Raw genomic sequence first — 115,343 nt, forward strand, 5'->3', positions numbered from 1 at the left:
CTTTGATAATTTTCTCACGCTTTTCATAAGAAGCTTCAGGATAATCGTAATTCATTCCTATCATATCTGTAGACATGGCTGAATGTCCGTTATTGATGTCGGTCTTTTGATTGGGTACCAACTCAAAACCTAATGCGGGCCATTGCGGTGTTTTTTTGTCCTCCATTTCTTTTGGAAATTTAGCCAGGTACCGCAAAAGAAGTTCGTAACGACTCGCGTCGTAGTTATCTGGTTTTGTAATGGCTATGCGGTTTTTTGGATCTCTTGTTAAACATACCCTGAAATTATAAGCCTGAACTCTATGGTCTCCTGTACCTCTTGGAGCCAAAGTATCAGGACTTACACCCCATACCAATCCGCTTTTTGGATCGCCAGTGATTTTATAAGGATCTATACCATCCATAAACTGATGAGTTTCCCCTAGCTGAACGCCATTGTGCGTTTCATGATAGGCGCTATTGGCTTCTCTGCCAACAGTATAAGAAACACCAGCTTTTGCCATTAAATCTCCTTCATAACTGCAGTCAATAAACATTTTCCCTTTTATAGAAGTCTTAGCTGATTCCCTTTTTGAGCTTGGTTTTTCTACGGTGATTTCAGTAATTGTTCCATTATCCTTACTAACAGCTATGATCCTGTTTTGATAGAGCACTTCAAATCCAGCTTTTTTAACGTACTCATTGAAAATATCTTCAGCTACATGAGGTTCAAAAATCCACTGCTCCAGTTTTCCATAGTATTTACCAATCTTGCGATAAAAATCTAAAGCCAAACCGGTAACAGCATATTTGTTCCCAATATCCGTACGTCCAAGTCCGCCAGAGGATAAACCGCCAAGATGCTTTCCAGGTTCAATGAGAATTACCGATTTACCCTGCATTTTAGCGGTATAAGCTGCCATTACTCCTGCAGAATTTCCGCCATACACAACAACATCATATTCTTTATTTTGAGAAGAATCTGATGTACAGGAATAAATGAACAACACACTGAGTATACCCATTAGCAAAGCTTTATGCGGTAACTCTTTTACTAATTCTAGGACTGCTACTATTAGGTGTTTAAAATGTTTGGCTTTTAGCGCGCATGTAGATATATGCTTCATAATTATATAAATTATTTGATTTCAACCAGATAACTGGAAACAGTAACTGGTCTGTCGTCTGATATACTGGCAAACCAAAAGGAACCTTTAGCAATTACTTGAGCTGGAATTTGTGCTTCGAAATTTAGATTGTTGGATGAAATGGCTTGCACTGCAATCCATTTACGTTTTGTCCATGTTGAATCGGTACTGTAATATACCGTTGCAGCCGTAATTTTAGTTTTGCCTTTTGCTGAGAATTTGACCTTATAATTGCCAGTAGAGCTGTCTATACTACCTGTTGGTTTCAAAATTTGAGGCAATGGCAGCCCGATGCTTTTTAGGAAATAGTTAAAATATGTTTCTTCCATTTGCATCGTACCTACCCTTTTCGTTGAACTGTTACCGCCGGGAATCGGGGCACCATGATTGGCGTTGGCTGCAAAAAAATGGTTTTGAGGCCCTTTTACAGCTTTTAAAGTGGCCATTACTGCAGGCGGATAAAACCAGTTGTCGTTGGTTGCGGCAGCTATAAAATATGGGGTGTTGATGTATTTTGCCCTTCTACCCGCATCCAGATATTTTAGCCAAAGCGCTTTGTCTGCTGTTGACATTTTATCAAGTTCTTTCAGGAAAACCGAAGCGGTATCATAGAACCCCGATCCATATGTAGAAAAGGATGCAGTGATATCTGCATTCGCCAATCCTGAAACAATGGTGGTCATATACCCGCCCCAGGAAACACCTGTAATGCCAATTTTATCTTTAAAGACATCGGGCTGCGAACGAAGCAGGTACAAACCCTGGACTGCAGCTACAACGCCTTCAAAAATAGTGCTGCGGGTAATGTCAGGCATAACCGTAAACCGGTTTTTTGCATAAGCATAGGTTTTCCAGAACCCTGTTGAGTTGGGTACTTTTTCAGGTGCGGTTACACCGGGGAGGTCAAGTGAAACGGCTATATAACCTTTAGCTGCCCAGTTCCTGATTTTATCTATTTCGGCAGCACCGCCACCTCCATGAAGCACCAGGATACCCGGGTAGTTGCCGGGTTTTAAGGGGCGGGCAATGGCCGCGTACACATTTGTGGAAATAACTTTACCATCAATGGTAACGTCCCTGGAATGAAAGATTACTTTTTTAAGCTTAATGCTGTCGGTTTCTTCACCCAATTCAGTAATTATTTTAGGCGTCGTATTGCGTAAATAAGGGGTAAAAGGATCTTGAGCATCAATGATTGCGTGGTTCTTTTTCTGCTGACTGTAGGCCAAATTAAAAGCAACAATAAAAATCAGGATCAATCTTAGTTTCATGGCAATGCTATCTAATCCGGGTTCTGAACTACATTATTGCTGCTCCTTATCTCTGCATTAGGAATTTTGAACAATAACTTGTTGCTATTCCAGGAAAGCACTTCAGCACCAGTTCGATCTCCATTAGGTATATTTGTAATAACACCCAATGCACCAAGACGTCGCAAATTATGAAAACGGTCCCCTTCAAAAGCAAGTTCCCTGATACGCTCTTTTCTAACTTCAGCCAGGATTTGCGTTGAATTGATCGTTGTTGCTGTAGGATAGGCAGCAGCAGCATTTACGATAACCCTGCTTCTAATCTGAACCAAATCTGCAAGTGCAGCAAGATGCTGCGCTGAGCCGTTAGGGAGCGTGCTTGCCTCCATAGCATTAATTTCTGCTCTATCTAATATCATCTCTACTGAACGTATTACAGGTACGTTCATCGCAGCCTGATCATATTTTCTGGTATAATATCTAGGACCGCCCGGAGAGGCCACTGTTGTAATTAACCTTGTTAATCTGGTATCGTTGGCATTGAAATTAGCATCGGCTATGAAAGTTGCGCTAACGGCCAATTGTGCTTCAGTTGTGCTGGCAACCTGAACGTACTTGGTTTTAAGCACCGTGTTAACAGGTACAACCGTACTGCCTACCAGATCATAAATTACTTCAGTTGGCCTGGCGGTAATAACTCCCGTTGAGGAAAATGGAGCAATAACATTCGCTTGGGCATTAGCAAGTGAAGGAGTTGCACCTGCAGCATTGGCCCTCACCAATGTATAGGCAGTTGTTATTGAACCTGGCACATCACCAATAACCTTTGCGATCTCAAGTTTTGCATTAACAAAATCATTTTGCTGAAAATAAACACGCGCAAGTATTGCCCTTGCCGCGTAATTGGTGGCCCTCCCCCTGCGGGCGGATAAACCTTGCAGTGATGACGCAGGTAACAAATCCTCAGCCTTTTTAAGATCACTGATAATTAATTGATAAGTTTCTTCAACGGTAGCCCTTCCTTGTCCAATAATATCGTCTGCCTTGGTAATATTAATTGAGGGCTTTGTTCTTAAAATCACGCCACTATTGGGCAGGCTATTGTTTGGAGAGGGTATACCTGTGCTGGTTGGAGTAGAAGGTGTACTAAACTGATACTGCTTACCATAAAATCTAACCAGTTCAAAGTGGCATAATCCCCTGATAAAATAAGCCTCCCCCAGCATTTTATCCCGGGTAACGTCGCTATATTCAGGATCAATTTCTTTAGTAATTAAATTGTTCTCAATGGCGTATATAACTGTATTTGCATTTTGAATAGCGGTATATCCAATACGCCAGTTATCAGCATATTCTGCTTGTTTAAGTGCTCTTTTATATACTTGATCGTAAGGATCCTCTGGCGTGCTGCCTGTAATTAAGGGGTTTACTATAACATGATCTGCCAATAACTCAGAAAACAATTTCCAGTTACCAGCAACAGTATGACCACTTGCAATTGCGCCATATGCACCGTATAAGATATTGTCCAGATCACGTGCCGATTCAAATATAGCACCTGTACTAAGTGTTGAATGATCCGGACCGTTTATTAATTTTTTGCACCCTGTACTTAGCACAGCTATAAAAAGGGTAAGTATTATATATTTTTTCATCTCCTTTATACTTTTTATATTAAAAACGCAAATTAAATCCTGCTGCAAATGTTCGTAGTTGTGGTACATCCATATAGGTAATCCCCTGATTTAGACTTCGCGCTACATTTGCAGTATAGTTACCTGATACTTCCGGATCCCAACCTGGAAAACTTGTTACAGTAAATAAATTTTGTGCTGAAATAAATAGTCTTGCCTCTTTTAAAAATTTTAATTTCTTGATTTGGTTTTTGAAAGAATAGCCAAGAGTGATGTTTTTCATCCTTAGATAAGATGCATCATGAAGGAAGCGGGTAGTATTGCTTCCAGCGATAGGATCGTTATACAGCAGACGAGGAAAGTCTGAACTGCCATTAGCTGGTGTCCAGCTATCTGCTGCAGTTTCCCTTAAGTTATTTGTACCTGTTAAATAACTCAGTACGCGTTCACCTTCATCAAGTACATAGTTGCCATACGAAAACGTAATAAATGCACTTAAATCAAAGTTTTTATAGCTGAACGTATTGTTTACCCCCCCAAAAAACTTTGGATCAGATGGTTTATCAAACTGGGGCCTGCGCAGGGCATCTATTTGTGCAGCACTCGTTGCCGGAACCTTAATATCATTCCCATTTGCATCAGTATCATAAATCAATTCCTGGCCTGTGGCAGGGTCAACGCCGGCATACTCAGCCAAATAAAAAACGCCTAACGGATGTCCTTCATAGGTTGTTATGTTTTTATGCGAACTAACTTGTTCGGGAGTTAATCCCCCCAGGTCCAACACCTCATTTTTATTTCGCGCAATAGTAAGCCTGGAATCCCAGGAAAACTTGCCGGTAATATTCTTTGAAACAAGAGATAGCTCTATGCCCCTGTTTCTTAATTTGCCTGCATTTAATAGTAATCCGCCATCGGCAACTCCAGCAGAAGGAGGTGCGTCGTAACTTAAAAGTAAATGATCTGTAATCCGGTTATAATAATCAAATGCACCAGAAATCCTACTTTTTACGATTTCGAAATCCAATCCCAGGTCAAGCTGTTTAGTCCGCTCCGGTTTCAAATTAAGGGTACCCATACCCACTATTTGAATTCCAGGCTGCTGAAGATATCTTGAATCTGCTGTTAAAAACCATCGCTCAAGTGATGAATAATTTCCAATACCAGAATTACCTGAAGCCCCATAGCTTGCTCTTACTTTGAGCAAATTGATCAATTTTGAGTTCTTAAGAAAATCTTCCCTGGAAAGCAGCCACCCAATTGAAGCAGCAGGAGTGTATATATATTTATTAGCTGCGCCATAACGTGATGACCCATCAAGTCTAACCGTTGCTCCCAAGAGGTATTTGTCTTTATAAGCGTAATTGGCGTTAGCGAAATATCCAACAAAAGTGTAAGTATTGGCTATTAAGTCCTCGGCAGTAAATGCATTTCTGAACGCTCCGGAAGTTGGCTCACGGCTACCTTCACTCGCAAAACCTTCCGCCTCCGCAAAGAAGTAAGGATTTTCATTGTAAATAAATTCAAATCCGCCTACAGCTGTGATCTTATGATCTTCAAAGTTCTTTTTATAATTTGCTACTGCCCTGATGTTATATAAGTCATTTGAATATTTCTCATACGCATTGTAAGCGGTAGGTAAACCAGATTGCGCCAAAGGCGCGGCTGCTGAGCCCAAGCGGACACGTCTGGAAAGATAATTAGCTGTTTTATGCTGATATTTTTCAAATGCACCATCAATGCGCAAATCAAGGCCATTAGCCAGCAGGTATGTTAAATTTGCTCCTGCTGTAACCCGTCTGGTCGTCTCTTTATTGTCGAAGTCACGTTTGCTTTGAAATGCAGCTACGTTGGTACCTGGCAAATTCAATACCGCAGGATTAATTGCATAAAAATAAGTGCCATTAGGGTTGTAGAATGGATATATTGGTAAATTAGCTTGCGCCGCATTGAATCCCCCTCCTGATCCATAACCAACGGGCATACTGTTATAGTCGATAAAACTTATAGCCGTACTTACCCCAATATTCAATCGCTTACTGATCTGATTTGAGATCCCAACTCTACCAGAATAACGCGAAAGGTCATTACCAGTTATAATGCCTTTTTCTTTATGATAATTACCCGATAAATAAAATGAAGATTTGCTACTCCCATAACTCGTAGAAAAATTCAATTGTTCCATTCGTCCATGATCCAATATCTGATCCAGGTTATTGGTATTCGTAGCTTCTGCCTCTGCTCTGCTGAAAGCAGGAACTGCGGGTAGGGCTGCCTGCCCGGCATTCCCGCTATTTACCCAGGCCCTGTCAAGTTGTTGCAAGTATTGCGAACCATTTAAGCTATTTATACGATTAGTTGCCTGCGTAATCCCCTGATAGTGATCAATATTAATAGCGGATTTATCTTTCTCACTTTTTTTTGTGGTAACTAAGATAACCCCGTTACCACCTCTTGTACCATAAATTGCAGTGCTGGCAGCATCTTTTAAAACCTCTACAGACTGAATGTTGTCCAGATCCAAATCCGAGAGTGGGTTAAATGTAGTACCCCAACCTGCCGCTATTCCTTTAGTTTCATGCTCTCTGGGTCCCGAATAAACAGGAACCCCATCGATCACAAATAAAGGCTGTGTCTCTGCATAAATTGACGACGTGCCCCGCAATCTCATAACCACATCAGTAGCGGGCTGTCCATTTGCCTGAATAACATGCAATCCGGCAACCTGACCCTGTAAAGCTGTTTGGAAATTTGGCACAAGCATATTTTGAAGTGCAGGAGCTTTTACACTGGCTACAGCCCCGGAAATACGATTTGGGGCGAGGAAATTATACCCCAGCGGTATCAATTGTTTCGGCAAAGTGTCGCTCCGTACAATCTTGTTATCTGGCACATTGGTTTTAATGGCTTTAACTTGAGCGGATACGGCAGCAACTTGCAAAGTCAAAAATGTATATAATAACGTTTTTATCATGACAATAGCTTAAATTCTTATTTCTTAATTTGTATTTCTAAAAATTCTTTTGAGAAATCCTGTGTTTTTTTGGGAACATTGTATCCGGAGGAAGGTATTGCTTTAACGTAAACACCTACATAGCTCGTTCCGCTACTGCGTACCACTTTTGCTATATAATAAGTATTAACCGCCAGCGCTGCAATTGAGGTGACAGTTGAGCCAAGTTCGGCTCCTGTCAATTCTGTACCCGTAGAATAAGTGCTCGCATAAGTGGAGGGATCTTTATCAAAATCGGCTTTTGTTTTTAACTTAAAACGGCTTGAGTTCCCTGCAGCCCAACCTCTCAACGAAAGGAATGTATCGCCGTTACCAGTAATAGTAGTACGCCAGATAGTTGGAATCATATCCTTAGTAGCTGGCAAGAAGTTAGCGGGAACCATTTTTGCCTCCAAAAGATCAATGGCCTGAGCTTTAAGATAACCGGAAATTTCTGGATTGTACAGCCTTATTGTCGATAAACCTGTACTCATCATACGTACAGTGTAGACTTTTTCATATGTCTTATTCGCCGTTTTAGCAATAAGTTTAAACAGCAGCAACTTATTGATTGAGGTGGATGATGGAGGTAAGGTATATTCAAAATCCTGAAAATATGTGTACGCAGAAGGATTTTGAACCGCTATTTCAGGGTATTCTGGCAGAACTTTAAAATCAGCATCGTCTGGAAATTTAAATTGTACCTGAAAACTTCTTATAAGTTCCGGTGAGTTGATTTTATATTGAAATGACACTATGGCACCAGGGTATAATTCTTTATACTCTGCTATTGGACTAATCTGAATGCCCTCAACCCGTGGAAACGCAGCCATATCATCATCCTTGCAACTGCTCATTAAAGCAATATTGCAGCATATTAATAGTAGAAAAAAATAATATTTCATCTTTATATTGCTAGTTGTTTACTAATAATGGATTCTTATTCATCTCTAAAAAAGAGTACTTTAAAACAAGTTCATTTCCATCCCATGGTAAAGGTGATGCCCCAACTCGTTCTCCCGGAGGGATTGCTTGTTTTATTCGCTTTAAGTTCCAAAGGCGGTCTCCTTCAAAAGCTAATTCTCTAATACGCTCCACCCGTATCGTATCCAATAGGGCAGACTGAGTTATAGTTAGAGGGATATTTTTACTACTCAGATTATAAGCATCTTTCTCTGGCTGGGTTTGCAGCTGATAATAGCCATATGCTCTTTTTCTTATGGCATTAATATCTGCGACCGCATCAGACAAGTTGTTCGCCAATACATTTACTTCTGCCCGGTCTAAGAGCATTTCCGCTGTTCTTATAAGCGGCAGGTTAAAACTAAAAATACCTGCTTTACTGTATTTATTTGGAATTAAACCTGTAGTGCCGGGACGCAATAGCAATGTGTATCTAACATCTGTAGAATAATGGTGGGTATCACTTATAAAGCTAGGCGTAACCCTCGCTTGAGAAACAGTAGTCGGCGCAACACCAAAGGCACCATTATTTGTATTCCAATACGTAGTAGTTGCATTTACATCTAAAGAGGAAGTAGTTTGGAAAATACTTTCCGGATTAATATTGTTAATTCCACGTCTGGAAAAGACATCTGTAATATCACCTGTTTCCAGCGGATGATTTGAAGGTTCTCCCGGTGTTGCACCTATCAATCTGTCAATTACTTCTTTTGCCTTTCCATAATTCTGCTGCTGAAAATACACCCTGGCTAACAAAGCCCGGGCAGCATCTTTATAGGTGCGTCCTTGATAAGCCGGAGGATGAATAGCAGGATTATATCCTGCTGGCAACAACTGCTCAGCTTTAATCAAATCATTGATCACACTTTCATAAACTTGTGCAACAGTGGCACGAGGTTTAATTTGACTCTCTCTGTCAACAACAGCATCATCGTTCAATACTATACCCGGATGAGAATTGTCGGCCGTTGCACCCCATGCCCTGGCATAAAAACGTACAATATCAAAGTAAGTTGCAGCTCTGATAAAATACGATTCACCCAAAATCCGATCTCTATTTACTGGAAAGGTAACATCTGCATCCGCATAGCCCCTTTCCACACCTCTAATCACCAAACCTACTGTAGTTACCGATCTGTATAAGTTACCCAAAGCTTTTGATGCCACAAAACTTTGTGATCCTGCTGCAGAAGATCCCTCATCATTGATTATGGCTTCCCTATCTCTGGCATAGTAATATCTTGAGGTCACCATCTCCACTACGGTGCCGGTGCTCGTATAATTTAAATGATCTGCCATTAATTCAGAATACATAATGGAACGGGTACTTAAATGCCCATGCAAACCGCTATATGCCCACGCCAGTGCCGCATCCATTCCGTCAACAGAAGACAGTGCCTCCTGTTCAGTAGCGGAGAGTGGGGGGGTAACTTCTAATCTTTTTTCACAGCCAGCAAGAAATATTCCGAGCACAAATATTAATATTATAGTATTTTTCATGATTCTAGTATTAAAAACCCACATTTAAACCGAACGTTAACATTTTAGGTAAGGGCACTACGTTTTGAATTATTCCGAAGGCAATATTACGCTCGCGGTAATTTGCCGTACCATTAGTAATGGTTATTGCTTCAGGGTCAGCTCCCGGAAACTTAGTAAACAATAAGAGATTTTGTCCTGTTACGTTAACTTTTGCTGATTTTAGCCCTAACCTGGCTACTGTTTTCTTAGGTAAAACATAGTTCAACTGAACATTTTTTAAACGGATATAAGATGCGTCATACAAAAACCTTGTTGTATTTATCCCCCTTAGTTTATCATTTGTTGGATCATTATAGAATAATTTAGGGATATCAGTCTCCTGTCCTGGAGTAGTCCACCTATTTAATATAATAACAGGTAAATTGCCTAGGTTTACGGTTGTAGCTCCCGCGGTCCCATTTGGCCCGTCAGAAGAGTTTGAATAATTCGATATCGAATAATTGCCCACATAACTCCGCTGACGTTCACCAGCATCCAGCAGGTAATTACCATACCGGTAAGAAAAGAATGCACTTAGCTCAAATGATTTATATTGAAAGGTATTGCCAAAACCACCAAAGAATTTTGGCATAGGTGATTTATCATATTGAGGTTTCCGCAAGTTTTGTAACTGATCTGTAGTTAGGGAATTGGCTAAAACAGCAATTCCAGCTTCATTCCTGACTAATTCCCCACCCGTTGCAGCATCAACGCCAGCCCATTCAATTAAAGAGTAAACCGGCCCGTTTCTGCCTTCATACAAACGTACCGCACCACCACCACCTGCAACAACCTCAGGAGTAAGACCGCCAAGGTCTAAGATTTTGGTTACATTGTGCGTTATATTAAAAGTTGTTCTCCACTTAAATGCTCCAGTCAGGTTATTTGAAGTAATTGAAAACTCAATACCTTTATTTTGCAACGCCCCCCTATTTTCAATAAATGAAGGTTCTGTGCTGGTATGACCGTAACCAAAAGTTAAAGGCACTGGAATAGACAAAAGCATTTTCGTGGTCGTGTAATGATAAAGATCAAGGGTGGTGCTTACACGACCTTTTAAAAATGTTGCATCTATACCGGCGTCATATTTAGTACCCTTCTCCCACTGCAGTTGTAGGTTTGCTGGTAAGCTAGGCTGAATCCATGGTAAACCAAGGTAGGAAGCTCCATTCGGAGGCAGACCCCAGGTATCGTTTGCTGCGGTATTTGCAATTCCGCTTGAGTTACCCGTTAAACCGGCACTGGCACGAATTTTAAGAAAACTGATGAAATTACTTTTCTTAAGAAAACCCTCATCAGAAACGATCCAACCCAGTGAAACGGCAGGAAAAGTACCGAAACGTTTATTTCCTCCAAATTTAGAACTACCTTCCCTATTTACCGTCAAACTAGTTATATATCGCTTTTTATACTGATAGTTACCACGTATAAAGTAAGACAAGTTTGCATTTCTATCATCTGCAGCAGCCGTTTGGAAGGTATTTTGAATATTGGCACCCTGAGATGGATATATAAAATTTGATCCCGCAAAGTTCTGCCCAACCATAGCCTCGTAAAACTGGTTTGCTTCTGAAAAATTCATTCCTGTAGTACCTTCTACATTATGATCTTTACCATAGCGTTTTTTAAATGTAAAGAAGGATTGTATCGCATTACTGTACCCGAATGAATTCTGAAGGATCTGCTGTGCCAGCTGATCATCTGGAAAAGGGCTGGTATCAGATGCATTAGTATCCCTTAGTCTCAAAACAGAGCTCAAGTAAGTAGGGGCTTTTTGGTCCCAATCAGATCTTTGAGCCATAGTCCTGAATGTTAGGCTAGGCAACAATCTGGCCTCAAAATAAGCAGAAAGCGGAAACTGAATACGTGTTTGCTTACTACTGTAAAGAGACCTGTCACGATAGGCAACAGGGTTTGTCCAGGGGTTAAAATAGGTACCATCGTCATTGTACACTTTATAAATAGGGAGATTAGACACTAAGGCTCCCCCATAGCCTCCAATAGCAGATGCAGTACCGGAACCAAGTCTGTTAGTCAAATTGTATGAGGGGGAAAGGCTCACACCTACCTTTATATATTTACTAAGATCATGGTCTATATTAGCACGCAAACTATATTGAAACATATCGGTTCCTCTGATCGTCGCAATTGTACCTCTATAATTACCATTGATATAATACTTTGTTTTATCGGTACCATTTGTAGCAGATAAATTTACGTCGGTAAATATCCCCATACGAAGTACGTCATGTAAATGATTAACATTAGTAGTATCAGCCATACCACGGTTTAAACCAGTTAATCCCGGAAGCACCGTCTCGGGTGTAGGTAAGCCCGCGTTCAGTGGATTACTATAAAATGTGTTCCGTTGAGATTCATCTAAAATGGACAATAATTGAGGCCCATTAAGCAATTCAACTTCTTTGGCTACCTGACTATAGCCGTTATTCACACTAAAGTTAAAACTGGTTTGCCCGGCCTTTCCTCGTTTTGTAGTGATTAAGATTACACCCGCGCCACCTCTGGCACCATAAATAGAGGTTGCCGCAGCATCTTTAAGAACCTCTATTGACTCAATATCATTTGGATTGATGTCTGCAAGCGGATTGGAATGAGTACCGGTATTGGGACCATTGGTTACCGGATCGTCCCCATCACCACCATTACCTGTAAGCACCGGGTTACCGTCAATGATGTACAATGGTGCAGAATTCCCGTTAATTGAACTTAATCCTCTAATTCTCACATTCACCGCAGCACCCGGAACCCCACTTGACTCGCTCATATCCAAACCAGCTATTTGTCCTTGCAGGGCAGTTTGGAAACTATTCACATTATATCTTTCAATCTCCGTACTTTTCATACTTCCGATAGAACCTGTTACATCACGCTGTTTTTGCGTTCCATATCCAACTACTACAACCTCATCAAGATCACCTTTTTTGGCTTTTAACTCTACATTGATAGTCACTTTGCCATTAATCGGAACTTCCAACCTCTGGTAAGATACATGCGAGAATACCAGTGTGCCTTTTCCATCTGGTACACTCATGCGGTAATTACCATCACCATCGGTTACAACAACTATTTTGGTTCCTTTTAGCGCAACACTTACCCCGGGTATAGGATCGCCGTCATCGCCTTTCACCGTACCTTTAATTGCAATAGGTGGCGATACAGCCAATGCAATTAAATCGGAGCTACATAGGAGAGCTGCTAAAAGAATAAATAAGTAAATTTTCGATTTCATATGCAATATGCTTTTCTATGTATTTTTAATGAATACTTTTTGAGATGAACACAGGGACACCATACTGTAGTCATAAATGCCTGCGGGCGATAAGCGGGTTTCAGGAAATAGAAATGAAAGAAAGCCCCTAATGTGTTTGTTGATTTTATTGGTCATAAGAGTTTATTATTTGGTAAGTGTAAATCTAGAGGCATTCCCTTTGCATACGATGTACCGTGGTTACATTTTTATGTACAATAATTACAATAACGTCAAAACCACAATTATGGCTGTTTTATTTAGCTTTTTCCAACTATCAGTAGCTACTAACCTGCAGTAAACCGGATGGTGGGACCTCAAATTTATGCAGTCCTTTTGCCAGATTTATCTTTTGAATCTTAACTTGCTTGCCCCTGCAGTCTCTTATCACCAGTTCCCTAATACCGGCATCTGCATTCAGATCCAGGATCAGCTCTTTACCGTAATTGGCATTTACGATGGATACTTGCTTTACCATCTTTCCGGTTATTTTTACAACAGTGCCGGGAGCATATACTGCAACTAGTTCCTGCTGCGCATTCATTGCAGTTACCAAAGGATAATTAAGATCAGGCTGAGAAGGACGAAAATCTCCATCTAAAATAACAGCACGGTTTGTTTTCCAAAAGGCCAGCCAAAATACAAGCATCTCCCGGTGTGCAAGCGGTATTTCATCAAGTTTCACAGAAATCTGTGGAACAGAGAAAAGTATGTTTAAAAACTGTAACGCCGCTACTTCCACTTTTTCATCCTTATGCCACATCAACATGTCAGAATGTACAGCTGTATTACCGCTTAGCAGCCGCAAATCAATTGTTCTTAAACGGTTTGACAAAGCATCGTTTGGAGAATCTCCAGCCCTGAACATATTTCCATATTTACGCATCATTGGGCCTATATAAGATTGCCTGAACTCAATTAAAATATCGGGTTTAATTGCGCGTAAGCTAACCATTACATCTGTCAGGAGTTTATCTACCGCATCATTTATAGAAGCAAAATCTCTTCCTTCCGAAGCCTGTTGTACAGTTCCTTCATCAGGCACGAAAGAATCTACAAAGTCCAGCTTAAAGCCGTCAATATCCCAGTCTTTTAAGGCTTTAATATACTTGTCAATCATATACTGTCGCACTTCCGGGAATCTGGGATCTAAAGCATAAGCAGCCCAACGCTTTTTATAATAGAGATATTTACCTTTAAATTGAGGATAGACCTTTGATTTTTCTCCAACAAATGGAACCGAATACCAGAGCATATATTTCATACCCAATTGATGTACCCTGGCTACATGAGCTTTCATGTCCGGGATACGGTCCGGATTCCAATCTCCAGTGTAAGCATATCCCAAACTGCTGTCTAAGGTCTGCCATCCATCATCTACAATAACTGTTTCGCAGCCCATTGCCTTGGATAACCTGCATTGCTCTTCTACATCTTTAGTTGTTAATTGTTGATGAAAACTATACCATGTAGAATACATGGGCAACCTGGCGGCCTCTGGTGATAGATTTGGCTTATAAGCAGGTATCTCTGCCCACCACTTTGAAACATCGGCCAATGAAACCCAATAGGGAACATCTCTTTTATCCAGGCGTATTACAAGTTCATAACTGCTGATGTCTGGCTGGGGCTCTGTAAAAAGCTTCAGCTCACAATCTATCATGGTAGTCACCTCATTTACTCCAGAGCCAATCCTTAAAAAATTAAGTGCATCTGAACAGGCAAATGTTAAACGGTTCTTGTTATTTAGGTTATAAAGCGTGGTTACAGGTGCATTTGTAGTGGCACCCGATAAAAAGAAATTATTGGGTGACCAAGTGGGATAAAGGTACTTATTGAAATTGCGGCCTGGAGTCCAAACACCTTGAATATCTACAATAGGTATACTCCACTTTAAAATTAAAGGTGCCGGTGTTATTTTACGATCTGACTTAAGCTTTAATATAAGATACTCAACTCCCGAAGCGTCAGATTTAGTAGAGAAACCCGCCCTAAATGCTTTTAAATCGCCATTTAAGTAGAAATTATAATCAGGAGTTTCAAATTCCTGCCCTGGAGATCGCACTTGTGCGCTTACGGTCTGCTTTGTGACTATTACCAATAGCACGAGAAGGAAAATCGACTTATAAGTTGTCATGTTAATTTTTATATTTGGTTTGGTTATTTATAAATGTAAATGTAAAGCCTAACTGTACTTAATATTGAATACTATAGTAACATTTAAGTATACAAATTTGAAACTATGGTACATTGATGCTGCACATAATCTATCTACATTTGAGGCACACCATTTATAAACAAGACCATGATCTTAAGAATGCTATTTCTTTTCCTAAGTACCTTACTTTATTCCTTCTCTTCCGCACATATCAATCGAAGTGGTCCAACCCCAGTTATTTACCAGGTAAGCGAATCGGCTGCACCTGGTGAGACCATTGCCCTGCAAGGATATGGCTTCGGCTCAGCATCCATTGTATGGTTAAGCCCTGTAAATGGAACTGAGAAAGTATTAAAACCTCAAATAAAACTAGCTGTACTTACTGGATCAGCGCAATATGCCGCCGCAAAAATTCCATCCGATATTTCAATCGGATTATATGCGGTTTGGATAGAAAGTGATCATAAATTAAGTAATCCGGTTTTTATTAACCGCGCCCGTGCAGTTACTTATGAATTTAATGAAATTATGCCAGGCACTATTCTTAGGCTATTTGGAAGAAACCTAAGCTTAGGCAGTAATTTAAGCACTGTTAAATTTATACTTGCCGACAATACTGGACAGGTACATACCGCAAAAGTTTTAAAAGCGAATGCTTTTGAAATTCAGCTTAAAGCTCCTGAAAATCTTATCCCCGGAAAATCCTACCAAATTTCCTTAAACAATGGATATGGAGATAAATATGGAGAGGCAATTTTTGATGAAAAAATAGCGGTACGAAAAACTGGTGACGACCCATTTAAACTTGAAGTGCCATGGGCTGCTGATTTTAACTTTAACCAGAATGTTTATAATGTTAAAACCGATCCGCGTTTAAAACAAAAGGCCACCGGCAATGGCGGCACCAATGACCGCAATGCCATTCAGGAAGCCATTGACAAAGCAAGTATAAATGGAGGCGTGGTTTATCTGCCATCTGGCACCTACAAATTGTTTTACAGTACAGGAAGTGGGATTACCATGCGTTCAAGGGTGGTGTTAAAGGGTGACGGACCAGATCAGACTAAAATAATTTACGGCTACGGCGCTGCATTTTCAACGGAACGGGTTAAAGCCCCCTATGGATGGACGTTGGGTTGGCCCGACAGCAGGGCTGAGGGCATGGCAATGGTTTGGCCCGGTGGAATTACTACTAGTGGACTGCTGGACCTGTCTATGCAAAATGTAAATGAGTATGGAGACTTTGTGCACAACATCAAAAACATGCCTGAAGGTGGTTCTAAACTGATGATGAAAAACTGCAGTTTTGATTTTAATACGGGTTGGGGTCTGGCAATGGTGAATGTAGATCAATTGTTAATTACTGGATGTACTTTTAAGAGCATCACCCAAAGTGTTAGAAACATCAACGCGCCTACACGCACCTGGCCCTGGGATCTTAAAAATTCTCACCACATCATTTTTAAAAATAACAAGCACTTTTACACGGCAGGCCGTTTTGGCGCCAATGGTTGCCATCATGCTATTTTTGAAAACAACTTTTTTCTCCGCGATGGAGACCATCAGGCAGAAGGTGAAACCGGCGGATTGAGCCTGGATTACACTGCTGACGTTGTGATACAAGCCAATACTTTTGATGTTTCTGGCGCCCCGATAAAAAGCAGAAATCAGGGTGAAACAATTTTAAGCCAGGGCGGGAATGCACACCAACAGAATGTCGGCACAATTACCAGTGCCACAAGCACATCGATTACAGACAAGAAAAAAGAATTTCAGGATTTAACAGACAGGGTAAGTACAGATTGGCAATATGCCGTGCATCCAACAAACTATGCCATTGTAATAGTTAGTGGAAAGGGTGCAGGGCAGTGGAGAACTGCGACAGGTAACAACGATACTACAATTACCATAGACAAAGCCTGGGATGTTATCCCAGAACCCGGCAGCAGGTATGTAGTTACGCAATGGTCTGCCTACCAAATGCTGATAAAAAACAATATTTTAAAAGGAAATAACCGTGGAATCTGGTTTTATAGCGGCCTCTGTGAAGTGGATATCATTGACAATAAACTGATAAATTCTGAAGGAATTTACATTCGTGCAGATCAGCGCTTGCTAACAAACAGATATAACTTAACCCGAAATGGATTGATAAAAGGTAACCAGATTATAGATACTGATGGTAGGAGGCCTGCATATATTAACATATGGCTTACACAAAGCAAAGCTGAAAATTTAATTGGTATAGGTGCCTCTGGCATGGAAGTTAGAAATAACTTCCTGCAGGCAAATCTACCTAATGTAACCTCTGGTTTTGTTAAAACCGAAGGCTATATCAATTACGCTTACGATTCCGGGACAAAAATTGCATCTTCAAATGGAGATATCCCTGGAATTCTGGGTAGCATATTTGAGAACAACACTGCAGTTAATACAGATAATGCGTATCAAATTGGGGCCGCGGCACATCATACTGTAATCGCAAACAGCATCAACAACAACGTCAATAACGCAGTAAGTGATGCTGTGAATTCACATAATAAAGGTTCATTTAAAACATATATAACTCCGGCTAAGAAATAGATCGTCCATTAATATTCTGCTTTACTGTCATTCCTTCATCAACTCCTGAATCCAGAATATGGCCATTTTCAGCCCGCTTTTCTGGCTGGTCATAAAATGGTTCAGTACCGAGGATTAATTTCAGTACTGCAAAAAGGTAGGTGTCTGATTGGCCATCGGCTTCAATTTTAATCTTGGTTTGTGCAATTGAATTGGAGGAAAAATTCCCCTGAGCGCAGTGATGAAGACAATTGTTCTTTTGAGTCTCAATATTTTATCCATATACCTATTTACTACTACAGGCCAGCATTGTGATCTATTTTTATACTTTCATAATCCTGCACTAAATCGTCAAATTGCTTTGCAAGCTTTGCATCGAATTTTGCAAGTTCTTTCCATGAAACATCTCCATAAACGCCAGCTTTGCTATAATCAAAAGGCTTGAAACTGATTTTTGAAAGGAGTGATCTGTTCTTTATGCTGAAATCAAGACGAGCAGGATCAGCAAATTTTGGATCCGAAATGACAGAATGCACATCCTTACCAGATTTTTGCCATTCTTTAAAAGTTTGTGTCCCAACTTTAATGTCCTTTGTACGGGTATCCCAATAGGCGTTGTAATCAGAGAGAAAATTACATTTATCCCAGCGGATACCAGCCAAATTTCCCTGGTTGTAATAAATAATGTTATTGGTAAAACGAAAGCCAATGTGTGGCTCCACCTTGCTTGCCTCGAGCTGCGATCGGATCTGGTTATAAAAAATGTTATTGCGTATCACATTATCCTTTCCATAGTGCTGATGAAAGGCAGAACTTTTGCAGGCATAGACCAGGTTATTTTCCATAACAATTCCCGTTGAACCTTCATCTGTGTACAAACCCCAGCCGCCATAGGTAGCAGAATATACATGGTGAATTACATTGTTACTAACCGTGGTACCCTCAGAGGGGGACAAAGTATACACTCCTCCCATATCGCTTAACACCCCCCAACCTAAATGATGAATATGGTTAAACTCAATTTTATTGCGCTTGGCTGGGCTCTCTTTGTATCCCCACACCCATCCGGCAGAAATTGCCGAATATTTTAAATCTGCAATTTCATTGTGTGTCAATTCACAATCACTTCCTGTAAAAATCATTAATCCCACAGCGCATGGAAACACATAACCACCATGGCGAACAATGTTATTGTGAACAATGATGTGATGTGTATTTTCTATTCCAGAAGCCCTTAACTCTCCAATTTTAACACCACCGGCCCCTAAATCATGTAAATAAGAATGTTCTACCTTGCCATAAGCGCAAGCTTTGCGGAACCAAACTGCATTAGATCCGGTATGTGCTATTTCACAATTTAAAAACTCAACTTTTGTGGCAAAATCTACCATTATTGTTGCTTCAATAAGCGCAGCACCCTGCATGGGCTCGTTTCCAAGTGCTGGCATTTTATAACCGGCAACCTGGAAAGAGAGATTTTCAAACCTCAGGTTTTCAACTTTTTGATTTTCGTTACCTTCGATAATCAGAAAATTATCCAGGATTGGTGCAAAACCACTGGTATTTGCGATGGATTCACCTGGTTTAGGCACGTAATATAAGTAGCCATTTGATTTTTCCAGATACCATTCTCCCGGTGTATCCAGGCCTGCCTTCACATTTTCTACAGTAAAAAGCGTTTTTGCATCCAATTTATTCCAGTGTTTCATTACACTGCCCATCACATAAAATGTAGAATCTTTTGAACTGTACCTTATCAGTTTTTTGCGGGTATTGTCCCATTTATGGTAAAATACAAGTACTGCATTTTCTAAATCAGAGGCCGGAAGTTGATCAAACAATGCTTTCTGTTCGGGATTTAAAGTTATTTTCTGAATAGCAAAACTTCCGTTTCGGTCTTCTCCTTTTTCCAACACACTTTCAGTAACAGACTTGGGGTGATAAAATCCGGTATTAGGATATTGCGCCCGCGTAGCCCTGCTATTATTAACGTAAAACTGTTCAAAATCAAACCCAAAGCGTTTCACTTCAGGGATATAAACCCGCCAAAGCTGATCGTTTACTTTTTCAAAACCATTGATTTTAACTCCACCATAAAAGACCGGTTTGGCACCAGTTTCTGCTTTATAAGTTACGGATGCCATGCTTGTACCCCCATCTTCAGGATATAACCTAAGCGGTTCATTCAAAAAATATTCCCCAGCAGCGATGATGATTTCAATGTGCTCCGTTTTGTTTTTGATTTGCATACGCAAAGTCCTGATCCGATCCCGGGCAGCCAATAACGAGGCCATGGGCTTTTCTTTTGTACCAGGATTGCTGTCATTTCCGAATGGAGATACATATATGCTAAGCGCAAAGGACGGGCTCACCAATAAAAGAAATAGAAAAGAAAATAAAATGGCGTTTGTGTATTTAAGTTTCATGAGCTTACTTTTTATTTTCCAAAACCATTTTATCCAACACCAGTCGTGCTTTGAGCGTACTATAATCCACATCCTGGACCGCTTGATCTTTTTCAATAGCCTGAACCGCAGCTGTTGCTGCACTTTGCCCTAAAATCATAAATACGGGTTCCATCCGCATCGAGCCGTAAGCAATGTGCGAGCTGGACAAACAAACCGGTACGAGCAGGTTCTGGCATTCTGCCTTTTTAGGAACTATTGCGTCATAAGATATTTGATAAGGATACGGAGGCTCTACACCAATATCACCTTCATTTTGTACAAAACCATCAGGTTTTACATAACGCTGCGCATTATGAGAATCTAAAGTATAAGAACCCATTCCTACCGAATTAGTTATTTTACGTTTACCCATTACTTCGTTTTCCGTCATGACCATTTTACCGATCATTCTGCGTGCCTCACGAACATAAATCTGATGCGGCCAGTTGCCATTGTCTTTAAACTCATCTTTAGCTAAGCCCCATTGATTGTATTGCTTTTGAACATCAGCCGGCACCCGGGAATCATTTGCAATAAAGTAGGCTAGACCTTTTTGGTACTTTTCATGTTCTTTAAGGATTTCTTTTCTGCGCTCGTAGGAGGCCTCCGGATAGTCATAGTTCATACCGATGTTGTCATAGCTAAAAGGCCCGTGATTGTTTATGTCAGTTTTACTGTTAGGGAGCAAATCAAATTTGTGAAACGTTTCCCTCCAGCCCGAATTGAACACACGGACCAGCAGTTCATATTGTTTAGCATCATAACCATCAGGTTTAGGAAAAGGCACCCTATTATCTGGGTTATTGGTGTAACACATTCGATAACAATAAGCCTGTACCCTTTTGTCACCCTCTCCCCTTTTACCGGGATCTTTGTCTGAAACTCCGGGAAGCAAGCCACTTGAAGGGTTTCCTGGAACGACATATGGACTGATGTTGGTTTTGAAATTATGCCCGTGATGTAATATTCCTACTTGTATCCCATTCCACTCTTCTCCATAAACACTATTGGCCTCACGTCCCACATGATACTTCACTTTTGCCGCAGCCATTAGATCACCCTCATAAGTAACGTCAATGAATACTTTGCCTTTAAAAGTTTTGCCGCTAAGGGTACTAATCGATAGAATTTTCCCATCTTTTTTATCTACACCATCTTTACGGTTTAACCATTCTTCCCTGTATACTTTCAAATTATACGTTTTAACAAAGTCCTCAAAAATCTGTTCGGCAACATGTGGCTCAAATACCCACATGGTCCGTTCACCATGATCCATGGCGGGTGTACCCTGGCCCCGGTTACCAAACTCAGCTTGTTTCTGCCATTGCCACGAAGCCGGATTTTGGTAGTGCATAAATACCTTGTGGTAAAACTCGCGTGATAAACCACCGATCACACTTTTATTGCCTGTATCTGTAAAACCTAATCCACCGGAAGACAAACCTCCAAGGTGTTTATCTGGCGATACGATAATTACAGTTTTACCCATTCTTGATACCTGTACCGCAGCGGTAATTGCTGCAGAAGTACCGCCATAAATAATAACGTCTGCCGTAAATGGATCTTTTTCTTTTGCACATCCGGTAAAGCTAAATGTGCAGAATAAACTAATTATAACTAATATTTTTTTCATGCTATGTATTATTGAATTGGTAAACCTCTTAAAAGATTTGAGATAACCATGCTTCCAAAGGTTCGTCATTTACTAAACTAGTAGCCTGGTTAGACCAATAGGTTTTGGCTGTATTTGTTCTTTTTTTACCAGGGCAACTTTAGCTTCCTGAAGCACCTTGCCTTGTCAAATTTTTATCTCCTACAGGTGTTAACAACAAGCAATTAGACAGCAGTTTTTGATGTAAGCTCATAACAATTTATTTGGTTTATATTAGTGTTGTAAAACTAGAAACATTAATGGCACTGAACATGTACCAGAATACCATTTTTATATACAATAATTACTTCTTCGGCTGCTCTCAGTACACTATTTTGTAACTGTGGTATATTTAACCTAGCAAGCATGTAAGTAATTTTGAAGACACATTAAGATTAAGAAACAACAAAAACCAAATATATAATGCAACTCAAATCAGCATATTTACTACTACTTACCACAAGTTTGCTTTATTTTCCCTGTCACGGTATGGCACAAACCAATCCATTCTCACAGGAAAATGCAGAACAACAAGCGCTGCAAAAGTACGAAGCAGCCCATCCACCCCTGGACTCCATGCGTATGCCCGCCCCGGGAGCGCATGAAGCCTTTTTTGGTGCCAGGATTATGCGCAGTGCCAGTCTCCTGGCAAATAGCAGTAAAGACAAACACCTGCCCGTTAAAATATTAATTTATGGACAATCCATTGTTGGCAGTACATTATTTACACAAGAAATTAACAAATACATCAAAGAGAAATTCCCTTTTGCTGAAGTAACCTTAGAAAACCGCGCTATCGGTGGCTTTGGTGGTGAGCAAATTGTTCGTACTGCAGTACATGATGTTTACCCTTTTAATCCGGATTTGATCATTTTTCATGTTTATGGAGGCGAAAAAGCAGGAGAACTGGAACAGTTATTTAGCGGGATACGCAGGTATACCAATGCAGACGTGATCTTGATGGGTCACCATCTAAATGCTACGCAAACTAAACCAGACGATAATCAAACACAATTTATACGCTACATTGCCAATAAATACGATTGTGAACTGGCAGATATATCTGCAGAATGGCCTACTTATCTAGCGGCAAACAATTTAAAACCTACAGATCTTTTGCGCGATGGGGTACACCCCAACCGCAATGGAAACTGGTTGCTAGCGCAATTGGTTGGACGTCATATCAGGTACAATCCGTTGTTTCCCTCTTTATCATATAAAATGGTGCGCAGTTACTACCCGGTAACAGCTTTTGATTTTGGAATAACTAATCCTATCGCTCTTATCGGAAAGTCCTGGAAAAACATAGGCGGGGCTGCTGTTAGTGATTCAAAAGATAGTCGTATTAAATTTAGCTTTACGGGAAATAGAGTTGATGTAGTATCCGGGCATCCCGCTAACATAAATAATACAGGTAATGCGCTTGTGCTGCTTGATGGCAAACCTATTGAAGGCGCAAATATGGTTTATGCCATTACCAGACCAAGTTCTGGAGTGGGAACCTGGTGGCCTGCAGTAAGACAAGTGAGTAATGTAAAACCTCTAATTGAAGAAGAATGGACATTGCGGGTGGAAACCATAAATGCAGATAGCACGGTATTTACTTATAGCGTTAAAGGCTCCAAAACAGGCGAGGATGGAATTGGCAATAATACAGAATTGTTCATTTCCCGTTCTGGGCGTGTGGTAATTCAGGCAGACGACATTATGTTTACCAGAATAAGGAAAACTTTTAAGGTATCTACACCAAAAGACTTTGAGGTGAAATGGTCTGTTGTACCATTATTTAAAAGTAAATATCAGCCTCCCCTTGGTAAAGACAAAGCAAAAATATACAAGGCTACCTTAGTTCAGGGCTTAAGCAATGGGCCGCACACACTAGAGATTGTACCTCTGGGTGACGGCCCAATTCCTATTGAATCATTTGAAGTTTATGAACCTAGCCTAAAATAGTATCTCTATCTGCAAGGTTACTTACATGATACACCCGCCTTAACTGGAATCACCAATTTAGCGGCTTTCATCCCTTCTGCCCTTGCTATCACAGTAATGCTTCCTGCTATGCAGCTTTCTTGTGTTTGAACAATCAGCTGCGCCAGACCATTAAACAGACTTCTTTCATTCCCTTTTTCTGGTTCATGTGAATTTGGATCACCGTTACCAAGGCCTATGATCGCTCCGCTACCTGTTAGCTCAAATTTTATTTTGTGTTGTGCATCAGGAACCGCGCGGCCCCGGGCATCAACCACCTGTACCGTTATTGGCATTGCATCCAGACCATCGCCCTTCAGCGACAACCTGTCTGGTGTTAATTTTATCTGCACAGCTGTGCCAGTGGTTTCCACAACGTACCGGGATACTTCCTTTCCTTTTACATAACCCACAGCCATCAATTTACCAGGCTGATAAGGCACCTGCCAGGTATTCATTTCATATTTATCTGCTTTTTGTTCAGCAAATAATTTACCATTCAAAAACAGTTTAATAGATTCAGCATTACTCAAAGCCATTACTTTAATGTTTTTCCCGATGCTGTCAACCGGCCAGTTCCATTCTGGTACCAGGTGTAAAATAGATTTATCTTCTACCCATTGAGCCTGGTGAAGATAAAAAGCAGTTTTCGGAAAGCCACAAATATCCATAGCGCCAAAAAAGGAACTTGCCGAAGGCCAGCCAAAAGGTGATGGTTCTCCATGATAATCAAAACCCGTCCACACAAAAGCTCCCGCCACAAAAGGTCTCTCGGCAATCATCTTCCATCCTGTTCTGTGCGAAGTGCCCCATTTTGCATATTGCGTATCATAGGCATCTAAAATATGTTTGCTTGTGTCTGTTTTATATGCTCCTCTGGTCATAAATCCAGAAACATCTTCAGAACTAGTCATACTTAAAGTAGGGTTTTCTTTATGAAACTTGTCATACGAGGCCACCTGATAATTGAATCCTACTAAGTCTACTGCCTTCGACACATTAAACGGCTCAAAAAAGCCTCCGTTCATCGCAGCAGTAACAGGCCTGGTTAAGTCCAGCTTTTTAACTTCATGGTTCATCCTGCGCACCATTTCATAGCCTTGTTCAGTTCCCTGCATGGGTTCCTCATTAAAAACCGACCACAATATAATTGAAGGATGGTTCCTGTCTCTGCGTACCATCCACTGCAGTTGCCGCAGATACTCTGGCGATGAATTGAAATTCCTGTTTTCATCCATTACCATAATTCCGAGACGGTCACACAGGTTTAAAAATTCTACAGAAGGCGGATGATGTGCACAGCGATAAGCATTTACACCCATTTCTTTCAGTTTTCTCAACCTAAATTCGGCGATTGAAACCGGCATTGCCACACCCACACCAGCATGGTCATGATGGTTACAAACTCCCTTTATTTTAAGGCGCTTGTCGTTTAAATAAAATCCAGAATCAGCATCAAATCTAATCGTCCTAAATCCACAACTGGTCCATAAAGAATCTGTTTGCAATCCATTTACCTTAACAATAGTTTTTACTTTATACAACTCCGGATGGTTAACTGACCATAACAGCGGCTGGTTGGCTTGTAATTTTATCAGCACGGAAGTGCTATCCAGCGCCGGAACCAAGATTTTATTTTCACTTTTATCAACCAGTTTTCCTGCAGCATCCCACAAACTCATTTGCACTAGTGCCTGCACTTTTTCCTTTCCGGAATTTTGCAGTGTAACAGCTCCCGGAATTAGCCATTGATTTCCCGAGGACGTCAGTTTTACAGGATTGGCATAAACACCATCTGTAATCACATGCACAGCAGATCGTTTTACCAACCAGGTATCTCTGTAAATGCCTGCCCCTTCATACCACCAACCTTCTTGTGCATCAGCATCAACACGAACCACAATGGTGTTTACAGCATTGCCATACTTAGCAAAAGCGGTAATATCTATATAAGAAGAAGTATACCCGCACCAGTTTCTGTGCAATACAGATCCGTTAAGCCAGATGGTAGCATGTGTAGCGATGCCCTCAAATTGGAGTTCCAGATTTTTGCCCCTATCTGCACTATCCAGTTTAAACTGCTTTCTATACCATCCAATGCCCCTTTTTCTAAATCCCTGCGAAAGATTTGCTGAAGCATCTATGGGGCGGTCAATTGCCCAGTCATGCGGCAAATTCAATATCGTCCACGAACTATCTTTATAGTCCGGAGCTGCTGCGCCACCAGCTTGCCCGGCTTTGGCATTCATATAACTATGATCATGCCCTCTAATTTCAGGAAAAGGAACATCACCAAGGTTAAAGCGCCAACCCTTGTTAAACAAGATCCATTCTGTTCCAGCTTTAACATTTTGTGCATTGGCCTCAAAAAAGATAAATAAAAGTATCGAACTGGAAGCCATTATTTTCAATACTGTATTGAATAATCTCATTATTTAAAATTGAATTATGTGTTTAAAAACTTAGGTTTGCAAACCTATAGAAAACGGCATTTTTTTTGATGTACTATTGTTCCAAATCATTATACACCGTTAACCCATTGTGCTGTCTTTGTTCGGGACAGGTCCTACCCTGACTCGGAATGACTGCACTATCACTGCACCATGACTGCACGATGAGTCCACCTTTTTACAGGAAAAACGTGGACCCGCGATGCTGGTACCGTGGTATAATTCTGGGCTCATTCCGAGCCTGTCCCGAACGTGTCCTAAAGTAATCCCTAAACGTTAAAAGATCGGCCAGTATTTTCTACAAATGTATCCGCTGTTGAGCCCTAAATTCATTTGGAGAACATTGATACCTTTTTTTAAATTCTCTAAAAAAATAACTTTGGTTGTTAAAGCCCGAGCGGTAGAAGATTTCGGATACCGTGAGCTGTGTTGTCTGCAACAGATGTACTGTTTTCTGCAGTCGGATATGCTTTATAAATTCACCAGGCGTCATGTTAGAAAGAGATTTTAGTTTTCTGTACAACTGCATTTTGCTCATTGCCAGTTGTGCTTCTAAAAATGCAGCATCCAATTCGGTCTCTTCAATATTAGCCTCTATAATTTCTACTAGTTTATTTAAGAATTGTTTATCACTATCGGCCAGGTTTTTCTCTTCCAAACTTACAGAGGGCCCATCTTTCTTAAAAATATCATGCAATCTTTGTCGGTATTCCAGTAATTTCCTTACCCTCACCAGTAAATGCATCGTGTCAAAAGGTTTCGGGATGTAGGCATCCGCGCCGGCATCATAACCTTCAGTCTTTTGTTCTATTGAAGCCCTTGCGGAGAGTAAAATAAATGGAATATGGCAAGTATCTGGCGAATTTTTAACCTTATTACACAATTCCAGCCCATTAATATCGGGCATCATTACATCACTGATAATTAAGTTGGGTGTTACAATCTTAAGTAATTCTATGGCCTGCCTTCCGTCCTCTGCCTCATAGAGGATGTAGTTTTCATCCAGCAAATCTTTAAGCAAAAACCTGATTGCAGGTTCATCTTCAACAATCAAGATGGATTTTTTCTCAGCTTCCTCTAACTCTGCAATTAAAGCCCTTTTATTGTTCTCCTTGGCGCTAATCTGTTCATGGTCTTCAGAATTCGCTGTAATAGACCGAAGTAAATAGGATGGTGTATGTGTTAAAGGTTCTTCCAAAGTACTTCCCACCTGCCTGTTGGTAGAGTTTGATAGTGGAAGTACAGCCTTAAAGGAAATCCAGCCCTCTTCATTTACAACAACTATACTTCCTTTTAATAATTTAACCAGTTGCCGTGTAAAGGCTAAACCAATTCCATTACTATATTTTTCATTCTGACTTGAATCTACCACAAAAAACTGATCAAAAATCTGCGAAAGCTGTACTGGAGTAAGCTGACACCCGGAGTTTTTAACCACAATTTCAAGAGTATCATTCGCACTATCGCCGCTCACCCCAAATACAATCTTTTGATCGCGGTCTGAATGTTTAAAGGCATTTGACAACAGGTTAAAAATAATCTTTTCCAATTTATCTTTATCCGTCCAGCCTATAATCTCTTCATCCACCTCAATCACATACTCTAAGTTTTTCTGGTCGCACAGCGGCACAAAAAGTTCAGCAATACCAGCTAGCAAACCGGAGATATCCAGGTAACTTTCCTGGCTCTTTAAATGTCCGGCTTCAGCTTTCCTAAAATCAAGTAATTGATTTACCAGGTAAGTGAGTCTGGACGATTGCTGATGCACAATAGATAAAAAATATGCCTCCTTGGGCTGTTCTGCTACTCGGTTACTCCTATAGAAAAAGCGTTCAATGGACCCATTGATCAGCGTTAGTGGAGTTTGGAGTTCATGCGTAATATTGGTAAAAAAGCCCAACTGTTCCTTATGTACCGCCTCATCTTTTAAACGTAACAAGCGCTCTGTCTCAAAATCATTTTTCTGTTTAGCTTGCCTGGTCAGGTAATTGATCAGCATTACCACCAATCCGGTAACTAAAACCAAATAGATACTGATTGCCCACCAGGTTTTCCAGGGCGGGGGTAAAATATGGATTTTTAATACTGTTGGATTTTGATTCCATTTACCAAAATTATTTGCTGCTTTTACTTTAAAATAATACGTCCCGGGATCCAGGTTGGTATAGGTAACCGCGCGATCTGCCGAAGCAGTATAAATCCAATCTTTATCAAAGCCCTCCATTTGGTAAGCATAAGAATTGTTTGCCGGATCTGAAAAATGCAGGCCTATAAACCCGAGTGTAAATACATTATTTTTATAACTCAGCGCAATTTCTTTGGTCTGACTTAAACTTTGCTCCAGAATTACATCGCCATTAAAAGCGCTATCAATTGCCACTTCTTTATTAAATAACTTCAGTTCGGATAGCGTTACTTCAGGCAACACCTGATTTTTAGCGATTTTATCAGGATCAAATATTACCAGACCATCTGATGTCCCGAACAACAATTGATGTTCACTAAACTTAAATGCAGAGCTAAAACTAAAACTTAGTGTCGGTAAATAATGTTCAAACTGTTCCTTATCTATGTCCATACGCAATAGCCCTTTAATAGAACTAATCCACAAAAACCTGCCTTTTTCTGGCAAAATGCCATTTACCGATTTATCCGACAATCCATCTTTCTCAAAATAATTTTTAATTCGTAACGAGTATGCTCCGTTATGCCCTCCACTTATGGTTAACTTATTAAGCCCCGATTCAGAACCGGCCCAGATCACATTTTTGGGGTGTTCAACAATGCTGTAAATGATATTACCCGAGAGCTTTTCTTGTGCCTGATTTGACACCACAGAGGTAAATTTTCCGGTTTCAGGCCTAAAATAGCTTAAACCGGAAGTTTCAAAGCCTACCCAAATCCGCCCATTGTGATCTTCATATAAAGAACGTACAAAAGAAGAACTTAAGCCATAAGGATTTTTTGGATTGTGTAAATGGACAATTTTTGAGCCATCCTTTTTAATTTGTAATAAACCGTCATTTTTGCCCAGCCACAAATTTCCTTTGCTGTCCTTTAAAAAAGCAAAGACAGCCCCTTTATCTACAATTTTGGCCGAAGCATCAGGATTTGCCTGGTTTAATCGTAATGCACCTCCCAGGGTACCTACATATGCTTGGTTGGCAGAATCTACATAAAGCGAACGATGTGAATTATAAGCGGAATTGCCAAAGTTAAACTTAAATGTCGCCGTTGTATTTTGCACCAGATTATATTTATAAAGCGCATTTTTAGCTGTCCCCATCCAAATATCCCTTCCATTAACCGTGTATATACTGCGAATCTGGTCTTCAGAACGAGGATCCTGAAACGTAAAATACTGAAATGGAAGTACGTTAAGATTTAACTTGTTTAACCCCATCTCCGTGCCACACCATAAATTATTACTGCGGTCAATAAACACCTGGTAAACCGTATTGTGACTTAGACTTTGGTTGTTTAAGGGGTTATTTTTATAAACGTGCAGTCGGGCCGCGGTTGTACCTGGTTTTTCAATTTTAGCCAGCCCCTGGTCAGTGGCTAACCATAAGTCACCAGATGTTGATTTGCAAAGGTCAAATACCTCAGTATGCAATAAATTTATATTGCTTCCAGAAAACTCGTTAAGGTCTTTAAATTGCTGGTACTTTCCTGTTTGGCTATTATAACTCATTCTAATCAAACCATCAGCAGCAGTCGCAATGTACAAATCTCCCTTATCTTCCAGCATAGACCATAAATGAATCCCATAAGGATCGGCCTTTACCTGCACCCGGTAAAAGTTGGAAACATTGGTTCTGGTATTGTAATGCACCACCCCTTCTGCAGTGCCAATCCAAATTTGATCACCATCAGATTTGATAATTTTACTAATGTAAGTCTGAAAAGGGTATTGTCTAAATCTTTCAAATTTACCTGATGCGGGATCAAATTTTGTAAGACCATCCTGGGTACCTATCCATAATTTACCAGCCCCATCAAAATACAATGCCGTAATTTTATTGGAAAAGATGGAATTGGCATCTCCGGAAATATTTTTATAGCTTTTAAATTTTTCCTTTCTGGTATCAAAAACGTTCAGTCCATTTAAGGTTCCGATCCAGATATTTCCAGATGCATCCTCACAAATGGCAAAGGCCCAGTTTCCGGAAATACTTGAGGGATCATTTTGGTGATAGTATTTTTTAAAATTATAACCGTCATACTTACCGACCCCGTTCATAGTGCCCACCCATAAATAGCCTTTCCGGTCTTGAAAAACAGAGCGGATTCTATTGTCTGGTAAGCCATCTTTACTGGAAAACCTGTTAAATAACAGATCAGGGATGACCTTGTTTATGGTAGCGTCCGGACTTTGTGCAAACGCACAAGATGAAGTACAAAATAAGAAGAAAAAGAAAAAAGACCTCATTTCAATGTGGATTCCTTAGTTTATATTGGTTAGATATGAAGTCTAAATATAGTGATAAATCCTTTCCTATCTGCCTTATTTATACGTTTTAAACTATAGTATAGTGAATTGTTAATATAGTACTTACATTGGCCTTGGTCATAGATTAGCTTTGAAGCAAACAAGACAACCGATGAAATATACTTTGCTGCTGATCTTCATTTTAAGTGCCTCTTTTACTAAAGCACAAACTAGCGTAAAAAACCCGGAATACATCAAAACAAAAACTGCACTGTTGAGGGGATGGGGGCAATACAATACCATGAATATTCTCTCTTATTCTCACCTGCCCGACGGTTTTGATATTCAACTGGACTTTAGGGTATCTGCAGGAAATTACGCAAGCTCGGCCATGGGAAGCGTTCTTGATTTTCACCAGTCAGCACCTCAACCCTCCGTACGACCAATTGCGAGCGATGTAGGTCCATTTTATTCTAAAGTTAAATTGAACTGGGAAGGTCTTGAAGTGGATATAGAGGCGGCAGCTGTAGAAGATGATCTTGTCCTGCTCATCACTCCTTTGCTGGGCGCTTCCGAACGCACGAAACTTTGTGTATCGACAGGAATGTTATGGAACAGGCAATACAAAAACATCACAGTTTATCCTACTGGTACAGTTATCACCGATTTTAATTTCAATAAAAACACACCCTATACAGTTTTCAAATTCAACAAGACTCAGGGAATTTCTACAGGGACTAAACGCACATTGAGAGAAATAGAAAATGTGATGGCATCACGACGCAAAGCTCATGAGATAAAGAGCAACGCTTACGGAAAAGAGCTTTACAATTCTTATCAGGCCATTTCGGCCGCCAACAACTTCAACACTTTTTACGATCCACAAAAGGACCGGCTTATTACCGGAGGCTCTCGATACTGGAATGTGAACCGTGGCGGTTATGCTATTTTTGGCTGGGATCCGATTTTCCAAAGTTATATCCATATGTTAATCGGCAACAAGGATCTTGCTTATGCCAACATTATAGAGGGGCTGTCTGAACTTACACCGGGTGGTTTTGTGCCAAACGTATCACAAGGCTCAGGACGCAAAGCAATGGACCGGTCCCAGCCGCCGGTTGGCAGCCTTATCATTAAAGAAATTTATAAAAAATATAGGGAGAAGTGGTTCCTTGAAGCAGTTTTTGAAGACATGCTGAGCTGGAATCGCTGGTGGATTAAAGACCGCCTGTACAATGGCTTATTGTGCTGGGGTTCTAAAAAAGCTCCCAATCCTTATAATGACCTTTACTTAAATACGCAACGGGGTGCCTCTTTAGAGAGCGGCATGGATGATTCGCCCATGTATGAAGCAGAAGAGACCTACTTTAATGCGCGGACGGGCTTATTGGAGCTTCATGACGTGGGTTTAAACAGCCTTTATATTGCAGACTGCGCTGCGCTGGCAGAAATTGCGAGAACAATAGGAAAGAATAAAGAAGCGGCCGAGTTGGAAAACAGAGCTAAAACATTTAGAAAAGCAATCCAGCACCTTTGGAGCGAACAAGATGGGATTTTCCTCAACAAACATACCCGTACGGGCAAATTTTCCAAAGTACTTTCACCAACACTCTTTTATCCCCTGATTGCCAAAGTAGCTACTGCAAAACAGGCACAGCGGATGATTAGTGAACATCTGGAAAACCCAAATGAATTTGCCATAGAATGGATGCTGCCCTCTATAAGTGCCAATCATCCGGAATATAAAAAAGAAGCGTATTGGAAAGGCGCGGTCTGGTCCCCCTTGAACTTCCTGGTTTACCTGGGCCTTAGAAATTATGACGCAGCAGCATCCAGAAAAAATCTTGCGCAAAAATCACAGCGTTTACTGGATAAAGAGTGGCTAAGAAAAGGCTTTGTTCCCGAAAACTGGAGCTCAGTTTCAGGCGCAGCAGATGACCCAAAACTCATCAGTACCAGGTTTTACGGTTGGGGCGGGCTTATGGGTACACTTATGTTTATAGAAAACGGCTTTCTACCTGCTCCTGAAGAAGTTATCTCTAAAACCCAATAATACGGCCCTAAATCGCATTTCAACGCCATAACGAATATTATTTTAGCGTAGCGTGTTGAAAACCAAATCATTGTTAACAAATAAACAACAGAGAATTAATGCTTTAATGATATAATCCAGCTAACTTTAGGAAACCTGATGTCGGGTTGTTAAACCAAACAACAATATGATATGGAAAAAATTTAGCGGAGAAGTAATTCATTCCTCCATTTTAGAAGAAATTGAGCACGCTATTGTCAGAGAAACCGAAAACGGTTATCATCTTAAAGTCTGCATCGGCACAGACTCCCAGGTAAAAGGCTCTTATACAGATTTTGCAACGGTCATTGTTTTACTGAGAGAACATCATGGTGGGTTCATGTACATCCACCAGGAAAAAAGCAGTCAACAAATGAGCATCAAAGAAAGAATGCTCATTGAAGTTCAAAAATCCATAGAAACTGCCTATGCTGTTTGTGATCTGCTGGACCTCTACGATGTAGATCTTGAAGTACACGCAGACATCAATACCAACCCTATGTTTAAATCAAATAAAGCATTAAATGAAGCAATGGGCTACATTTTAAGTATGGGATTTATATTTAAGGCGAAACCAGAAGCATTCGCAAGTTCTACCTGCGCAGATAAAATGGTTCACTAAAAAATTATCCTACCAACTTTTGGTAGAAATAATCGTTTTTTCCTTTGGCTTAGCTTTGCTTTTTAAGGGCGCAAAAAGATAGGCCTTAAATTCAGTTGCAAAAGACTGAGCCTGTTTTGCTGTGGCATTTTGGTAAGATGTCCATTCCGCCGCATTCAATTTACCTGGATTTGCCTCCAGTGGAGTTCCTTTTGCTGTTGAGGGGACAAAATTTGCATATCGGTCACGCTCATATGGAACAAAAAGAAAATCAGTCAGCCAAAAACGGTACTTTGTATCTTTCACTTCAAAAGTAAAATTATAGGAAACTTCTCCTGTAGGATGACCAACTTTAAAAGCCGTTTTACTAATCACCATTTTGCCAGAAGCAGTTAAACTGCCGCTATCCAAACCAATTGAATTCATTTTTTTTGCTTTCAAAAATGCCTTTGCATTGGCGTATAATGTTGCTGCATCAAAAACTTTATCGCTCACAACCTCATAGTATATCAATTTTCCCCGGTCGTCATATGGCAGTGGTTTATCTTGCGCAAACCCAACTAAAGTGAACAGTGATAAAAAACTCAATCCTAATAATAAAAACCTCATGCTGTAAATATATAAAAATAAAAAAGCCACCGGAAGAAATATCCGATGGCTTGAATAAATGTTATGCAGACTAAAATGCGTAAACAGCAGCCAGCGAGAACTGAGCAGCAGATTTTGTTGCCAAACCATTGCTTTTAACAAAGCCTTGAGTGAAGTCTTTATCGTTGTCAAAACGAACTTCAGGGATAAAGGTCAGGCCACCTGCTTTGATGTTTCCAGAAAGTGTTACAGAAGTAACATTGGCATCAGGAGCAGTACCTGCACCTTTGTAAGTAAAGTACTCACCTCTTAAACCTAAAGCAACAGACGGAGTGAAGGCATACTGTGGATACAATGCAACACCACTATAGCCACCACCATCGTTTTTAACAGAATAAGTAGCCGCATTTAAACCTAATTTAAAGGCTTCTGTAACCTGGTAACCAGTAGTTAGGTCAAATACAGTTCCATAAGCTCCAAGTGCATCTGCACCATTCAAAAAGTTCAAATAAGCAGACCATCCTGTAACTGGAGCCACCATCAACTGAGCACCAATTGCAGATACGCCATTTGAAGCGCTATAAGTATTCCAGTCATTGAATAAACCTACCATTAAGCTTGCTTTGTCAGAGAATGCATACGTTCCTTTAATACCTGCATTTTGAAACGGGCCATTATAAAACAAATAAGAACTTGAATAGTTAAAGTTAGCTACAGGAGAAATTACTTCATACCCAACAAAAGTACCCATGTAACCAGCAGTCATCGAAAATTTATCGGTAAATGCATAATTTACATACAAGTTCTGAATATGAAATGAGTTTCCATCAGGTCCGTTTGGTATGGTTTCGTACTGTCCTCGTGGTCCAAAAGACAGCTCACCTACAAAGGATGCTTTACCAGTAGTTTTTTTCAGTGCCAGATCAATCATTCCCAGTGATACCGAATTGTGGTCCGTAGCAAAGCTAGTTCCGATATTTCCTGTTTTTGCAAAGTCATACTTAAAGTACGTGTCTACAGATCCAGAGATCTGAAGTGGTGTACTGGTTGAATCCTGAGCAAAAGATGCTGATGCAAATGAGAGGGAGGCTATTGTTAACAGTGATTTTAAGTTCATAGTTTTTTTGGTTTTGAGGTTGATATTAGATGATAAATTAAATTAGAATGAGGTATTCTCTACTTCAGCGCCGGTTGTAGCTACAACCAAAGTTCCCTGAGAGTATTTTTCATTGTGCTGACTTACGTCCAGTCCTTCTTCTTCTTCTTCAGAAGATACACGGATTGGTTGAATCAGGTTGATGAATTTGAAGATGATAAAGGATACCACAAAGCTGAAGATGATTACAATTACCGCACCTTTTAGCTGAGTAAAGAAGAACTCAGGGTTACCGTAGAATAATCCGTCTGCACCAAGGCTGTTTACTGTTTTAGTAGCAAAAACACCAGTTAACAACATTCCAACAATACCACCTACACCATGACAAGGGAAAACATCCAATGTATCGTCAAGGCTGGTTTTTTGTTTCCATGAAACTACAAGGTTAGAGATTACTGCTGCAATAGCACCGATAAAGATACTTGACGGGATGCTTACAAATCCGGCACCAGGTGTGATAGCTACCAATCCTACAACGGCTCCAATACAGAATCCAAGTACAGATGGTTTTTTACCTCTGGCCACATCAAAGAACATCCAGGCTAAACCTGCTGCCCCAGCTGCCGTATTTGTAGTTAGGAATGCTGAAACCGCTAAGCTTGATGCGCCTAGTGCAGATCCAGCGTTAAAACCAAACCATCCAAACCAAAGTAAACCAGTACCTATTAATACATATGGAATGTTAGCAGGTGGAACTTCTTTGTGCTCAATGTGTGATTTTCTGCGTTTCAATACTAGTGCACCTGCCAAAGCAGCCATACCAGCAGAAATGTGTACAACTGTACCACCAGCAAAATCCAATACACCCATTTTCAAAAGGAAACCTTCAGGAGACCATGTCCAGTGAGCTAATGGAGAATACACGAATAAAGAGAACAATACAGTGAATAGAATGTATGAAGTAAAACGAATACGCTCAGCTACCGCACCAACAACCAGTCCAGGAGTAATGATTGCAAACATCAACTGAAACACAGCAAATAAGGAAAGAGGAATTGTTCCCCATGCCGGACCAGAATTTACACCCTGAAAGAAAAGAAAAGTAGTTGGATTTCCAATAAATCCACCAATTGTATCACCAAATGCAAGACTAAAACTAACTACTGTCCAAAGCACAGTAATCACACCGGCGGCAACAACACTTTTAATCATCGTTGACAATACATTTTTACGATGAACCATACCGCCATAGAAAAATGCAAGTCCAGGTGTCATCAGAAAAACCAGAGCAGCACAGATCAGGATAAATGCGACATCAGCAGCATTGTATTTCCCTTCATCAAAGTTGGGTAACAATGGTACAAAAAGAGCAGCTACAGCCACAATCATCAAGACTGCAAATGGCGCAAACTGTTTGAATAGAATTTTGTTCATAAAATTAAGTTTTACAGGTTAAAAATTTACTTTTATTAGTTATTTAGACCTAAACTATGACAAAATTTGGATTATTGCAATTTTTGTCAAACAAAATTTATAAAAATTCAGCAATTCAATCAATAATTACTTGTTTTTTCGGACGTTTTTATATTAAAATCTAAATTTTAGATTATTTTACACTTACTAATTTGTGACTTTAGCATAATTACAGGTTTTTTTATGCAACATTTAGAAAAATCACAAGCAAAAAAAATAATTTCAGAATACAGCTAACAAAAGAGACTTTCGGTTGTATATACCATTCAGGATTTAAAAATTCTACTTTTAGTCCGTACATTTGATTATTATGCAAGCATATCATCTAAAATTCAATCAAAATATCCCTATTTCGTTAAGTGCGGCCTGGGACTTCTTTTCATCTCCTTTGAATTTGCAAAAGATTACGCCACCCGAAATGGCATTTAAAGTTACATCAGGATTAAAGGCTGAGGATAAAATGTATGCCGGCATGATCATAACTTATAAAGTATCGCCAATGCTTGGTATAAAAATGGACTGGATGACAGAAATCACCCATGTAGAACATGAACAATACTTTATTGATGAGCAGCGCTTCGGGCCTTATCAATTTTGGCACCATCAACATCATTTTAAAGAAATACCGGGAGGAGTAGAAATGAATGACATACTAACCTATGGGATGCCAGTAGGCATCATTGGCCGCGCGGTAAATAAAATTTATGTCGCCAACAAAATCCAGCAAATATTTAACTACCGCACAAAAAAGGTAATTGAACTTTTCGGCAGTATTTAAAGAGACTAAGAACGGTACTCAGAACCTTGTACAATTCCTCTCCGCTCAATCTCCTTATCAATATAGGTTTGAATGGACGATTTATTTAGCCCCCAATTGGGTGCAATCAGCAAATCCCAGTCAGAAATCCCGAACAAACGTTGAATTACAATATCCGGGCGTAATAATGGAATCAGTTTGCAAAGCAAATCAGTATATTCTTCTAAACTGAATAGCTTAAAAGGCTCCTTTTTAAATTTAACACCCATAATAGATCCCTCAACAATATGAAGGTGATGAAATTTAACGAACTTAATCTGCGGAAACCTGTTAATTTCATGTACATAACCCAACATCATTTCTTCTGTTTCCCAGGGAAAACCAAAAATGGTATGCACACATAGGTCAAGTTTACTGTTTGCAAGCAACTCAACTGCAGCAACAAATTCACCGTGACTACAACCCCTGTTGATCTGGTTTAATGTTTCATCATAAATAGACTCCATACCCATTTCCAAATCCACATCAAACCGATCCGTATAACTTTCCAACAGCGCAACTTTTTCGGCATCTATACAATCCGGACGGGTACCTACAGAAAAGCCAACTACATCTTCGGTATTGATGGACAAAGCTTCGTCATACATCATTTTCAAATAATGTGTGGGCGCATAAGTATTGGTATTGGGCTGAAAGTAAACAATAAATTTATCAGCTTTATAAAACCGCTTGCCACGCTCCATTCCCTGTTCCAGTTGTTCACGGATGGTAGGTAGTTTACGGGAAAGCTCGGGTGTAAAAGAATCTACATTACAATAGGTACAGCCACCATAGCCTTTACTTCCATCGCGGTTAGGACAGGTAAAGCCTCCGTCAACAATGGTTTTAAACACACGCTGTCCCTTGTACTTCTCTTTTAGATGTGTACCGTAATTGTTGTAGCCTTTAATGCCTGAATCTAATAGTGTGCCCAATTGCTTTTCTTTTCTGCAAAAATACAGCTTTAAAAATAAATATTGGCAACAATGTCCTGTTTACTCGCCTGGCAACAATTCCTCTTTCTGGCGGGTAAGGTAATAAACAGGAATTCCGGCAAGCATAATGGCTACACCCCACCCACAGGTCTCTCTTTTATAAATCAATAAAGCTATGCAAAATGCTGTAGCAATAATAAGGTATAAAGCAGGTAAAAATGGGTATCCAAATGCCTTATACGGGCGCTCGGCATTTGGCATCTTACGACGTAGAATAAAAATACCATAAATGGTTAAAATGTAAAATATCATTACCACTATAACTACAAAGTCAAGCAAATCACCATACCTTCCAGTCAAACATAAAGCAGATGCCCATGCGCCCTGCACCCATAGTGCCCATTCAGGCACATCAAAACGGTTCAACACGCCGGCCTTTTTAAAAAACAAGCCATCCTTGGCCATGGTGTAATATACCCGTGCACCAGCCATAATTAATCCGTTGTTACAGGCAAAAGTAGAGATCATAATCATCACAGCGATAATAATGGTCCCCGCTTCCCCAAAAATATATTGTGCCGCAACCACAGCCACCCGGTCAGATTTTGCTGTTGTTATGGAATCCAGAGGCAATACAGCCAGGTACATCAGGTTGGCTAAAATATAAATCACACTGACTATAAATGTACCGAAGAACAAACTCAAACCTACATTACGCTGTGGATTTTTAATTTCACCGGCAATGAAAGTCACGCCCGTCCAGGCATCAGCAGAGAATACAGAACCCACCATTGCCGCAGCAATTCCGGAAAGCAAAGCAGAGCCTCCAATTGATGTCCATTGCATAGTTTCCAAATTAAATGATCTCGGACTCCACACATTTACCCAATTGGCATTCCAGATTTCAGCTTTGGCGCCCAGCAATAAACCAAATACAACAAGCCCAAGTAAAGAAAGAATCTTGATAATGGTTAAAAAAGTCTGCAACAGCTTACCATTTTTCACTCCCCTGCTGTTCACATAGGTTAGCAATACAATGGTTACAATAGAAACCAGCTGCGCAGCATGCAATTTAAAATCTCCATTCTGCCATAAAATATTGTTCTCGCTAAAGGGCTCATATAAATAGGCCGCAAACTTTGAAAAAGCTACACCTACTGCCGCAATAGTCCCTGTCTGGATTACTGCAAAAAGACTCCATCCATACAAAAATGCAATAAGCTTGTTATAAGATTCTTTTAAATATACGTACTGCCCGCCTGCTTTAGGAAACATAGCGCTTAATTCGCCATAACTTACCGCAGCAATAACCGTTATGATCCCGGTCAGCACCCAGATCAGAATAAGCCAACCCGCCGAGCCTACCTGTCGTGCAATATCCGAACTCACAATAAATATTCCGGAGCCAATCATAGAGCCCACTACAAGCATGGTACCATCTAAAAGCCCCAATTCCCTTTTAAAAGAATGGCCCTGGTTTTCTGTATTCATTTGAGTTAGTTTAGTTTGTCGGTTATTGGTTTGGCTAAGATATTTAAAAATATAACACATTGGAGTGAATAGCAAAAAAAAGCCAGTGAAAGATGACATCCACTGGCTTTGCAATTTTAAACTTAGGCACTTATAATACTGGTGTATAAGCATAGAAAAACCATTCCCCTGTATTATCAGCCTTTTCATACACTAATGGTCCGGTAGAAACATTGGGACAGTATATACGTTGTCCCTTAACGGCCATTGGGTAAGTACTATTTAATATTGCTTTGGAAATTGCGGTAGAAGTTGGATTAGTTATGGGCGTCTTACCTTCTCTTAAGTCAACTGTGCTCAATACATATGCAGGATTGGTTTGTGTTGCGCGGCCAAGGCTAACCATTGCATTGTACGTAATTTGGTCGAGCGTTTGGGTTTCTGTCAGGTTTAGAAATTTCGTTACCCCGTAACCGCCCAAAGTTGCGTCAGAGAAATTGTTTATGGCAGACAATACAGAAGAACCCTGGGCAAGTATAGCAAGGTTAGCTTCTGGACTGGAACTGAGCTGAACAGGCAAACTCGTATTACTGGTTTTAGGCTTAGTAGTTACATCAACAAAATTAAGCTGACTTCCTATGGTTTGGCCGGAAAATATAAACCCGGGAGCTTCTGTATAAGAGGTAGCAATGGTTGAGAGGCCGATCCCGGTTAAGGTAGTACCGTTTTTACGGATTAAATAAGAGGAGGCCCCATTCCCGCTATAGGTACCGATGTATCCTCCATTGGTAACTGTTCCCGCGGCCGTAAGATTTACAAAAAGGCCAAAGTTGGTATAATCGAAATCCTTTACCTGCCCTATAACACCGTATTTACTCGTGCCGTTTCCTTTCCAACCAGTAGTTTTGGTAAAATCCGAATCTGTAAGCATCATGCCCGCAAAAGCCTTATAAACTGACCTTTCCCATCCCAATAAAGGCACTTTAGATGCCGCCGCGTTCCCAAGCATTGGATTAATCATTTCGATTTTATCTCGCATGTTGTTAAAATAGATGTCCTTTAATAATTGCTTTCCTACAGTAACGTCAAGGGGTAACAGCGTCCCGCTAGTCCGTTTCACAAATTCTGTGTACATATTCCAATCAATATCGGGACTTTTTACAAGCGGGAGATAATTTACCCCGGCATACACTACAGCATTTGCATCGTGGAGGTTCACTACGAAATCTTTATCTGCACGATAAGTGCCCACCTGATCGATAAACCTGTTATTAGATACATCCACACGACTATTTACAGGGCGCTGCAGGTTAATTGAAAAGGGAGTATAATTCCATCCTTTAAATAAGTTATTTTTAATCACCATCCGTTCCGCAGGTACAGTTAAGGTTGGTGTTACACTTGCCACGCTCCCTTTAATAATATTACCTAAGGTCAATCCACTTACATCCGATACATAGCCAGGGCCAAATAAACTGACAATGTTATCTTCTATGTCCAGGTTTACAGGGTCAGTACGGTTGGAAAACGTATTGGCGTAACCAACAAATGTGTTTCTTTTGATTATTAAAGAAGAACCAAACACAAATCTGTCGTTTACGTCAACCTGGCTGCTTGCTCCATAAAGTATGGCATCAGAGCCCCCGAAAATACTATTTACATTTCCTATGATGGAGTTGTCTTCAACAGAAACCGTTCCCGATCCATAAACCGAAATGGCAGATGCACACCTGTTAGCATAAATGATATTTTTACTGATTAGCATAGAAGCCCTTGAAGATGCTTTATACCCCAGAATGTCGCTTGCGATGATAGCGTTATTCGCGTCAGAAACAAATATTCTGTTGTTGTATATTCTTCCGTTACTAGTAGACTGTCCCACGTTGATGGCATAATTTACAGGTATAGTATCGTTTACTTTATGCACATGAATATCACAGTCTTCTACGTCGAAATTGTAATTAAATTCAGAGAATTCCAGCGTAGACTGAAAAAATTTGCATGTTTTGTATTTAATATCACCAAAGCTACGGGCCATTTGCGATCCTTTAATTACATCTGAATACGCCTCGCTATTGTACATGATAAAATCTCTGCCCCCATCTCCATCCAGCCATATTCCACCAGCCGCGGCCCCGTCGTGATAGACAAACCTTACCCGGTTAAAATATGACTTTACGGAATTGGCTACCACAACCGCCTTTCGGTGTCCTTCGATGGTCATATCCTCCACAATTGTGTTATACGCAGTAGAAGGCGTGAGGTACACAGCTCTGGCTTTATAAACCTTAGTACCCGTAGGAATCACAGCCGTACCGTTTCCCTTACCTAAATTTTTAAGTGTTACACTGGTACCCGATTGCGCAGTAACCTGATATAAGTCATTTCCAAGTGAAACGGCTACGTTTGCCCCCGCTGCAGGAGGATTTGTGATCTGCGCTACCGCTGTGGCATTTACCGCCGGTGGCGTGAAGTCTGCCGTTAAGGTTCCGTTCCAGGAACTTCTTGCGGCTGTATAGTCTTTTGAAAAATTATATTTTAGATATAGTTTGTCCCCTACTACGGTATCAATCACCTGAAACTCTCCATAAAATTGGTCGTAGTAGTTTGCTCCGGCATTAAAAAAGAAAACAGTATTTTTTTTAAACGGGGTTTTATCCTGCCCTGGTTTCAACTTTATCCAACCTTGTCCCACCGCTGCAGAATCAACATACGTATACAAAGTAGCAGGATTTAAGCTCCAACCCGCATCGCGATAAGGCGCCAGGCTTATTCCTGATGCATTACTGGGTTCAGGTGTCAATAAATAAGTGGTATTTATGCCGTCGCCCCGCATATAAAGGTTATTTCTGTAAACCTGCCAACCATTTGCATCAGACATATACCTGCCTTTCGGGAAATATATGGTTCCACCCTCTGGCGGCAGCGCAGCTTTAGCCAAGGTCCAGGCAGGAACATCGTTGGTAACCCCATCTCCCTTAGCACCAAACCAAAGAATATTGAGTTCTCCGCTAAATATGCGCTTAAAGCGTCCGCCAGTTATTGTACTCACAAGTATGGTCCCGGTATTGTCTGTAGCACCTGTTGCAGCAGAGTAATTCCATAACCCACCCCCATAATCTGTAGTTTGATAAATTACACTTTCCTGTGGCGCAGCAAGTGTGCGAAGGGCGGCAACAGTATAGGTTTGCGCATAAGTTTTCTGGACAAAAAGGCCCAGAAAGAGAAAAAGAGTTAAAATAATTTTCATTGTTGAACATAAAAGGTTTATAATTTGGTTAATTTGGGCTGTACCCATTCAACGAAATTACTGGCTTCGCATTTCAATTCTATGTACTATAATTTCAATTTAATGTACATCCAAAAAACCTCAAACATCAATCAATTCAATGCTTTAAATGTTGCATATGTCAATAACTCTCTTATTTTTGTCTAACCAAATTATAAATCTTATGGAGTTTTTACAAAACAATTTAATCTATTTCATACCCGTATTGGGTCTAATCGGTATTCTGGTCATGGCCGTAAAAAGTGCCTGGGTAAACAAGCAGGATGCTGGCGATGCCAACATGCAGGAACTGGCCGGCTACATTGCAGACGGAGCCATGGCATTTTTAAAAGCCGAATGGAAAGTGCTGAGCATTTTTGTAGTTTTCACTGCGGCTTTACTAGCCTATTCCGGAACCATTCATGAAGTAAATGGCGTAGCGTTGCATTCTAGCTGGATCATTGCTCTGGCCTTTATTATCGGCGCTGTATTTTCTGCAACGGCAGGCTATATTGGTATGAGCGCTGCCACAAAAGCAAACGTACGCACTACACAGGCAGCAAGAACAAGTTTAGCTAAAGCTTTAAAAGTTTCCTTTACCGGAGGTACGGTGATGGGTTTAGGTGTTGCCGGATTGGCCATTCTTGGTCTTGGCGGATTATTTATTGTTTTTCTGCATTTATTCAATGTTGTTGATGCCAACAGCACAGAAATGAAAACTGCCATAGAAGTGCTTACCGGATTTTCACTTGGCGCAGAATCCATCGCCTTATTTGCCAGAGTAGGTGGTGGTATTTACACCAAAGCAGCAGATGTAGGTGCAGATTTGGTGGGCAAAGTAGAAGCAGGTATTCCTGAAGATGACGTACGAAACCCCGCAACGATAGCCGATAACGTGGGTGACAACGTTGGTGACGTAGCCGGGATGGGTGCAGATTTATTTGGCTCCTACGTGGCCACTATTCTAGCTACGATGGTACTTGGACAGGAAATTGCAGTAGAAAAGTTAAACGGTATCGCTGTTGATGGATTAAATGGTTTTTCTCCTGTGCTTTTACCGATGGTCATCTGCGGACTCGGGATTCTATTTTCTATCGTAGGCACCTGGTTTGTACGTATAAAGGGAGAAGATTCCAACGTTCAAAATGCCTTAAATTTAGGTAACTGGAGCTCAATCGTGTTAACTGCCATTGCATCCTATTTTATTGTAAATGCCATGCTGCCTGCCCAGCTACAGTTGCGTGGTGTAAACTTTGGCAGTATGGATGTTTTCTATGCCATTATCGTGGGACTAATTGTGGGCACCTTAATGAGCATCATTACAGAGTATTATACGGCTATGGGCAAGGGACCCGTAAATTCAATTATACAACAATCTGGCACCGGCCACGCAACAAATATCATCGGTGGCTTATCAGTCGGGATGAAATCTACCGTAGCTCCTATTTTAGTATTGGCAGCCGGCATCATTTTCTCCTATGCCTTTGCCGGATTGTATGGCGTAGCTATTGCAGCAGCAGGAATGATGGCCACCACAGCGATGCAGCTTGCCATTGATGCCTTTGGCCCAATCGCCGATAACGCCGGCGGTATTGCCGAAATGAGTCAGCTACCACCAGAAGTTCGTGAGCGCACGGATAATCTGGATGCCGTTGGTAATACCACGGCAGCAACAGGAAAAGGTTTTGCCATTGCCTCGGCTGCTTTAACTTCCCTTGCACTTTTTGCTGCTTTTGTGGGTGTAGCAGGCATTGATGCTATAGATATCTATAAAGCACCCGTCCTTGCGGGTCTTTTTGTGGGTGCTATGATTCCATTTATCTTCTCAGCTTTATGCATTGCTGCCGTAGGCAAAGCAGCTATGGATATGGTTCAGGAAGTCCGCAGGCAATTTCGCGAGATCCCCGGAATTATGGAATATAAAGCAAAACCAGAATACGAGAAGTGCGTAGCCATTTCAACCAAAGCCTCCATTCGTGAAATGATGCTGCCCGGAGCCATTGCACTATTGGTTCCAATTATTGTAGGCTTTGGCTTTAAAGATGTATTTCAACTGGTAAGCTCTGCAGAGATCTTAGGCGGTTTGCTTGCTGGTGTAACCGTATCTGGTGTGTTGATGGGAATTTTCCAGAGTAATGCTGGTGGAGCATGGGACAACGCTAAAAAATCCTTTGAAAAAGGGGTAATGATTAATGGCCAAATGCACTATAAAAAATCAGAGGCACACAAGGCATCCGTTACCGGTGATACCGTGGGTGACCCTTTTAAAGATACCTCCGGCCCATCAATGAACATCTTAATTAAATTAATGTCTATCGTATCACTAGTTATTGCACCATATATCGCAGTAGATGTAGCAACTACCGCAAAAATTGAGACAAAAAAAGGAGTTCAACAAGCAAGCACAACCATAAAAACCATAGATATTCAAAAATCAGGCGTTTTATTTGAAAGTTTAGCCAAACAAATGCATCATTAATGGGTGTTTTGTTCGCTATCTCTTTTATTTATAGATAAATTTCTCTAGGTTTGATCTTCAGAATAACTTAACATAACTAAACAACACTTTATGAGTCTTTTTTTAAAGAAATCAATTAAACAGCTTATGTCAGATGCTTCTGAGTCTGAAAAGAGTCTAAAGCGTACACTTACGGCAGGTTCTTTAGTTGCATTGGGTATTGGTGCAATTATTGGTGCTGGTCTGTTTGTGCGCACCGCCTCTGCCGCAGCTCAAAATGCAGGACCATCTGTAACCATTGGTTTCATCGTTGCCGCTATTGGCTGTGCTTTAGCCGGTTTATGCTATGCAGAATTGTCATCTTCCATCCCTATTTCCGGTAGTGCATATACCTACACTTATGCTACCATGGGCGAACTTGTAGCCTGGATCATTGGCTGGGATTTAATTCTCGAATATGCCGTTGGCGCTGCCACTGTGGGAATTGCCTGGAGTGAATACCTTAATAATTTTCTTGTAGAGGTCGTCGGCGTGAGCCCAATCCCCTATGCACTATGCCACTCGCCTTTTCAAACTTCCGTTGATGGCGTATCTGGAATCATAAACTTACCAGCCCTTTTTATTGTAACACTATTGAGCCTTTTGCTAATCAAAGGCACACAAGAATCTGCTTTGGTAAATAACATCATTGTGATTGTTAAAGTAGCCATTGTAATTATGATCATTGTTTTGGGATGGGGTTATATCAACTCTTCTTATCATACCCCTTATATCCCTGAAGCAACAACTTACACAGATCACCAGGGAATAACCTATAACTTTGGCGGTATCATGGGTATTCTCGGGGCAGCCGGTACCGTATTCTTTGCCTTTATCGGTTTTGATGCAGTAAGTACAGCTGCACAGGAAACTAAAAATCCTAAAACAGCCATGCCAATTGGCATATTGGGTTCATTGGCTGTTTGTACTGTTCTTTACATTTTGTTCGCACACGTTTTAACAGGTTTAGCGCCTTTAGAGTTCTTTAGAGATCCTACTAAAGGTGGTGAAGCATCTGTTGTTGCTGCCATTAAAGAAGGAATGCCTGCAACGTACAGCTGGTTAAGCAAATCAGTAACTGTAGCTATCCTGGCTGGGTTTTCATCTGTAATCTTAGTGATGCTTTTAGGTCAGAGCCGAGTATTCTACTCTATGAGTAAAGATGGTTTATTGCCAGCTGTATTTTCTCAGTTGCATCCTAAATTCAAAACACCTTACAAAGGAAATCTAGTAATCCTTGTTCTTGTAGGTGTTTTCGCTGCCTTTGTGCCGGGAGATATTGTAGGCCACATGACCAGTATTGGTACTTTGTTTGCCTTTATGCTGGTATGCGTAGCTGTAATTATTCTTAGAAAAACCAATCCGGAACTTCCACGCGAATTTAAAACGCCATGGGTCCCAGTAATTCCTATTTTGGGCGTAATCGCTTGTGGCGCTATGATCTTTGGCTTAGGTTGGGAAAATTGGTTAAGGTTATTTGTGTGGTTAGCCTTAGGCTTCATCATCTACTTTGGCTACAGCAAAAAACGTTCAATATTAAGAAAAACTGGCGTAACTGTTGATCCGGTAGATCCACCAGCACCTAAAATGCCAGGAGAATAATCATACTTAAATATTTAAACGTCCCGGAATTTTAATTAATCCCGGGACGTTTTGTTTATAAATCATTTAGGCTAATTGCCAAATACTTTTACCTTTGTTTTTAAATCAGCCTGTTTATGGAAGCTTTAAATTTTAATTACCGCCAGATTCTTTCTACTTCCATGGTATTATTTGCCATAATTGACATATTAGGCTCTATACCAGTAGTAATACAACTCCGCAGATCTGCCGGCCATATAGAATCTGAAAAGGCGACCATCGTAGCAACAGTACTGATGATTATCTTTCTTTTTGCAGGAGAAACCCTGTTAAAAGTTATTGGACTGGATGTAGAATCCTTTGCCATCGCTGGCTCCCTGGTCATCTTCTGCATCGCTATGGAAATGGTATTAGGACTTACGATATTTAAAGAAGGCGATGCACCCGAAACAGTATCTATCGTTCCCCTGGCATTTCCACTCATTGCAGGCGCTGGAACAATGACTACCCTCCTGTCGCTCAAAACAGAATATGCCACTCAGAATATCATTGCGGGGATCATGATCAACATGGTCTTTGTTTATATTGTACTAAAAAACACCGATAAGCTAGAGAAGCTACTGGGCAAATCAGGCCTGGGTGTACTGAGAAAAGCTTTTGGTATCATTTTACTGGCTATAGCCATCAAATTGTTCAGAAACAATACAGGTCTCTAAATACATACCAGAGCAAACCGTATTTATCCTACCCTATAGCTTAATCAGCCTTGCAGCAAACATGGTATCTGCCTTGTCCTGATAACCACCAATGATCTCCATCGTTTCCACTTTTAAACCAAGAGATTCAATGTAGCCAACTACCTCTTCATTCTCTTCTTTAAAAACAGAACAGGTAATATAAATCAAGGGCTTTCCTGGTTTCAGGTACTTGATCACGTTAGCGGCTATGCTTTTCTGCAGCTTTGAGAAATACCCAATTTTATGTACTTCAAACTGGCTCAGCATCTCCGGCGTACGGCCCCAGGTACCAGAACCCGAACATGGCGCATCCAGGATAATCCCGTCAAATTCATAGTCGTGAAGGTCCTGCTCGTTGTTCTGCAATAAGTCTAAAGCTTTTTTCTGGTATTTTTTTAGTCCGGCAACCTGAAAGCGTTCATCAAGGTTATGTAAGCTGTTTTCACGTAAATCACTTACCAGCAATTGAACTTTAGGTTCCAGTTGGTGCAAGAGCAATGATTTACCGCCCGATGCAGCACAACAATCCCACCAATAGTCATATGCTTTTGGCTGAAAAAGGGCGCCTGTCTTTTGTGAAGAAAGATCCTGCACCTGGTAATACTTTTGTTCCGGAAGGATCTTTTCCAATTTGGTTCCGTTCGGCAAAGAAAAAGTGGTTGGCCCAAGTTCTTTTGCGTCAACCTGCGCTTCCTGCAGCAGCTCCAACATCTGATGACTATGTTTCTCCGCTACCCGTATAAAAAGATCAGGCTGTGTAAAATAAGAATTTAAAAAAGCTTCAGTTGTTATGCCTTCAGATAGATGGTTTGTAAAAGCGAATACCTCGCTCAATTTAAAATCCGGATATAAATCCTGGATCAACACCAATTTGGCCGCTACCGGAAGGCTAACTTGCTCCAACAGTTCGGGCAAGTATTGCTCTATAACCAAACTCGGACTGGCATTGCATAAAAAATCAGCAATCGCCAATCGCTGTACAGGATCTCTGCGCAACAAATCTGCTAATGACCTGCCTAGCCGAAAAAAACTATAGACATACCTGCTCGCCCAACGTCTGTCGGATGAACCCATTTGTCTATTTTTTTTAAAGTAGGCAACCAGAAATCTGTGTAGGGGCATAGTGCCATCATACTGTGCCAGCAATTGTTCAAAAGCCCTGATCTGATGTTCTACTTTCATAATACCGGAATTAATGCATAATTTCTGTAATTCAGCAATTGCAGACTGGTATTAATGTATCCATTTTTCTCATCAAACACAAAAGAAAATGAATTGTGTAATCCTTTATAGGGAGATTTTGTAAGGTACTTTTGAAAATCAGGACCATACTTGGCCAATTGCCTTGCAAAATAAAAACCTATATCAAAACCTTTAAAAGAATACTCATCTGGCTCAAATTTAAATTGGGCACGATATTTTTTCACAAATGCGATCACAGCAGGACTTTTATAATCCACCCTGTAAGACGAGCTTACAATTGTATTTAAAGCCTGGAGTTTATCTATATTGTAGTTTTGTTTTAGCCAGTTAGGGTGACCAAAAAGATCAGCATTAAAACCCCGCTGTTTCATCTTCACCAATTTATCCAGCGTGGCTGCTACAAAAGACTGATCAGCTGAACTAAGCATCACTACATATTTTTTTCCCTTTTGCAGTTTTGTTTCTAAAGTAAATACAGATGCATATTCTTCAAAAACAAATTTTATCCCCTTACCCTTTTTAAAATAATCGCGTAAAGGACTCCCTAAAACTTCATCATCAGATTTCTTAGGATTAATTAGCACCACGACGGTACCGGCAGGAAGATATTTAGAAGCGATATAATTGCCAATTTTTGCGGCATGCAAATCAACATTATTTACGATAGAAATTAAGTTAGGATTTCCAAACTCTTCGGGCTGACTGGCCGCCAGAGGAGAAACCACATACAAGTTATGCGCTAAGGCATACGTACGCATGTACTTAATTCCATCAGGAAAAACGGGGCCAATCAAAAGGTTACTATGTTTCAGTTTACCACTATTTTGCAAGTCCGCCAGCTGTGTATGGTCATCCTCGGTATCCAATACATTTAGTTTAAAATTAAAGCCCAATGCCGCCGCAGAGTCTATACCAAGCTTTACGCCCTGATAAAAATCTATGGCCATGGAAGCTTTGTCAACTTCCCCCTTACTTGCAGTTTTAAGATGTAGTGTATTCAGCTTAAATGGAACCAGTAAAGAGATTTCTGCTTCCGTAAATTTCTTAACAACCGGAGGCTCCACCTTAGTTGTCTGGGCAGAGGGTTGCTTAACAACGGGTTGTATTTTCGGCGAACATGCCGAAAAACACAACCCGATAAATATTAGAATTAAGAACCTATTCCCACTCAATTGTTGCAGGTGGTTTTGAGCTGATATCATATACAACGCGGTTAATCCCTTTTACTTTATTTATGATTTCGTTCGAAATTTTTGCGAGTACAGGGTAAGGCAGATGACACCAGTCGGCAGTCATTCCATCTACTGATTCTACAGCCCTTAAGCAGATCACGTTTTCGTATGTACGCTCATCACCCATTACCCCAACAGAATGCACCGGAAGGAAAATGGCACCAGCCTGCCACACCTGATCGTATAAACCAGCTTCTTTTAAATTATTGATATATATGGCATCAGCTTCCTGAAGGATATCTACTTTCTCCTGGGTTACATCTCCAAGAATCCTGATGGCTAAACCAGGCCCCGGGAAAGGATGGCGACCAAGGATCACATCTGCGATACCCAGCGTTTTACCTACTCTTCGTACTTCATCTTTAAAAAGTGTGTTTAAAGGCTCAACAACCTTTAATTTCATAAAGTCCGGCAATCCTCCAACGTTATGGTGAGATTTAATGGTAGCGGAAGGGCCTTTTACAGATACAGATTCTATCACATCAGGATAAATGGTACCCTGTGCAAGCCATTTCACATCCTGAACCTCATGTGCGGCATCATCAAAAACTTCAATAAATACCCGGCCTATTGCTTTGCGCTTAAGTTCTGGATCAGTAACACCGGCTAGCTGACTTAAAAAGCGCTCTTTGGCATCAATTCCCGTAATATTTAAGCCCATATGTTTATACTGCTCTAAAACAGCTTCATATTCATCTTTTCTCAGCAAACCATTGTCTACAAAAATGCAGTGCAGGTTTTTGCCAATAGCTTTGTGCAGCAATACTGCTGCAACACTAGAATCTACACCACCAGAAAGACCAAGTACTACTTTATCGTCTCCCAGTTGTTCCTGTAAATTGGCAATGGTAGTCTCTACAAAAAGATCAGCAGTCCAATCCTGCGCACAACCGCAAATGTCTACCAAAAAGTTTTCCAGTAACTGCTTTCCATCCGTACTGTGGGTAACTTCCGGGTGAAACTGGATGGCATACGTAGAGGTACCTTTAACCTGGTAAGCAGCACATTGTACAGTATCGGTACTGGCAATAATTTCAAAGTTATCAGGAATAACCGTGATGGTATCGCCATGAGACATCCATACCTGTGAATCCAGTGCTATTTTACTCAGTAGCTTATTCTCCGTTTGTACATAGTTCAAATTCGCCCTTCCGTATTCACGGATAGTAGAAGCCTGAACTTCCCCGCCCATGTGCTGGGCAATATATTGTGCACCATAACAAACAGCAAGCACAGGGAATTTTTCGTGGTAATTGGAAAGATCAATCTGTGGAGCATCGTCCTGACGTACAGAATAAGGACTACCTGAAAGGATGATACCTTTAACGTCCGGCGTTATTTCAGGAAGGTGATTAAAAGGATGTATTTCGCAATAAACATTCAGCTCGCGTACGCGTCGTGCTATCAATTGTGTGTATTGGGATCCAAAATCGAGAATAATGATTTTTTCTAGCATGGACAAAGTTAATATTTATTCACCTCAACGCCGAATCTTTTTAAGAAATCAACACCTTCATCACTTGGAAGTCCCTTATAAGCAGCATATGAGTCTCTATAGATCACAATTTTGATTCCGGACGACAAGATTAAGCGTGCGCAGGCAATGCAAGGCGATAAGGTAGTATACAAAGTAGCACCTTCAATTCTGGAGCCATTTTTAGTGGCGTACAAAATCGCATTTTCCTCTGCATGCAGGGCAAGAGAACAACTGCCCCTGGAGTCCCTGGTACAGCCTGTATCAGGCCACTCCTCATCACAATTGTGTGTTCCTGCAGGCGGACCATTATATCCAATCGAAATAATGCGGGTATCTTTGGTTAATACGGCCCCAACATGTGCACGCACGCAGTGTGAGCGCGCTGCCAGGTCGGTAGCCAGGTTCATAAAAATGTGGTCGAAGCTTGGTTTTACTGTCATTCGTTTAATAAAAAAGCCACAGAAGTATCCTTCTGTGGCTGCAAAATTACGGTATTATATATTAATGTCCGCCAGCTATCTTGCGGTCAAAACTAATCCCCTGTTTTCTTAAAATACCGCTTACCTTCCAGGCATAGAATGCCAGGTAAGCAAAACACAGTACACCAACAATGTAACTATATTGAATACCTGTGTATTCAGAAACATAGCCCTGAAGCCAGCTGATGATACCTCCACCCATGATCATCATGATTAAAAAGCTACTGCCCTGACTTGTGTTTTTACCCAAACCGCTTACGGCTAAAGTAAAGATACACGGCCATAAAGTACTGCAAAACAAGCCTACACTGGTAATTGCATAAACACTCACCATACCGTGCGTAAACATTCCAATAACCAGTGCGGTAATGCCTACAAAAGAAAAGATCAGTAACATCCTTGCGGGATTACCTTTACTGGCCGTATCAGCAATAATCAATACCAGAATAATTAAGGCATAAATATAAAACGGAGCCAAATCATGATCAGCAATCGCATTCGCACCCAAAAATATCCCAAACGCCAGGTATGGCGCAACCCACCTCAGTATTTTTTGAAGACTAACTTTGTCTGTGAAAGCTTCTACAGCTCCTGTCCAACGACCAATCATCATACTCGCCCAATACAAAGAGATATATGGTGCAATGTCTTTAATGGCAAACCCGAGGTTTTTCTCCATGTAAGCAGGTAAATTACTGGCTGTAGAAACCTCTACCCCTACATAAACAAAAATTGCAATCATCCCCATTACCAATTGAGGATACCTTAACGCGGATCCTTTCAGTGAGGCGTCTTCGGTAACAGCTTCAACCAAAGTAGGTCTGTCTGGAAGTGAAGATAGTTTCAAAAATATGGCAACCAGAATAAAGGCAGCACCCAATATTAAATACGGAATTTTAACACTTTCTATACTGATGTCGCTGGTTGCATTGGCATTTGTACCAAAAATAGCCACGTTTACAATCAGCGGACCAATTGTAGTACCAAAGTTATTGATCCCTCCTGCCATTGTTAACCGTTGAGAACCTGTTTTAATAGGCCCTAACGCAATAGCTAATGGATTGGCAACGGTTTGTTGCAAAGAGAATCCCAAAGCAACAATGAACAACCCCGATAACATTAAAGGAAAGGAACCTAAATTTGCTGCAGGATAGAACAATAACGTACCAACGGCAGAAATCACCAAACCTAAAGCCAAACCGTTCTTATATCCAATTTTATTTACCAAATCCTGCTTCATAACTACAGAAACACCATTATAAATTAATGCACCTACAGTATAAGCAATGTAAAAGGCAAGAGATACCCACTGACTTTGACTTTGAGATAAATTGAATGCCTGCTTAAATACAGGAATCAATACATCGTTACTTGCAGCCACAAAGCCCCAAAAAAAGAATACGGTAACTAAGGGTATAAATTGTGCCCACTTAGTTTGTGATTGTTCTGAACTCATTGGTTATATATAGTTTCGTTAAGTTGGCTAAACTAATAAAAAATTCATCAGTTTGTACAATAATAAAAAAGGTAGTATTAAGGTATAAAATCGCATATTAGCAGATTATTATACGTTAATACATAAATCAGAATAAAAGGATTAGATGTTTGAAGCAGTATTATTAGGGGTAGGTGCAGGGATAATCTCTTCGTTCTTAACGGGTCCCGTATTTTTCTCGATGATTAAGACAAGTATTGAAAAGGGATTCAAAGCCGGATTTTCTTTAGCACTGGGTGTCATCATCAGCGATGTAATTTTAATAGCTATCGTGCTTTTCGGTAGCGAACTTTTTACCTATCAGGCCAGTTTCGACAAATATATTGGCGTAATAGGCGGGCTATTTCTACTTGCTGTAGGAATTTACTATCTTTTTGCAGCCGTAGAAGTCAAATTTGATACCCAGACCCTAAAAAAGGTAAGTAAAAGGGGCTATCTCCTCAAAGGATTTCTGATGTGTATTCTTACACCTTCTACATTGATGTTTTGGGTAATTGTAAGTAGTATCATTTCAGTAAAGTTAAACAACAAGCTCGATGAAAAACTCTTTTGCTTTTTCATTGCCATGTCTACACAACTCAGCATAGACGGACTAAAAAGCTATTACGCTAGTAAGCTGCGCCATAAAATCAAAGAAGACAAAGTTAAAAAGCTGAACAAAATCGCCGGCGTAATCATCATCTTCTTTGCATTCTGGATGATCATCAAAACATATCTGAAGTTTTATGCATAAAAAAAGTGATGGAATTAATTCCACCACTTATAACTTTAAACCTAAAACTTACAATCTAATAAGCTCTTTGGTTGTTTCCTTCTTTCCAGTTTACAAAAGCCTTGTTTACCACTTTGTTTCCACCTGGAGTTGGATAATTACCAGAAAAATACCAGTCACCAGTATGGTTAGGACAAGCTACGTGTAAATTATCAAGTGTTTGATAAATCACTTCAACCTCTGCCGTAATATTTGTGGGCGTAATAATTTTTGTAATCTGAGCAGAGATCTCTTCCTGGGTAAATGGTCTGTAAATGTCCTTTACATGGTTTACAATCTCTTCTTTAGGCAACAATAAAGAAGCCTTACATTTTTCATAAACTTCCTCAATGATATGTTCCAGTCCTCTGGCTTTCAATAATTGTATGGCGGCCTCAAATGCAACAAATTGTCCCATTTTAGACATGTCTATCCCATAACAATCAGGATAACGGATCTGTGGCGCAGAAGAAACAATCACAATCTTCTTAGGATGCAGCCTGTCAATGATCTTGATGATACTTTGTTTTAAGGTCGTCCCCCTCACAATAGAGTCGTCCACAGCTACCAGCGTATCTGTATGATTTTTAATCACACCATAAGTAGTGTCATAAACATGGGCTACCATATCCTGGCGGTCAGCATCCTGAGTAATAAAAGTCCTCAGTTTAACATCTTTAATCGCCAGCTTCTCAACCCTTGGGTTCATAGACAGCAATTCATCCAGTTCCTCATCGCTTAACTGATCCTTGCGGTTAATGAGGGCTTCTTTCTGAACATTCCTGATGTAACTGTGCAAACCTTCCACCATACCGTAAAAAGAAACTTCCGCGGTATTCGGAATAAATGAAAATACAGTGTTTTTCAAATCAGCACCGGTAGATTTCAGGATCTGGTCACAAAGCAATGCACCCAGGTGTTTTCTTTCTCTATAAATTTCGGCATCACTGCCTCTCGAAAAATAAATGCGCTCAAAAGAACAAGCTCTTTTTTCCTCAGGTTCCCTGAAAACTTCCTGACTTACTGTCCCATCTTTTTTAACAATCAATGCATGTCCCGGTTCAATCTCTTTAACATTTTTAAAAGGGATATTAAAGGCAGTTTGAATAGCCGGACGTTCAGAAGCGGCAACAACGATCTCATCATCGGCATAGTAAAAAGCCGGACGGATACCTGAGGGATCACGGAGTACAAATGCATCTCCATTTCCAACAATACCAGAGATGGCATAACCGCCGTCCCAGTTTTTAGCAGAACGTTTTAATATTTTAGCGATGTCCAGATTGTCAGAAATCTTATGGGTAATTTCCACATTGTCCAATCCTTCCTTCTTATATTCATCAAATAATTTTTGATTTTCATCGTCCAGAAAATGTCCGATTTTTTCCAATACCGTTACAGTGTCAGCCTGTTCCTTAGGATGCTGTCCTAACTCGTACAATTGCTCCAGTAACTCATCCACATTGGTCATGTTGAAGTTTCCGGCAATCACCAAATTCCGGGTCATCCAGTTGTTCTGACGTAAAAAGGGATGGCAGTTCTCAATACTGTTCTGTCCATGCGTACCATAACGCAGGTGACCTAATAATACCTCACCGATAAAGCTTACGTTAGCTTTTAACCATTCGGCATCCAGCATCAGTTCAGGTGTTTCATTCTGGATGTCTACAAATTTGTTTTGTACATATCCAAAGATGTCTGCAACCGCATTTTGCGCCATTGAACGGTAACGGCTAATGTAGCGGTGCCCTGGTTTTACGTCAAGTTTAATGGTGGCAATACCAGCACCATCCTGACCGCGGTTGTGCTGTTTTTCCATTAACAAATACAGTTTATTTAAACCGTAAAGTGCTGTTCCATATTTTTCCTGGTAAAAAGAGAGCGGTTTCAAAAGTCGGATAAAGGCTATTCCGCATTCGTGTTTTATCGAGTCACTCATGTACTTGTGTGGTTTGAGCGGCAAATTTACCGTTAATAACAATCAGAACCTAAAAAGAAATGCTTTCTTTCAATTTCCTGACTTAGCAGTAACATGTCTTTACAGACCTTAAACCAGTCCTTTAAGAATCAGCTTTTTAAAGGCACATGTACCGCGTTCACCTCATGCTCCGAAAACAAACTTGCATTGGTATTAAATTTCTCCCTGTCTCCAGATGTATAAAATTTACATTCCCCTTCCTTTCCTAATTTGCTTTCAATTTCAGGGTGACGGTCCAGGTAATCTACCAGGCTATCTGCCACGATATCTCCCTGCGCTAATAACGTGATATTTTCAGAAAGGTAATTTTTGAGTTTAGGAATGAGTAACGGATAATGCGTACAGGCCAGTAAAATACAATCAATATCTGTGGCCTTCGCCATCAATTCATCCAGGTATTCTGTTATAAAATAATCCATCCCCGGACTGTTATGCTCGTTGTTTTCAATCAGCGGTACCCACATCGGACAACTTTGCTGCACAACCTTTAAATCAGGAAAAAAGTGCCCGATTTCAATGGAATAAGAATTAGAATTAACCGTACCACGCGTACCTAATACGCCAACAGTGTTACTTTTTGTAAAACCACCAATAACCTCAGCCGTAGGCCTGATTACCCCCAGTACTCTCCGATCCGGATACTTCAGCGGCAAAATCTTTTGCTGTATGGTTCTCAGCGCTTTGGCTGAAGCAGTATTGCAGGCCAGGATCACCAATGGACAACCCTGTGCAAATAACCATTCCACACATTCCAGGGTATACTGATAAACCGTTTCAAAGGAATGATCACCATAGGGCGCCCTGGCATTGTCACCAAAGTAAATGTAATTGTATTGAGGAAGCTTGGCCGCTATAGATTTAAATACAGTTAATCCCCCGTAGCCAGAATCAAAAATACCAATTGACTGTTTTACTGTTTCCATGTTTTTAAATTGACCTTCCATAAAAAAGCGGAACTGAGTACCTAAACTCAGTTCCGCTAATTTAAAAATTAAAGTTCTTATTTTTTAGGTGCAGGAGCAGCAGTAGCTGAAATCCCTAACTTAGTTTTAACTGCAGCGGTAATGTTATCACCACCATCAGAGAACAACAGGTTATTAGCACCTTGTTGTGCAGCAATATCAAAAACATAAGCCAGACCTTTTTCTTTAGCTACAGCTTTTACTGCATTTTCAAATTTCTGGTTGATTGGCAAAAACAACTCACTTTGTTTAGTAGCCAATTCTTGTTGTGCTTTTGTACGTGCATCAGTAATGCGTTTTTCAAGGTCCTGCAATTCTGCACCAGCAGCTTGCAATTCTTTACCTACAACTTCTTTATTGGCTTCGCTCAAAGTTTTTTCTTTAGCTTGTGCAGCAGCCAATTTTGTTTGGTATTCTTTGATCATTGCATCAACATCACCTTGTCTTTGTTTTCCCAAAGTTTCTAAAGTAGTTTGTGCAGTTTTAGCCTCAGACATTACAGCAAAAATTTCCTCTGAATTTAAATGCGCAATTTTTTGCTGTGCATTCGCCACATTAGCAGAAAACATTAAACCGGCCGCAACAAAGAATACGTTAACTAACTTTCTCATTTCTATCTTTTTTAATAATTGTTTCAAAATTTATATATGTGTGTTTATTTTACGGTTGTCCCTGGTTTGTAGCCCAATTTGATAATGATGTCATTACTAAGATCATAGCTGCTGCTCGCATAAATCATCATGGTTGCTTCGCTGCTTTTATCAAATACGAAGTCAATATACTTACTTTTTGCAAAATCAGCAATAGCTTTCGCTACTTTATCCTGAATAGGCTTTAACAATTTTACGCGGGATTGAAAAAGATCGCCATCCGGACCAAATTTCAAACGCTGAAATTCTTTCGCTTGTTTCTCTTTTTCTATAATATCATTTTCCCGGCGCTTACGCATATCGGCGGTCAGCAATACCTGGTCGGCCTGGTAGGCCTTATACAATTTATCGATCTCGCCGAAGTTTTGATCTACCTGCTGCTGCCATTGTTGAGAAAGCACATCCATTTGAGTAATCGAAGATTTATACTCAGGCATATGGTTTAAGATATATTCAGTATCCACATAGGCAAACTTTTGGGCAAAAGCCCCCACACCTGTGAACAGTAAAAAACCAATCAATATGTATTTCTTCATTTTATTAAATTTTTAAAGTCCGCCCAACTGCTGCGCGATACTAAATGTAAAACTTTGCTTTCCTCCATCGGTAACGCCCGGAATGGTATCAAATGCATGTCCGTAATCAATTCCCAATAAACCAAATATCGGTAAAAATATCTTAGCACCAACACCTGCAGACCTTCTTACGTTAAAAGGATTGAAATCTCCAAACTTGTTCCAGGTATTACCACCCTCCGCAAAAGCCACTAAAAATGCGGTTGCCTGCTGACTTGCGATTACCGGGTACCGAAGCTCCATAATGTATTTGCTATAAATCGGACTACCAGAGTTTTGTGCAATAGTTGGATCAGAACCAAAAGGAATAACTGCATTATTTGCATAGCCACGCATTTTAATGATCTCAGATCCTTGTAAAAAGTCAAAACCTTGCATACCGTCACCACCCAATTTGAAACGCTCAAATGCAGACTCACCAACTGCTTTGTTATAAGTACCCAAGAAACCGAATTGTGCCTGTGCCATAACTACCAATTTACCTGCTACCCTTTGGAACCATTGTGAATCAAACTTCCATTTATGGTATTCAGTAAATCTATAACGCTCTTTATCGGATGCTGTTGCGTAGTTCACTTTATTTAATAACGAATAAGGTGGAGTAGCCTGTATGGTAAATTTAAAGTACGAACCACCTGTAGGGAAAATAGGAGAATCTCTTGAATCCCTGCTCAACTCCTGCGTTAAGTTAAAGTTGTATGAAGTTCCTGTACTAAATAAAAATCCAGGGTAGTTTTTCAAGATATACTGCTGTATGTTGATCGCATGGGTAAGCTGGAAGTAGTTATCCGGGAAATTCAATCTGCGTCCCAAACTTACAGTTATACCGTTTAAACGGATTTTTGAAAATTGTGAACTGTTTTCATCAATACTATAGATACCACCTGCATTGTTTGTCTGCAGGGAAGTAAAAGCACTGATTCCAAAACTTACCGGTTTCTTTCCACCTAACCATGGCTCGGAGAAAGAGAAACTGTAACTCTGGTATTGTCTTCCGTTGGTTTGTCCACGTAAGCTTAATTTCTGTCCGTCTCCTTTTGGCAAAGGTTTATAGGCTTTTAAATTGAACAGATTTCTTAACGAGAAGTTGTTAAAAGTTAAACCCAGTGTTCCGATGATCCTTCCGCCACCAAAACCACCCGAAAGTTCAATCTGGTCTGAAGGCTTTTCTTCAACTGCGTATTCAATATCTACCGTACCATCAGCCGGATTTGGTTTAGGTGTAGGCACTGTTTTAGATTCATCAAAGTTACCCAACTGTCCAATTTCCCTTACTGTACGTACCAAAAGCTCCTTAGAAAATTTATCTCCTGGCTTGGTCCTCACATCACGCAAAACCACATGGTCATTGGTAATGGTATTTCCAGTTACTGTAATCCTGTTGTTGGTATACTGAGGTCCTTCATAAATGCGCATTTCCAAATCAACTGTATCTCCGTGAATTTTAGTCTGCACCGGGTCTACGTTAAAAGTCAAATATCCATCGTTCAGGTATACACTGGAAACGTCATCACTATTACCCGTACCTCTTAATTTTTTCTCTAATTTTTCCTCACTAAATACCTCACCTTTTTCAATACCTAAAACACGTTCCAGGTATTCTGTGGTATATTTTGCATTACCCGCCCATTTAATATCACCAAAGTAATATTTAGGCCCTTCAAACAAATCGATTTTAATCCCAACTGCCTTGTCGCTGTATTGGTAAACAGTATCCTTAATAATCGTAGCATCACGGTAACCCTTTTCCTGCATTTTAGCAATCAGCGTGGTTTTATCTTCCTCATACTTTGTACGGTTAAATTTTCCCGAACCAAAAACTTTATAGAAAGCCTGTTGTTTAGTTTTCTTGAGGAACTTACGCAGTTTCGAAGATTTAAATTCCTTATTACCAGTAAACTTAATCTCATGAACTTTAACCTTCCGGCCTTTGTCAATCATCACCTGCAAAACCACAGAATTTTCCTGGTTAGGATCAGGCTTGCTATCATAAGTAACTTTGGTGAAGAAATACCCCTTCTCAGAAAGGAACTTTGTTACTACGCTAGTAGTAGTATTGTACAAGTTCTCGTTCACAATCGTTTTTCCGGCCCTGGCGTTTAATTTTTCCAGGATGTCTGTCTTTTGGGATTTGCTTACACCAATCAGTTCAAAAGAGCTTAAACGCGGACGTTCTACTACTTCTATTTCAAAATATACCGTATCAAGGTCAATTTTTGTAATGTCAAGTTTAACATCATCAAATAGACCTTGCGACCATAAGTTTTTAATGGCATTTCCAGTTGCTTCACCAGGAAGTGTAATGGTTTCTCCCTTAATCAATTTAGACAGGGTAATAATCACTTCCTTATCTAAAAATTTAGCCCCGGTTAAGGTAGTTCCACCTATAATGTACTCTCTTGGATTGAAATAATCTAAATCTGTACCACTCACTTTTAAAGTAGGCGTTGCTGGATTGGATTGAGGACGTGTGATCTGTGCCATTGCAGGTAACCCAAACAACAACAATAAAATAAGTTGGTATATTCTTTTCATTTACAATCTAAAAATCGATGCTAAGTTAATTTAAACACATGTTAAAAAGTGTTAAACTTAAAATTAGTTAAGTTGCTCGCTGGTTTTACCAAAGCGTCTTTCACGTTTTTGGAAGTCAACAATTGCCTCAAAAAGGTCTTCCCTTCTAAAGTCCGGCCACAGGGTATCCGTAAAATACAATTCCGTATAGGCCATCTGCCACAACAGGAAATTGCTGATCCGGTGTTCACCGCTTGTTCTGATCACCAGTTCAGGATCAGGGATATTTACAGTAGTCAGCTGTGCCTCAAAATTCTTTTCATTAATATCCTCAATAGCGATTTTTTGCTCTGCTACCTGACGGGCAAGTTTCTTTGCCGCTTCCACCAGCTCCCATTTAGCGCTGTAACTCAAAGCGAGTGTTAAGGTGCAACGGGTATTTCCGGAAGTTTTTTCCATTGCACTAGCCAAATCGTCAATACACTTTTGTGGTAAAGACGCGATATCCCCTATCGCATTCAGCTTGATGTTATTTTTATTCAGTGTATCTGTTTCCTGATTAATGGTTGAAATAAAAAGCTCCATTAGTGCATTAACCTCCTCGACAGGCCTGTTCCAGTTTTCTGTAGAAAAAGTGTACATGGTTAAATATTTAACCCCAATTTCCACACAACCTTCTACCACATCCTTTACAGACAAAACCCCGCTTTCATGGCCAAAATGCCTGAATTTGCCTTGGTTTTGCGCCCACCTCCCGTTACCATCCATGATGATTGCGATATGTTCCGGCAAACGTGCAAGATCAATTTGTTCTTTAAATCCCATTTATATTTTTTCCGCGTAAGGCCACAAAGGTATAGCTTATGAAAATAGTATCCAAATGTGCTAAAAAGTATAACACTTTGAGCTGATAAAGGTATAAGAGATCCCTATCCCAACAAACATATATGTATCGCGTTTTCTAAAATCTCCGCGCTGCGTACCAGGCGTACCAATTTTATTTAGAGACCTGTCTGCCAAACTCATACGTGTAGCCGTATTCGCATCTTCGGCACCCCAGGCAGTTGCAGCCGGATACCGGCCACTTACATCATCCAGATAATCTGTATAAGCTGTGCGGTAACCGATTTGAGAAAACAAACCCCAATTGTCTTTTAAACGCATCTTAATACCAGCACCATAGGGAACTGTTAGCGCATAGCTTTGATAATTGGTTTTTTGCCCTTCTGTTCTGTAAAAGGAAAGTTTGTACTCCTTGTTTTGAAGTATTGTTTTCGGCGTAAAAATTACGCCGCCAATCCCTGCAAAGATGTAGGGTGTAAAACGCCTGGTGCCACCACCCGCGAAATATTCCAGAAAGTTAAAGTCGGCCTGCAGACTTACCTCGTGCATTGGTGTATAAAAGCTCAGGTTTCTGTTTTTAAACTGCTCATTGGTGGAATTGGCGTCACTTGCACTGATCCGTCCATAGTTGTAATGTAAACCAAGGCTCCAATAAGGATCAAGATTGGCCTTAACGTATGCTCCCGCACTAATTCCACTTAATTTGACCGGATTTACAGGATTTAAGTCTCCAATATAAGCAGCACCGCCTCCAACAATCCCAACCTCCATAACCTGCGCAGAAAGCCCAAGTCCGGATAATAGCAACACTAAAAGATAAAGCGGTTTTTTACAATCCATTTTAATAATTCCGGGTATCAATTCCCCAAAGCAATTTATTTCTTAACGTAGTCAAGTAACTTTCATTATTGAGCCGGATCAGGTTCACATAAAAATTAGCTTTATTGAGCGTAATTTTCACAGAGCGATCTACTGTTTCCGTTCTGGAATCACAGCTCACTAAAAACTTGGCACTGCGGGCCTCTATTTCAAAAGTTAAACTTACATCATCAGGAACAACTACGGGTCTCACATTTAGGTTATGAGGCGCTATAGGGGTAATCACAAAATTCTGTGAACTGGGGAAGATAATCGGTCCGCCGCAACTCAATGAATAAGCGGTAGAACCAGTTGGCGTTGCAATAATCAGTCCGTCTGCCCAATAAGAATTGATAAAATCACCGTTCATATAAGCATGAATAATCATCATTGCTGTATTGTCCCTGCGGTGAACGGTAATGTCGTTTAGAGCGAAATTTTCCTCACCAAATAAATTGTGCTTAGATTCAAGGCTCAATAAACTCCTTTTGTCCAGGGTATATTCCTTTTGCAAAAGTGCTTCAAATGCACTGCTGATGTCATCCTTGTTGATACTGGCCAAAAAGCCCAATCTGCCGAAATTGATTCCAATAATGGGAATACCGGAGTCACGCACCAGGGCCAGAGTATCCAGCAAGGTACCATCACCACCCAAACTGATCAATACGTCAGCATGGCCTATTAACTCAGCACAATTGTTAAAAATCGATACGTTTTGGGTTAGTTTTACTTTATCTTTTATAAACTGGTGGTAATTCCCATATACCAGTGCTTCAATATCGTAGCGTTCAAGCGCGTCAAAAACCTCCTGCACATAAGGCAAAACACTATTATTAAATTCTCTGCCGTAAATTGCAAACTTCATGTAAAAGGTTAAACGTTTAAATAATTCATTAAAGAATTGTACCGGTCTTCCGTACCCTGGTCCGTAGCTGTACTGTTAAAAATACTTTTAACATCGTAATCGTAACGTTCAAAAGAGGCAATAATCCCGGAAAGATCCGTTTTGTTGATTTTCAACGTCACTTCCAATTTCGTAGAATCTGCGAAAGCCTGTACATAAGAAGAAAGGATTTGCGCGTTATCCGCTTCAACAATTTGTGCCATATGCGCCAAAGAATTATTACGGTTACTAATCTCCAGCACAATAATCCCTCCCGGTTCTTTTACCGCAAAAATCTCCGAAGCATATTCCATCAGACTCTGTATAGAAATCAGGCCCAGATAGTTTTTCTGATAATCCAGCACAGGAACAACGCTAAGCTGCAACTGGTCAAACAGCCTGATCACATCATAAGCATGTGCATCCTGATAAACAAACGAGTTTAGTATCGTCAAAGAAAGGCTCTTTATTTGAGCATTAAGGTCTCTAACTTCAATCAGTTCATCTTCTCCAAGCAAACCCAGAAATTGATCTTCATTAACAATCGGCATATGACTCAGTTTAAACTCAGTCATCCTATCCAATGCTTTCTGAACAGTATCAGAAGTTTGTAAAGGAGGTATAGAGTTAGATATGAGTTCAGCTGCAATCATTTATTTCAGTAATATTCTGTTTAAAAATTTATCCAGGTATTCGTTAAATTCCTCCGGACGCTCCATCATTGGTGCATGTCCACATTTATCTACCCAATTCAGTTCAGAGTTGGGCAACAATTCATGAAACTCCTCCGCCACATCTGGTGGGGTAACTTTATCCTGTTTTCCCCAAATCAGCGATACAGGAATGGTAATTTTCCCGAGGTCTTTACTCATATTATGTCTAATGGCAGACTTTGCCAGCGCAAGAATCCGAATCACCCGGGAGCGGTCGTTCACCGTTTTAAAAACTTCAGCCACCAGCTCATCTGTCGCCGTTGCCGGATCATAAAACGTGTAGGCTACCTTCTCCTTAATGTAATCATAACTTTCTCTTCTCGGAAAAGAACCTCCAAAAGCATTCTCATACAAACCAGAACTTCCTGTTAACACCAGTGCCTTCACAAATTCCTGATGTGCCGTAGTAAATACCAGACCAACATGTCCACCTAACGAATTGCCGATCAGCACCACCTGCCCTAATTTCTTAAATTTTAAAAATTTATGAATGTATTTAGATAAGCTTTTTACCCCAAGTGTTAACATTGGTAACTCGTAGATAGGTAAAATCGGCACAATAACGTGGTAACGATCTTTGAAATAATCTATAGTTGGCTCCCAGTTGCTCAGTTCGCCCATTAATCCGTGAAGTAATACCAGGGTTTCTCCTTTTCCCGCTTCTATATATTGAAACCCATTATCTTCTATTACTTCGTATTTCATATTAATGCTATAAGACATGCTACTAAGTTAGCAGCCAAAATTTAATTATCGGCAATTTAAGTTATTTATTTAAAGCACAATTTATGCCAACTGTAATTTAACAATTTCTGCAATTAACTTTCCATCGGCTTTTCCTGCTAATTCCTTATTTGCCAAGCCCATAACCTTACCCATATCCTTTACAGAATTTGCGCCAGAACTTTCCACAATTTTAGCAATCACCGCTTCTACTTCTGCCCTGTCCATTTGTTTGGGCAAAAAGTGATTGATCACCTCAATTTCTTCTTCTTCAATCAGGGCAAGATCTTCACGACCCTGACTTTTATAGATGTCCGCAGATTCCCTGCGTTGTTTAATGAGTTTCTGTAAAATTTTAAGCTCAGTTTCTTCAGTAATTTCTTCTGCCTGACCTTTCTCTGTACGTGCCAAAAGCAAAGCTGCTTTAATGGCGCGCAATCCCCTTAAACGGGCCTGATCCTTAGCCAGCATGGCTTGTTTTATTTCCTGATCTATTGTTGTTGATATCATAATTATTTTATTAATATAAGTGATCCGTTAGCCTGTGCCGTTGGCATGATCAGCATATCGTTAATATTTACATGGGCCGGGCGACTTACCGCATACCAAATGGCATCTGCAATATCCACAGCCATCAATGGGTCAAATCCTTCATATACTTTTTTGGCACGCGCTTCATCACCACCAAAGCGCACTACCGAGAATTCCGTTTCTACTGCTCCGGGATGTATTGCTGTAACCTTAATCCCATGCACCAGCAAATCAATCCGCATGGCCTTGCTCAGCGCATCAACAGCATGTTTGGTGGCACAGTAAACATTTCCGTTAGAATAAACCTCTTTTCCTGCTATGGAGCCAATGTTTACAATATGCCCTGATTGATTGGCAACCATCCAGCCCGAGACAATTTTAGAAATATATAAAAAGCCTTTCACATTGGTATCAATCATGGTATCCCAATCGTCAAGACTTCCCTGATCAATCGGGTCCAGGCCCCTGCTCAATCCGGCGTTATTAACCAGTACGTTAATCTGCTTCCAGTTGTCCGGCAAAGTATTTAGCAAATCAACTTCATTTTTATTCCGTACGTCAACTACCAATGCTTTAGTTTCAATGGCATATTTGTCTTCAAAATGCCTGCACAACTCATCCAATTTATCTGCTCTTCTTGCCAATAACACCAGGTTATAACCTTGCTGGGCAAAAAGATGTGCGCATGCTTCTCCAATACCTGAAGTTGCTCCTGTAATCAGTGCAATTTTTGAATTCATTTCGTTTCTTTATGGTACAGGGGCAAAGTTATCAAAAATTACTCAAAGAAGAGGCTGAATGTGACATGTCGCAACATCAGCTTATCTATAGGCCGTGTGTAGAGGTTTTCTTCTTCTTTCATTACACTGTTAAGAGCATAAGAAAGCTTAATTTCAGGCGACATCTTAAAATACTCAAAATACAAGTCAAATCCTAACCCCGCCTCATAACTTAAAAAGTTCTTACGGTTCTTCAGCAGTTTCTCCAGCGGTGTATTACCGGTGTCATCTGTTTTTTTGCTGGACGCAATGTCAATCGAATATTTGGCGCCCCCAAGCAGGTAAGCCCTAAAATTGTTTCGCCTGTCCGACTTCAATTTCAATCCCAAAGGAAACTCTACCATACTTGCCTGTACTTTTTGTTCCTTAAAGGATTGCGGAATAGCTACCGTTGCCGGCTTTTTAAACTCGTAATTTACAATCCTGTCGTTAAAAATCAAAGAAGGTGTAAAACGCAAATCCATATGTTCGTTAAGGCGGTAATTGGAAACAAAACCAATCCCGAAACCCGGAGAGGATTTGCTGTAAATGGCAGTCATCTCATCTGTAACCTGTCCGGTTTCATCAAAATACGGATTTCTCCAATCTGCCTTTTTTAAAATTTTATATTCAGAAGATATATATTGAAAAGTAAAGCCAAAATGCAAATCAGTATCGTCTACGCCCCCACCCCAGTTTTGAGCTTTAGTGGTACAAACCGCAAACAACAATAAAAAGATCAGGCCCAGTTTTTTCATCTGTAAATTTGTTTTTTAGCTATTATGAAGCTATCAGATTTATTCATCCCAGGTGTGGTTGATAAATCATGATGGTTTCATTTAATTCCTGTGTAAATCGCACTTATACCAAACGTTAAAGGCCGGTGTTTAGTCTCTTTAAAACCCACTTTATCCATCAGGGCTGTAAATGTTTTTCCATCAGGAAAAGCGGCAACAGATTCAGGCAGGTAGCTATACGCACGCTGATCTTTTGAAAACACCCTCCCTAAAAATGGAGTAATGTATTTAAAGTAAAAGTTATAAAGCTGTTTCACCGGAAAAACCTGTGGTTTGGAAAACTCCAGAATTACAATTTTACCATGAGGTTTCAACACCCTACGCATGTCAGCAAGTCCTTTTTCCAGGTTTTCATAATTTCGCACACCATAAGCCACAGTAATCGCATCGAAGTGATTGTCCTCAAAAGGTAACTTTTCAGAGTCGCCCAGTTTTACCGAAAACACCTCATTCAAATTACGGTCGTTAATTTTACGCTTTGCCACTTCAAGCATTCCGCTGGAAATGTCCACGCCAATAATCCGCTCCGGCTTAAGGATCTTAATGGCTTCAAAAGCAAAATCGCCCGTACCCGTCGCCACATCAAGCATCAGTCGCGGATGGATAGATTTTAATTCTTTAATCGCCTTTTTACGCCATAAAATATCTATGCCAAGCGACATAAAATGATTTAAAAAATCATAAGTGCCGGAGATATTATTAAACATATCTGCCACTTGTTCTTTTTTTGTAGCTGTATCAGACTGGTAAGGGGTTATTTTTTCATTCATGGTTGTGCGGCAAATATAAGTATTGTTTGAAATCTAATTTTCTACCTTTGTCAAATGATTATAAAATCAGCAACATTTGTTTGTAGCAATACAAAGATGGCACCATTGCCTGTAGCCAACATGCCGGAATATGCATTTATCGGCCGTTCCAACGTAGGTAAATCTTCCCTGATCAATATGCTGGTCAATCAGCATGGCCTTGCAAAGACTTCTCAGAAGCCTGGAAAAACGCAATTGATCAACCACTTTTTAATAAACGAAAAATGGTATATCGTAGATTTACCAGGATACGGTTATGCTAAAGTATCTAAAAACAGCAGAGAAAGCTGGGAAAAGTTCATCCGCAATTACATCACCAAAAGGGAAAGCCTGCAATGTGTATTTGTGCTGATAGATAGCCGTATCCCTCCACAAAAGATAGACATTGAATTCTGCTGCTGGATGGGGGAAATCCAAATCCCATTTGTACTGGCCTTTACAAAAACAGATAAGCAATCGGTTACAAAGACGAATCAAAATATCGCATTGTTTAAAAAAGAACTTAGCGGGTGGTTTGAAGAAATTCCGCCTATTTTCCGTACATCCGCAGAAAAGATACTGGGCCGTGATGAGATCCTTGGATTTATTGAAGACACCAATCTGGATTTCGCCATGCCCATACTAACCCCCAACGATGACCCTGCCTAATAAATCATGAAGAAGTATTTTTCCCTGGTGCTTTTTGCCCATTCTATATTTGCCCTGCCATTTGCTATGATTGGCTTTTTCCTGGGCGTAACCACCACAGATCAGCCTTTTAGCTGGTTACTTTTTGTATTGGTGTTATTATGTATGGTATTTGCCCGAAATTCTGCCATGGCCTTTAACAGGTACCTGGATCGTGATATTGATGCTAAAAATCCAAGGACGCAGATGCGTGACATTCCTGCCGGAAAGATCGGCGCCAATGAAGCACTTATCTTCGTTATTGTCAATTGCCTGCTGTTCATCATTGCCACAAAATTCATTAACAACTTGTGCTTTTACCTTTCGCCGGTTGCCTTATTTGTCGTTTTGTTTTACAGCTACACTAAAAGATTTACTGCACTTTGCCATCTGGTTCTGGGCTTAGGCCTTGCGCTTGCTCCCATTGGGGCTTATATCGCCGTTACCGGCCAATTCAATATTGTTCCATTACTCTATTCTTTTGCTGTGTTATTTTGGGTAAGTGGTTTTGATATTATTTATGCCCTGCAAGATGAAGATTTTGACCGCGCAGAAAAGCTCCATTCCATACCAGCAGCGCTCGGTATAAAAAATGCGTTAAAGCTTTCCGTTTTTCTTCATGTATGTTCCGCATTATGTGTAATCCTCCCCCTTTTATTTACACCTTTTAGCTGGTTCTACTACATCGGTGTAGCATTTTTCTGTGCTATGCTCATCTATCAGCACCTATTGGTTAAACCTGGCGACATCAGCAAGGTAAACAAAGCATTTGCCACTACTAATGGCTTTGCATCTTTAATTTTCGCCATCTGCTTCCTGCTGGATGCGCTATTAAGAACACATTTTATACTTTAATCATGATCAATCTCATCATACCTAAAAAAACAAGAACTTTTATTCCTCAGGACCTTGTAATGCAATGGGACAACCTGGAGCCCATCCTGAACGAATTGCTTGCCCGTCAAATCGACAATGTTACCGAACTGGAACAATGGCTAAAAGACAAAAGTGAACTGGAAGCGGCATTGGAGGAGGACTTTGCCTGGCGTTACATTAAAATGAGCTGTGATACTGCCAATGAAGAAAAAGTTAAAGCATTTCAGTATTTTGCAGAAGAAATCGATCCAAAAATATCACCTATCAGCAACCTGCTCAACATCAAATTGATGGAAAGTGATTATGTAGAGGAACTGGATCAGGAAAAATATTTCGTTTACCTGCGTGCCATCAGGAAATCTTTAGAACTGTACCGCGAAGAAAACGTAGAACTGTTTACTAAAATCCTAGTTACCCAGCAAAAGTATCAGGCTGCTTCAGGTGCCATGAGCGTTACCATCAACGGCCAGGAATACACCATGGAGCAAGCTTCGGTATTTATTAAGGATACCGACAGAGCCGTTCGTCAGCAAGCATGGGAGACCATCCAGCAACGCAGATTGGTTGACAAAGACGACCTAAACATCATTTTTGATGAACTGGCTACAATGCGCCATCAGGTTGCCCTGAATGCTGGATTTGAAAACTACCGGGATTACATGTTTCAAGCCCTGGGACGTTTTGATTATACGGTTAAAGATTGCTACCATTTTCATGAAGCTATAGAAAAGGAAATCGTTCCTATCCTTAAAGAACAGGCTGACAAAAGGGCGAAAGCCATCGGAATTGAAATTTTGAAACCATGGGACCTGGATGTAAGTACTTCAGGAAAACCGGCCTTAAGGCCTTTCAAAAATGGTGCTGAACTGATCGACAAAACCATTGCAGCTTTTAATGCCATCGATCCAAAACTGGGACAGATGCTTGCGGTAATGAAAGCCAATAATTTGTTTGATGTGGAAAGTAGAAAAGGGAAAGCACCAGGGGGTTACAACTATCCTCTGGCAGAAACGGGAGCACCTTTCATCTTCATGAATTCTGCCGGTACCCTGCGTGACTTGACCACAATGGTACATGAAGGCGGCCATGCCATCCATACTTTTTTAACGGCCAACTTAGAATTGAACGACTTTAAACATTGTCCATCAGAAGTTGCCGAACTTGCTTCAATGAGTATGGAGTTGATCTCTATGGATCAATGGCACATTTATTTTGACAATGAAGAGGATTTGATCAGGGCGAAAAAGGAACAGTTACTTGACGTTTTAAAAACTTTGCCATGGGTTGCCGTGATCGACCAGTTTCAGCATTGGATTTACACCAATCCGGGTCACAACGCAGCTGATAGAGAAGAAGCTTTCAAACAAATCTATACCACCTTTGGCGCAGGATTTGCCAACTGGCAGGATCTTGAACTTCAATTTGGCAATGTATGGCAGAAACAATTGCATGTTTTTGAGCTCCCTTTTTATTATATCGAGTATGGTATTGCGCAATTGGGTGCAATTGCCATCTGGAAAAACTATAAGGAGAACCCATCAAAGGCTTTACAGCAATATTTGGATGCTTTATCCTTAGGTTACACTAAACCAATGAATGAAATTTACGAAACCGCAGGCATTAAGTTTGATTTTAGCGTAAATTACATCAACGAACTTGCCTCATTTGTTAAAACTGAGCTGGAGAAACTGGATTAATTCAATATTATTTTTAAGTTTGAGGTATATGATCAAAAAACTGCTTAGGAAAAAGTCCATTACCAAGATATTAGAGGATGCGGAGAAAGGTTATGGTGAGCATGGCACTTCTTTACATAAAACTTTAGGGGTACGGGACTTAACTGCCTTCGGGATTGCGGCCATCATTGGTGCGGGTATATTCAGCACCATTGGAAAGGCCAGCGCAGACGGAGGTCCGGCAGTTATATTTTTATTCATCTTTACCGCTATTGCCTGTAGTTTCGCTGCTTTTGCTTATGCAGAATTTGCCTCAATGGTTCCTGTTTCAGGTAGCGCCTACACCTATTCTTATGTTGCCTTTGGCGAATTGGTAGCCTGGATCATCGGCTGGTCGCTGATCATGGAATACGCCATTGGCAATATCACTGTCGCCATTTCCTGGTCGGATTACTTTACGGGACTGCTCAGTTCCATTCGTATCCCTGCATTGGGAATAGATGGAATCCATTTACCCGACTGGATGACGATGGATTACCTTTCTGCCTTTAACGGGCATACACATGCGGAAGCGATGCTCAATGCCGGGAAAAGTTATGCCAACCTGGATGAGGCTACACGCCTGGCCAGTAACGCCTGGGACACGGCCCCCAGAATCGGCAGCTTTCACCTTATCGCAGATCTTCCTGCTTTGGCTATTATCATTTTTATTACCTGGCTGGTGTACCGCGGTATGAAAGAATCCCGCAACGCCAGTAATGCCATGGTAGTTGTTAAATTGGCTGTAATCTTATTGGTACTTTCTGTTGGTGTTTTCTATGTAGATACCAGCAACTGGAACCCATTTGCACCCAATGGTGCTACAGGTGTTTTAAAAGGTGTATCGGCAGTCTTCTTCGCCTACATTGGTTTTGATGCCATTTCTACCACCGCAGAAGAATGTAGGAATCCTCAAAAGGATCTTCCCCGAGGTATGATGTGGGCCATCATTATTTGTACCATTTTATATGTTGCGATTGCATTGGTATTAACCGGCATCGTCAACTACAGCTTATTGTCTGTCGGCGATCCGCTAGCTTTTGTATTTGATCAGATTGACCTTAAATTAATGAGCGGAATCATTGCCGTAAGTGCGGTTTTTGCCATGGCCAGTGTATTACTTGTTTTCCAGATGGGACAACCCAGAATCTGGATGAGCATGAGCAGGGATGGTTTATTGCCCCCTGCTTTTTCCCGCATTCATCCAAAATATAAGACACCTTCTTTTGCTACTGTAGTTGTTGGATTTGTAGTAGCTGTACCTTCTCTATTCATGAACCTGACCATTGTAACCGATCTTTGCTCTATAGGTACGTTATTCGCATTTGTATTGGTTTGTGCGGGTGTTTTGGTGTTACAAAACAGGCCCGATGTACAAAGGGGGAAATTCAAAATTCCTTACGTTAATGCTAAATTCATTGTTCCTTTTCTTTTAATGGCTGCCATCGCTTTTGCATTCACTGCTTACAAAACTGAGGCAGTAAACTTTTTAAGCAACCGGGCTAAAGTAAATGATCCCGTAACTTTTGTCACCTCATTAGATTCGAAAGAGCTGACAGCCGTACAAAACCAGATCAAAGCAGAAAGCAAAATAAACGCTGGACAGGTAGTGGCCAGAAATATAGATACAGAAGCATGGCTGAATGGATTATCTGCAGTTCAATACCAGAATTTTATTGACAACTCAGCTGTTGCTGCAGACAAAAAGTATGAAAGCGGCTGGAGCCTTTTCAAACATAAAATCCCAATGTGGATTTTCCTGATCATTTGTGTCATCATCAGTTATTATTGTGTGGTCAAAAACCTATCACTCATTCCTGTACTGGGCTTAATCAGCTGCTTGTACATGATGTGCGAATTGGGCATTTCCAACTGGATAGGTTTCGGCATTTGGCTGATTGTAGGTTTAGTGGTTTACTTCCTTTACGGTTATAAACATAGTAAATTGAGGACTGAATAATTTCAATCTTGATTGTCCCATTTTTCCGTATACTCTTCTACCTTCTCTATTAAGGGAGTAAAATTACTATCCCCTTCACATTCAATTATTTTAGACAAACTCCTGCCATCAGGCATTCATTTTCTTAATCAACTATTTTAATTCTTTCAAACCAGGATCATCAACAAACTGGTCTATCGTTATAGACATAAATGCAAGTTGCAGGGAGGTTGTTGTAAACAAGTGCGTATAGACTGCGTATGAAGAGCGTATAGACTGCGCCTGGCATGCGAAAAATTCTAGCTGATGATCCGTTTTTGATCTGGTCCAGTTTCGGCCTTTAAACCGGTTTTGTGCGAAGAACCTCCCTATAAACCCTATATTCTTGACATTTAAACGACTAACTACAAAATGTTTCTGCCAAAACTAATTTATAACTTGGCCTAAAACAAGCGCAAAATCAACTGTAAAAACTGGTTAATAAGATATGGGAAAAATGAATTATGGGCCTTTTGGTCCATTCACAGGGAAAATTGGCAAGCTTGTTGGCAGCTCCAGAAATGGTGTATTTTATGTAAAAACAATTTCAAAAAGAACAGCGCCATTTTCTGAAGCGGAGCTGGCCAATCATAATAGATTTAGAGTTGCAGAAGCCTGGGTAAAACCACTTTTATCTTTTGTAAAAGTTGGTTTTAACAATGATACACCTAACCGTGGCAGATCTGCAGCAAAATCTTATATAATGAAAAATGCCATAGAAAGCGAAGGCCTGGAGGTTACTGTTTTCCCGGAACGCATGAAAGTAAGTATGGGCAATTTATCCTTATCAGAAAACATCAGCGTAGCTGTTGATGAAGATCTAAATTTACATTTTAGCTGGAACAAGGATTATGTAACCAATGGCAGCATGCGCGACCAGATCATGATGCTGGCCTATGACGTAGATGCTAAAAGAGCGTATTCCGTTACAGCGGGTAATTTTAGATATTTGGGAACAGATGTGTTGCCTATCGATAGCAAATCATATGAGCGTACTTTGCACATCTATGCAGCCTTTAATGCAGAGAATAGGAAAGATCAATCTGAAAGTGTTTATTTAGGCACAATTATTATTCAAAAATCCGATGCATAAGATCTGATATTTAATATTTTTTGTACGTTTACAATAAAAGGCATACTATTAACTAATCGCTGTTTTGAAAGAGTCTCAAGATCATGTTCAACTTTGGCAAAAATTTATCCAGGGAGACAGGGATGCATTCACAGCAATATACAATACCTACATCGGTAACCTGCATGAATATGCAATGCGGATTTTAAAGGACCAGGAGCAGGTAGAAGATTGCCTTCATGACTTATTCACAAAACTATGGGCCAATCATAAAACACTTGGTCATACAGATAATATAAAATTTTATTTGATCGCAGCTTTAAGAAACAACATCATCTCTTTTAGAACCAGAGAAAGCCGATTCCAAAAAGAAGAACTGCGGGACCACGAGGCTTTTGTCCTTGAATTTGATGCAGAAGCCAACAGGATAAAAAACGAGGAATCTTCTGAACAAAGTAAAAAAATTAAAGCCGCACTGGATCAGCTTACCGGGAGACAAAAAGAAATCCTTTACCTTAAGTACTTTGAGGAGTTGGATTATGAACAAATTTCAGAGTTGATGAATATTTCTGTGAAAGGCGCTTATAAACTATCTGCAAGAGCCTTGGAAGGGCTAAGGGCGATCATGAATGTAGACAAAGCCACTGTTATTTTGATGCTTTTTCACTATCGATCACAATTATTTTAAAAAATAATTGAATTTCATGGGGTGTTTTCCCTTTTCTTGGTGTTTGTCTTTATAATGCAGCACGAATATTATCAAAAATACAGCAACATTGAAGCATTCCTTAGCGATGAAGTTTTCATAAAAGCTATCAAGGACCAAAAACCAGAAGATATTTCCTTCTGGAATGCATATGAGGGTTCAGCACCTGCCAATATTGCGATATATCTTGCTGCAAAAAAGGAGCTTGAATATATCTTTAGTGCAAAAAGGATCATAACTTCAGATGCCTTTAAAGCGAAGCTGTTAGACAAGATCAATAAAAGCATTGACCAACAACAATATAAACAAACTACTACAAAACGCTTGTACAGATATATTGGTACTGCCGCCGCAATACTCCTTATCAGCATGGTGAGCTTATGGTTAAAACAAGCAGAGGTTACCATAAACACAGCTTATGGCCAAAAGAAAACCGTTACCCTGCCTGATGGCAGTTCCATTATGATGAATGCCAACTCTGAACTTACCTATCCCCTACTATGGAAATTTATGCGGGTAAGAAAAGTCTATTTAAAAGGAGAAGCTTATTTTAAGGTGGTTCACTTAAATAAAAATCCCGAGGACATTAAACAAAATGAACGTTTTCAGGTGCAGACGGCACATTTGAACATTGAAGTTCTTGGTACCGAGTTTAATGTTAAAGACCGGCGCAATACCGCTAAAGTAACACTAACACAAGGAAAAGTAAGTGTATGGTCTAACAGATCAGCACAACGCCTTACATTAAAGCCTAATGAGATGGCACAGCAAACGCCTACTGAAAAACTAAGGATCCTGCAAAAGAATGCGCAAACAGAAAGCGCATGGACAAATGGCAACATGAAGATGCAAAAAACCACAGTTAAACAGGTTATACAGGAGTTTGAAGATACCTATGGCCTTAAAGTTATACTCGACGACCCGGCCAGGGATAGCGTAAAAATAGACGGCACCATTTCTTTCAGAACGCAGGAGGGTGTGCTTTTTGTACTCGCCAATATACTAAATGCCAACATAAAAAAAGATGGTAAAACCATCCATTTACAACCCAGATAACACACCACACTAAATTCACCTAAACCATAATCAAAACAACATGAGAAAAAGCTCTACTCAATTTAGTAGGATGCTGATTTGCATCTTATTTTTAAATTTCATGCTTGTACTGTGCACAAAAGCGCAGCAAAAAAATGAAATCACAGTATCTGAAGCCCTCGAAAAAATAACCCAAAAATACGGGACAAAATTTGCCTACGATCACAATATCGTAACAGGAAAGCGGATTGCTGCATCTGCCATTAATGCTAAAACCCTGGATGAAGCACTAAAAAACGTTCTTTATCCAAATAATTTGCTCTTCCTTTATGTTTACGAAAACAACTATACTATTGTGAGCAGGGACATCAAATTTGAACCTACAAAAGGCAGCATCACACTACCTGCCGCAAGCGAAAATCAAGTCGTTAAAGGTATGGTTACCGATGAAAAAAACAATCCGGTACTAGGTGCTACTGTACGTTCCAGTCTTGGCAACAATGCGGTTATGACAGATGTGAACGGACGATTTACCCTCTCAGTACCCAATACATCGGGAATTATAACGGTTACGTACATCGGTTACCAAAGCTTTGCTTATGCACTTGCCAACAGGAAAACAGATGTCATCATCAACCTGCAACCTGATGTAAATATGCTGCAGAATGTAGACATTGTTTCTACGGGTTATCAAACACTTTCTAAAGAAAGAACAACCGGATCTTTTGGTGTAATTACCGCTAAAGAACTGGCAAAATTACCGTCACCAAATGTTTTGCAACGCCTGGAAGGTCAAATCCCAGGGCTTCAGGTTAGTTTAACCAGCGGCGACCGTACGTTCGCTTTTAACAATACACAATTGTCTGTTTCATCTGCCACCAGAACGGTTGGAAAAACAGATTATGGTATCAACATCAGGGGTACTGGCACAATAAGTGGCGAGGCCATGCCTTTAATTGTAGTAGATGGTGCCATTTCCGAATTGGACATCTCTTCCTTAAATCCAAATGATATTGACAACATCACGGTGCTAAGAGATGCTTCTGCCGCCTCTATATGGGGTGTCCGTGCAGCCAATGGCGTAATTGTGATTACCACAAAACAAGGCACCGTTGGCCAGGCACCTGCCATTAACTTTTCAGCAACGCTAATGACGGCCGATGCACCCGACTTGAGTTATTTGAGGAGTATGAATGCGGCACAGGTATTGGATTATGAAAAAGAGCTGGTAGATAAAGGTTTTATCGTAAACACCATCCCAAATTCATATACAAATGCTGCGCTGCTCAACAGTGAGGGAGCCAATCTGGCCATCCGACTTAAAGCAGGAACCATTACCCAGGCGCAATATGATGCACGTGTAAATGAGTTGAGTGCAATTGATAACAAATCTCAAATCTCAAAATACCTGCAGCGTGCAAGCAGCAACCAGCAATATAATTTATCTATTGGTGGTGGCTCTAATACTTCAAGGTACTTCTACTCCGCATCTTACAGCAAGGAACTTCCAAATACTGTTGGTGCTTCAGGTTCCCGCTTTACAGCAACCCTGAACAATTCATGGAAATTGTTTAAAGTGGCTACCCTAAGCACCAATATTAAAGGAACATTTTTTAAATATGCGAACAACGGAATCAGCGTTGGCAGCCTCTATACACCAACAAGATACACCCTATTGCCTTATCAGCTGCTCGCAGATGAAAATGGTAACGGCATCAATTTTCCAAGGTATGATCCTGCTTACACCAGTACATTGGCCGGCAGCTATAAGAGCTTTAATTACAATTATCTGGAAGAATTGGCCAACGCCGATAATACTCAAAAGGATAACAATTACACCGCTAACTTTAATTTAAGCGTACCCATCTTTAAAGGGCTATCGGCATCTGCAACTTATAATACAGAGCGCTCGTTTAGCAACAGCCGGATTTTCCGCAATCAGAACACCTATGAAATGCGAAGGGTTTTAAATTACTATACTTTTCCTGGCTCTGCCAGAAATAGTCTTGGAATTACCAATGGTGGCTCTTTAGGTTTGATCAATACTACACAAAATAGTTATAGCGTTCGTGGTCAGCTGAGCTACAACAATACCATTAGCAAAATCCATCAAATTGACGCGATAGCAGGATCAGAGATCAGGGAAACCAATATCGGACAGGGTACCTCCACGTTGTGGGGATACAATATAGTAACAGGTTTAACCAATGCAAATATCAATTATACTTCTACTGCTTCTTATCCTTACATAGCTGGTGCCACTGCTACATCTTACACTACCTTCACCGGTGGGGGTTATCCTACACAAAGCGACAAAAGACGAAGGTTTCTATCCTATTATAGCAATGCGGCCTATACTTTAATGCAGAAATACAGTTTGTCTGCCAGTGTGCGGTATGACGACTACAACAACTTTGGATTGGACAGGAAGTACAGAGCGACACCATTATGGTCTGCAGGGGCAAAGTGGAATGCATCAAGAGAATCTTTCATCAAACAATTCAGCTGGATTGATAATTTAGGCTTTAGAGCAACTTATGGGGTAAATGGAAATCTTTCTTTAACCACTTACCCTTATACATCAATCGCAACTTTAAACAGCGGTGATGCCCTAACCGGAGAATCCTACGCAATGGTTCTTGCATTGGCAAACCCTCAGCTGAAATGGGAAAAAACCTACGTGACTAATTTCGGAGCGGATTTCTCGGTATTAAATGGTGCTTTATCTGGTTCAGTAGAAGTCTACCAGAAAAGAGGACGGGACTTACTTTTCTCCTTCCCCATCAACAGCACTTACGCAGGAACCATTGGCACAACCAGCGGCATTACCTTATTGTACCGCAATACCACCTCTATGAATGGAAATGGTGTAGACATTAATTTGCGTAGCAAAGTATTGAGTAATGAAAAAATGGAATGGACCCTGGGTGGTACATTTTCTTACAATAACAATAAGATTATTGATACCCGTTTTGCAAGCAATTCTTACAATGCCAGCTTCTCTTCTTACCCTCAGGGTGTCGGCGCCATTGCTGGTTATGCGATAGACAAATTACTGGTTTACCGTTTTGCAGGTCTGGATGCCAATGGACTTACCCAAATTTATGCGGAAGACGGATCTGTTATTCCTTCTACAACCAGTACCATTACCTCATTTGGCGTATTGAAAGATGCAGGACGTATAACTGCACCTTATTATGGAAGTTTAAACACAACTTTCCGTTATAAACAATTTAGTTTATATGCTTTGGCCACTTATCAGTTTGGAAGTGTCTTTATCAAACCGAATGTAGTGAGCTATATTACCAATAACCGTTTGGCTAACTACGATTTAAGCGCAGCCATTGCCGACAGGTGGAGGGTTCCGGGTGATGAGTTAAAAACTAATGTACCCGCATTAAACAGTAATTTTTACAGTTTGGCCAGGTATCAATATTCTGATATTAACGTGTTAAAAGGAGATTATCTGCGTCTACGTCAAGTTTCTCTAAGTTATCAGTTGCCTGCAGGTTACCTAAACAAATATAAAATTAAAGGTGCACAATTGGGCGTTTCTGTAAACAACCTAGGTCTGTTATGGAGAGCAAACAAAGAAGGGTACGACCCCGACTTCTCCAGCACTTCTCTGGGTGGGACAACCAGTTTGCCCGCTGCCAGATCTTATAACTTTTCATTAAACCTCAACTTTTAACCTCAACAACATGAAACGTTTTACTTTATTTATAACTGCTGCCGTACTAGTTTTTAGTGGTTGCAAAAAATTTGTTGACATCAAAACACAGGGAAATCTTGTTCCGGGAGAAATCATCAACTACCGCTACCTGCTCAACAATACGTCGGCTTTTGAATACGGCCCTCAAATCTCCGACATGGCTTCTGACGATGTACAGCTGGTAGACGGCAGTGTACAACAGATTGCACTTGTCGGAGATGCCTATAATTACTGGAGCAAAAGCTACACCTGGCAACAGGGGCTTTTCCCTTTTGGAACCAGCTACCAAGGTGACAATAATTGGATTAACCTTTACAATGCGATAACTGTATCCAATATCGTGATCAATGAAACTCCGGAGGCTGGCGACGGTACTCTGGCAGAAAAAAATGCATTGATTGCGGAGGGTTTGGTACACCGTGCCAATGCCTACTTAATGTTGGTAAACACCTATGCAAAACCTTATAATGCATCTACTTCGACAGCTGATCCTGGTGTACCGCTGGTACTGATAGGCACCACTACGCAGTCGCTGGTTAGAAATCCTGTTCAAGAGGTGTATAACCAGATTATTGGTGACCTGAAAAGAGCCATACCTTCTTTGCCTGCTACACAATTATACAATACGCTTCCTTCTAAACCTTCTGCTTATGGCACTTTAGCACGCACCTACCTATACATGAATGATTATACCAATGCTAAGCTTTATGCAGACAGTGTTTTGCTAACCAGAAGCACACTGAACGATTTGAGTACAATTAATGCTACGACAATTTCAAACACAACATATCCGGTGCGAAGAACCGATCCTGAAATCCTGTTGTCGAAAATTGCCTTTGGAGGTATTTCTGCATATACCCCATATGCGCTCAGGCTTAGTGATAACCTCCTCACTTTACTAGGCACAACAGATCAGCGTTATACTTTATTTACAACAGTACCCGCTACGATCTCCGCAAATTACAATACTGCTGGTGGAAGGTTCTTTTTTAAAGACAGGGCAATGGGCGAAGCACGTAACATTGGCCCCTCTGTGCCAGAAATGATGCTGATAGAGGCTGAATACTATGCGCGTAACAACAACAGGGTATTGGCCATGGAATGGGTAAACAGGCTTAGGATAAAAAGGTTTAAGACTGCCGATTATGTTGCGCTAACCGCAACTTCTAACGATGACGCTTTGTTTAAAGTGATTGAAGAACGCCGCAGGGAATTCTTTTGCCGAATGACAAGATGGTGGGATATGCGGAGGTTAAAAGATGACGCCCGTTTTGCGCAGACGTACACGCGTAGTTTCGGTGGGGTTAACTATACCCTTAATGCCAGTAGCAACGGTTATGTATTTCCAATCGCAGAATACCTGATTTCCCTAAACCCAGAAATAGCACAAAACCCATAACATGAATAAATTAAAAAACATTTTTCTTTCAGCTTTCCTACTGGTGTTTACTGCAACAGCAGGTCTGGCGCAGGATACCACAAGGCTGGCAGATTATAAAAAGATGATGTCACAGCAGGACATGTCTAAAATGCGGATATTAGGTGAAGCATTTATCAGTACGCATCCTGAATCATCTACCAATGTAGCATTTGACATCAAAAACAGAATTAGTTATGCACATGTCTATTCTGTTACTGTAGTTTTAAATGTAATGGAAAAAAACTATGATATCATAAAAAAATACATCCATGAACTCCCCTACGGCTCAATGGCTTCTATCTACTATAAAACCATTCAAATTCCACATGACCGGAAGGACATGAAAGATCAGGAATTGTATCCATACGCGGATTTATTGATGAAACGATTGGAAAGCTTCCGTAATCACCCGCCTAAAGATGTCCTGGATATTCCTTTAAATGAATGGAAAGAGCAGTTCAATCTTTCGATCGCTAAAAACTTCTTACCAACACATATCGGCATACTTTATAACGTAGGTAAAAAAGACGAAGCCTTACAATATGCAGTATTGGCTCAGCAGTACCTTCAGTATAAAAAAGCAAGTGTAAATGGCGTGCAGGCAATGGTACTGAATGAAAAAGGAAAAACTGCAGATTTGAAAAATTTACTTATTAAAAGCATTTATGAAAATCAAAGCACGCCAGAAATGCTGGACATGTTGAAACAAGCCTATGTAAAAGAAAAGAAAACCGAGATTGGCTTTCCAGCTTACCTGGAATCGTTAAAAAACAGCGAGAACCAGCATAAACAAGCTAAGGAGGTGATTGGAAAACTACTGAATAAAGATGTTCCCGAATTTAGCATGCAAGACGGCAACGGGAAATTGGTAAAATCTAAAGATTTGCTAGGGAAGATTGTGGTGTTGGATTTTTGGGCAACCTGGTGTGTGCCTTGCAAAGCCTCTTTTCCGGGCATGAAACTGGCAATGGATAAGTATAAAAATGATTCAAGCGTAATTTTCTATTTTGTAGATACAGAAGAAAGAGGAAACACATACAAAGAGGAGGTACTGGCCTATCTTAAAAAAAACAACTTCCCTTTCCAGGTATTGTTTGATAATCCGGTACCAGGTGAAAAAGCCACTGGCGAAGTATTCAACAGTATGTGTAAGGCTTTTACCATTTCTGGCATTCCCCAAAAGCTAGTCATTGATCCTAAAGGGAAGCTTAGGTTTATTAGCGTTGGCTACCACGGCAGCCCTACTGCCCTGGCCGATGAAATTTCGACCATGGTAGACTATATAAAATCAAACCAATAACATATGAAATTAATATCAACTATCTTATTTTGCTGGTGTATTGCTACAGCAGCTTTAGCACAAACTAAACCGTATCGCAGCGACAGTGTGCAGTTTAAAAACGCAGCAGGCACCATCAATTTTGGTGGCACCTTGACTACCCCTGTCAAAAACAATACGCACATTGCTATCGTCATCGTTTCCGGAACGGGTAAACAAGATCGCGACGGTAAAATGTCCGGACATTTATGGTTTGCGAACCTGGCCGATTACTTTGGTCACAAGGGTATTTCGGTACTCCGGTTGGATGACCGTGGTGTAGGACAAACTACGGGAGCGTATGAAAATTCTACCACGGCAGATTTTGCTGCTGATGCGCTTGAGGCTGTGGCCTACCTTAAATCTCGTAACGATCTTGGTTTAAAAAAAATCGGCCTGTTGGGACATAGCGAAGGTGGGGCCGGAATCTCTATTGCAGCGGCACAATCCAAAGATGTGGCTTTTTTAATTAGTTTGGCAGGTTTAGCTACCAGTGGTGTTGACGCACAGATCATCCAAAACCTGGAAGGTGTGGCCGCACTGGATATGCCAGAATACAATAAAAAACGCTTCAATGAAATCAATGAAATCATGTTTCGTACAGCATTTAAATATGCTGACTCCGCAAATATGGATGCTAAACTCAAAGAAGCACATGCCGCATGGAAAAAACGGGATAGCATTGCAGTAAAAGCATTAAACCTAAAATCTGACCGTTTTGGCTTTCCTATTTATTTGTATGCGCTAAATGCAGTTACCCCTTGGTACCGTTACTTCATAAAATATGATCCGGAAAATTACTTGCCGAAAGTAAAGATACCCATCCTGGCCATTAATGGAAGTAGTGATTCATGGGTTAAACCCGGGCCTAACCTGGCCAACTGGAAAGCGCTGCCCCTAAAGGGTGGCAACAAAAAGGTGACTGTTGTTGAAATACCTGGCCTAAACCATTTGTTGCAACATTGTGTAACTTGTTTGCCACAGGAGTATGCTACCATTAAAGAGGACATTGCACCAGAGGTACTCAGCACACTAGATGCTTGGCTTAAGCATAACAATTTAGGAAAATAATATCAAAGGAAGATGCTGGCGGATACCAGCATCTTTTTTTTATGTTTTGTAATAATTTTTTGTACGTTTATAATCTAACCTGAACCATAAACCTTCATGTTCGCCTATAAAACGCTTACAGATCCTGAATTGACCGAATTATTAAAGCTGGATGACAGGGCTGCGCATGATGAAATTTATAATAGATATTGGCAATTGCTGTATCAAAATGCCGCAAATTTGATCAGAAACAGCGACGAGGCACAAGATTGTGTTCAGGATGTATTTGTGAGTTTATGGCACCGCAGAAAAGAGCTCAATATTTTATCTGTAAAAGCATATTTAATCCAGGCTGTACGCTATCGCGTACTGGAAACCATACGCAACAATAAAGCCGACCAAAACTTCTATTCGGCCCTGGCCGTAAAAACCGGAGAACTGATCACAGAAAATCCGTTGATATTTAAAGAACTCTCCCATTTAATTACGGATGTGATTGAAAATTTGCCGGAAGATTGCAAAACCTGCTTTTTAATGAACAGGGAACAGGGCATGACCTATAAACAAATAGCCGCAGTGCTTCAAATCTCAGAAAAAACGGTTGAAAAAAGAATGTCTAAGGCTTTAAAACTAATAAGAGAAGGCTTAACACAATATCTACCTCTATTTGCTATCGCATTACAGGTATTGCTATCTAAAAAATAGCAAGAAAAACAGATTACTCTCGCTTTATCCAAGAATAAACTGAAAAAATAAAAATAATTTCATTTTACCGTAGGGTATCCGCTCCTTTTTTATACTTACTAATATAAAAGCAGGAAAACCGTGCCAAATACGACTCCTAAAAACAAAACAGACAACAGACGCAAGCTATAAGCCTGCAATAAAACCATACTTCAATGAAGAAACAAGTATTTTTACAACTCGTAGACCGATACCTTAAAGGCGAGGCCAGCCTTTCAGAAAAGGTTTTAGTGGAAGAGTATATCAAACAGTTGGAGGGCGATAACCTTTTTCAATTAAGCGCTCAGGAAAGCGAATTGCTTAAAGACAGCATGCGTGACAAGATCTACATGCGGCTTAATGATGAAATCACCGCACAGCAAAAAACAACAATTGTACGCAGGTTACCAATTTTAAGGTATGCTGCCGCTGCTGTAGTATTTATGGCAGTTGCATCCGGACTTTTCTTTTACACCAACAAATCTATATCCGGGCAAAACACGGCCAAAAACATAGCACATGTAATTTCGCCAGGCAGCAATAAAGCCATATTAACCCTGGCAGACGGCTCTAAAATTGAGTTAAATGATTCACTCAGTGGCAGCCTTGCACAACAAGGAAACATCAACATTAAAAAAACTGCAGATGGACAACTCATATATCAGGTTGGCAATAATAATGGAGCCATTGAAACAGGCGACAACATGATAAGTACTCCGCGGGGAGGCCAGTACCAGGTTATTTTACCTGATCAGTCGCATGTTTGGCTAAATGCAAGTTCCTCTATAAAGTTCCCTGCCGCCTTTGCTGGAAATCTTAGGCAGGTTAAAATTACAGGAGAAGTTTATTTTGAGGTTACACGTAATACGACTAAACCTTTCAGGGTAGAAACTAAAAACGGTACGGCAATAGAGGTACTTGGAACGCATTTTAACGTAAATGCTTATGAAGATGAGCCTTTAATTACAGCTACCTTACTGAGTGGCAGTGTAAATGTAAAATCCGGCAGCAGAAATGAAATCATCAAGCCTGGAGAGCAGGCAAGGATCAATGCAAACCGCGAAACCAAAATTGGCGTATATGATGTAAATGCAGAAAATGTAGCCGCCTGGAAAGATGACCTTTTTGTATTTGAGAATGAAGACATACAAACCGCAATGCGCAGGATTGCAAGATGGTATAACATTGAAATTTCTTATCCTCAGGGCATTCCTGAAAAAACAATTGGTGGTACCATCAGCAGGTTTAAAGACGTTGCTGAACTGCTAAATTTAATAGAACAAACCGGAGGTGTGAAATTCAAAATTGAAGGAAGGAGGGTACTGGTGATGTCGTAACTTCTACTAAACCAGGACAACCCACAAAAAAACCGGGAGCTCTCGCAAAGCCCCCGGCAGATTTCAGGTTTTCCTTTTAAATTTTCAAGAGTCAATTCAATCAATCAATCAATGGAACCCTAAACATTTCAAATGTATGCATTTTTATACTAAGTGGCGACCGGACTATGCCGGCACGCTCTACAAATTTATTAGAGTAATGAAACTATCGTTTATACTTTTAATAACGGTTTTTCTACAAAATAGTTTTGCAGGATTTACCCAGGAGCTGACCATCTCCAAAAAAAACATTTCTCTTGAACAATTGTTCCGCGAAATCCGTTTGCAGACAGGATATAATGTTTTGTACGACGGAAAAACGCTGGAAGCAACACGCCTGGTTTCTGTAAACGTAACCAAAGCACCTTTAGAAACTGTATTGAGGAAAAGTCTGCAAGGCCAAATGTTGCAATACAAGATTACGAACAATACCATTATCATCTCTCCTATACCAAACCCAGTAACAGGAAAAATGGCAATCATCATCTCTGGAAAAGTAGTGGATGAAAAAAACCTGCCGCTTCCAGGTGCATCTGTTTGGGAAGTAGGCACAAAAAATAGTGCGATGTCAACACCGAATGGCGCCTTTTCATTGGCTGTTATAGATTCCAACGCAGTGATCGAAGTGCGGTACATTGGATATGTAGTGAAAAGAGTAACGGTTAAATCGGGTAATTACAAGACCATCCAACTACAGCCTGATCAGAAAAACCTGGATGAAGTAGTCATCAACAACGGTTTATTTGAACGTAAAGCTGGGACATTTACCGGAGCTACTTCAACTTTCTCAGGTGAGCAACTTAAAGTTGTAACCAATCAAAATCTCATTAAAGGACTGGCTATTCTGGATCCTTCGTTTCAAATCATAGAAAGTAACAGTTTTGGATCAAACCCAAACCGCTTGCCAGACGTGCAATTACGTGGACAAACTGGTATTCCTGATTTAAATGCCGAATACGCCAATCAGCCCAATCAACCAATATTTATACTGGATGGTTTTAGAGCAACTCTACAACGTGTTTTTGACTTGAATATCAACATGATCAAAAGTGTAACATTGCTAAAAGATGCCTCTGCAAAAGCGATTTATGGCGCAGATGCTGGAAATGGTGTTGTAGTAATCGAAACCATAACGCCAGAAGCCGGTGCATTAAGAGTTTCTTACCGGGGAAGTTTAAACATCACTGCACCTGATCTAAGCAGTTACAATTTAACCAACTCTGAAGAAAAAATACAGGCAGAAACTCTTGCGGGAAAATACACTTCTGCTTACCCGGCGCAACAAGCAGATCTTTTAAGACAGTTTGCAAGAAATCAAAAAGCAGCATTAGATGGCGTAGATACCTATTGGCTTTCTCAGCCCTTACAAAATGGATATGGTCAGCAGCATTCTATCAATTTGGATGGTGGTGATAATTCCATGCGTTATTCTGCAAACTTGAATTATAACAATGTTTCTGGTGTAATGATTGGTTCTTCAAGAAAAACGCTTAGCGGAAGTATCAATCTGATTTACAGACTAAAAAACTTTGCGTTTACCAATATATTAACAGTAGACAATAACAAAGCAATAAACTCTAAATATGGATCATTTAGTGATTACGCAAGAATGAATCCTTATTGGCGCATCACAGATGACGCTGGTGCCTTAATTCAAAATTACCAGGGATTTTCTGTAACAACTAATAATCCACTGTATAATGCTTCTCTGAATACAAAAGACAATAGCAGTTATAGAAATGTAACCGAAAATTTTTATACGGAATGGTCTATACAGAAGAATCTGCGTGTAATGGGACGTGTGGGGATTACTTCACAAACAAGCGAATCAGAGTATTTTCTTCCAGCAAATCACACAAATTATTTAGGTATACAACCATCTTCACCCGAATATCAAAACAGGGGAGAGTATAGGCAAACAAATGGAAAGCAAAACATTCTGAGTTCTGACTTAAGTGCAGCCTATAATCTTCAATTTGGCAAAAACCAGATTTTTGCAAATGCTATCGCCTCAATCAATACCAATAGTAATGAAAGTACAGGATTTATTATGGTCGGTTTCCCAAATGACAATATTGATGATATTGCTTTTGGCAATCAATATAAACCAGGAACCAAAGCTTCAGGGGCTGAAAACACGATACATAATATTGCCTTAACATCGGCACTAAACTATTCTTATGACAACCGCTTCCTTGCAGACCTTTCGTACCGCAGTAACGCCAGTTCGCAATTTGGTGCAAATAACCAATGGGGCTCATTTTCTTCTGCAGGTCTTGGCTGGAACTTACATAATGAATCGTGGATTAAACCAATAAAATTCATCAACCAGTTGAGATTAAGAGCGAGCGTTGGAAATACAGGCACACCAATTTCCAATGGATACTTGTCTGTAGCAACCTACCAATATGTTACCAGCCAAAATTATAATGGTGATATCGCAATGCAATTGATGGGCCTTCCCAATCCAGATTTACAATGGCAAAAGGTATTGGATAAAAACATTGGAACAGATATGCTCCTGTTTAGTAATTTAAGTTTGCGTGCAGACTTTTTTATAAAGGATACTAAAGGCTTATTGACTGATCAGGTGACCGCACCTTCACTTGGGTTTGTAAGTTACAAAGAGAATATTGGCGAGGTAAGGAACAAAGGTTATCAAATCGGAGCTAATATGAATGTGATCAGAGAGAACAGAAAGTCTCTAAGTGTATTTGTCAACGTGGCACATTCAACAAATAAGATTCGTAGAGTTTCCAATTCTATTCTGGCACTAAACGCCGCAAATGACAACTCTGCATTTAGAGAAGGGGAAACACCTGAAGCAAGAAGGTTACGTTTACAAAGACCATACGCAAGATATGTTCCTAATCAATCTATGAGTACCATCTGGGCAGTAAAATCATTAGGTATTGATCCTTCAAATGGTCGTGAAATCTTTGAAAAAGCCGATGGTACACAGACCTACGTCTACTCAACTGATGACCTTGTTAACAGCGGAGATACCAATCCAGACATTACAGGAACATTTGGAACCAACATGCGTTTTGGAAACTTCACTGCTGGTTTCGCGTTCACACTAAGGCTTGGCGGACAGATGTACAATAGCACACTTGTAGAAAGAGTAGAAAATGTTGATTTCGCTTATAATGTTGACATACGAGCTCTAGAAGAACGGTGGAAAACACCAGGGCAGGCATCTCTATATAAAGACATTGCTGACTTGAGCACCACGCAGCTGAGTTCTCGTTTTGTGCAAAATCTTGATGAATTAGCATTGTCATCCATCAGCTTTGGTTATGATTTTAACAAACTTAAAATCAGCAAAAATAAACAAAGCAGGGCGTCTGCGAACATAAACTTAAATGACCTCGCACGCTTTTCTACCGTGAAAACTGAACGAGGATTAGACTATCCTTTTGCACGTACTATTTCATTGTCTTTACAGGCTTCATTTTAATCTTTTAAACCATGAAGAGAATCTATTATATAACAATTGCTCTGCTGGCCTTGAATTTGGCTGCATGCAAAAAATTTCTTGACGTTAAACCAAAAACTCAGATAGAGTCTGAGGTTGCATTTAAAGATGAAGCAGGATATCAAAATGCCCTAACGGGTATTTACGTAAAGCTTACGTCCCAAAATCTTTACGGCAAAGAGCTAACCTTTGGTTTAGTGGATGTATTTGGCCGTCAATACAGTCAAATTACAGGTGTGTATTCTCAGTTCGACACTTACAATTATCAGCTGGATAGTCTTAAGAAAAGAACAACAGCCGTTTGGAAAGACATGTATAATGGCATCGCAAATGCCAACAACCTAATTGAGAATCTGAATCGAACAGACTTGCCGACATTTACCGGACCTAACTACAACGTAATCAAAGGCGAAGCATTAGGATTAAGGGCCTTTATGCATTTTGATTTGTTGAGGCTGTATGCACCTGCACCTGCCTCCTCAGGAGGGATGGATGCATTGGCTATACCGTATATTGCAACATTTGACACCCAAAATACACCAAGGACAAGCGTAAGGGATATCGTTGGAAAAGTAATTGCCGACCTAAATACCGCAGCTGCATTGCTTAAAAATTCAGATCCAATTGTACCAGGTAATACTACCACAAACAACTATCTGAGGAATAGAAATTACAAATTTAACTACTATGCTGTTAAAGCATTACAGGCAAGGGTATATTTATATGCGGGCGATAAAACAAACGCATTAATTTGTGCAGAAGAGGTGATTAATTCTGCAGCATTTCCTTTTGCGACATCAACATCTATTACCTCTGGTCAGGACAAAGTATATAATTCTGAACTGATCTTTTCATTGAACATAAATAATCTGCATACCTATACTGCACTTTATTTTGGTACAGATGCTAACAGGCTGGCAAAACTTGCTTCACAATACCTTTCCGATTTTGATGGGGTAAGCTCAGATTATCGTTATCTATATTTGTCTGATGCACCTGGCAACGTCTATAGATATAGCACAAAATACACTCCGGCAGCAGGAACAACTGCCAACTTTTTATATAAAATGCCGCTTATAAGAGTTTCAGAGATGTATTATATAGCAGCCGAGTGCTTGATAGCGACAAACAAAACCAGAGCAGTTGGGTATTTAAACGCGGTAAGAAGAGCTAGAAATCAAAACGCAGATATTGCTCCTACAGTCACAGATTCAGAGCTCCAAAACCAAATATTTAGAGAATATCGTCGTGAATTCATAGCTGAAGGTCAATTATTTTATTACTACAAACGGCTAAATGCCTCTACTATAGATTACTCCGCAGTTGTTGGAAGCAATGCTATATATGTATTTCCTCTGCCGGACGATGAATTGAAATATGGTAATTAATTGTAAGATCATGAAAAAATTAAATATATATTTTGTGCTAATTGCACTTATAACAATAGGTTTTTGCAGCTGTAATAAGAGCATAGAGGCTTATGTTGATAGCCCTCAGGTTTACTTTTTTGAACGGGCAACAGACCTCAATAAAACCAGGATAACCAACAAGTCTTATTCATTTTTGCTCGTTCCACCTGCTATTGTAAAAGATACAGTAAAAATTAAAGTGAAAACAATGGGATTTCCAAAAGACTACGATCGCGTAGTCCGGGGTAAAATTATTCAGGAAGGGAGTACCGCTATAGAAGGTTCTAATTTTGATTTTATTAACGGAATTGTAAAGGCCGGGCAAGTAGAGGGCTTTCTATATGTTTTAGTTTACCGGACTGCCGATATCAAAACTAAAACCGTTCAACTTAACCTTAGTATAGCTGAGACTGCAGACTTTAAACCAGGTGTAATAGAAGATAATTTTTTCACCGTGTTATGGAGCGACAACTTAGTAAAGCCAGGAAATTGGGATGGTGGATTAGGTTTAGTTAATTTTTTTGGAGCATATAGCACTGCAAAATATCGGTTTATCATCGACATCCTTGGTGTTACTGACTTTGTTCTACAGGCGAGTGCCAGAGTACCACTAGCGCCAGGAGAATATTCTTTTGCAATGATGACGGATCTTAAGAACCGTATGAAAGAAGCATTAGTGATTTATAACAATACACATACTACGCCATTAACTGACGAAAATGGCCTATTGGTTTCATTCCCTAATTAAAACGTAAACAGATGAGAACTAAAATATATAAGAAAATTGGCATTATAGCGATTGCGATGCTAATATTCATGACTTATTCTTGTAAAAAGGATCTGGGGAACTATGACTATATAAATACAGAGGTCCCTCAAATTGACACTACAAAAGTACCACTGTCTTACAGTGTTGAAAGGTATGCGACAATAAAGATTACACCAACAGGTATACGGTATGCCGCGGCAGACACTTCCAGACTAACGTACAAATGGCTTATCTACAAAGTAATAGTTGGAACAACAACTGAAATACCAGTACCAATTAAAATTTCAAGCACAAGAAATCTAAATGTAAAATTAGATTATCCAATTGGGCCCTATAAACTGGAACTTATTGTTACAGACCCTAAAAACTCATTAACATCTAATATTATATTTGACCTTGCTATTACTCCAAATATTAGTACTGGCTACGGCTTACTTGTACTACATACTAAAAATAATGTTAGTGATGTCGATTTCTTACTGACTAAAAATGCAGTGCCAACGGCAACAACAGACAGATGGTATAAGAATATCTACTCGCAGGTACAGGGTCAATCAATTTTTGGTGAACCAAGATTTATCGCCGCCTCTAGAAGAGCATTCACGACAGAAAATTGGGTAACTATTGGTACGTCCACGCACCTAACCCGGGTAAATGGTGTCGACTTTTCATATATGCGGGAAGATGCCGGGATGTTTCTTCGACCAGGAACTGTAATTGCTCCTCAGGCTTTTGTTTTAAGCTCATTAAGTTCCAATGATATTATCATCAACAATAAAAAAATACACTTTATCAATTCAACAGATCCCCTTGGGAACATATTTCCAGGTGAGGTGACAGGCAATTACTCACTTGCGCCATTCATTGCAGAAGCATCTTCCAGTAGCATAGTAGCTGCTGTTTACGATGATCAAAGGCTGAAGTTTATTCATCCGTTATCTACGAATGTTATGGCAGAGTTTAGGTCTCCAGCGGCAACTACACAACCATTTGACCTCACTAACATTGGTAAAACGTTGATTGACATGGACAGAGGTTTTCAAAGCTATACATTGAGTTTCTTTAAAGACGTTACAGGTAGTGGAAGATGGCTATACGTGACGAATTTTAACAAAACAGATGATGGCCTGATGGCTGTTGCAAGATATGATATGACAACACTTCCAAATATCTCCAATGCCACGATATTTAGATCTAGCGAATATGGAAATGTAGTTTATTATGCCACTCCACACGACGTTTATGTGTATAATTTCGATTCCTCAATAGCGACATTTAAAGGGTATACTTTTCCTACCGCCGAAACGATTACAAGCATGAAAATATTCAAACCAAAGCCAAACAGCTCCTTATCAGCTACTGATGGCACTATTCTTTATGTGGCAACCTGGGATGGAAGTACTGGACGAGTTTATGAATTAAGCATTAACCGAAGTGGTGGTGATTCACCAGTATTACTCCTAAATAAATTTGAAGGCTTTGGAAAAGTTGTTGACATGGCTTCCAAAGGCGGTGGTAACTAATAAATAAACACACACAAATGAAACCATCATGATTTTTCAAACCACACAATAAGATGAATAAATCTGATGGCTTCATCACAATTCAAAACTAATTTATACCGATGAAAAAACTAACCTTTGCAAGCATCTTTATGATGCTTGCAATTACAACCCTATCCCTGTTTGCACAGGACAAAAACTTTAAATTAAGTACTGAAAAGCCTGTTGCAGGTGAACAGGTAGGCGTTACCTACAACCCAAAAGGTACTGTTCTGGAAGGGAAGAAGAACATTACTGCTACGGTGTACCAGTTTTGCGATTACCAATGGAAAAAGAACGACATCACACTGGAGAAAAAAGATACCGTATGGACTACCAATTTTACTCCAGCCTCTAATGCTGCATTGATTGCTTTTAAATTTAAAAGTGGAAAACTAACTGATATCGGTCAATCTGCTGCCTACGGCTGGATGCTCTTCGGAAAAGATGGTAAAAATGTTCCAGGCTCATACGCCGGTTGGGCATTTTTAAGAAATGCATCTGTACCTGAGCTTTTCCCTGATTTCACCAAAGATAAATTGTTAATTGGAGATGATGTGGTCGTGTATTGGATGGAGCAACAGTTAAAACAATCTCCTTCAAGCAAAAGGGATATCTTTTATCCTCATTTAAAAGTACTGAAAAAGGTAGATCCTGAAAAAGCTAAAAAAGCGGCGCTGAAAGACATTGCCTATATGAAAGACCTTACTGATTTTACAGTAAAGGATTTAAACAACATCAAAAGAGTATATGCTGAAATCCTGGAAAATCCTGCTGCTGCAGATTCCATGGCCAAAGTAATTGCCTCTATTGATTCAGCTGCGATTAAAGCGCGCAACCCAGAAAAACTTGCTGCTTTCAAAGCAATGGGTGCTGAAAGAGATTACAAAAAACTGATGCTACTAAACATCAGCTTTCTGGAACGTTACCCGATGGATAAGGCCGATAGGGAGTTTGATAAGGCAAATTGGATAGACTATTCTAAAATTTATGGTTCTATTATCATAATTGCTTCTGTAGATCGTGATTCTGTAACATTCAAAAAATACGTAGCAAAAGCACCATTCGCTACCTTACCAAACATCTTTTACAAGTGTATGAAGGTACCCTATGTTTCCCTAAAAAGCTTTACAGCACAAGAAGCATATGTCTACGCAAGACCAATGATGGGAAGACTGCTCCAGTTTAATGAAGTTAAACCAGAAGGATTTATGCAAACTTATCTGGATAATGCTGGCGTATATGCGGATATCCTGATGCACTTAAATAAAGATGAGCAGGCTTTGGGTTTTGCGGGTGCTGCGCAACAAAAGTATGAATATGGTAATTCTCCTTTAAATGAAGTTTCGGCAATTTTATTGGAAAGAAACGGCCAAAAAGACAAGCTGAAATTTGTGCTGGAAAGTGCCATGAAGAAAAACCAGATGACCCCGCTGATGCTGGAGATGCTGAAAAAGAACTATATCGCCGAGAACAAAAGTGAAGCAGGTTATAATGCATATTTAGCGACTTTAAAAGACGTAACATTGAATGCCGAACTGGAGAGCAAGGTAAAAAAATCAATGATTAAAAAATCTGTTCCTGATTTCAACATAAAGAGCAACAGAGCCGGCAAAATGGTTAAACTAAGCGATCTGAAAGGAAAAGTTGTGGTATTCGATTTTTGGGCTTCCTGGTGCGCACCTTGTAAAGCGGCATTTCCGGGAATGAATATGGCCGTTGAGAAATACAAAAATGATAAAGACGTAGTTTTTTATTTTGTAGATACCCAGGAGAAAATGAAGGATTATGAAGCTTATGTGAATAAATATCTTAAAGACCGCAATTTTGACTTTAACGTATTGTTTGATGCAGACGCTAAGATGTCGGCAAGTTATGGTGTAGGGCCGATCCCTCATAAAATGGTGATCGACAAAAATGGCCTATTGCGTTTTTCGGAAGTTGGCTATATGGGAAGTCCATCAGAACTAGTTGACGAAATTAGCATGATGGTAGAACTGGCACGTAAAGCGGATTAAGCATGAAATTATTTTTCATCATAGTATTGAGCTGGTGTCTATGTACACCAGCCTTTTCTCAAAAAACAACCTTTAAAAGCGATAGTGTAACTTTTAAAAATACAAATGGCAGCATTACTTTTGGCGCAACGGTTTCTGTGCCAGCATCGGGTTTAAGTACTAATAATGCGGTAGTCTTGATATCTGGCGGTGGAATGCAGGACAGGGATGGCAAAATGGCCGGACACCCCTGGTTTAAAGTATTGGCTGAATTTTTAAATTCCAAAGGACTTACCGTTTTGCGCATGGATGATCGTGGTGTCGGAAAAACTACAGGCGATTATATGATGGCGACAACAGCTGATTTTGCGGATGATGCATTGGCTGCTATTACTTACCTGCAATCTCGTAAAGACCTGCGTTTAAAAAAGATTGGTCTTCTTGGACATAGCGAAGGTGGTGCAGCTAGTGCAATTGCAGCATCAAAATCTAAAAATGTAGCCTTTATCATCAGTTTATCTGGTTTGGCTATTAACGGTATGAGCTCATTAAAATCTCAAAATGAAGATATAGTTAATGCATCAGAACTGAAAGATTATGACAAAAAGCGTTCTAACGATATCAACAACCTGATGTTCCAAACTGCCCGTAAATATGTGGATTCGGCAAATATGGAGCAGAAACTTAACGAAACCTACGCAGAATGGAAAAAGAAAGACGATGTATATTTTAAAACCTTAAATATTGAGTTCGACCATTTTCGCTTTCCGGTTTACAGTTACGTAAATTATGCCGTTAAACCATGGTACCGTTATTTTTTAAAGTTTGACCCTACTGACTTCCTGCCAAAAGTAAAGGTACCGATCCTTGCCATAAATGGCGACAAGGATTTAATGGTACGTTCAGCCCCCAATTTGAGCAACTGGAAAAACCTTCCGGCTAAAGGTGGAAATAAAAAGGTAACAATTAAAGAAATTCCAGGTTTAAATCATTTGCTGCAGCATTGTATCACCTGCCAGCAGCAGGAATATGCAACAATTAAAGAAGATATAGCACCAGAGGTGCTCAAAGAACTGGGCTTATGGCTCAGCAATAACAATTTAGGAAAGTAATAATTATTAAGGGTGATGATGGATGTCATCACCCTTAATTTTGCTGCTTAATTTTTAGAATACCCTGGATTCTGTTCTCCGAAACTCGGGTTGTACATAAATTCAGATCTTGGTACTGGAAGGATATATTGCTCTTGTGTAGTAATGGTATGCCTCAACTGCCTTACAGTTGCAAAAGGCTGACGCAACAAGGCTAGCCATTCCTGTCCATCTTCGGCAACCAGGCTTTTAACTGTTTCTTTATAGATCTCTGCAAGCAACGTTTCAGGGGTACTGGCCGCCTCAACAGCCAGGTAATTGATGTTGTTTGTGGATGATGTAATGCCGGCTTTTTCCTGAACGGTATGAATCAGCGCTTTTGCATCGGCCAGACTACCACCCGATCGTACAATGGCTTCGGCTTTTAAAAGGTATACTTCTGTAAGCCTCAGTGCATAACTGGCTTCTGAAATTAGTGTAGGCGTAGTAGACTGCGCAATATATTTGGTAAAGAAAAATGTATTGGGCACCCGGGTACTTGGGTTTGCCGGGCCAATAACCCAGGTTTGGCGAGGGTCATTTGCGTACAAATTGTTTAATGCCGCAGTTGCTGCATACAAACTGGATGCACCGGGCCAATATTGCAAACTTTTGCTAAAAGTAGCCTTCTCCTGCCCTACCTGTGGGATAATCCCAAGGATAACTTCTTTACTGGTCAAACCAGCAGTACGAAACACATCTCTAGCATTCGTTTCCAATACATAGGGACCAGTTTGGATAAGAGTGTTGGCCAAATTTACCACTTCTGCATAATCCCCTGCAGCGCCCCTACTCATCAATACGCGCATTTTCAAAGCCATGCCCGCCCATTTTGTAGCATAATGCCTGGGATTGACGGCCGGCCCATTGGCTATCACCGCATCCAAATCGGCCAGGATAAAATTATAGCTCTCTTTTACACTGCTCCGGGCTTTTGCAATGTTGCTCAGTGTAGACAATTCATCGCGCAGCAAAACCCCGTATGGGCTTTCCACCTTATACCATTCGCCATAAAAAACCAGCAATTTAAAATGTGCGTAAGCCCTCAAAAACCTGGCTTCAGCCAAAATCTCTTGTTTTCTATTCGCCGAAAATTTATGGTCAGCCAGTGCAGTTACCCCCTTAATGACGCCATTGGCCGAATTTAGTAAGATATAAGATTCCGCCCAGTAATAGCTGGTTGTCCTTGCATTCAAATTCAAATCTTCATTGTAACCGGTAGAAACACCAAAAGTTAAGTGCCCGGCAAATCTGGCCGGGAAAACCTCATGCATTTGCCAGCCTGTTTTTACAGCAGTAGCATTGGCAAATGTGTAATAGGCACCATTTAAGGCAATCTGCGCAGTACCCTGGTCCAGAATGGTATTGGCATCCACTTTCGCATTTTGGGGTAAAGCACTCAATTCTTTTTTACATGCGCCAAAGCCTATCAGCAATAATCCGGCGACCAGGTATTTATATAATGTTGTCATAATGTTCTTAATTAATTCCTAAACGAAATCCAAAACTGTACTGTTTAACTGAGGCGTAGCCACCCGAATCACTGTAGCCACCAATCAGACTATAAGGGTTATTGCTGGTCTCAGGATCTGCTCCGGGGTAATTGGTGATGGTGAACACATTAGTTGCGGAAACATAAAAGGATGCCCGGCTCATTTTTAGTTTAGACAATAGTGATTTTGGCAGCTGATAATTTAGGGTAACTGATTTTAACCTTAAAAATGAGGCATCATAAATATTGTCTTTTGAGGCCGCACCGTAACCAAATCCATCAGTAAGCACCAGTTTGGGCCGGGTGGCTGTGGTATTTTCTGGTGTCCACCGATCCAGGATCCGTACTCCTTTATTCGTGCGCTGACTTGCATCCAGATTCTGGATATCTGCCAGATAAAAGATATCACCACCATAAGAAAAGGTAGCCAGACTTACCAGGCTAAAGTTCTTATAACTGAAGGTATTGGTATAACCGCCATAAAATTTAGGTTCTGCATTACCAATAACATCGCTTTTGATGAAACCGAGGGCTGGGTCTATTATATATTTGCTGCTTCCTACACCCAGATAAGGAAAATAAAACGCAGACATTGGAAAACTGGTTTTATAAGCTGCTACTTCTTCAGGTGTTTGCAGAATGCCATCATTTACATAACCATACAGTAAACCCAATGGCTCACCTACTTTTAAAACCGTATTGCCGTACTTATACACTTTTGGATTGGCAGGATCGGCAAAATCATTTGATAGCGCAAGTACCTTTGACTTGTTTTTGGAGATGTTTAAATTTCCACTCCAGGTAAAGTTTTTATTCCGTACAAAATCACCTCCAATCTGCAATTCCAATCCCCGGTTTCTGATGTCAGCAATGTTTGCTGTAACCCCTGTGAAACCTGAGCTTTCAGCAACTGTTGCAGGAAATAAAATGCCAGATGTAGATTTCTCGTAGTAGCCAAATCCGCCGTTCAACCTGCCCTGGAAGAGTTGAAAATCCACACCAAGGTCTTTTTGTAGCGTAGACTCCCATTTAATTTGGTCGTTACCAAGCTGAGCAGGCCTTAACCCATTTAAGCCAGCGTAGGATACGGGCGAATACAGTGTATAAAAAAGATTGTCGGCTATGTTCTGCGTGCCTGTATAACCTGCACTGGCCCTTAATTTCAATTCATCAATCCATTTTACTTCTTTCAGGAAGTTTTCCTGTGAAACACGCCAGGCTAAGCCTCCGGAAGGAAAGTATCCCACCCGGTTGTTCTGAGGAAATTTAGAAGAGGCGTCAGAACGGCCTGTAAACGTAAAGAGGTATTTATCATACCAGGCATAGTTTGCCCTCAGGTAAAAACTGAGCAGCGAATTCTGTCCCGATAAGCCTGTAGCCGGCAAGGTAGTTGCTGCAGAGGAAAGGTTGTTCAGGTAATTATCGTCCGGGAAGCCTTGACCGCTGGCCGAAAAAGAGGAGTTCCTGTTCAGTTGCCATGAGGTACCGGCAAGTACATTGATCCTGTTGTCTTTGTTAAACTCTTTGTTCCAGGACAATGTATTTTCATAGAAGGCCTCTACATTTTGAGATTGTGCTTGTGTGGCCACCCCATTTCTAGAACTTGTAGTACCGCTTGCCGTAGCCACTAATGAGGTACCGGGAATGTAATTGGTTTGACGGTAGTTGTTGAAATTTACCGCAGCAGAGCTTCTGAATTTGAGTGTTTTTAAAATGTCGTATTCTGCAGCAATAGATCCAATTAAGGAAACGTTATTTGCTCTGTTGATCCCGCCTAATAAAGCCAACGGATTTTGAAAGCCTTCAAAACCATATGAACCAATCATAGCAGCGGTAATGATTTTCACACTTCCATCGGGATTGTAGGCATCAATGGTTGGTGGTGCAAATAAAGCCTGGGTATACAGACCATTGGTGATGTTATTGGTACTGAAACCATAATCCAGATTGGTACTTACCCTAAATTTATTAGTGATTTCGTTGTCCAGACTGATCTTTCCTGCAATTCTTTTGTAATCGGTTCCCAGCACTACCCCCTCATTTTTATTGTAAGACAAAGAGGTAAAATAGGTAGAACCAGTGCCACCTCCCCGTACTGAAAGATCAACATTTTGCGTAACCCCATTTCGCAACACCAGCTTCATCCAGTCGGTATCTCCTGTCCCCAGAAAACCGGGATTGTTCAGGATACTCGTGGCTGTAGCATCCGGTGTACTTCCCAGTAAGTCATTGAGGTTTTTTGCCGCTTCTTTCATAATCATCATGTACTGATCACGGTTCAGCAATTTTTCTTTTACCGGGCTGCTTAATCCTGCATAATAATTGGTTTCCAGAACTGGCTTTTGATTGCGCTTTCCTTTTTTTGTGGTGATGATGATGACTCCATTAGCGGCTTTTGAACCATATATTGCCGTAGCAGAGGCATCTTTAAGGATATCAATGGTTTCGATGTCATTGATATTTAAGCCCCCCAGGCTGTTTAATCCGCGGGCAAAAGCACCTGAAATGGTCTGACCGCCGCCATCGTTACCAAAACTTTCTACAGGACTTGTAATCTCGGCAGCAGCCTGAATGTACCTGTTTTGTATTTGCATCTGCACGCCGTCTATAATGTACAGAGGATCATTACCACCCATCAGGGAGGTTCCACCTCTAATCCTGATCTTCGCCATCCCGCCCGGAGAACCATCTGCCTGTACCACCTGCACACCTGCTGCCTTACCAGTAAGGGCCTGGTCTACCGTGGCAAAAGGGACATCTTTAATTTCGGAAAGCGCAATAGATGCAACTGAACCCGTAAGATCTTTTCTGCGCGTACTGCCATAGCCCACCACCACCATTTCATCTAATTTGTTCAGTTCTGGAACCATAGTAACTACCATATTGGCTTTTACCGGCAGTTCCTGAGACGCGTAACCTACAAAGGAAAATATGAGTATCGCCTGCTCATTGGGTACCACAACAGCAAACCTTCCGTCGCTACCAGTTGAGACTACTTTTCTGCTGCCTTTTACTTTTACGCTCACACCGGGAATTCCATTCCCCTGCTCATCTACCACCGTGCCCCGGATATTTACAGCTGCAAAATACGCTGCCACATTATCAAGTACAGAAGGAGCTTTTTCCCTGATAACGATACTTTTGTTTTCGATGTTGTAAGACAGGTTTTTGCCTTTGGTAATTTCTTCTAAAACTTCTTCCAAAGAGCTGTTTCTAAAGTTGGCTTTAATGGTTTGCCCATTCTTAAACTTTGTGGTTTCGATGAGCACATCATAGCCCGTTTGGATGCGGATTTCACGAAGTACCTGGTCCAGGCTTACCCGGTCTTGAACCAGCGTAATCCGCTGCCCAAAGCTTGCTGCGCTTACGTGTAATAGTGTAGTTATTAAAAGGATAGCCGTTAGCTTCATAATTAATAAAAGTTTCCTGACATGGCTGGTAAGGCCACACGAATATCTGGTATAAGTTTTATACATTTGTTATCTGTTTAGAATGAATAATTGTGACTCAATGGTTCAACCGGTTTTACCGGGATTTTAAGCAGCCTTATAGATGGGGAGTGTAGCAAGCACTCTCCTTCTTTTAAAACCTGCATCTTTCAGTTTTTTCAGTGGTCTTTTTCCTGGTCTTTCATATGTTCTGGTTTTGGTTTTAGTTAATTATTATTCTGCCGTATTCCTGCTTACGGTAATTACGTTTTTGTTGATGCTAAACCTGAGTCCCCCGGTCCTTTCCAGCATATTTAGCAATTGTGAAACTTGTGCTGTACGGTTTACAGTACCCAGGTAAGTGTTGGTCTTAAGGCTTTCATCGGTATAGCGTACTTCGGCATTGTACCAGCGGCATACCTTGCGCATAATGCTTTCCAGATTTTCATTGTTAAACTGGAAATAACCGTTCTTCCAGTCAATCTCATCTTCGGGATGCACCTTCCGGACGCTAAATATTGCAGTACTGAATACAGATTGTTGCCCTGTGGTTAAAGTTACACCATTTACCTTGGCTGAGCCTTCTACGAGGGTTGTTTTTACTACAGGTTCGTCTGCATAAGCATTAATGTTAAACGCGGTACCTATATCCTCTACCATCTGCGCCCCGGTCTGAACCCTAAATGGTTGCTTTTTGTTATGGATAACTTCAAAGTATGCTTCTCCTACCAAACGAATTTTCCTTTCTTTTAAGTTGGCAAAGGATACAGGGAAAGTTATAGAGGAAGCGGAATTGAGCCAGACCCTGCTTTGATCGGGTAAAACAACCTGATATTGCTCTCCCCTTGCGGTAGCAAGAGTATTAAGGGCATCATCTGATGAATTCCGGTTTATTTTTTCAGTACTTAGGTGATAAATGAGTTTCCCATCAGTAGTTTTGTCAATCCTTACACCAGATTCTGTAGCAAGCTTTCCTTTTGCTACATCAGCCAACCGGATCTTCTGTCCGTTTGAAAGGGTTAGCGTAGCCCCGTTTTTACCTGCGGCAATATCGCTGGTATATACGCTGTTGTGGGTAACCGCATTTTGATTTATAAAATAGCTGCCGGCATAAAAACCAACACCAAGTACCAATAATACAGAAGCGGCGGCGGCAATTTTAGTCCACAACCTTATAGGTTTACGAGTCATTTTGGCGCCCTGCTCAAAAATATTTGCTAAGATCTGCTGCTGGCGCTGCGCCGCTAATTCAGTAAAGGAAGACTGCGTTTCAAAAGCATTGGAAAGTTGCTCCATAATTTCCTCCGCAAACGCTTGATCGTCAACATAAGCCCAGAGTTCTTCTGTCTCCTGTTGTGTAGCCAACCGATTTAAATAGATCCTGAGTAATTCTTCCAGTCTTTTCGCAGTCTTAACCATTCGTATTCCATTATTTTAGAATTCATAAAGCGTTATCAATGCCTTACTATTGATATTGACACACATTGAAGCCAATCGGGTAGTGGTTTTATAAAAATATTTTATTTTTTATAGAATAAGCATCAGGAGAGGTACAAACAGGCCATTAATACTGGGTATATACCTGCATTTTTTCTAAAATGTTCTTTAATGCTTTGGGTAGCCAGCTTCAAATGGTAATGTACCGTTTCAGAAGAAATATGCATCTGTAATGCGGCTTCCTGGTACTTTAGTCCCTGCTCGTGGCAAAGGCGATAAGCTGTACGCTGTTTATCAGGCAAATTTCTCAATGCTTCATCCAGAATTTTCCGGCTTTCTTTATAATTGAGCTGATGTTGGGTATTGTCATCCACATCGGTTAACAGCAAGCCAATTTGTTGCTTAAGTTTAGCTTCCTGAGAAAGTTGCCTTAATACATTAAAGGAATGATTGCGTACCACTCGGTTAAGGTAAGCACCAAAATTATCCAGTTCTGCCAGCTTCTTCCGGTTAAGCCAGATCTTCAAAAAAATATCCTGCACAATCTCTTCGGCCAGGTCTTCTGAATGCGTAAGCTTACTGGCAAAGCTGTATACAAACCTCTGATAGCAATTGAACAATTCGCAAAATGCCTGCTGATCTCCATTGGAGATTTTATGAAGTACTTCTGTCTCGTTATCAAAAGTATTGTTAACCATCAGCCTTTATTTTGAATTAAGGAAATGACATTCTTTAATGCAGGATTGCGGTTAGACTCTTTCCAGATGACGGACAGCTCGGTACGCTGGCGTATATTTTTAAGTTCTATAAACTTTATCTGAAGATGGTAACCATACTGTAATGAAGTAGGGACAATAGCTACGCCCAAACCTTGTTCCACCAGTTTAAAGATGGTTAAAGCATTAACTGACTTATGAAAAACCCGGGGTCTAAAACCATTATCTTCACAAATACCCATAATCAGATCATAATAGAAAGGGCTGTCCTCACTGGAAAAAAAGATAAATGGCTCCGTACTTAATTGCCTGATGTTTTCAAAATGATCAACATCAATTGGATGATCAGCTGGAAGTACTACTGAAAAGGTATCTTCAAACACCGGGAACCTGGAAATACCATCCGGTACCCTCGGCAATCTTACAAATCCGATATCAAGTTTGTCTTTTTCTATGAGCTCTACCTGCATTTTATTAGGCATTTCATCCAATAAGGTCTGGATGCCGGGATAGGCTTTATTTAAGCGAAGGATGAGATCTGGGACAACATTTTGTGCGGCAGAGCCCAAAAAGCCGATACGTAACTCAGTTTCTTTACCCTGGCCAATGTTTTCGAGTTGTTTAGTGATGGTTTCTAAATGATTGAAGATAAAGTCTACTTCAGCTTTTAAATACTGCCCGGCTTCTGTAAGTTCTACTTTTCTTTTGCTCCGGTCAAACAGGCTTACGTTATAAATTTCTTCCATTTGTCTAATCTGCCTGCTCAAACCGGGCTGCGAAATAAAAAGCTTTTCAGCAGCTTTTCTGAACTTCAATTCTTCTGCCAATATCTGGAAATATTTAAGGTGCCTGAGTTCTATCCGATAGCTCATATGATCATTACATCCATAAACAAAAATACATATTAAAATATAAATACTGCGTTGTTTGTCTCATCCGGCTCAGGAGGCAATTCCAATTATTTTTGGATCAGATGATAACAGCATATTAACGATTAGGCATTGAAAATTAAAAACTGATAAGATTTGCATGCATTTTTGCTAATCTTGCCGTATAAAATGTATTTTTATAAAAAATAGGCAGCTAAAGATTTAATGGCGAGGATTAGGGAAGATATATCAGATTCAGAATTGTTAGCCTTGTTACAGCAGGATAACCAGCCTGCATTTGTTTTCATCTACAATAAATACTGGTCTGAACTTTACCGCTGCGCTTTTAAAATTACCGCTAACCAGGAAACCTGCGAAGATGTGGTCCATGATGTTTTCCTCTATTTATGGAATAAAAGGGCTGCTCTACAGGTTAAATCTTTGAAAGACTACTTATACGTTGCTGTAAAGAACAGGATGCTGAATGCAATACGTTCAGAAAAAAATCTTTTAAAAGCAGTGAATGTGCAGCCTGAACCTATTTCATCAGAAACTTTGATAGAAGATGAATTCAATTCCAAGGAATTGAGCAAGATTTACAATTTAGCCATCGCAGAATTACCGGAAAGGTGCCGGACCATCCTTTTAATGAGCAGAAAGGAACATCTTTCTAATAAGGAGATCGCATTGCGGCTAAATATCTCTCCGAAGACTGTTGAAAACCAAATCACCATAGGTTTACGTCAGCTTCGGATTAAACTGGGGGATTATTTGGTGCTTACAGGAATATTCTTCACTTTTTTAAAATAAAATCATAATTCCTTTGGGGGATACCCCTCTTTGCTGTGTCTTTAGTTAAAAAGCAGCATATGATTCTCTCATTTTTTAGAAGAAACAAACTAAAACAACAGCACAAAGCAGAAATAACTGAAAAGATTTCTGTGGCAGTTGAGAATTTTAAAGAAAACCCAGGCTCCTGGAACGAGGAACTTATGGGAAATGAAAGGGCAACACAGGAAAAAATCCTGAACCGTCTTCTTTTGAACATCAATAATGAACGCAAAAATAGATTTACTTTAACCTATATAGCAAAATATGCTGCTGCGGCAGTTGTTATTTTAGGGCTTACACTTGGCTTAATGTACAAGGATGAGTTGATCTATAAATTCAGTACTCATGCCCAAATTATAGCACAAACCAGTAACACCCAAAGAAAGCGTATTGCATTACCCGACGGTTCTGTCGCAATATTGAACGTGGGAAGTAAAATTAGTTTTCCAGACCAGTTTGATCCTGCTCTCAGAACAGTTGTGCTGATTGAAGGAGAGGTATATTTTGACGTTAAACACAATGACAAAAAGCCTTTTCAGGTTAAGGCTGGAAAAACGCTGACCAATGTATTGGGAACTGCTTTTAACATCAGTTCTTATTCCTGGTTAAACACCATCAATATTACGGTAACTAAAGGAAAAGTTGCGGTGAATAATCAAATGTTACTTCCTAATCAGCAAATGGTATACGACAGGGTTTCTTCAACAATGGAAAAGAAAAAACTTCTGGCCAGTAATGTAGTTTCCTGGATGCAGGGTGGACTATGCTTTAATGATGAAGACTTTAAAACAGTAGCTACGATATTGGAACGTAAATATAACGTACACATCAGTTTTGAAGATCAAAAGATGGAAGAGTTCCACTTTAGTGCAAGATTTGGTGCAAAAGACAAACTAACTGATATTCTGGATGACCTAACTTTAACCAGAGGCCTTCAGTATAAAATAAACCAAAATAATATTACCATTAAAAACTAACCTGAACCACAACCTTAAAACTAAACAGCCTATGAAGAATTAGCTACTAAAAAAAGAAACCGAAATAATCTATTCCGGTTTCAAATATCCTCAGAAATGTAATCCCAATCACCTGACTGACGGATACACGTGTCTTCCAAACTAAACTTTAATTAAAAAACCACAATTCAAAGGTATGAAACCCTTATGATATTTAAGCTGATCAAAGAGAATGTATCAGGATCGTTTCACGCATTGAAAAAAACAAATTAAAATATGATGAAAACATACATTTGCAGCATCTGCTTTATGGCTGTTGCGTTGTTTTTACTTACACCACAGGTAAAAGCACAGCAGATAAAACCCGTAAAAGTTGATGTTGACTTTAATAACATCTCACTAAAACAAGCTTTAGACCAGTTACAAAAGAAAAGCAACTACAATTTTGTTTTTAGTGAAGAAATGATTAGCCCATACAAAGTTACGCTGAAAGCTAAAAGTATGTCTGTTGAAGCTGTAATGGATAAGCTACTCAGCAAGACTTCGCTGGACTTTGTAGTTAGGGAAAACAAAATCATTATTCGCAAAAGAGCAACAACCACACAGGTTCCATCCACCACCATGCCAAAGTCTGTGCCTGCTACATCAGTTAAAGGACCTCAAAAGATTTTAGGGAGGGTAGTTGACGAAGGCAGGCAACCCATTCCAGGGGCTGGTATCACTATTCTTGGCAATCCAAGGAACTCGACCGTTACAAACAGTTCTGGCGAGTTTATGCTTACAGCAGAGGATAATGATGAAACACTTGTGATTACGAGTGTGGGTTTTACACGGCAAGAGATAAACCTGAAACAGAAAATCAGCCTTCCTTTTGTGGTTGTATTGAAACCTTTTGCGGATGATCTCAATGAAGTCGTAGTAACAGGTTATTCAAGACGTACGAAAGATAGTTTTACAGGAAGTGCCTCCACCTTTACAGGTGAAGATCTAAAAAGAGTCGGAAATAAAAACATTTTGCAGAGTCTGCAAAACCTTGACCCTTCCTTTGTACTGACGGAAAATTTGTCATTAGGATCCAATCCTAATGTACTTCCAGATATACAACTGCGCGGTCAGGCGGGTCTGGAAGATGTACGCGGAGATTATTCTGGCAACCCGAATTTACCTTTGTTTATTTTAGATGGTTTCGAAGCAAACCTACAGAAAATATACGACCTGGACATGAACAGAGTAGCTTCGATAACTATATTGCGAGATGCCTCTGCTAAAGCCATATATGGATCAAAGGCAGCGAACGGAGTGCTTGTTATTGAAACACTTGCACCTCAGGAAGGAAAACTGCGAATCACTTATAATAGTAACTATAATATCGAGGCTCCAGATCTTACTTCTTATCACTTAACCAATGCTTCAGAAAAGCTACAAGTAGAACGTAATGCAGGAAGATACACCTCTCCATCACCTCTTACCCAACAATTTTTAACAGAACAGGCTAACTTGATTGAGGCAGATATAGCCAGGGGTGTTAACACGTATTGGCTATCAAAGCCTTTACGTGTGGGCTTAGGCATGAAACATGGCTTTTATCTTGAAGGCGGAGATCAAAGTATGCGTTACGGGATAGATCTAAATTACAATAACTTAACCGGTGTTATGAAAGAATCGAAGCGTGATAACATCGGTGGTTCTATTAATCTTTCCTATCGAAGTGGAAAATTGATTTTCAGGAATATATTAAATATAAACTTAAACAAGTCAATAAATTCACCCTATGGCACATTTAGTGAATATACCAGGCTGAATCCTTATTGGGCACCAACGGACGAATATGGACGTATCAATAAGGTGCTAGGAGAGTTTAGATCAAGTGGAACAGCACCACCTACTTACTATTATAATCCTCTTTATAATGCTACGCTGAATACCAAAAACTTTTCGAACTATACAGAAGTTACAGAAAATTTCTATACCGAATGGCAACCTGCAAAATCGTTGAAAATTACAGGTCGTGTAGGCTTCACTCAAAATCGTACTGATTCTGAGTTATTTTATCCTGGAGATCATACCCGTTTTATAGAAATGACAGGTGAAAATTTTTACAGAAGGGGCACATATAACATCACAGATGGAAAAACTACCACTTTAAATTCCGATGTGTTTGCGAACTGGACAAAGATGTGGGGTAAAAATCTGGTACTCATAAATGGTGGTGCTAACCTTGGGTCTACTCAAGGGCAAACACATGGTATGGCGGCTGAAGGATTTTTAAATAACAGAGTTGATTTTATATCTTTTGCCAGTCAGTATGCACTAAATGGAGTACCTTCTGGTACAGAAAACATCCAAAGGGAAATTGGTCTACTGGCTTTTGGAAGTTACGCTTACGATAACCGTTATCTGCTGGATGTAAGCGCAAGACGAAATGCGTCATCCGTTTTTGGTGCAAACAATCGTTGGGGAACCTTCTTATCTGTAGGCGTGGGTTGGAACTTGCACCATGAGGATTTTATTAAAAAGCTAAATATATTCGATATGCTCAAAATCCGGGCTTCAATTGGATCTACTGGCAGTCAAAATTTCAATCCATATCAGGCATTAGCTACTTACACGTTCTTTACGAGTAGTACGTACGACAATATATCGGGAGCATATTTGTCAGCGTTGGCAAATGATAACCTTCGCTGGCAGGAAAAAATTGACAACAATATAGGACTAGATATTAATTTGTTAAAAAGGTTAAATATCCGACTTGACTACTACGTGGCTAATACTAATAATCTGCTGACGGATTTAACGTTGCCACCATCAACCGGATTCACTACGTATAAAGAGAATCTTGGGTCGATGCGAAATATAGGATATGAAGGTACCGTGAGTTACCAATTATACCGTAATGCAAAAACACAGTCCTACGTATCTGTTTTTGGTTCCTTTGCTCGAAATAGCAATAAAATTACGAAGATTTCAGATGGGCTCAAACAGCTAAACAAAGAGCAGGATGAATTGGCCGATGCCTCAAATCGTCCTGTAACCCGTTTTGAGGAGGGACAGTCTATGTCCTCAATTTGGGCAGTGCCTTCATTAGGTATAGACCCTGCAACAGGAGATGAAATTTATGTAAAAAAAGATGGAAGTACAACCTATGTATGGGATCCTAATGATCAAATTGTTGCCGGGATTACAGACCCGTTATTAAGGGGTAATTTTGGACTTAATCTGGAATACAAAGGCTGGGGGCTTAGTGGGACATTTAGATATACTATAGGCGAAGACTATTATAATTCTACCTTAGCAAGTCGTGTAGAGAATGTTGATATAGCCAATAATGTTGATACCAGGGTTTTCAATAATACGTGGTTAAACATAGGTGATAAGGTTCCTTTTAAAAGAATTTCAACAAGGCCAACTCAAACTCGTGCCACCACCAGATTTATAGAGAACAAAAGTGATTTAACCCTCTCTTCAGTAAATGCATACTATGACTTTAAATGGAAAAATTTGAAACGTTTTGGGCTTAAAAATTTAAAATGTTCAATACTCATGAATGAAGTATTTGTGCTTTCTACAGTAAGAATTGAACGTGGTACAGAATATCCATTTGCACGTACTTTTTCTTTTTCACTACAAACGACATTTTAAATTAAGAGTATGAATACAAGATTTAAATATTTATTAATAATATGCTTAACGGCAAGCATGTTATCATCCTGCAAAAAATGGCTGGATGTAGAACCTAATTCTCAAATTAAATCATCTGAATTATTTAAAACTGAATCTGGTTTCAAGGAAGCTCTCGCGGGTGTTTATACCTTGATGATCGCTGAAAATTTATATGGTAAAGAACAGCAGTACGGTATGCTTGCCGTTTTATCACATGAGTGGTCTTCTTTTCCAGAAGGTTATAATGGTGAAGCGGAATATAATTATGAGAGTTCCACTGTTCAAGGTCGCATGAGCAGCATCTGGAATGGATTGTACCAAGCCATAAGTAATACCAATAACTTATTAGTTGAGATAGACAGCAAGAAATCGATCTTTAGCGGAGATAATTATTCTATTATTAAGGGTGAGGCGCTGGCTTTACGTGCCTTTTTACATTTCGAGTTGGTAAGGCTTTTTGGAGCATCTTATATGGTGGACATGAATAAACCAGCAATACCTTATGTAACACAGTACAGTGCCAATCAAACTAAGCAGTCTACCGTAAAAGAAACCTATGAATTTATTCGCAAAGACCTGGAAGCAGCAAAAGAGTTATTGAGAACAGATCCAATACTTACCGGAAGAACCATTACACAAGCTGACGATAATGGTTATTTGATCAATCGCCAGTTACATCTCAATTATTATGCTGTTGAGGCATTATTAGCCAGAATGTTTTACTATACGGGCGAATATGAAAAAGCTCGTACAGCTGCCACTACAGTAATCAACTCTGGTAAATTCACCTATTCATTACAATCCAATCTTGGTATAGGTAACGATCTATCCGGAGCACCGGAGCACATATTCGGCTTGCATATCAATAATATGTATACTTACTCTACTGAGTATTTATCAAAAGATGCAAATATTATCTACACCTTTTATCTTAATTCGGCCACGCATGATGCATATTATCCAGATAAGTCCATCGATTATCGGTACATCTACCTTTTCGAAGTAGGGGAAGGCGTAAAAGCAAGCAATTATTACAGCCGCAAATACAGTGCGCCGGTAAGCCAGGAGTTGTATTACAGGAACAAAAGCGTGGTCATAAAAATCTCTGAAATGCAATTTATCATTGCAGGCAGTAATTTGGCAGAGGGTAAAAGTATAATTGCTCCGATCAACAAAGTACGACAAGCAAGAGGATTACAAGCGCTAACTATAGAGCCGCCGGATCCAACGGCGACTTACATTGAAGAATTCAGGAAGGAGTTTTTTGCTGAAGGCCAACTTTTTTATCTGTATAAAAGGCTGAACAGAACAACTATCACAGGTACAGACAAGAATCTTGTAGACATAAAAGCTTACATATGGCCACTGCCAGTAGCTGAATTGGAAGCAGGAAACCGAACTAATAATCGTTAATATTTATAATATGAGATATACTTATATTTCCCTGCTCGTGTTTTTGACGATAGCAGGCTGCAAAAAAAATGATTTGCAATATTTTGAAGAAGAAGTTCCTTTATTAAACATCTGGTTAGGCACAGATGCAGGGGTTCAAGACAGCATTACCCATAATTTTGCTTATAGCCCAACGAACAGGGATTCTATAGTTTTTAATTACCGAATTGCAGGGTATCCTGTTAACTATGACCGTACATTTGAACTGGTTACGGTAGACAATGACGCAAAACTTTTAAATTTTACTTTAAAAACCTATAAAGTACCTGCAGGAAAATCAGTGGGTAGAGTAGCCTTATACGTAGACAAACCTACAGATCAGACGCTGTTTTTAAACAAAGATTTAAAGGTCTCATTTACAGTCAAACAATCAGCGACTTTCCAAGCCTCCTTGAGGGAATTGGGCAAGCTTAAAATTACATTTAAGAATGCCATTACAAAACCAGACAATTGGGACAATGCTGTCCCAATTACTACCGCTCTGAAAACTTTCTTCGGCGCTTACAGTGACGAGAAATATAAGTTCGTAATCCAGGTGACCGGGTTATCCAATTTTGTGGTTGTAAATGATCTAACAGTAAATCCGGATTTGCCACCTAATACCATTACAGCGGTACATGCCAGGGCATTACAGGCTCAATGCAAGATAGCACTTGCGCAATACAAAATAGATTACGGCACAGACAAGTTAGATGAAAACAGGCAGCCGATCGTGTTTCCATAATTAGCCAGATAGATTTAAAATAGAGATTGAATCATGAAAAAAAACAACAATATAACCTGGTTACTTTTGTGCATCTGTATGTATTGCACATCATGTTATAAGGATAAAGGAAATTATGAATACAAACCCTTGGAAACGGTACTAATTGATACTGCAAATAAAAATATTCGAGGTGATTATTCAATTTACCGTTATGATGAATTGGTAATTAATCCTAAAATAGTTTTTAATGGACAAGAAGTAACCTCAACAAGCCAAGTTTCCGACAAACTTGGTTTCACCTGGGCAATTTACCAAGCTACTTCCGGAGGGAGAGCATATACCAGAGATACTATATCGAATGATCTAACATTACGTAAATCAATTGCAAAGCCAGCAGGAAGATGGATTGTCATCTTAACGGTAAAAAATCTGGTTACTAAGGTAGAAGAGTATATGAAATTTAACCTGCAAGTTGACGAACAGCTTTCGGACGGCTGGATGCTACTTTATGAAAAAAATGGGAATACCGACGTAGGACTAATTGTTGATGACTGGACAAAGAAAAATGTAATTCAAACTCGTACTTTCTCAGATATGTTCTTAAATTCAAATGGTTATGCATTACTAGGCGAACCACGTGGCTTGATGCACTCTGCATCAACATTATCAACGGCTGAAGTAGTGATAGCGTCTTCGCGTGATTTAGTGGCCGTTGAAAAATCTTCTTTTCTAGTGTTTTATCCAATTGAGAAACTGTTTTGGAGCTTTGTACCTAATGGAGAAATTAAAAGTATATCAGCTAATAACAGTGTTGGAAATAGAAAAGAAGTGATTATTTACAATAATAGGATACACGGCGTAAATCATAGCACATCCAGTCTCAGCAGAATCAATTTTTTTGGCGCTGCGTACAATGGAACCTACGGCGATTTAGCGGAATGGTCGGCAACCGCATTTGGTGCGGGATTTGAAGCTGTAGTGTACGATAAAACAAATAAGAGATTTTTGAATATTCCAACCAATGGCACTACAGTTCAGTCATTTCTTGCTCAAGCATCAACTACCGCGTTTGATGTAAATAATGTTGGCCTGGATCCAGAAGCCTTTGATTGGGGCAGAGGGACCGGACCTACTGCTGGCTACGAATATGCTGTGATGAAGAACAATACTGACCGGTATTTACTGGTAAGTAATTTTAATACGTCAACTACTCAGGCAGGAATCGGCAAATATGCCGTAAGCGGCATACCCATAACGACACCTATACGCACGCTTTGTTCTGCGTTTAATGGAAATTATGCATTACTGGGAACAGATAAAAATATTTATCTGCACCTATACCAACAAAATACTCCAGTTGTATCTCAATGGGAGGCTCCAGTAAATGAGGAAATTACCTGTGTACGTCTTCAGAAATTCTACTATAATCCGGTAGTGACTAATCTATTATTGCCACGTCCAAATACAGTCGTTTACATAAGTACCTGGAATGCCGGCACAAAAACAGGCAAAGTTTACGCATATATCATTGATCAAACCAATGGTGCAATTACCAAGTCTACAGAACGTGTATATACTGGATTTGGCAAAATTAAAGATATGACTTACAAATGGAGTTTATAAAAACAACCAAAAAAATGAAACAAAGAATCACACTAACACTATTATTACTAGGCAGCTTTGCTGTAAGCAAAGCACAAAACTATGTCATCAAAGGCAGCCTCCAAGGACAAGGAAATGAGAAAATCATTTTGCGCGGCATTGATGGCCCAATTACCGTTGAGGCTAAAGAGAATGTTTTTGAGTTGACAGGCACTGCGGGCGATGAGCCTTTTGTAACCTCTATCAATACCAGCGTTGATCGCAATTTGTATTTAGGTGGTGGTAAATCGGGAATGTATCAGCCTTCTCTACCTTTAGAGGTAGTTCTAACTAAGGGAGCAAAACTTAATATCACAGGAACTGCATTAGGCATAAATATGGCTTCCGTAACAGGCGATGCATTAAATGAAAGCTTCACTCAGTTTAGAAAGGCTGAAGAGAAGTATATCTTGGAACAGGTTGCATTGCAAAAGCAAATGGTGGAGGCAAGAGTAATGGGAATTCCAGACGCGATGAAGGAAATTGGCCCGAAAATGCTGGAGAACAGAAAAGCGATGATGGCATCCAGGAAAAAATTCATTAAGGATAATCCAGAAGCATTTGCTAGTTTGTACTATCTGTCAACGACATCCAGAGATTACACATCCGACGAGTTGGATGCAGCTTACAAAGGCTTAGCTTCAACTTATAAGAGCACTCGCTATGCGAAGGGTATTGTTGAAAAAATTGCATCATTAAAACTTATTCAGGCTGGCGGACCAGCACCAGATTTTACAAAGTTAGATATAAACGGTAAACCGGTGAGCTTGTCGCAATTTAAAGGAAAATATGTATTGCTAGATTTCTGGGGAAGTTGGTGCGGGCCTTGTCGTGCTGCCAACCCGCACTTGAAAGAACTATATTCAACATACTCTTCGAAAGGGTTTGAAATTTTAGGTATTTCTAGCGAGAAAGTTAGCGGACAGGAACAAGCAGAAAAAATGTGGAAAGAAGCAGTTGAAAAAGACGGGCTGACCTGGACAAATGTAATCAACAACGAAAAGGAGATGAAACAGGACGTGGTTAGGTTGTACGATATTGAGGGCTATCCAACGCAAATTTTATTAGATAAAGATGGTAAAATTGTAGCTAGGTGGCTAGGTGCCGGTGGCAAAGCATTGGATGATAAATTGAAAACAATTTTTAACTAAGCATGAGGTTAAAAGGAAAAATAACAATGGCAGCCGTATCGTTCGGTCTGCTGTTGTTTAACAATAACACTGTACAAGCGCAAGCACCAGTAAAAAAAGAACTTTTGATAAAAGGCAAGGTAGCTGTACTTAATCCTGACATGTTCAAAAAATACAACATGGTATGGCTGTATAAAGGAATTGGGAAAGGAAAAAAAATAGTAGACTCTGTACCTGTAAATGCAGACGGAAGTTTTACCTTAAGGATTAAATCCGGCACTGCAGCGCTATACCAACTAGATCTTTTGAAATGGCAATCTGCTTCTTTTTGGTCAGATCAGGATGTAAACATTACTGCTAGAGGGTACGATACAGCTAGGGTAAAGTCAAAAAACTCTGGATTTGTATCTGTGGAGAGTAAATCTAAGGCTACGCAATTAATCAACGCAGCTATTTACAACAACTATCTTGCGGAACAAGAAATGTCTTTGTTAACAGACGAGAGTTACGCAGCGATGCGCCATGCATCGAAAGATTCTACTTGGCTCAAATACCTACGTGCAGACGGTTTGATAAAAAGTAAAAGTGCTAATGAAACACTCAGGTTAAAGCAAATGATCACGGCTAACGAAGACAATCCGGCTTCTGTTTACTTGTTAGGGATGCTGTCGACTGACAAAGACAATGCTTTTTTTGAAACGACTGTTGATAAATTGATCACCCGCTATCCACAAATGGCAGAGGCGAAACAACTAAAACAGGAATATCTTGAAAAGCGTGCTATTCGCAATTCGTTAAAGATGGGTAGTCCAATTCCAGGGATTGTTTATAACGATCCAAATGGAAAACCCGTAGACATCAAGTCTTTTAAAGGAAAGTATGTCCTGATAGATTTTTGGGCAAGCTGGTGCGGTCCCTGCAGAAAAGCAATTCCAGAAATCAAAACTTTATACAGTCAATATAAAGAAAAAGGATTTGAAGTGCTGAGTGTGTCTGTAGATACAGATAATGCAGCATGGAGAAGAGCAATGACTGAAGAAGCCATGCCATGGACTCAGGTTTTGAGTCCTGATAAAAACAAAACATTGGCAGATTTTATGATCATTGGTATTCCTACACTATACCTTGTAGACAGGGATGGCAAGATTGTAGAAAAATACACCGGATTTAGTCAGAAACTAAAAACACAGCTGGGAGAAATATTTAAAGATTAAATTGAACCCGATTAAAGTTAATATTAAGAGGTCCTTCACTAGAGGGACCTCTGCATTTATAAGCACATGAA

78 protein-coding genes (1 of these 78 cut by a window edge) are annotated in these 115,343 nt (G+C 40.1%); 36 read left to right on the plus strand and 42 right to left on the minus strand.

Annotated features, from left to right (window positions below):
- From LPB86_RS19010 to LPB86_RS19045, 8 genes are all read right to left on the minus strand, one after another.
- Nucleotides 1–1,003: the 5' portion of an FAD-dependent oxidoreductase gene (locus LPB86_RS19010; RefSeq protein WP_230692997.1), read on the minus strand. 995 nt of this gene lie to the left of the window's left edge; only the first 1,003 of its 1,998 coding nucleotides appear in the window; its start codon is at nt 1,001–1,003; its stop codon lies off the left edge, out of view.
- Nucleotides 1,004–1,116: 113 nt separating this feature from the next.
- Complete coding sequence (locus LPB86_RS19015; RefSeq protein ID WP_230692998.1) at nt 1,117–2,397, minus strand: S9 family peptidase; 1,281 nt, start codon at nt 2,395–2,397, stop codon at nt 1,117–1,119.
- 11 nt (nt 2,398–2,408) lie between these two features.
- Complete coding sequence (locus LPB86_RS19020) at nt 2,409–4,031, minus strand: RagB/SusD family nutrient uptake outer membrane protein (RefSeq protein WP_230692999.1); 1,623 nt, start codon at nt 4,029–4,031, stop codon at nt 2,409–2,411.
- A 19-nt stretch (nt 4,032–4,050) separates the two neighbouring features.
- Nucleotides 4,051–6,984 carry a SusC/RagA family TonB-linked outer membrane protein gene (locus tag LPB86_RS19025; RefSeq protein ID WP_230693000.1) on the minus strand — a complete coding sequence of 978 codons (2,934 nt, stop codon included), beginning with the start codon at nt 6,982–6,984 and terminating at the stop codon, nt 4,051–4,053.
- 17 nt (nt 6,985–7,001) lie between these two features.
- Nucleotides 7,002–7,907, minus strand: a complete 906-nt coding sequence (locus tag LPB86_RS19030; protein ID WP_230693001.1) for a hypothetical protein — start codon at nt 7,905–7,907, stop codon at nt 7,002–7,004.
- Between the two features lie 10 nt (nt 7,908–7,917).
- Nucleotides 7,918–9,465, minus strand: coding sequence for a RagB/SusD family nutrient uptake outer membrane protein (locus tag LPB86_RS19035; RefSeq protein WP_230693002.1), 1,548 nt, complete (start codon nt 9,463–9,465; stop codon nt 7,918–7,920).
- A gap of 10 nt (nt 9,466–9,475) precedes the next feature.
- Nucleotides 9,476–12,736: a SusC/RagA family TonB-linked outer membrane protein gene (locus tag LPB86_RS19040; RefSeq protein ID WP_230693003.1), complete on the minus strand. Its 3,261-nt coding sequence runs from the start codon at nt 12,734–12,736 to the stop codon at nt 9,476–9,478.
- Nucleotides 12,737–13,031: 295 nt separating this feature from the next.
- Nucleotides 13,032–14,891: a glycoside hydrolase family 36 protein gene (locus LPB86_RS19045; protein ID WP_230693004.1), complete on the minus strand. Its 1,860-nt coding sequence runs from the start codon at nt 14,889–14,891 to the stop codon at nt 13,032–13,034.
- A 168-nt stretch (nt 14,892–15,059) separates the two neighbouring features.
- On the opposite strand from LPB86_RS19045, the gene LPB86_RS19050 reads away from it, so the two are divergent.
- Nucleotides 15,060–17,495 (plus strand): glycoside hydrolase family 55 protein, encoded by a 2,436-nt coding sequence (locus LPB86_RS19050; RefSeq protein ID WP_230693005.1) that lies wholly within the window; start codon nt 15,060–15,062, stop codon nt 17,493–17,495.
- 275 nt (nt 17,496–17,770) lie between these two features.
- On the opposite strand, the gene LPB86_RS19055 is transcribed toward LPB86_RS19050, so the two are convergent.
- Nucleotides 17,771–19,900, minus strand: coding sequence for a right-handed parallel beta-helix repeat-containing protein (locus LPB86_RS19055; protein WP_230693006.1), 2,130 nt, complete (start codon nt 19,898–19,900; stop codon nt 17,771–17,773).
- 4 nt (nt 19,901–19,904) lie between these two features.
- Nucleotides 19,905–21,554: an FAD-dependent oxidoreductase gene (locus tag LPB86_RS19060; RefSeq protein WP_230693007.1), complete on the minus strand. Its 1,650-nt coding sequence runs from the start codon at nt 21,552–21,554 to the stop codon at nt 19,905–19,907.
- A 441-nt stretch (nt 21,555–21,995) separates the two neighbouring features.
- On the opposite strand from LPB86_RS19060, the gene LPB86_RS19065 reads away from it, so the two are divergent.
- Nucleotides 21,996–23,525, plus strand: a complete 1,530-nt coding sequence (locus tag LPB86_RS19065) for an SGNH/GDSL hydrolase family protein (protein WP_230693008.1) — start codon at nt 21,996–21,998, stop codon at nt 23,523–23,525.
- 17 nt (nt 23,526–23,542) lie between these two features.
- On the opposite strand, the gene galA is transcribed toward LPB86_RS19065, so the two are convergent.
- Together galA and LPB86_RS19075 are read right to left on the minus strand one after the other, a co-directional pair.
- Complete coding sequence (gene galA / locus LPB86_RS19070; RefSeq protein ID WP_230693009.1) at nt 23,543–25,975, minus strand: beta-galactosidase GalA; 2,433 nt, start codon at nt 25,973–25,975, stop codon at nt 23,543–23,545.
- 316 nt (nt 25,976–26,291) lie between these two features.
- Nucleotides 26,292–30,425, minus strand: a complete 4,134-nt coding sequence (locus tag LPB86_RS19075; protein ID WP_230693010.1) for a hybrid sensor histidine kinase/response regulator transcription factor — start codon at nt 30,423–30,425, stop codon at nt 26,292–26,294.
- 172 nt (nt 30,426–30,597) lie between these two features.
- Here LPB86_RS19075 and LPB86_RS19080 point away from each other — a divergent pair, with 172 nt between their 5' ends.
- Both LPB86_RS19080 and LPB86_RS19085 read left to right on the plus strand, forming a co-directional pair.
- On the plus strand, nt 30,598–32,478 hold the full coding sequence (locus LPB86_RS19080) for a trehalase family glycosidase (RefSeq protein WP_230693011.1): 1,881 nt from the start codon (nt 30,598–30,600) through the stop codon (nt 32,476–32,478).
- A gap of 166 nt (nt 32,479–32,644) precedes the next feature.
- Nucleotides 32,645–33,118, plus strand: coding sequence for a ribonuclease H-like YkuK family protein (locus LPB86_RS19085; protein ID WP_230693012.1), 474 nt, complete (start codon nt 32,645–32,647; stop codon nt 33,116–33,118).
- A 9-nt stretch (nt 33,119–33,127) separates the two neighbouring features.
- Here LPB86_RS19085 and LPB86_RS19090 read toward each other — a convergent pair whose 3' ends face one another.
- The 3 genes from LPB86_RS19090 to LPB86_RS19100 all read right to left on the minus strand — a co-directional run bounded on the left by LPB86_RS19090 (nt 33,128) and on the right by LPB86_RS19100 (nt 36,215).
- Entirely contained in the window at nt 33,128–33,706 is a 579-nt protein-coding gene (locus LPB86_RS19090) for a DUF4468 domain-containing protein (RefSeq protein WP_230693013.1), read from the minus strand.
- A 70-nt stretch (nt 33,707–33,776) separates the two neighbouring features.
- Nucleotides 33,777–34,802: an outer membrane beta-barrel protein gene (locus LPB86_RS19095; RefSeq protein WP_230693014.1), complete on the minus strand. Its 1,026-nt coding sequence runs from the start codon at nt 34,800–34,802 to the stop codon at nt 33,777–33,779.
- 42 nt (nt 34,803–34,844) lie between these two features.
- Nucleotides 34,845–36,215 carry an ammonium transporter gene (locus LPB86_RS19100; protein ID WP_230693015.1) on the minus strand — a complete coding sequence of 457 codons (1,371 nt, stop codon included), beginning with the start codon at nt 36,213–36,215 and terminating at the stop codon, nt 34,845–34,847.
- Nucleotides 36,216–36,564: 349 nt separating this feature from the next.
- On the opposite strand from LPB86_RS19100, the gene LPB86_RS19105 reads away from it, so the two are divergent.
- The gene (locus tag LPB86_RS19105; RefSeq protein ID WP_230693016.1) at nt 36,565–37,032 is read left to right on the plus strand and encodes an SRPBCC family protein; all 468 of its coding nucleotides are present in this window, start codon (nt 36,565–36,567) and stop codon (nt 37,030–37,032) included.
- 5 nt (nt 37,033–37,037) lie between these two features.
- On the opposite strand, the gene LPB86_RS19110 is transcribed toward LPB86_RS19105, so the two are convergent.
- From LPB86_RS19110 to LPB86_RS19120, 3 genes are all read right to left on the minus strand, one after another.
- Complete coding sequence (locus LPB86_RS19110; RefSeq protein WP_230693017.1) at nt 37,038–37,985, minus strand: TIGR01212 family radical SAM protein; 948 nt, start codon at nt 37,983–37,985, stop codon at nt 37,038–37,040.
- A 60-nt stretch (nt 37,986–38,045) separates the two neighbouring features.
- Nucleotides 38,046–39,476: an APC family permease gene (locus tag LPB86_RS19115; RefSeq protein ID WP_230693018.1), complete on the minus strand. Its 1,431-nt coding sequence runs from the start codon at nt 39,474–39,476 to the stop codon at nt 38,046–38,048.
- A gap of 130 nt (nt 39,477–39,606) precedes the next feature.
- On the minus strand, nt 39,607–42,705 hold the full coding sequence (locus LPB86_RS19120; protein WP_230693019.1) for a glycosyl hydrolase family 28-related protein: 3,099 nt from the start codon (nt 42,703–42,705) through the stop codon (nt 39,607–39,609).
- Between the two features lie 202 nt (nt 42,706–42,907).
- Between LPB86_RS19120 and LPB86_RS19125 the strand changes: the two genes are divergently transcribed.
- The 3 genes from LPB86_RS19125 (at nt 42,908) to LPB86_RS19135 (ending at nt 47,517) form a co-directional block, all read left to right on the plus strand.
- Nucleotides 42,908–45,202: a sodium-translocating pyrophosphatase gene (locus LPB86_RS19125; RefSeq protein WP_230693020.1), complete on the plus strand. Its 2,295-nt coding sequence runs from the start codon at nt 42,908–42,910 to the stop codon at nt 45,200–45,202.
- Between the two features lie 90 nt (nt 45,203–45,292).
- Nucleotides 45,293–46,822: an amino acid permease gene (locus LPB86_RS19130; protein WP_230693021.1), complete on the plus strand. Its 1,530-nt coding sequence runs from the start codon at nt 45,293–45,295 to the stop codon at nt 46,820–46,822.
- A gap of 116 nt (nt 46,823–46,938) precedes the next feature.
- Nucleotides 46,939–47,517 (plus strand): MarC family protein, encoded by a 579-nt coding sequence (locus LPB86_RS19135; RefSeq protein ID WP_230693022.1) that lies wholly within the window; start codon nt 46,939–46,941, stop codon nt 47,515–47,517.
- 33 nt (nt 47,518–47,550) lie between these two features.
- Here the strand turns inward: LPB86_RS19135 and LPB86_RS19140 are convergent, their stop codons facing one another.
- The 5 genes from LPB86_RS19140 to LPB86_RS19160 all read right to left on the minus strand — a co-directional run bounded on the left by LPB86_RS19140 (nt 47,551) and on the right by LPB86_RS19160 (nt 53,385).
- Nucleotides 47,551–48,720 (minus strand): RsmB/NOP family class I SAM-dependent RNA methyltransferase, encoded by a 1,170-nt coding sequence (locus LPB86_RS19140; RefSeq protein WP_230693023.1) that lies wholly within the window; start codon nt 48,718–48,720, stop codon nt 47,551–47,553.
- The gene (locus tag LPB86_RS19145; RefSeq protein ID WP_230693024.1) at nt 48,717–49,943 is read right to left on the minus strand and encodes an ABC transporter substrate-binding protein; all 1,227 of its coding nucleotides are present in this window, start codon (nt 49,941–49,943) and stop codon (nt 48,717–48,719) included. Before LPB86_RS19145 ends, LPB86_RS19140 begins: the two co-directional genes overlap by 4 nt.
- Nucleotides 49,900–51,429, minus strand: a complete 1,530-nt coding sequence (guaA, locus tag LPB86_RS19150) for a glutamine-hydrolyzing GMP synthase (protein WP_230693025.1) — start codon at nt 51,427–51,429, stop codon at nt 49,900–49,902. The genes LPB86_RS19145 and guaA overlap by 44 nt, the downstream gene beginning before the upstream one ends.
- Nucleotides 51,430–51,437: 8 nt before the next feature.
- Nucleotides 51,438–51,890, minus strand: a complete 453-nt coding sequence (locus tag LPB86_RS19155; RefSeq protein WP_230693026.1) for a dCMP deaminase family protein — start codon at nt 51,888–51,890, stop codon at nt 51,438–51,440.
- A gap of 61 nt (nt 51,891–51,951) precedes the next feature.
- On the minus strand, nt 51,952–53,385 hold the full coding sequence (locus LPB86_RS19160; protein ID WP_230693027.1) for an MFS transporter: 1,434 nt from the start codon (nt 53,383–53,385) through the stop codon (nt 51,952–51,954).
- A 145-nt stretch (nt 53,386–53,530) separates the two neighbouring features.
- On the opposite strand from LPB86_RS19160, the gene LPB86_RS19165 reads away from it, so the two are divergent.
- Entirely contained in the window at nt 53,531–54,157 is a 627-nt protein-coding gene (locus LPB86_RS19165) for a LysE family translocator (RefSeq protein WP_230693028.1), read from the plus strand.
- Between the two features lie 55 nt (nt 54,158–54,212).
- On the opposite strand, the gene LPB86_RS19170 is transcribed toward LPB86_RS19165, so the two are convergent.
- The 14 genes from LPB86_RS19170 to ubiE form a co-directional block, all read right to left on the minus strand.
- Nucleotides 54,213–56,114, minus strand: a complete 1,902-nt coding sequence (locus tag LPB86_RS19170) for a class II glutamine amidotransferase (RefSeq protein WP_230693029.1) — start codon at nt 56,112–56,114, stop codon at nt 54,213–54,215.
- A gap of 128 nt (nt 56,115–56,242) precedes the next feature.
- Entirely contained in the window at nt 56,243–57,076 is an 834-nt protein-coding gene (gene murI, locus LPB86_RS19175; RefSeq protein WP_230693030.1) for a glutamate racemase, read from the minus strand.
- Nucleotides 57,077–57,153: 77 nt separating this feature from the next.
- Nucleotides 57,154–57,726: an OmpH family outer membrane protein gene (locus LPB86_RS19180; protein ID WP_230693031.1), complete on the minus strand. Its 573-nt coding sequence runs from the start codon at nt 57,724–57,726 to the stop codon at nt 57,154–57,156.
- 44 nt (nt 57,727–57,770) lie between these two features.
- Nucleotides 57,771–58,301 (minus strand): OmpH family outer membrane protein, encoded by a 531-nt coding sequence (locus LPB86_RS19185; RefSeq protein ID WP_230693032.1) that lies wholly within the window; start codon nt 58,299–58,301, stop codon nt 57,771–57,773.
- A gap of 12 nt (nt 58,302–58,313) precedes the next feature.
- A complete protein-coding gene (gene bamA / locus LPB86_RS19190; RefSeq protein ID WP_230693033.1) occupies nt 58,314–60,875 on the minus strand; it encodes an outer membrane protein assembly factor BamA in 2,562 nt (853 codons plus the stop codon).
- 63 nt (nt 60,876–60,938) lie between these two features.
- Nucleotides 60,939–61,679, minus strand: coding sequence for an isoprenyl transferase (locus tag LPB86_RS19195; protein WP_230693034.1), 741 nt, complete (start codon nt 61,677–61,679; stop codon nt 60,939–60,941).
- A 60-nt stretch (nt 61,680–61,739) separates the two neighbouring features.
- The gene (locus LPB86_RS19200; RefSeq protein ID WP_230693035.1) at nt 61,740–62,537 is read right to left on the minus strand and encodes a DUF6089 family protein; all 798 of its coding nucleotides are present in this window, start codon (nt 62,535–62,537) and stop codon (nt 61,740–61,742) included.
- Between the two features lies 1 nt (nt 62,538).
- Nucleotides 62,539–63,420: an NAD kinase gene (locus LPB86_RS19205; RefSeq protein ID WP_230693036.1), complete on the minus strand. Its 882-nt coding sequence runs from the start codon at nt 63,418–63,420 to the stop codon at nt 62,539–62,541.
- 8 nt (nt 63,421–63,428) lie between these two features.
- The gene (locus LPB86_RS19210; RefSeq protein ID WP_230693037.1) at nt 63,429–64,091 is read right to left on the minus strand and encodes a CBS domain-containing protein; all 663 of its coding nucleotides are present in this window, start codon (nt 64,089–64,091) and stop codon (nt 63,429–63,431) included.
- Nucleotides 64,092–64,856 (minus strand): alpha/beta fold hydrolase, encoded by a 765-nt coding sequence (locus tag LPB86_RS19215; protein WP_230693038.1) that lies wholly within the window; start codon nt 64,854–64,856, stop codon nt 64,092–64,094.
- A gap of 81 nt (nt 64,857–64,937) precedes the next feature.
- Nucleotides 64,938–65,384 (minus strand): GatB/YqeY domain-containing protein, encoded by a 447-nt coding sequence (locus LPB86_RS19220; RefSeq protein ID WP_230693039.1) that lies wholly within the window; start codon nt 65,382–65,384, stop codon nt 64,938–64,940.
- A 2-nt stretch (nt 65,385–65,386) separates the two neighbouring features.
- Complete coding sequence (locus tag LPB86_RS19225) at nt 65,387–66,145, minus strand: SDR family NAD(P)-dependent oxidoreductase (protein WP_230693040.1); 759 nt, start codon at nt 66,143–66,145, stop codon at nt 65,387–65,389.
- 38 nt (nt 66,146–66,183) lie between these two features.
- Nucleotides 66,184–66,921 carry an outer membrane beta-barrel protein gene (locus LPB86_RS19230; RefSeq protein ID WP_230693041.1) on the minus strand — a complete coding sequence of 246 codons (738 nt, stop codon included), beginning with the start codon at nt 66,919–66,921 and terminating at the stop codon, nt 66,184–66,186.
- Between the two features lie 77 nt (nt 66,922–66,998).
- Nucleotides 66,999–67,730: a bifunctional demethylmenaquinone methyltransferase/2-methoxy-6-polyprenyl-1,4-benzoquinol methylase UbiE gene (ubiE, locus tag LPB86_RS19235; protein ID WP_230693042.1), complete on the minus strand. Its 732-nt coding sequence runs from the start codon at nt 67,728–67,730 to the stop codon at nt 66,999–67,001.
- Between the two features lie 54 nt (nt 67,731–67,784).
- Here ubiE and yihA point away from each other — a divergent pair, with 54 nt between their 5' ends.
- The 19 genes from yihA (at nt 67,785) to LPB86_RS19330 (ending at nt 95,722) form a co-directional block, all read left to right on the plus strand.
- Entirely contained in the window at nt 67,785–68,417 is a 633-nt protein-coding gene (gene yihA / locus LPB86_RS19240) for a ribosome biogenesis GTP-binding protein YihA/YsxC (protein WP_230693043.1), read from the plus strand.
- Nucleotides 68,418–68,423: 6 nt separating this feature from the next.
- A complete protein-coding gene (locus LPB86_RS19245; protein ID WP_230693044.1) occupies nt 68,424–69,290 on the plus strand; it encodes a UbiA-like polyprenyltransferase in 867 nt (288 codons plus the stop codon).
- Nucleotides 69,291–69,292: 2 nt separating this feature from the next.
- Complete coding sequence (locus LPB86_RS19250) at nt 69,293–71,008, plus strand: M3 family oligoendopeptidase (protein ID WP_230693045.1); 1,716 nt, start codon at nt 69,293–69,295, stop codon at nt 71,006–71,008.
- A gap of 28 nt (nt 71,009–71,036) precedes the next feature.
- A complete protein-coding gene (locus tag LPB86_RS19255; protein WP_230693046.1) occupies nt 71,037–72,986 on the plus strand; it encodes an amino acid permease in 1,950 nt (649 codons plus the stop codon).
- Nucleotides 72,987–73,452: 466 nt separating this feature from the next.
- Nucleotides 73,453–74,097 carry a DUF6266 family protein gene (locus tag LPB86_RS19260; protein ID WP_230693047.1) on the plus strand — a complete coding sequence of 215 codons (645 nt, stop codon included), beginning with the start codon at nt 73,453–73,455 and terminating at the stop codon, nt 74,095–74,097.
- Nucleotides 74,098–74,161: 64 nt separating this feature from the next.
- The gene (locus LPB86_RS19265; RefSeq protein WP_230693048.1) at nt 74,162–74,764 is read left to right on the plus strand and encodes an RNA polymerase sigma factor; all 603 of its coding nucleotides are present in this window, start codon (nt 74,162–74,164) and stop codon (nt 74,762–74,764) included.
- A gap of 54 nt (nt 74,765–74,818) precedes the next feature.
- Nucleotides 74,819–75,838, plus strand: a complete 1,020-nt coding sequence (locus tag LPB86_RS19270) for a FecR family protein (protein ID WP_230693049.1) — start codon at nt 74,819–74,821, stop codon at nt 75,836–75,838.
- A 100-nt stretch (nt 75,839–75,938) separates the two neighbouring features.
- A complete protein-coding gene (locus LPB86_RS19275) occupies nt 75,939–79,508 on the plus strand; it encodes a SusC/RagA family TonB-linked outer membrane protein (RefSeq protein WP_230693050.1) in 3,570 nt (1,189 codons plus the stop codon).
- 10 nt (nt 79,509–79,518) lie between these two features.
- The gene (locus tag LPB86_RS19280) at nt 79,519–80,928 is read left to right on the plus strand and encodes a RagB/SusD family nutrient uptake outer membrane protein (RefSeq protein WP_230693051.1); all 1,410 of its coding nucleotides are present in this window, start codon (nt 79,519–79,521) and stop codon (nt 80,926–80,928) included.
- Nucleotide 80,929: 1 nt separating this feature from the next.
- Nucleotides 80,930–82,249 carry a TlpA disulfide reductase family protein gene (locus tag LPB86_RS19285; protein WP_230693052.1) on the plus strand — a complete coding sequence of 440 codons (1,320 nt, stop codon included), beginning with the start codon at nt 80,930–80,932 and terminating at the stop codon, nt 82,247–82,249.
- A gap of 3 nt (nt 82,250–82,252) precedes the next feature.
- A complete protein-coding gene (locus LPB86_RS19290) occupies nt 82,253–83,338 on the plus strand; it encodes a S9 family peptidase (RefSeq protein WP_230693053.1) in 1,086 nt (361 codons plus the stop codon).
- A gap of 96 nt (nt 83,339–83,434) precedes the next feature.
- Entirely contained in the window at nt 83,435–84,022 is a 588-nt protein-coding gene (locus tag LPB86_RS19295) for an RNA polymerase sigma factor (RefSeq protein WP_230693054.1), read from the plus strand.
- Nucleotides 84,023–84,216: 194 nt separating this feature from the next.
- On the plus strand, nt 84,217–85,377 hold the full coding sequence (locus tag LPB86_RS19300; RefSeq protein ID WP_230693055.1) for a FecR family protein: 1,161 nt from the start codon (nt 84,217–84,219) through the stop codon (nt 85,375–85,377).
- A 136-nt stretch (nt 85,378–85,513) separates the two neighbouring features.
- Nucleotides 85,514–88,876 (plus strand): SusC/RagA family TonB-linked outer membrane protein, encoded by a 3,363-nt coding sequence (locus LPB86_RS19305; RefSeq protein ID WP_230693056.1) that lies wholly within the window; start codon nt 85,514–85,516, stop codon nt 88,874–88,876.
- Between the two features lie 11 nt (nt 88,877–88,887).
- Nucleotides 88,888–90,282 carry a RagB/SusD family nutrient uptake outer membrane protein gene (locus LPB86_RS19310; protein ID WP_230693057.1) on the plus strand — a complete coding sequence of 465 codons (1,395 nt, stop codon included), beginning with the start codon at nt 88,888–88,890 and terminating at the stop codon, nt 90,280–90,282.
- Between the two features lie 10 nt (nt 90,283–90,292).
- The gene (locus LPB86_RS19315) at nt 90,293–91,051 is read left to right on the plus strand and encodes a DUF4843 domain-containing protein (RefSeq protein ID WP_230693058.1); all 759 of its coding nucleotides are present in this window, start codon (nt 90,293–90,295) and stop codon (nt 91,049–91,051) included.
- A gap of 11 nt (nt 91,052–91,062) precedes the next feature.
- A complete protein-coding gene (locus tag LPB86_RS19320) occupies nt 91,063–92,595 on the plus strand; it encodes a PKD-like family lipoprotein (RefSeq protein ID WP_230693059.1) in 1,533 nt (510 codons plus the stop codon).
- 101 nt (nt 92,596–92,696) lie between these two features.
- Nucleotides 92,697–94,631, plus strand: coding sequence for a TlpA disulfide reductase family protein (locus tag LPB86_RS19325; RefSeq protein ID WP_230693060.1), 1,935 nt, complete (start codon nt 92,697–92,699; stop codon nt 94,629–94,631).
- A gap of 2 nt (nt 94,632–94,633) precedes the next feature.
- Nucleotides 94,634–95,722 carry a S9 family peptidase gene (locus tag LPB86_RS19330; RefSeq protein ID WP_230693061.1) on the plus strand — a complete coding sequence of 363 codons (1,089 nt, stop codon included), beginning with the start codon at nt 94,634–94,636 and terminating at the stop codon, nt 95,720–95,722.
- Nucleotides 95,723–95,769: 47 nt separating this feature from the next.
- Here LPB86_RS19330 and LPB86_RS19335 read toward each other — a convergent pair whose 3' ends face one another.
- From LPB86_RS19335 to LPB86_RS19355, 5 genes are all read right to left on the minus strand, one after another.
- Nucleotides 95,770–97,212, minus strand: a complete 1,443-nt coding sequence (locus LPB86_RS19335; protein ID WP_230693062.1) for a RagB/SusD family nutrient uptake outer membrane protein — start codon at nt 97,210–97,212, stop codon at nt 95,770–95,772.
- A gap of 7 nt (nt 97,213–97,219) precedes the next feature.
- The gene (locus LPB86_RS19340; protein WP_230693063.1) at nt 97,220–100,708 is read right to left on the minus strand and encodes a TonB-dependent receptor; all 3,489 of its coding nucleotides are present in this window, start codon (nt 100,706–100,708) and stop codon (nt 97,220–97,222) included.
- 186 nt (nt 100,709–100,894) lie between these two features.
- The gene (locus tag LPB86_RS19345; protein WP_230693064.1) at nt 100,895–102,079 is read right to left on the minus strand and encodes a FecR family protein; all 1,185 of its coding nucleotides are present in this window, start codon (nt 102,077–102,079) and stop codon (nt 100,895–100,897) included.
- Nucleotides 102,080–102,201: 122 nt separating this feature from the next.
- Nucleotides 102,202–102,795, minus strand: coding sequence for an RNA polymerase sigma factor (locus LPB86_RS19350; protein ID WP_230693065.1), 594 nt, complete (start codon nt 102,793–102,795; stop codon nt 102,202–102,204).
- Entirely contained in the window at nt 102,795–103,685 is an 891-nt protein-coding gene (locus LPB86_RS19355) for a LysR family transcriptional regulator (protein WP_230693066.1), read from the minus strand. The genes LPB86_RS19350 and LPB86_RS19355 overlap by 1 nt, the downstream gene beginning before the upstream one ends.
- Before the next feature lie 222 nt (nt 103,686–103,907).
- Between LPB86_RS19355 and LPB86_RS19360 the strand changes: the two genes are divergently transcribed.
- The 8 genes from LPB86_RS19360 to LPB86_RS19395 all read left to right on the plus strand — a co-directional run bounded on the left by LPB86_RS19360 (nt 103,908) and on the right by LPB86_RS19395 (nt 115,272).
- Nucleotides 103,908–104,492, plus strand: coding sequence for an RNA polymerase sigma-70 factor (locus LPB86_RS19360; protein WP_230693067.1), 585 nt, complete (start codon nt 103,908–103,910; stop codon nt 104,490–104,492).
- 59 nt (nt 104,493–104,551) lie between these two features.
- Nucleotides 104,552–105,490 carry a FecR family protein gene (locus LPB86_RS19365; RefSeq protein ID WP_230693068.1) on the plus strand — a complete coding sequence of 313 codons (939 nt, stop codon included), beginning with the start codon at nt 104,552–104,554 and terminating at the stop codon, nt 105,488–105,490.
- 255 nt (nt 105,491–105,745) lie between these two features.
- Nucleotides 105,746–109,108 (plus strand): SusC/RagA family TonB-linked outer membrane protein, encoded by a 3,363-nt coding sequence (locus LPB86_RS19370; RefSeq protein ID WP_230693069.1) that lies wholly within the window; start codon nt 105,746–105,748, stop codon nt 109,106–109,108.
- A gap of 57 nt (nt 109,109–109,165) precedes the next feature.
- Nucleotides 109,166–110,542, plus strand: a complete 1,377-nt coding sequence (locus LPB86_RS19375) for a RagB/SusD family nutrient uptake outer membrane protein (RefSeq protein WP_230693070.1) — start codon at nt 109,166–109,168, stop codon at nt 110,540–110,542.
- A gap of 10 nt (nt 110,543–110,552) precedes the next feature.
- Entirely contained in the window at nt 110,553–111,305 is a 753-nt protein-coding gene (locus LPB86_RS19380) for a DUF4843 domain-containing protein (RefSeq protein ID WP_230693071.1), read from the plus strand.
- Nucleotides 111,306–111,383: 78 nt separating this feature from the next.
- On the plus strand, nt 111,384–112,910 hold the full coding sequence (locus LPB86_RS19385; RefSeq protein WP_255695628.1) for a PKD-like family lipoprotein: 1,527 nt from the start codon (nt 111,384–111,386) through the stop codon (nt 112,908–112,910).
- 14 nt (nt 112,911–112,924) lie between these two features.
- On the plus strand, nt 112,925–114,079 hold the full coding sequence (locus LPB86_RS19390; RefSeq protein ID WP_230693073.1) for a peroxiredoxin: 1,155 nt from the start codon (nt 112,925–112,927) through the stop codon (nt 114,077–114,079).
- A gap of 2 nt (nt 114,080–114,081) precedes the next feature.
- On the plus strand, nt 114,082–115,272 hold the full coding sequence (locus LPB86_RS19395) for a TlpA disulfide reductase family protein (protein ID WP_230693074.1): 1,191 nt from the start codon (nt 114,082–114,084) through the stop codon (nt 115,270–115,272).
- Nucleotides 115,273–115,343 lie beyond the last annotated feature (71 nt).

Origin of the sequence: Pedobacter sp. MC2016-14, assembly GCF_020991475.1 — a bacterium.
In the GTDB taxonomy this organism is placed as follows: Bacteria; Bacteroidota; Bacteroidia; order Sphingobacteriales; family Sphingobacteriaceae; genus Pedobacter.

Bases quoted from the DNA above. Each gene is read 5' to 3' on its own strand.
- LPB86_RS19015 (WP_230692998.1), bottom strand. From the start codon at position 2,397: ATGAAACTAAGATTGATCCTGATTTTTATTGTTGCTTTTAATTTGGCC.
- LPB86_RS19020 (WP_230692999.1), bottom strand. From the start codon at position 4,031: ATGAAAAAATATATAATACTTACCCTTTTTATAGCTGTGCTAAGTACA.
- LPB86_RS19025 (WP_230693000.1), bottom strand. From the start codon at position 6,984: ATGATAAAAACGTTATTATATACATTTTTGACTTTGCAAGTTGCTGCC.
- LPB86_RS19030 (WP_230693001.1), bottom strand. From the start codon at position 7,907: ATGAAATATTATTTTTTTCTACTATTAATATGCTGCAATATTGCTTTA.
- LPB86_RS19035 (WP_230693002.1), bottom strand. From the start codon at position 9,465: ATGAAAAATACTATAATATTAATATTTGTGCTCGGAATATTTCTTGCT.
- LPB86_RS19040 (WP_230693003.1), bottom strand. From the start codon at position 12,736: ATGAAATCGAAAATTTACTTATTTATTCTTTTAGCAGCTCTCCTATGT.
- LPB86_RS19045 (WP_230693004.1), bottom strand. From the start codon at position 14,891: ATGACAACTTATAAGTCGATTTTCCTTCTCGTGCTATTGGTAATAGTC.
- LPB86_RS19050 (WP_230693005.1), top strand. From the start codon at position 15,060: ATGATCTTAAGAATGCTATTTCTTTTCCTAAGTACCTTACTTTATTCC.
- LPB86_RS19055 (WP_230693006.1), bottom strand. From the start codon at position 19,900: ATGAAACTTAAATACACAAACGCCATTTTATTTTCTTTTCTATTTCTT.
- LPB86_RS19060 (WP_230693007.1), bottom strand. From the start codon at position 21,554: ATGAAAAAAATATTAGTTATAATTAGTTTATTCTGCACATTTAGCTTT.
- LPB86_RS19065 (WP_230693008.1), top strand. From the start codon at position 21,996: ATGCAACTCAAATCAGCATATTTACTACTACTTACCACAAGTTTGCTT.
- galA (WP_230693009.1), bottom strand. From the start codon at position 25,975: ATGAGATTATTCAATACAGTATTGAAAATAATGGCTTCCAGTTCGATA.
- LPB86_RS19075 (WP_230693010.1), bottom strand. From the start codon at position 30,425: ATGAGGTCTTTTTTCTTTTTCTTCTTATTTTGTACTTCATCTTGTGCG.
- LPB86_RS19080 (WP_230693011.1), top strand. From the start codon at position 30,598: ATGAAATATACTTTGCTGCTGATCTTCATTTTAAGTGCCTCTTTTACT.
- LPB86_RS19085 (WP_230693012.1), top strand. From the start codon at position 32,645: ATGATATGGAAAAAATTTAGCGGAGAAGTAATTCATTCCTCCATTTTA.
- LPB86_RS19090 (WP_230693013.1), bottom strand. From the start codon at position 33,706: ATGAGGTTTTTATTATTAGGATTGAGTTTTTTATCACTGTTCACTTTA.
- LPB86_RS19095 (WP_230693014.1), bottom strand. From the start codon at position 34,802: ATGAACTTAAAATCACTGTTAACAATAGCCTCCCTCTCATTTGCATCA.
- LPB86_RS19100 (WP_230693015.1), bottom strand. From the start codon at position 36,215: ATGAACAAAATTCTATTCAAACAGTTTGCGCCATTTGCAGTCTTGATG.
- LPB86_RS19105 (WP_230693016.1), top strand. From the start codon at position 36,565: ATGCAAGCATATCATCTAAAATTCAATCAAAATATCCCTATTTCGTTA.
- LPB86_RS19115 (WP_230693018.1), bottom strand. From the start codon at position 39,476: ATGAATACAGAAAACCAGGGCCATTCTTTTAAAAGGGAATTGGGGCTT.
- LPB86_RS19120 (WP_230693019.1), bottom strand. From the start codon at position 42,705: ATGAAAATTATTTTAACTCTTTTTCTCTTTCTGGGCCTTTTTGTCCAG.
- LPB86_RS19125 (WP_230693020.1), top strand. From the start codon at position 42,908: ATGGAGTTTTTACAAAACAATTTAATCTATTTCATACCCGTATTGGGT.
- LPB86_RS19130 (WP_230693021.1), top strand. From the start codon at position 45,293: ATGAGTCTTTTTTTAAAGAAATCAATTAAACAGCTTATGTCAGATGCT.
- LPB86_RS19135 (WP_230693022.1), top strand. From the start codon at position 46,939: ATGGAAGCTTTAAATTTTAATTACCGCCAGATTCTTTCTACTTCCATG.
- LPB86_RS19140 (WP_230693023.1), bottom strand. From the start codon at position 48,720: ATGAAAGTAGAACATCAGATCAGGGCTTTTGAACAATTGCTGGCACAG.
- LPB86_RS19145 (WP_230693024.1), bottom strand. From the start codon at position 49,943: ATGATATCAGCTCAAAACCACCTGCAACAATTGAGTGGGAATAGGTTC.
- guaA (WP_230693025.1), bottom strand. From the start codon at position 51,429: ATGCTAGAAAAAATCATTATTCTCGATTTTGGATCCCAATACACACAA.
- LPB86_RS19155 (WP_230693026.1), bottom strand. From the start codon at position 51,890: ATGACAGTAAAACCAAGCTTCGACCACATTTTTATGAACCTGGCTACC.
- LPB86_RS19160 (WP_230693027.1), bottom strand. From the start codon at position 53,385: ATGAGTTCAGAACAATCACAAACTAAGTGGGCACAATTTATACCCTTA.
- LPB86_RS19165 (WP_230693028.1), top strand. From the start codon at position 53,531: ATGTTTGAAGCAGTATTATTAGGGGTAGGTGCAGGGATAATCTCTTCG.
- LPB86_RS19170 (WP_230693029.1), bottom strand. From the start codon at position 56,114: ATGAGTGACTCGATAAAACACGAATGCGGAATAGCCTTTATCCGACTT.
- murI (WP_230693030.1), bottom strand. From the start codon at position 57,076: ATGGAAACAGTAAAACAGTCAATTGGTATTTTTGATTCTGGCTACGGG.
- LPB86_RS19180 (WP_230693031.1), bottom strand. From the start codon at position 57,726: ATGAGAAAGTTAGTTAACGTATTCTTTGTTGCGGCCGGTTTAATGTTT.
- LPB86_RS19185 (WP_230693032.1), bottom strand. From the start codon at position 58,301: ATGAAGAAATACATATTGATTGGTTTTTTACTGTTCACAGGTGTGGGG.
- bamA (WP_230693033.1), bottom strand. From the start codon at position 60,875: ATGAAAAGAATATACCAACTTATTTTATTGTTGTTGTTTGGGTTACCT.
- LPB86_RS19195 (WP_230693034.1), bottom strand. From the start codon at position 61,679: ATGGGATTTAAAGAACAAATTGATCTTGCACGTTTGCCGGAACATATC.
- LPB86_RS19200 (WP_230693035.1), bottom strand. From the start codon at position 62,537: ATGGATTGTAAAAAACCGCTTTATCTTTTAGTGTTGCTATTATCCGGA.
- LPB86_RS19205 (WP_230693036.1), bottom strand. From the start codon at position 63,420: ATGAAGTTTGCAATTTACGGCAGAGAATTTAATAATAGTGTTTTGCCT.
- LPB86_RS19210 (WP_230693037.1), bottom strand. From the start codon at position 64,091: ATGATTGCAGCTGAACTCATATCTAACTCTATACCTCCTTTACAAACT.
- LPB86_RS19215 (WP_230693038.1), bottom strand. From the start codon at position 64,856: ATGAAATACGAAGTAATAGAAGATAATGGGTTTCAATATATAGAAGCG.
- LPB86_RS19220 (WP_230693039.1), bottom strand. From the start codon at position 65,384: ATGATATCAACAACAATAGATCAGGAAATAAAACAAGCCATGCTGGCT.
- LPB86_RS19225 (WP_230693040.1), bottom strand. From the start codon at position 66,145: ATGAATTCAAAAATTGCACTGATTACAGGAGCAACTTCAGGTATTGGA.
- LPB86_RS19230 (WP_230693041.1), bottom strand. From the start codon at position 66,921: ATGAAAAAACTGGGCCTGATCTTTTTATTGTTGTTTGCGGTTTGTACC.
- ubiE (WP_230693042.1), bottom strand. From the start codon at position 67,730: ATGAATGAAAAAATAACCCCTTACCAGTCTGATACAGCTACAAAAAAA.
- yihA (WP_230693043.1), top strand. From the start codon at position 67,785: ATGATTATAAAATCAGCAACATTTGTTTGTAGCAATACAAAGATGGCA.
- LPB86_RS19245 (WP_230693044.1), top strand. From the start codon at position 68,424: ATGAAGAAGTATTTTTCCCTGGTGCTTTTTGCCCATTCTATATTTGCC.
- LPB86_RS19250 (WP_230693045.1), top strand. From the start codon at position 69,293: ATGATCAATCTCATCATACCTAAAAAAACAAGAACTTTTATTCCTCAG.
- LPB86_RS19255 (WP_230693046.1), top strand. From the start codon at position 71,037: ATGATCAAAAAACTGCTTAGGAAAAAGTCCATTACCAAGATATTAGAG.
- LPB86_RS19260 (WP_230693047.1), top strand. From the start codon at position 73,453: ATGGGAAAAATGAATTATGGGCCTTTTGGTCCATTCACAGGGAAAATT.
- LPB86_RS19270 (WP_230693049.1), top strand. From the start codon at position 74,819: ATGCAGCACGAATATTATCAAAAATACAGCAACATTGAAGCATTCCTT.
- LPB86_RS19275 (WP_230693050.1), top strand. From the start codon at position 75,939: ATGCTTGTACTGTGCACAAAAGCGCAGCAAAAAAATGAAATCACAGTA.
- LPB86_RS19280 (WP_230693051.1), top strand. From the start codon at position 79,519: ATGAAACGTTTTACTTTATTTATAACTGCTGCCGTACTAGTTTTTAGT.
- LPB86_RS19285 (WP_230693052.1), top strand. From the start codon at position 80,930: ATGAATAAATTAAAAAACATTTTTCTTTCAGCTTTCCTACTGGTGTTT.
- LPB86_RS19290 (WP_230693053.1), top strand. From the start codon at position 82,253: ATGAAATTAATATCAACTATCTTATTTTGCTGGTGTATTGCTACAGCA.
- LPB86_RS19295 (WP_230693054.1), top strand. From the start codon at position 83,435: ATGTTCGCCTATAAAACGCTTACAGATCCTGAATTGACCGAATTATTA.
- LPB86_RS19300 (WP_230693055.1), top strand. From the start codon at position 84,217: ATGAAGAAACAAGTATTTTTACAACTCGTAGACCGATACCTTAAAGGC.
- LPB86_RS19305 (WP_230693056.1), top strand. From the start codon at position 85,514: ATGCATTTTTATACTAAGTGGCGACCGGACTATGCCGGCACGCTCTAC.
- LPB86_RS19310 (WP_230693057.1), top strand. From the start codon at position 88,888: ATGAAGAGAATCTATTATATAACAATTGCTCTGCTGGCCTTGAATTTG.
- LPB86_RS19315 (WP_230693058.1), top strand. From the start codon at position 90,293: ATGAAAAAATTAAATATATATTTTGTGCTAATTGCACTTATAACAATA.
- LPB86_RS19320 (WP_230693059.1), top strand. From the start codon at position 91,063: ATGAGAACTAAAATATATAAGAAAATTGGCATTATAGCGATTGCGATG.
- LPB86_RS19325 (WP_230693060.1), top strand. From the start codon at position 92,697: ATGAAAAAACTAACCTTTGCAAGCATCTTTATGATGCTTGCAATTACA.
- LPB86_RS19330 (WP_230693061.1), top strand. From the start codon at position 94,634: ATGAAATTATTTTTCATCATAGTATTGAGCTGGTGTCTATGTACACCA.
- LPB86_RS19335 (WP_230693062.1), bottom strand. From the start codon at position 97,212: ATGACAACATTATATAAATACCTGGTCGCCGGATTATTGCTGATAGGC.
- LPB86_RS19340 (WP_230693063.1), bottom strand. From the start codon at position 100,708: ATGTATAAAACTTATACCAGATATTCGTGTGGCCTTACCAGCCATGTC.
- LPB86_RS19345 (WP_230693064.1), bottom strand. From the start codon at position 102,079: ATGGTTAAGACTGCGAAAAGACTGGAAGAATTACTCAGGATCTATTTA.
- LPB86_RS19350 (WP_230693065.1), bottom strand. From the start codon at position 102,795: ATGGTTAACAATACTTTTGATAACGAGACAGAAGTACTTCATAAAATC.
- LPB86_RS19355 (WP_230693066.1), bottom strand. From the start codon at position 103,685: ATGAGCTATCGGATAGAACTCAGGCACCTTAAATATTTCCAGATATTG.
- LPB86_RS19360 (WP_230693067.1), top strand. From the start codon at position 103,908: ATGGCGAGGATTAGGGAAGATATATCAGATTCAGAATTGTTAGCCTTG.
- LPB86_RS19365 (WP_230693068.1), top strand. From the start codon at position 104,552: ATGATTCTCTCATTTTTTAGAAGAAACAAACTAAAACAACAGCACAAA.
- LPB86_RS19370 (WP_230693069.1), top strand. From the start codon at position 105,746: ATGATGAAAACATACATTTGCAGCATCTGCTTTATGGCTGTTGCGTTG.
- LPB86_RS19375 (WP_230693070.1), top strand. From the start codon at position 109,166: ATGTTATCATCCTGCAAAAAATGGCTGGATGTAGAACCTAATTCTCAA.
- LPB86_RS19380 (WP_230693071.1), top strand. From the start codon at position 110,553: ATGAGATATACTTATATTTCCCTGCTCGTGTTTTTGACGATAGCAGGC.
- LPB86_RS19385 (WP_255695628.1), top strand. From the start codon at position 111,384: ATGTATTGCACATCATGTTATAAGGATAAAGGAAATTATGAATACAAA.
- LPB86_RS19390 (WP_230693073.1), top strand. From the start codon at position 112,925: ATGAAACAAAGAATCACACTAACACTATTATTACTAGGCAGCTTTGCT.
- LPB86_RS19395 (WP_230693074.1), top strand. From the start codon at position 114,082: ATGAGGTTAAAAGGAAAAATAACAATGGCAGCCGTATCGTTCGGTCTG.